The organism is Spirosoma sordidisoli (genome assembly GCF_004138325.1).
Lineage (GTDB): Bacteria > Bacteroidota > Bacteroidia > Cytophagales > Spirosomataceae > Spirosoma > Spirosoma sordidisoli.
This window is the reverse complement of record NZ_SBLB01000004.1, coordinates 517,989-633,331: the sequence shown is the minus strand read 5'-3', so window position 1 is coordinate 633,331 and position 115,343 is coordinate 517,989. Positions and strand designations below refer to the sequence as shown.

Here is a 115,343-nt window from a genome sequence, read left to right as displayed (position 1 = left end):
CACATCGTCATAGTCAGCACCTTCGGTGCCGAGGTCCCGAACGGTGGTAAAGCCGGCCAGCAGAGTTTTTTTGGCGTGAACCGTAGCGCGGGCCACCCGCAGCGACCGGGCTTCTTTCAACACCTGATCGTCCCAGCTGGTTTCGTTGTAGGGGTGCAGCAGCAGATGCGAATGCCCTTCAATCAGGCCGGGCAGGAGCGTCTGTCCTTTGAGGTCAACGGGGGTGGTGCCCTCGGCAGAGACGCTGGCGGCCGGGCCAACGGCATCGATCCGGGCTCCTTTTACGCGAACGACCCAGCCTTCATGAACGGTTTCGCCGTCGAAAACGCGGTCGGGGCGGAGCAGATAAGCCGTCTGAGCCGTAAGGGAAAAGGGGAGCAGCAGTAGTAGCAGGGAGACGAGTTTCATAGGGGGGGGAGCATACGCCCAAACATACGCAAAAAAGGAGCCGTGTGGGTCCTTTTTGTAGGGTACCGGGTGGGTCAGTAGGCCCGAACGGCCAGCACCGGCAAATGATCCGACGCCAGCCGTTCGGGTATGATGTGATGCTTAACCCCCGGAAGGCCGCTTGTGGCGCAACTGACGTGGCTATTACCGGATCATTACGGGACCATTAGCGCATAAAAAATGCCCTTTATCAGGGCATTACGGTCATATAATACTGTATTTGCTTATCGATCAGCGCTTTCGACTGGAAACAGCGTCCCAGAGTGCTTTGCCGAACACCAGCACGAGTAAACCTGGCAGCAGGATAGCCCCGGCCCTAAACCCGGCTCCGGTCAGTTTATAGATGCCCTGATTGTACTGGGTGAAGCTCTGAAACAGATAAAAAGCCGAGGCTGCGAGCAAACCTGTCAGCACGATGACCGCCAGCGACCGACCGAACTTTTGCACGGCCCAGCTCAGCAGGAGCGCTACGGCCACCACGGCGGCAACGGTACCCAGCGCTTCGGGGAAGGTTTCGAGGTACGTGTAATCGAAGAAAAACACGCCAGCCCGGCCAATCAGGTTAGGGTGGGCCAGGAGCCAGCCGTCCAATACGACCAGCACCAGCAGAAGAACATAAAAAAAGGGGTTACGCATACAGGGATTTATTAGTAGTACAGGCTGGGCGAAGATAGCCGTATTTACATTGACCTGCCAGCGATCTTATCCTGGCGGCTGCAAGCGGGGGCGGGTTCGGCCAACCGAGATGATCCCAAACAGCAAAAAGGAACAGGGTACTTCAGCGTTGCGAAAAGGCTGGCGTGCGAATAGTACATAAAATAGATCGGAAAACTATCTGGCGTAGCATGGTTTTTGAGAGCGCCTAAAATGTAACTAATTAGAAGAATAATTATATTTTAAATTAATTTACTTAGTCTGGACAGGCGTTTACCAGGCAATGAATTTATAAATGTTTGTTTATTCATTAATGATAAATTTTGTGCTTACTGATTGGTTATGAATTGGTTATGTTATCAAATTTATATTTAGTGTACTTTTTGTTTGCAGAAAAATAAAAATTGGTATAAAAAGTCTTGCCAAGTTTAGGTTTGTATGGTATAGCTATTGTAAGTAAAATTTTAGCAATCACTTCTGCAAAAAAGGATATTAAACATTTGCCAGATTGGCGAATCCTGATGCCGGTACCAGAAGTCGAGGCCGACCGAAGTAATCGTCAACGTTACACCTATCTATAATCTCTATGAACAAAAAATGTTAGCTATTCCTTCTGCTCCTTTGCTGCCTGCGCTCCGCTAGGCAACCGTTAACCTCAAGATAGTGAGTGGTTTATGCAGGCTGTCAGGGCCTGATCAGGATCACTATGTCTTGTTGGTTCAGAAGCTTTGGGCTTCTGCTGTACCTCTACCTGATCAAAGCAGGCTTTCCAATTCAATCCACAAGTACTCTTCATGAATCGCATTTTACTACACGTAGCCGGTGCGCTGGCTACCCTAGTCTGTACTGTGTTTACCAGTATGGCGCAAACCACCCCCCAGACCCGGGAAAACAATCAGGTTTGTATGGACCCCATTGTTGGGGCTGCCCGAGGGCCTTTTATCAATACCGCCCGTACGTCGGGGCTTTGCGTAGGCTGTGGAGGCAGCAGCGCTTCGGCCATTGTAGACGGAAATCTGAACAACGTAGCCACCATCGATCTGGGCGTGTCGGCCGCGGGCGGATTTCGTATTTCGGTCAAAGACTCGCTGCAGTATTATCCCGGTGGAAATGAGGTAGGGTTTGTGGTGCGCAACCGTACCAACGGGCTCCTGGGTCTGCTCGACGCCAGTCTGCTGAATCAGTTCGTCATTCGCACCTACCGTACGGGTAACCCCAATCCGGTTGAGACAGCCAGCTTCAGCAGCGGTACCGGTGTGCTGAAAGCTGCCGTGCTGGGCGGCAGCGGAGACGGTCGGCAGGTGCTGAGTTTTGTTACCTCGCAGGACTTCGACGAGGTTGAGCTGGCCTATACCGGAGCCGTTACGGCGGGCCGGCTGGTCGATGTATTCTACGCTTTCGAAGGGCCCGCCAACTGCCCCAAAGATTGTGCAAACGCTATTCTGAGCGCCGGAGAGTCGGCCACGGTAACCACCGGTTCGATCAGTCCGCTGCCGCTGGGAGCCAGCTGCGTGCTGGGCAGCCTGTCGGGCGAAGCCAACCTGATCGATGCCGATTCGACCACCAACTTTGCTACCATCACCTCAACCGTTGGGCTGGCCTGTACGCGCTACATCGAGGTACGGTCAAATACGACCTATCCGGCGGGGTACGAAGCGGGCTTCCTGGTCGACAATGGCGATGGCATCATCGGTCTCAACTTACTGGGTGGGGTTACGATTACAACCTATCGCAACGGTACGGTTAGTGAATCATTCAGCGGTACCGGGCTGGTTGGTGCCTCGGTGCTGGGCGCTACGTCGCGGGTGCAGCTGGGCTTTAAGGCTGCGCAACCCTTCAACAGCATCCGTATTTCGCTGACAGGAATCAGCGTTGCCGTCAATCTGCGCGTTTTCCATGCCTACGTCAAAGCCGACACAGACAGCGATGGCATTGCCGACTGTATGGACAAGTGCGCAACCGGCAGCGACCTCCTCGACGCCGATGGCGACGGTACTCCTGATGGCTGCGATCAGAACGTGGCGGATATTTCCGTATCGAAAACCGTGAGCAGCGCAACGGCTACCGTAGGCAGCAGCGTTACGTTTACCGTTTCGGCTACGCGTACGGCCCAGTTCAACGCCACGGGCCTCGTGATACGGGATACCCTCGCGCGTGGCTTCACCTACGTATCGCATACGGCATCGCCCGGTACCGTTTACGACCCCGTAACCGGACGCTGGACTATTGGTAGTGCGCTGGCTGGCCCGGCTACATCGGTAAACCTGGCCATCGCCGTCACGGTCGATTCGGTGGGGGTTACGTCAAACGTAGCCGAAGTGATCCGCAGTTTCGAGTCGGACCCGGACTCATCGCCGGGTAACGGAAATTTTGCCGAAGACGACATCGCCAGTTCATGCGTTAGTGTGCCGGTCCGGATTTGCGAAGGGGCCAGTCTTCAGCTGTCGGCGCCGGCCAGCTACACGACGGGTGTCGAATGGTTCCGCACGATCGATAACGTGACGACGTCGGTAGCGACAACGCCTACGTTCTCGGCTTCGCTATCGGGTAGTTACAGCTTTACCGCAACGGGTATGTCGGGCTGCGTATCGGGCAACTGCTGTCCGGTCATCATTATCGTTGATCCCGCACCAGTGCCGGTTATCATAGCCAGCTCGTCGACCATCTGCGCCGGTACCAGCGCTACCCTGACCGTATCCAACGCGGCCCCGGGCATTACTTACGTCTGGAGCAACGGAACAACCGGCCCAACGCTCGAGGTGACGCCCCGCACCACTACGGTGTACAGCGTTTCGGCAACAACCACGGCGGGTGGCTGTTCGGGGGTGAGCACCTTTACCATCGTGGTGAACCAGCCGCCGGTTCAGGCTCCGATCGTGGCCCTGTGCGGACCGACCGGCAATACGGGCTATAGCTTCTCCATCAACCCGACAACGACGGGATCTACCACGACCTACTTCGTGAAAGTGGGCGATGCGCCCGAAGCTGGTCCGTACGAATACGGCGTTGCCCGAACGTTCGACAACAATACGGGTAACCTGTCGGTCGTGATCCGTGATGCGCAAACGAACTGTTCGATTCTGCTGCCGGTCGTGGCGCCGGCCAACTGCCAAACCTGTCCGCCCAAAGTCTGCGTACCGATCCGCATAGCCCGGACGCAGTAATCGGCTCGTATCAGGTAAAACGACTCGGTCCGGATGCGCTCAACGACTTGAGTGCATCCGGACCGAGTCGTTTCTGGCCGGCAAAACATGAGTAGCTTAGCTGGCTAACTCCAGTTTGAGGAACTTACCGGTATGACTGCCGGCAACCTGGGCTACCTTTTCGGGGGTACCCTCCGCAATGATAAAGCCACCTTTGTTGCCGCCTTCCGGGCCGAGGTCGATCAGGTGGTCGGAGACTTTGATGACGTCGAGGTTGTGCTCGATAATCAGGACCGAGTTGCCTTTGTCGGCCAGTTTGTTGAGCACGTCGAGCAGGTGCGCAATATCCTGGAAGTGTAGGCCCGTTGTCGGTTCGTCGAGTATATACAGCGTTTTACCGGTGTCTTTCTTCGATAGCTCTTCGGCGAGTTTAACCCGCTGGGCCTCGCCCCCGCTGAGCGTAGTGGCGTGCTGACCCAGGGTGATATAACCCAGCCCTACGTCGTTCAGGGTCGTTACCTTGCGCAGGATTTTAGGCTGGCTGGCAAAGAAGTCGAGGGCCTGTTCTACGGTCATGTCCAGCACGTCGGCAATGGATTTGCCTTTGAAGCGGACTTCCAGGGTTTCGCGGTTGAAACGTTTGCCCTTACAGGTCTCGCAGAGCACGTGTACGTCGGGCAGAAACTCCATCTCCACCTTTTTCATGCCCGCTCCTTCGCAGTCTTCGCAGCGCCCGCCTTTCACGTTGAACGAGAACCGCCCCGGTTTGTAGCCGCGAATCTTGGCCTCGGGCAGCTCGGCAAACAGCAGCCGGATGTCCGAGAACATGCCGGTATACGTAGCCGGATTAGACCGGGGCGTGCGGCCAATGGGCGACTGGTCAACTTCGATAACTTTGTCGAGATGCTCCAGCCCCTCCACGGATTTGAACGCCAGCGGCTCGCGCTTCGACTTATAAAAATGCCGGTTCAGAATCGGGAACAGCGTTTCGTGAATCAACGACGACTTGCCGCTGCCCGACACCCCCGTAATCGTGACCATCTTGCCCAGCGGCAATTTCAGGTTTACGTTTTTCAGGTTGTGGCCCGTGGCATTTTTAATGATCAGGAACTTGCCGTTGCCTTTCCGGCGCTCGGCAGGTACGGCAATGGCCCGGCGGCCGCTGAGGTAATCGGCGGTGGTGCTGCCATTTTTCAAAAACTCGTCGGGCGTTCCCTGCCCCACGACCTGACCACCGTGCCGACCGGCGCCGGGGCCGATGTCGAGGATGAAGTCCGACTCCAGCATCATGTCTTTGTCGTGTTCAACGACCAGAACCGTGTTGCCGAGGTCGCGCAGGTTCTTGAGCGAGTCGATCAGTTTTACGTTGTCGCGCTGGTGCAGGCCGATGCTGGGCTCGTCCATGATGTAGAGCACCCCAACCAGCTGGGTACCGATCTGCGTGGCCAGCCGAATTCGTTGTGCTTCGCCACCCGAGAGGGTCTTGAGCGACCGGTCGAGGGTGAGGTAATCCAGCCCGATGTCGACCAGGAAACCGATTCGTTTCCGAATTTCCTTAAGAATCTCTTTGGCAATGATATTCTGCCGATCGGTCAGGCGGCTTTCGACGTCGTTGAACCAGGCCGCCAGTTCCGAAATGTCCATACGGGCCAGCTCGGAAATGTTTTTCTGCGCAATCCGGAAATACAGCGACTCTTTTTTCAGGCGTGCCCCGTCGCATTCGGGACAGGTTTTCACGATCATGAAGTCCTTGATCCAGTCCAGGATCTTGTCGGAGCCGTTTTCCTGCTGCCGTTTCAGGAAGTTGACGATCCCTTCAAACTTAAACGAATACGTACCTTCTGCTGGCGATGGCTTCCCTGCCGGGGTGGCCGTGCCGGCTTCTTCGTCGGTGCCGTACATGAGCGCATGCAGCAGCTCGTCGGGAAACTTGCTGACAGGAGTACTCAGGTTAAGCTTGTATTTTTTCAGAATCGCTTCAATTTCCTTGAAGATCCACAATTCCCGGAACTCGCCCAGGGGGGCAATGGCTCCGCGGCTGATGCTCAGCGATTTGTCGGGTATCACCGACTCTTCGGTAATTTCTTCGACTACGCCCAGGCCGTTACAAACCGGACAGGCTCCGTAGGGCGAGTTGAACGAAAACGAGTTGGGCGACGGTTCGTCGTAACTGATGCCCGACTCGGGGTCCATCAGGTTCTGCGAGAAGTAAATGAGGGTACCGTCGCCGTCGAGCATCTGCATGGCACCTTTGCCCTGTTTCAGCGCCGTCTGCACCGACTGGCTGAGCCGATACCGGTCGTCGGGTTTGGGAATCAGCCTGTCGATGACGATTTCGACGTCGTGGATCTTGTACCGGTCCAGCTGCATTTTCGGTACGATATCCTGTACCACGCCATCGACGCGTACTTTGGTATAGCCCGTTTTGGCGATCTGCACGAACAGCTCACGGTAGTGTCCTTTCCGGCTGCGGATAACGGGGGCCAGCAGGGTTATCTTCTGCCCGCCGTACTGGTTCAGGATGGTATCGATGATCTGATCCTGCGACTGGCGTTCCATTTTTCGGCCCGTCAGGTACGAGTATGCTTCGCCGGAACGGGCGTAGAGCAGCCGCAAAAAGTCGTAGATCTCGGTGGTGGTACCCACCGTAGAACGGGGGTTCTTGGAGGTAGTTTTCTGCTCGATCGAGATGACCGGGCTGAGGCCGTTGATCTTGTCGACATCGGGCCGTTCCATATCGCCGATAAAGGAGCGGGCGTAGGCCGAAAAGCTTTCCATGTACCGGCGCTGGCCTTCGGCGTAGATGGTATCGAACGCCAGCGACGACTTTCCACTGCCGCTGATGCCCGTCACGACCACCAGCTTGTTACGCGGAATGGAGACGTCAATATTCTTGAGATTATGTTCACGGGCGCCGAGCACATCAATCTGCTCATAACCTGTCAGGTCAATATCGGTAAGGCCGGCTTGCTGGCCAGTAGGGGTGTCTTCTGTCGTCACGTTGCGTTGATTGCAGTCGGTTTGCCGAAGCGATGGCTTATTCTTACTAGCAACGTAAAACAGACCGGCCGGGGTTCCGATTTACTACAGACAAATTACGGGTCAGCCCGGCCATCCGGCCCAGCATCCGGCGCTTACCGGGTGGCCTGATTTTTTAATTACAAAAGGTAACTAGAAGCCATGCATGAAGTTCGTTTCTATCAGCTGAACAAGGTTTGGAAGACGCTTTTGATGAACAGCATCTGGCAGATTGTTAGTTAGTATGAACATTCCAAGAATCTATCTAACTGCCTTTGTCTCAACAGGCTGATAGTGTTTGTGTTACCAATATGTCTTATTTGACTGGATCGACAACCCAATTTAAAATGGCTTGCAGAAGTGGCCGTACCGCTTAATTTTGTCAGAAGAAGCTTGCCCATTTTTAGTCGATATGGCCAGCCCTGCAACCTGGCTTTCACCACATAAATTAACAACCCCAACATGGTACAACACGATGTGATCGAGCCGATCTTAGAAGAAGACAAAAACCGCTTTGTGCTGTTCCCCATCAAGCACTGGGACATTTGGGAGTATTACAAAACCCACGAAGCGTCGTTCTGGACTGCCGAAGAGATTGACCTCGGTCAGGATATGAAAGACTGGAATAGTCTGAACGATGGTGAGCGGCACTTCATCTCGCACGTGCTGGCGTTCTTTGCCGCTTCGGACGGTATCGTGAACGAAAACCTGGCCGTCAACTTCCTGTCTGAAGTGCAGTATGCCGAAGCCAAATGCTTCTATGGGTTTCAGGTCATGATGGAGAACATTCACTCCGAGACCTATTCGCTGCTGATCGATACCTACATTAAAGATTCGGCCGAGAAAGACCGGCTGCTCAACGCGATCGATACCATTCCCTGCGTGCAGAAAAAAGCCGAGTGGGCGCTGCGCTGGATCGAGAACGGAAGCTTTGCCGAGCGGCTTATTGCGTTTGCCGCCGTAGAAGGTATTTTCTTCTCGGGTTCGTTCTGCTCCATCTACTGGCTGAAAAAACGCGGTCTGATGCCGGGCCTTACCTTCTCGAACGAGCTCATCTCGCGCGACGAAGGCCTGCACCGCGATTTTGCCTGTATGCTCTATACGGACCACATCAAAAACAAACTGCCCGAGTCGCAGCTGTACGATATTATCCGGAATGCGGTTGAGATCGAGCAGGAGTTTGTGACGGATGCGCTGCCCGTGTCGCTGATCGGGATGAACGCCGATCTGATGAAGCAGTACATCGCTTTCGTAGCGGATCACCTGCTGGTGACGCTCGGCCTGCGTAAGATCTACAACGTAACGAACCCCTTCGATTTCATGGATATGATCTCGCTGCAGGGTAAAACAAACTTCTTCGAAAAGCGCGTGGGCGAATACCAGCGGGGCGAAGTAATGGCCAAGTTCAAAGCCATGAAGGCGGCTTCACAGAACCCGGACGGCAGCGAGGCCGAAACCGCCAAGGTAACCGAAGAACCCAAAGGATTTGTGCTCGACGCTGATTTCTAGTCAGTAATTGTCCAGACAAGAGGCTCAACGTATCCGTGTGAAACGGCATAGGTTGAGCCTCTTGTCTGCTAATTGTCTGTTTGCCAGATGCTGATAATGAACTGACTATCGATGACTGACATCCTATACGAAGTGTCGAACCACGCCAGAGAACAAATGGAAAAACGTGGTATCGATGATCAAACTGTTCAATCTATACTAATTCGTCCAGACCAGATTATCGATGACGAATCGGGTGGGTATGGACAGAAGGTTTATCAGTCAAAAATTGATTTTAAGGAAAAAGGTACGTACTTAGTACGAGTATTCGTCAATACGGAAAAGCAACCTTGCGTTGTAAAAACTGTTTATAAGACGTCGAAACTACCGAAGTACTATGAAGGTGAAATATGACCGGGAGGTGGATATACTTTACATTCAGCTAACGGATGCACAGATAGAAGAGAGCGATGCAGACCGGCCGGGTATGATCATTGATTATGATGCTAGTGGTATGATGGTAGGGATTGAGATTCTAAACGCGTCTAAACGAATGGACCGCCCGACAATGGTTGAACTCGAAGTGGCTTAGGCCTGTTTTCATCCCGTATCAAAACGTACTTGCTGGCTATGGCAGCCGTATTGAGCTAGTGAAGAATCACCGAAGTACCCATTAACTCTACATACTGTGCCTGCATCGGCGCGGGTACAATAGCTCTCCGAAGATGTATAGCTTCGGAGTTTTTTTTGCCAATCAGGATGGGTAGGTGTCGCCCCAATACTAAATCACTCGACGTGAACGTAGACTCAAGCCGTCGGGAATGGGCGAATAGCCATACACAGGTAGCCATTTTTCTGCTGCGGTACAACTGGTTTTGACGGGGTGACAATCCCGACTTTACTTGCTGTGGCTTTACTCGATCGGCAGAGCTAACCAGCAGCTGGTGAGGGCATTACCGAACCAGTACCCGCTGGATTCGTCGTTGCTCACCCAGGGTGGTTTCGAGCCAGTAGAGACCGGCGGTCAGTGGCTGAGCCGGAATCAGGTCAGCCTCGCCAGCGCTGCGGTGCAGACTGCCGGCAACGGGCTGGCCAGACATGGTCAGTAGCCGAACGGTAGCTCCATCGGCGTTCCAGAGCCGTACATGAATCCGGGTCGACTCGGCTGGGTTAGGATAAACAGCCACTACCGATTCTCCGGTTTTGAGCTGAACCGCTACGGGGGTATACAGGTTGGTCGTGCCGTTATAATCGACCTGGCGCAGGCGGTAGTAGCTCGTGCCGGGGCGGGGGTTGAGGTCGGTAAGGCCGTACTGCTGCTGCTGGTCGGTGGTGCCTCTGGCGGGTACACTGCCTACCGTTTCAAACTCCTTCAGATCGGCACTGCGTTCAATATCGAAGCGGCTGGCGTCGCGTTCCCAGGCGGTTGACCAGGCAATCTGCACACGGTCACCTTCGGGTTTGGCGGTGAACGAAAGCAGCGAAACGGGCAGGGGCGCGGCCGTAACGGTGCCGTTGATGGTCAGGTCATCGAGCCGGAGGGTGCCTCCGGTGCCATTACAGCCGTAGAGCCGGAAGGTAATTGTACCAGTCTGACTGGTAAACCCCGCTCCTGACAGGCTGGCCGATGCCTGCTGGAAAGAGGTACCTACGGCAAACACCATCAGATCCGACGCGTAATTATCGACACTGGAGCGAAGCCGCAACTCCTGAGGCCCACTACCTGACCGGTTGGCAAATACAGTCAGCTGGGTAAGGGTCATGCTCTGGCCGTTCTGCGCGCTGACGCTGATCTGAACGTACTCAGAAAAGTTGCAGGCTGCCGACTGCGACCAGTTGGCTACGTTGACGGCCTGTCCGTTCTGACCGGGAACGTAACCGGCTACGTTGTTGGGAGCTACGCCGACAAAACTGGCTCCGCCCGTACTTACGTTGGCATGGGTGGCGCTGCCCGTCGTAGCGCCGTTGAAAGGCCAGGTGGCCGAAAAGTTAACCTGCGCCTGCACTATAGCCGACAGGGTTAACAGACAAAAGGTGTAGAAGTAACGCATGGCGAGTAACGAAATCGCCACGAATGTAGATAAAAATAAGCTAACCCAAATGTTAGTAGGTAAATGTGCCGACCTCGCTGCGGATCGTCACCTGTTTACCCGCAAACGACTCGACCCGGCCGACAATCTGCGCCGGAATACCGAACGACTCCGATACCTCGATCACCCGCTGGGCGTGTTCTTCGGCCAGGTACACTTCGAGCCGGTGGCCCATGTTGAATACCTTGTACATTTCCTGCCAGGCCGTTCCGCTCTCCTGCTGAATAAGCCGGAACAGGGGCGGAATAGGGAAGAGGTTATCCTTGATGATATGCAGATTATCGACAAAGTGAAGCACTTTGGTCTGCGCGCCACCTGAGCAATGAACCATGCCGTGGATCTGGGGCCGCAGTTCGTCCAGCAGGACGCGGGCAACGGGCGCGTAGGTGCGCGTGGGCGACAAAATCAGCTGCCCAACGGTTAGCCCGGTCCCTTCAACAGGGTCGGTAAGGCGTTTGGAACCGCTGTAAACCAGACTTCGGTCAACGGCCGGGTCGAAGCTCTCCGGATAAGCGTCGGCCAGCGCGTGGGCCAGCACATCGTGGCGGGCCGAGGTAAGGCCGTTGCTGCCCATACCGCCGTTGTACTGGTCTTCGTAGGTGGCCTGCCCAAACGAGGCCAGCCCAACCACCACGTCGCCGGGTTGAATACGGTCGTTGCTGATAACCTGATCGCGTCGCATCCGGGCAATAACGGTGCTGTCGACAATAATGGTCCTGACCAGGTCACCGACGTCGGCGGTTTCGCCCCCGGTGCTGTACACATCGATGCCGTGTTCGCGCAGCATGGCCAGCACGTCTTCGGTACCGTTGATAATGTCGGCAATGACCTCGCCCGGAATCAGGTTTTTGTTGCGGCCGATGGTACTCGACAGCAGCATCGGACCAGTAGCGCCTACGCAGATCAGATCGTCGGTATTCATGACCACGGCATCCTGAGCAATGCCACGCCATACGCTCCGATCGCCGGTTTCGCGCCAGTAGAGATACGCCAGCGACGATTTGGTACCGGCGCCGTCGGCATGCATGATGGTGCAGAAATCCGGGTCGCCGGCCAGGGTGTCGGGCACGATCTTGCAGAACGCTTTCGGAAATAAGCCTTTGTCGAGTTGGGCAATAGCCGCGTGTACGTCTTCTTTGCTGGCGGAAACTCCCCGCTGGGCGTAACGATCAGTCATAATCAGTCATCAGTGAACAGCCACCTCCGGAGGTGGCTGTCGATACAAAACGACCCAAAGGTACAACGAGCCCGTAGGTATTGCCAACCAAAACGTTGCTGACCTGGTCCGTTTAGTTCTCAGCGAGGTATTTATGGACGAAGCTGACGGCCATTGCGCCTTCCCCTACGGCCGAGGCTACGCGGTTCATGGCCCCCGCCCGAACGTCGCCCGCGGCAAAGATGCCGGGGCTGCAGGTTTCGAGGGAGAACGGTTCGCGGGCCTGTCGCCATACTTTTTTGAAGTCGGCGTATTTGGCCAGATCCCGGCCGGTGGCGATGAAGCCTTTGGGGTCTTTGATGATGTCCATCTCGATCCAGTCGGTATAGGGCTTGGTGCCGATGAAGATGAACAGGCCCGCGGCCGGAACGGTCCGGCGCTCGTGGGTATCCATGTTCTCGAGCACAACGCATTCCATCTGGTCTTTGCCCAGCGCTTCGATTACTTCCGTACAGCCCAGCACGGTAATATTCGGCGTTCGGTCGATCTGCTCAATCAGGTACTGCGACATGGTTTCGGTCAGGTCGGGGCGACGGATGCAGATGAATACCTCCGAGGCCGTTCGAGACAGGTACATGGCGCCCTGCCCGGCCGAGTTACCGCCCCCTACCACATACACCGACTTACCTTTGAAGGCATAGGCTTCGGTGGTGGCGGCTCCGTAATAGACGCCGGCCCCCGTAAACCGGTCGAGGCTGGGGTTCTCCAGTTTATGGTACGACACCCCCGTGCTGAGCAGGATCGCCCGCGCTACGACCTTGCTGCCGTCGGCCATGTTGATGTCTTTATACTGCCCCCGCGAATTAATGGAGACAACCTCCTGGGGGGCCAGAAACTCCACGCCGAATCGCTGCGCCTGGGTAATGGCCCGCCGGGTCAGGTCGCTACCACTCAGGCCGTTGGGGAAGCCGAGATAGTTTTCGATGCGCGAGCTGGTACCCGCCTGCCCGCCCGGTCCGCGCTTGTCGATCAGGATGGTCCGCAGCCCTTCGGAACCGCCGTAGACAGCCGCTGCCAGCCCGGCCGGTCCGGCGCCGATGATGGCCAGGTCGTACAGCTCCTGCGATGCTTTGGGAACCAGGCCGAGCTTTTCGCCGACGTCGCTGAGGCTGGGCTGCGTCAGTACCGTTCCGTCTTCGAACACAACGGCGGGCAGGTCGGAGGGCGTCAGGCCGTGTAGTGTAAGCAGTTCCTGCGCTTTGGGGTTATTCTCGATATCGAGCCACTGGTAGGGGAACAGGTTGCCCGCCAGAAAATCCTTGAGGTCGTGTGAGTGAGGAGAGAACTGGTAGCCGATCAGCGCCAGCCCCTCGAAGCCGGACCGGTGGTTCGACTGCCAGTCGCTCAGGAGGTCGTCCAGCACGGGGTAGAGCCGCTCTTCGGGTGGGTCCCACGGTTTGGCAATGTAATAGTCCAGCTGCACCTCGTTGATGGCCCGTACAGCCGCATCGATGTCCGAATAGGCCGTCAGCAGCGCGCGTTTGGCATTTGGGAACACCTGCCGCGCCTGCGTCAGAAACGCTACGCCGGTCATGTCGGGCATGCGCTGGTCCGACAGAAAAAGGGCCACTTCTTCCCCTTTTTTCTTAAGTTCAGTCAGCGAGTCGAGGGCTTCCTGCGCCGATTCGGTGCAGAGAATGCGATATTGCCGGCGGTACTTTTGCCGCAGATCACGCTGGATGGCCTGAAGTACCTGTGGGTCGTCGTCAATCGAGAGAATAATGGGCAGACGCATACGAATAAGGTTAATTGAGTAGATGAGTGAGCGAGTAAGTAAGCGGATGCTACAGCACCGCTCATCACTCAATTACTCATTGAATGGGCAGGCAGATCGAAAAAACGGTTTCGCCGGGTTGGGAACGGACGTGGATCGACCCATTGTGGTGTCGGATAATGCCCTGCACGATGTCGAGGCCCAGGCCGGTACCTTTGCCAATATCTTTGGTCGTAAAAAACGGGTCGAATATTTTATCCTGAATATCGGCCGGAATCCCCGAACCGTTGTCGATGACTTTGGTGAGAACAAACTCGTTGCGATCTACGGCGCTGCGGATGGTCAGCTGACCGCCCTCCGGCAGCGCATCGACGGCATTGTCGATGAGGTTGGTCCATATCTGGTTCAGCTCGCCCGGCCAGCCGCAGACGAGCGGGAGGTCGGGCGGGAAGTCGAGCGTTACGCTGATCTTTTTGCTTTTGAGTTTATGGTCGAGCAGAACGAGGGTAGAGCGAACGCCTTCGGGCAGGTCGACCTCGGTTTTACCCGAACCCCGGTCCATGTGGGTGTAATTCTTGATCGAGCCGACCAGCGTAGAGATGCGTTTGGAGGCTTCGCTGATGTCCCGGACCAGTTTTTCGGTCACGAGGTTATCGACCAGCCAGCCCACGACACCCGCCAGATTGTTAGCCCCGATGCGTTCCAGGATCCAGTCCAGATCGTCGGCGGTGAAGCCAAAGTCGACCAGCGGCCCCGCCAGGTCGAGCGTCGAGCTGTCGGTAACGCCGTCAATCCCCTGATCGTCGAGCCAGTCGGTCAGTTCATCTTCCAGGCGGCTGCGCTGCATCATGGTCAGCACGGGTGGTTTCTGGTCAATTTTCCGGAAGATGAGTTCGTTGACCGAGTCGACCTGATCGTCGGTCAGGCTCAGGTGCATGATGGCTTTGAAAGCCTCGGGGGTGGCCCGCATGTGTTCTTTCAGCGTATCGGCCGATCGGACAACGGCGGCTACGGGGTTGTTCAGCTCATGGGCCAAACCCGCCGATAGCCGGCCGAGGGAAGCCATTTTTTCGTTCTGCTGCGCCTGCCGGGTAAAGTCCCGGACGCGGGTAGTCATCTGATGAACCAGCGCTTCGGTCAGTTCGTAGCAGGCGTGGGCCAGTTCGCGGAAGTGACTGCGGTGCAGCAGAAGGGCGTGAGTCGGCCTGTCGGCCACCACCTGCCCCATGGCTTTGACGAGTCTGGAAAACGGCAGCACCCCCAGAATCGACTGGGGTTCGTACATCGCAATTTCATCGCCGTTGCTGTTGGGCCACTCGATCCGGACCCGGCCGTCCAGGACCAGCATCAGGTGGTCGATCGGGTCGCCGGTTTTGTTGATAGGCTCATTGGCCGCGAAGGCGGCTTCTTCGGCCCGGTCAACAACCCACTGAAGCTGCTCGGAAGGCACGTGTTCAAAAACCGGAAACGAACGAAGCGTATCGAATAAATGCATGGGAAGACGAAGGCGTTGACGGGCACAGACGTAACCAATCGTCTCCTAAATTAGTTACGGGCGGGCCTTGTTCGCAAGGGGTTGTCAACTTATTACCGGGCAGATTAGTTAGAGGGACAGGTCATCTGGCCCCATCACGACACGCTGCCATGCTACTTCGCCTGCGCTTTTCGCTTTTTCTACTCTGCCTGCTGGGGGTTGCCTTCCGGCCCGACAAACCAGCTTATCAGCTCTACGACGCCCGGCTGAAATCGACAACGTACGCCAAACTGCTGCGGCAGGCGGCCGACGCCGATGTGGTCCTGTTTGGCGAACTGCATAACAACCCGATCTGTCACTGGCTGGAGCTACAGCTGGCCAAAGACCTGGTGGCGCAGAAAAAAGGGGCGCTGGTGCTGGGGGCCGAGATGTTCGAAGCCGATAACCAGACCGCCCTCAGTGATTACGTACAGGGTAAAACCACCGCTAAGGAACTGGCCGGACAGGCGCGGCTCTGGCCCAACTTCGACACGGATTACAAACCCATTGTCGATATAGCCCGCGAGCAGAAGATTCCGTTCGTAGCCACGAACGTACCCCGCCGGTATGCCAGTCTGGTATCGCGGCAGGGCCTGGCTGCCCTCGACACCCTGCCCGCCGACGCTAAACGACAGATGGCCCCGCTGCCGCTGACGGTTGATCTGACCCTGCCTGGCTACCGCGCCATGCTCGACATGATGGGAACCAACGCAGCCCACGGCACTACCGGCGACCGGGCTGCCAATTTTGCGCGGGCGCAGGCCATCAAAGATGCAACGATGGCCCATTTTATCCGGCAGAACCGCCAGCCGGGCCAGACCCTGCTGCATTTGAACGGCGATTATCACTCCAAAAACTTCGAGGGTATTGTGTGGTACCTTCGGCAGCAGCAGCCCAGCCTGCGCATCCTGACGATCTCGTCGGTCGAGATGCCGGACCCCGACAAGCCGGCGTCGGACAACCGGAACCTGGCCGATTTTGTCATCGCCATTCCGGCCGATATGACCAAGACCTACTAGCCGCAGCCGAACGTTGGCTAATTTTTACAGGGCTGCGCGCTCTGGTTTGTGGTTTATGCGGTACCGGCATACGACAAGCCCGGTTTTCGTGAATCAATCAATACCATTTCTACCGGCCCGGGCTTCGGCTCCGGCCCTTTTTTAACGTATGATCAGGGACCTGTTAAATCTATCCGGGAAAAATGCCCTTGTCACGGGCTCCAGTCAGGGAATTGGCCAGGCCATTGCGCTCGCGCTGGCCGAATTTGGGGCTAACGTACTCGTTCATAACCGCAAAGGCGACGATGAAGCGCAGCAGGTTGTCGGGCAAATCCGGCAGCTGGGTGTCAGGAGCGCAGCCATCGGAATCGATCTGCTCCGGCCCGACGCAGCCGATCAGCTGTACGACCAGGCCCGCCAGGCGCTCGGCCCCATCGATATTCTGGTGCTGAATGCCTCGATCCAGCTGCCCGACGAGTGGGAAGATACCGACGCCGACGAATTTGACCGGCAGGTCAACGCCAACTGGAAATCGACGCTGCTGATCACCCAGCGATTCGTGGCCGATATGACTGATCGCGGCTGGGGGCGTATCCTGACCATTGGCAGCGTGCAGGAAGAGAAGCCTCACCCGTCCATGATTGTATACGCGGGCACCAAAGCCGCGGTGGCCAACATGGTCCGAAATCTGGCGCTTCAGCTGGCCAGCCAGTCGATTACGGTCAATAACCTGTCGCCGGGGGTGATCGAAACGCCCCGTACCGACGAACCGACGCCCGAAGTACCTGAGCACATTGCCCAGCGTATGCAGATTCCGCTGGGTGGCATGGGCCAACCCAACGACATTGCGGGCATGGCGCTCCTGCTCTGCTCCGAAGCGGGTCGGTACATAACCGGGCAAACGATCTTCGTCGATGGCGGTATGAGTCTCTGACAACCCGTATGGCGCCTGCCCTTATTTGTCGAGCTGTTCCAGAATTTCTTCCAGCCGGGTAATCAGAGAAGGCAGTTCGCTCCGGGCCTGGGCCGCCAGCAGTCTGGGCTTGAGCGCAAATTTCTGGATGGTCTGATAGCGCTCGTTGATCTCGGTCGTGCTTTCCCGAATCCAGCTGATGCTCCGCTGAAACGCCGGTCGGCAGCGCTCGGGCATCGTGCTCGACTCGTAGAAGACCATCTGCCCGAGGTTGTCGTAGAAATGTTTCTGGTTGCGGTAGAAGGTCAGAAACTGCCGGGCGTATTCGTCGGCGTTGTCGGAGTCTACTTTCTCGTTCATGGCTCTCAGCAGCGGCAGGTCTTCTTTGATACCGGTCAGAGCGGTCTCGTTGACGTAGGCATCGACGGGGGCGCAGGGAGTCGACGGAGACGTTGATACACCGGGCCGGGCAACTGGTTTGGCGCTTGCGACTTCGCTCTGCCGAAGATCCAGCCGGTACTGCGGGGTTTGCCGATGGCCGGCCTGTTGCGCAGCTACTTCGGTTTGGCGGGTTATCTCCCGCAGCACCAGCTCCCAGGAGAGCGGCCCCTTCTGATCATCGCTCAGCAGCCGTCGGAGGGTGTTCTGTACGGCAATGCTCATCAGCCCGCCTTTGGGATCGCAGTTGGAAAGCTGGCCCCGCTGGCTGCTGGCCAGTACCAGCCCGCCCCGGTAGTTTCGAAACAGGCGGCTGAACCGCTCGGGGCTGTAGGCCGTGTTTTTCATGTAATCGGGCTGGCGGCTGCTGGTGGGCGGTTGCTGGGGTTCGTCGGAGCGCTCTTTGTTGCAGGCTTCGCCGATGGCAATGGTGAGCCGGGCGTTTTTGGCCCGCAGGCGTTCGTAAACATCGAGCAGATTGCGGGAGCTGCTTTCCAGCGTGGCGCGGTCGGTGTTGGCGTTGCCCAGAATGAGCGACGGAAAGTTGTTCTGGCGGTTGTTCCAGCCATGGCCGGCAAAGTAGAAAAACACCACATCGGCGGGGCCGGGAGTCAGGCTGGCCAGCCGGGCATCGAACTCGGCCGGGCGGCACTGGTCGCCCGTGTAGCTGGTGAAGTTGAGCGTAAGCCCACTCTGCTTCGCCACGGCCGGGGCCAGGTCGTTGGCCAGGTAGGTGTGGGTTTTGAGGTTGGCGGTGCCGATTTTAGGGTCGTCGGTGTCGGCAAAAACAATGAAGTGCAGGGTTTGGGCCCGGCCCGGTTGTAGGGTCGTGCCAAGGATCAGTAAGCACCAGAACAGAACAGCGGCTTTCATGGGATTACGACTTTTTTTTGGGTTTGGGAGCGGGGCCGGCCTGCCGGATGCTGCCGCCCGGCTTCGACAGCATTGCAATCATGGACCTGAACTTGCTGTCGCCCGTATTCATCTGCGTCATATTGAGCTGAACGTAGGTAGTCGAGATTAGGAAGTTGACATGGGTGTAGCGATCGCGGGGGCGGGGATGTGACGGAAAAAGGGGCTGAGGAGCGGGGGCGGGCGCCGGAGCTGTTTTGTGCGCGGAGAGTTTCCGGGTTTCGACCGTTCCGCTTGCGGTGCCTTTGTACGATTTCTGAATCCAGTTCAGCGCATTTTTCTGCTGTCCTTTCTGCTGCTCTTCCTTGGCTTCTTCGGCCAGTTTTCTCCAGATGGCGACCGCCTGTCGGGGGTCGTAGCCCGCGTTGATCATGTAGTGGAGCCCGATGCGGTCGGCCTGGGTTTCCTGCTTCTGGCTGAACGTACTGACCGACATTTCGGCCGCTACCCTGGTTACTTCCAGTGGAGTTTTGTCGTCGGTGCCGGCGGCTACGGCCGCGCCAAACGCTTTCACCGCTTCCCAGTTCTGGTGGTTCCGAAACTGCTGAGCGTGGTGTTTCTGGGTTACGTGGGCAATTTCGTGGCCCAGAATAGCGGCCAGCTGAGCTTCGTTTTCGATCTTCGTCAGCAGGCCCGTATGGACCACTACGGCCCCGTTCGGGTATGAGGATGCGTTGAAGCTGCCTTCGTTGACCAGAAAAAATTTGAAGGCCACGTGGTCGGGGTGATCAACGGGCAGGGCTTTGAGGTAATCAGGAATCAGCCGGCGGCCAACGGTGCTGATGTAGGCTTCCAGCTGGTTGTTGGCGATCAGTCGAAACTGCCAGGCGTCGGCAATGCTCAAAAACCCTCGTGTTACCCGCAGCTCGTTATCCGTAGCTCGCCGAAGCAGGTAATCTTCCTTGCTCATTTCAACGGGTCGCATGGTGCCCCGGCTGGCATAGATCACCCCGTCGGGTTTGCGTTCTCCGTAAACCTTTACTTCGGCGCCCAGCTGCATATCGGCAAAGGAGGTAAACTTTTTGCCTTTCCACTCGTCGAGCCCGTCGATGTGTTTGCCTTTGTCGAGCTGTAAGATCACCGCCTGTCCGTCGATGCTGGCCCGGTTGCCGTCGAGTTTTTCGTAGATGCCCACCAGCGAGGTGGGGCCGTAGTAGCTTTCGTCGAGGCTGATCCGCTCGGCTTCGTTGCGCTGGCTGATCTGGTAGTAGTTGACCCACAGGTTTATTTTCATGCCTGGCCGAAAGTCGGAAGCCTGCATCAGATCGGCCGGTTTAATGTTTTTCTTCCGTTTCCCGAAGGCCGCTTTTTTGACAAACAGGGTGGTGTCGACAATGGTAATGGTAGTATGCCGGTTGTCTTCATCATCCTCGAGGTAGATGATCATCTGCCGGTACGGCTCCGGAAATTCGAGGATAGTGGCCGACTCCAGTTTTTTGTACTGCGCTACTTCGGTCTGCGCCGGACTTAACCACGGCAGTAGGCCGAGCAGGATAACCAGAACAAGTTTCAGCATCTTCATAGGACTAGGTAGGTAAACGGGAGGAGCAAAGAGGGATAACTTTATAAGATGATTCGTTCAATAGCGCGGTTGGTAAACTCGGGCGATTGTTTCGAGCCGGTCTGGCTGGTTCGGGCTTCTACCTCTCCGCGGGTGTGGGCCAGAATATCGTCGAATCGCTGGCCACGGCGCATGAACTTGAGCAGGGCTTCTGTATAATATCCGTTCTGGTTGGGGCCGTTGCTGGCGGTGGCGCCCCAGGCGGTAGCCGACGCCACGTAGCAGTTATCAATGCGGTTCTCGACCCGTACGGGGCTGAATCCGGGCCTAAGTTCGGCCTGGATGCCTGCCGGTGCGGTGCGGCAGGCATCCATGATAATGATGCAGAAGCGCGGCTGCTGATCCTGGAGCCGGTCCAGTACGGTGGCCACCGAAATGGCCCTGATGCCCGCATTGTCTGCCTGTCCGGTCGGCTGTTCGGGCACCACTCCGCGCCCGCCCGCCTGAGCCACTGCAACGGGTTTGCCGCCGAAGCGGATGTCTACCGGCAAGAGGTAGTTGGTCTGCGCGTATTCGATACCATGGCCGGCGTAGAAGAGCAGCGCCACATCGGCTCCCTGGGCCTGCTTATAGAACTGTTCCATAGTCTGCCGCATGGCCTCGTAGCTGACGTCGGTGCTGATCTGTACCGTAAAACCCAGCTCGGTCAGGCGCTGACGCATGGCGCGGGCGTCATTAACGGGTTGGCCGCGCAGGTCGCCCAGTCCACCGGCCGACGCGGGCAGGTAGGCCGAATTGCCCAGCACCAGCGCCACCCGTCGGCCCGAGAAGGTGGCTACGGGTAAGCTGCTGCCTACGTTGAGCTGCTGTTCGAGTATAGTTTTCCGAACCCGGGCGTCTACGTAGCTGGCGTTCAGCTCGAGGGCCTGTCGGTAGCAGCCCAGGGCTTTTTCGGGCATGTTTTTCTGTTCGTAGGCTTCGCCCAGGTCGGTATAGAGCCGGTAGGGCTGGGCGTGCTGCAGGCGAAGGCTGGTTTCAAAGTCGGCGATGGCCATATCGGTCCGACCCGTATGCAGCCGGGCGCGGCCCCGATTTCGGTACGCGTAGGGTGAGGTTCGGTTGAGGTCGATACCCTGCTGGGCCACCTGCTCGGCTTCGTCCAGTCGGTTGTGTTTGGTCAGGCAATAGCTCAGTCCGCTGTAATACTCGGCCTGGGGCGACAGACGGATGGCACTGCGGTAGTCAGCAGCGGCCTGGTCGTAGTCATTGAGCTGAACGTGGATGTACGCCCGCTGAGCCAGCGCCCTGACCGCCGTTGGAGTTCGCTCCAGCGCCTGATTCGCATCGCGCAGGGCTTCGGGAAACCGCCCGATTTTGGTAAGAACCACCGCCCGGCCGTAGTAGGCATCAGCTACATCGGGATGGGCGCGGAGCAGGGCTGTATACAACGAGACGGCCTGCGCCGGGTCAGGCTCGCGGTCAGCCCGGTCGAGGAGCTGCTGAACGGTCTGGGCCTGGGCCAGCGATCCGGCCAGCAGGAAAATAAGACAGGGGAGTAGCGGCACCCAAAGGGGCCTGGCCGGCAGGAAAAATACGTTCATGGAGTGGATATCAAGGTAGGCTGACGCTGTGTCAGGCACCTGACTTACAAATATATCAGAATGCCTTGTTTTCCAGTAACAGATTGACTGAAAGGGGTATACTATCTGGTTGTCAAGTAGATATACTCGGCAACCAGTGCCCAGCTGTGGGCGTCGCACTGCCAGCGCATCTGGGTGATAGGCCGGTCGGCCCACCGGCGTAACCAGGGCTGTTCGTAAGCCGTCAGCATACCGGCAATGAAAAAATGGAAGCCGCTGATATCGTTGTCCAGGCTGGTCAGATCGACGGGGGGCGCCGGACTGCCAAGCCGCAGCAGGGAGGTACAGAGCAGCAACCGATCGAGCCGATTATGGGTTCGGGTCAGGAGCTGGCGGGCGTCGGCAACGAGCTGGTGCCGGACGGGTTCCAGTTCGGGCGGAGAGAAAGCGGCCACGAACCGGGCCAGGTGGTAGATGATGAGCGAAGTGCGGGCGTAATGCGGAGCGCAGCGAAACGGATCGGCCACGTACCGGCCCGACTCCACAATATGCCGCAGGTAGGTCAGCGAGTCGGCGTCGTTCTGGTTGCGGGGCAGGTCGTAGTGGTAAATGCAGTAGAGCAGATTACTCAGCGCGCAGGCATCGAAGTCGATGGGCATGGTCTTGCCGAACCAGGTCGAATATACCCGCAAATCACGGTAGTCGGGGTAGGTCGTACGAATCTGTTGTCGGGGCAGGCCAGGCCCCCGCCCGCCCGGGTCGGCCAGATTAGCGTGCTGGCTGAGCTTCTCCTTTAGCCAGCGGGCCTCGGGGGCTGTTCGCGGCTCGGTGAGGTAAACCATGGCCGTATCGTCAATGTCGTCGGGAATGCGGAAATGGTCGAAATGCCGGAACAGGTAGCCGTTGGGGAAGTGCTGCGAAGGGCGCGTAGGCCAGAAATTGAAGGTGTCGAGCCCATCTTTGTTGCGGAACCGGGGGTAAGCTGCCCGGGCCCGCGTCAGCATCCGGTCAATCTGTTGCTGCGATTCGGGCGAACAGGCCGGGTAGAGCGGCTGGAGGGTGAATAACGTAACGGCCGTGAAAAAGACGTTGGTGTCGGGGCGCCGATACCCCAGCGCCGGACTATGCCGGACGGACGGAAACAAACCGGTTGCCTCCTGCTGGTGGGCAATATGCTGAATGATACGGTCCAGGTTCGGTTGTTCGTTGTTCACTCGTGTCAGAAGATGTTACGCAGGCAGGAATGTCTTGCCCTTAGCGAAGATTACTTTTTCTACGGAATGACAAAATTGAATTAAGCCGCCATATTTGCCGCCAGATTACGCAAAGTAATGTCCAATCTAATCTTATTCGACGACGCGGCTATCCGCACTTCGCTGCTGCCGTTTACGTTCACCCGGCCGGTAGCGGGCATCCGGATCGGCATCCGGACGCTGGCCGAAAAATGGGGCGATATACTGGGCCAGACGCCATCGTACCTGACGGAGCCGTATCTGCAGGCCCGGTTTCCGCAACAGGCCGGTTCCGACAATCTGTACGTGAACGGGGCGGTTTGCCCCACAACCGTCCTGGTAGAACGGCTGGATTCGTTACAGATCGGCGAGAGCCTGATCGCGTCCAGTGGGTTACTGCTGGCCCTGCGTACCGAACATACCGCCACTGATGCGTCGCAGCTGCCGGCGCTGCCGCAGCATACCCATACCTTCGTGGCGAATCCGGGTGCTGATCCGCTCACCATTGTGCGGCACCTGTGGGATATCTTCGTCAACAACGGCGATCAGATCCGGGCCGACTATGCCCGCATCACCGCCGGTCGGGCGTCGGCCCCCCTGACCGATCCGTTTACCCGCTGCTACGCCCCCGAGAATATATTCATCGAGCCCGGCGCTACGGTACGGGCTTCCATCCTGAACGCCGAAGGCGGGCCGATCTACATTGGTCGTGACGCCACCATCAGCGAAGGGTCGGTCGTTATCGGGCCGTTTGCGCTCGGGGAGGACTCGACCGTTAACTGGGGCGCCAAGATGCGTTCCAACACCACCATCGGGCCGGGCTGTAAAGTAGGCGGGGAGGTCGGTAACTCCATTTTCTTCGGCTACAGCAACAAAGCACACGATGGATTTCTGGGTAATTCGGTCGTGGGCGAGTGGTGCAACCTGGGAGCTAACGTCAATAACTCGAACCTCAAGAACGACTATAGCAACGTTAAACTTCATTCCTACGCCACGGGCCAGCTCGAAGATACGGGCCGGATTTTCTGTGGTTTGATGATGGGCGATTTTACCAAAGCCGGTATCAGCACCATGTTCAACACCGGTACGGTGGTGGGCGTCAGTGCCAATGTCTATGGCGGAGGCTTCCAGCCGAAACACATCCCGTCGTTTTCGTGGGGCGGGGCCGACACCGGTTTCGCAACCTACCGGATCGAAAAAGCCCTGCAGGTCGCGCGCGAAGCCTTCTCGCGCCGGAACCGGGCCTTTGACGACGTCGACGAAACCATGCTGCGAACCATCTACGCCTTGTCAGACGGTTCGGACCGTTCTTACTGAGCCATGCAATTCTCCGACATCATCGGTCACGACGACACCAAACAGTTGCTGCTGCGGGCGGTGCAGACCAACCACCTGGCCCACGCGCTGCTGTTCGATGGGCCCGTGGGGGGCGCCAACCTGGCGCTGGCGCTGGCGCTGGCTCAGTACGTCAACTGCGAAGACAAACAACCTCAGGATGCCTGCGGCCGGTGCGCATCCTGCGTCAAGATCCAGAAGCTGGTGCATCCCGATCTGCACATGGTATTTCCGGTGGCCAACCTGGGGAAAGGAAAAACTTCCGAAACGTACCTCGCCGACTGGCGTAAGTTCCTGCTCGACCGGCCCTACCGAACCCTGCCCGACTGGCTCGCTACCATGGGAGGGGATAATAAACAGGGCAATATTTCGGCCGAAGAAGCGCGTACTATCCTCCAGAAACTGTCGCTCAAGTCCTACGAAGGGGCGTATAAGATCATGCTGATCTGGCTGCCCGAGCTGATGAACGTCGCTTCGGCCAATGCCCTGCTGAAGGTGCTGGAAGAACCACCCGCCCAGACCCTGTTTCTGCTCGTTACCAACCAGCCCGACAAGTTGCTCATCACGATTCTGTCGCGCACGCAGCGGGTAGCCGTGCGGGCGTTTACGGACGAGGAAGTGGCCACCTACCTGCGCCAGCAACTCAACCTCGACGAAACAACCGCCCGGCGCGTGGCCTACCTGGCCGATGGTAACCTGGCCGAAGGGCTGCGGCTGAGCCAGCAGGAAGCCGGTGGGGTGGCTGTTTCAGAGCAGCACGCCTGGTTTGCCGAGTGGATGCGCGACTGTTACAAACAAGATTTAATGAAACTGGTGAAACAGGCCGACCAGTTCGACGGTTTCAGCAGGGAGAAGCAGAAGGGGCTGTTCGACTACAGCATCCGGCTCTACCGGGATTTATTTCTGTGGCAGCAGGGGGCCGGGGCATTGCTGCGTCTGCCCGACGATGAAATGGCGTTTGTAAAGAACTTTGCCAAAGTACTAACTATCGATCATATCGAACGGATTGTAGCTGATCTCAACGAAGCGGCCTATCACCTCGAACGCAATGCCCGCGCTAAAATGATCATGCTCGATCTCTCACTTACCTTCAGCCGGGTTATACGGGCCTGAGGCTACATCATCCTGTCTCCGCACCTGTCCCTCCGCACATGAAACCGAAACAAGTTATCGGTATGACCGACCTGATCGACTTTCCCGATCTGGGCCTGTTCGAGGTGCAGGCGAAAGTCGATACCGGCGCGTTTACGTCGTCGCTGCATTGCAAGAATGTGCGGCTGGTACGGGCCGGGGAGCGAACCCGGCTGAGTTTCTGGCTGATCGGCAAAACCGGCGAGCCCGCCCGGCGGTTCTACAGTGATCAGTACAGCCAGCGCATGATCCGGAACTCGTTTGGCGTGGCCGAAAAGCGGTACGTCATCAAAACCTGCGTGGTTCTGTTCGGCCGCCGGATTCGGGCCGAGTTTACCCTGGCCGACCGCGAACGGCTCAAAAATCCCGTTCTGCTCGGCCGGAAACTACTCCGTAACCGCTTTCTGGTAGACGTTTCCCAGAAAAACCTATCGTATCAGGCCAAAGCGCCTTTGGTTCAACACACGTCTCACTCCACTACCTATTCACACAACGGCGTCTCTACCGGGACGGCTGACCCGGAATAGGTACTCACTTCACACAGACTAATGCGTATTGCCATTTTATCGGCCAATCCGAATCTATATTCGACGCAGCGCCTGCTGGCGGCCGCTACCGAGCGCGGTCACGAGGCTCTGCTGGTCAATCATCTGAACTGCCAGGTCGTCATTGAGGGCGGGCGCCCGTCGGTACTGTACGAGGGGCAGGAACTCGAACAGCTCGATGCGATCGTGCCGCGTATCGGGGCGTCCGTTACCGACTACGGCTGTGCTATTGTGCGGCAGTTCGAGATGATGAAGGTCTTCACAACGGCCAAGTCGCAGGCCATCACCCGCTCGCGCAACAAGCTCCGCAGCCTTCAGGTACTCTCCAAGGCCGGGGTCGGTCTGCCCAAGACGGTCTTTGCCAACCATCCCCGCAACGGCGACGTAACGCAGCTCATCAAGCTGGTCGGTGGTCCACCGGTCGTGATCAAACTCCTCGAAGGCACGCAGGGAATCGGCGTGGTGCTGGCCGAGACGACGAAAGCGGCCAAGTCGACCATCGAAGCCTTCTATGGCCTGAAAAAACACGTGCTGGTGCAGGAGTTCGTAGCCGAAGCCAAAGGGTCCGACATCCGGGCGTTTGTGGTGGGCGGGCGCGTGGTCGGTGCCATGAAACGACAGGGAGTAGAAGGTGAATTCAGGTCTAACATCCACCGGGGCGGTAACGCCAGCGCCGTAACGCTCACCCCCGACGAAGAGGAGACAGCCATCAATGCCGCCCGGGCGCTGGGGCTGAAAGTGGCGGGGGTCGATATGCTGCCTTCCGAGCGGGGCCCCCTGGTGCTGGAAGTAAACTCATCGCCCGGCCTGGAAGGGATCGAAACCGCTACCGGCGCCGATATAGCCACCGAAATCATTGCCTACATCGAAGACAAAATTCGTGCCGACGAAGGCGATATCGTGGGCGTGTGAGAGTAGTGATGAGTTAGGAGTGATGAGTGATGAGCGATGAACGATGAGCGATGAGCGATGAATGATAATGGCATCATTCAAGTTAATACGATAACCGTGTTTGGGAATGAGCCGTGGCCCGTCAGGGCCTTCACAGCGTAGCGTCGGTAGGGTCGGTAGCCCCGTTGGATTTCGGCGAAAACGATGTGCCGTCAGGTACATAACCCGCATGGCCAGCCGCTGTATTTTACGGCTCGTTCGGCGAAAACCGCCGTTCCTAAACAACGCCAAAACCCCTGGTAAACCACAACCCATGCAATACAATCTGTAATTCACATTAATTTAGCTCATCGCTCATCACTCCTAACTCATCACTACCTAATGCCTGCGCTTGATCCTGACTTGAAGAAAGCTATTGTTCACATGCCCGGTGTGGAGAAAGATAAGCTGCTGCTGCGGCTGATTGCCAAAGATGCGGTGCTGACCGAAAAGCTTCAGTTCGAACTGGTTGAGCACAGCGCCACGCTGGACGAACGGCGCGACCTGATCCGGCAATTCATCGACCGTACGGCTAACCTCAACGCCGACTCGGCGGGCTGGCTGATGATGGATATGCGTACCGTAAGCGGTTACATTGCCCGGCATCTGAAAGTGACCAAAGACAAGTATGGCGAAGTCGAGCTGATGCTGTACATGCTCAACACCTTCTACGACCACAACGCCCACCTCCTGGCCAAGTATAACTCGCGGACCGACAAAGCCGCCGACTACATTGCCAAACGAACGGACCAGGTGCTGAAAAAAGTAGCCAAACTGGACCCCGACTACCATATCGAGTTTGCCGACGACATTCATAAGCTCCTGAGCTGGGTTCACTACGCGGCCCCCGCCCACTACGCCCGCCAGCTCGGCCTGCCCAAAGAATGGCTGGTATAAGAGTAGTACGCCAGGGAAGTCCGTTTATCGAGCAAACCTGTCCAGAAGCGTACGAACACCTGTCCGATTCTGGACAATCAAGTCCAACCCAGCACAATCGAAATGGCCCATTCTGCGCAGAATGGGCCATTTTAGTTTGTGGCAAAGCATTTGTTATACATATACACAACTAATGGACAGGCATGAAAGGAACGTACCTGGGCGAGTTTGAAGAAGTGGTATTGCTGGCCGTGGCCATTCGGTCGGGCGATGCCTACGGAGCCGCCATCGTCAATGAAATCGAGCAGCAGATGGACCGGTCGGTGAGCCTCGGGGCGGTGCATTCGGCCCTGAACCGGCTGCAGGAAAAAGGGCTGGTCGACTCACAAATGGGCGGTATGACTGCCGAACGGGGTGGCCGCCGGAAGCGGCTCTATACCGTGACGGCTTATGGCCGGCGGGCGCTGGAAGAGATTAGGCAGCTGCGCAATCAGATGTGGGATGCCATTCCCCATACCGCCTGGTCATGAAAGCGCCCCCAACAGCCGAACCCCGCTGGGCTATGCGTCTGCTGCACTGGCTCTGCCCACCCCACCGGGCCGAAGAGCTGGAGGGCGACCTCGAAGAGCTGTTCCGGCAAAGGGTAGGGGAGGTGGGCTTACGAAAAGCCCGCTGGCGGTATGTACGCGATGTGCTGAGCCTGCTGCGGCCTTCCCTGATGAAACGAGACGAGTATTCCAAACCAGCAACAACGACGATGATCCGCAACTATCTCAAAATCGCTTTCCGCAATCTGGCTAAAAACCGGGTGTACTCGTTCATCAATATGTTCGGACTGGCCTCGGGTATGGCCGTCGCGATGCTTATTGGGCTGTGGATGTACGACGAGCTGTCGTTTAACAAACAGTTCAAACACTACGACCGACTGGCTAAACTCTGGCAGTTTGTCAAATTCGACGTAGAGAAAGCGTCTTACGACGTATTGCCGATTCCGCTGGCGCAGGAACTGCGAAGCAAGTACCCGGACTTTGAATCGGTTGGTCTTTCCGTGAGCCGTAATGTCATTCTGGCCGCCGGCGAGCGGAAGCTGCTGAAAATGGGCAATTACATCGAGCCGGACGTCATCGATATGCTGTCGCTGAACGTCGTATCCGGAACGCGCTTTGGCAACACCGATATTAACTCGATTCTGCTTTCTCAGTCGCTGGCCGGCGCCCTGTTCGGCACGGGAGACCCGCTGAATAAACTGATCAGGCTCGACAACAAACAGACGGTGAAAGTAGCGGGCGTCTACCAGGATTTTCCGGCCAACAATACGTTCAGCGACGTAACCTTTCTGGTTCCCTGGGCATTTTTTGCGGCTAATGACGACGGAGCCAAACGCGACAAGGACGAATGGGACTCCAACTCGTACCAGATTTTTGCCCAGCTCAAACCGGGCGCCGATGTTGGGCAGGTGTCGGCCAAAATCAGGGACATTCGGATGAAGCGGGATAATCCGCCGGGCTATAAACCGGAGTTCTTCCTGCATCCAATGAGCAAATGGCATCTGTACGCCGATTTTAAAGACGGCGTCAATATTGGCGGACTCATTACGTTCGTATGGCTGTTCGGGAGTATCGGTGTCATTGTGCTGCTGCTGGCCTGTATCAATTTCATGAACCTGAGTACGGCGCGCAGTGAAAAACGCGCCAAGGAAGTGGGAATCCGCAAGTCGATCGGATCGCTGCGGAGTCAACTGGTGGCGCAGTTTTTCAGCGAATCGCTGTTGATGGCGGTGCTGGCCTTTGTACTATCCATTCTGTTCGTGCAGCTCACACTGCCGTTTTTCAATCAGGTATCGGAGAAGCAGATGAGCATTCCGTGGGGAAATCCACTGTTCTGGCTCGCCGGGCTAGGGTTCAGCCTGCTAACGGGCCTGATTGCCGGCAGCTATCCGGCCCTGTACTTATCCTCTTTTCAGCCGATCAAAGTGCTGAAGGGGATGATGCGCACCAATCGATCGGCTACGATTCCCCGGCGGGTGCTGGTTGGCTTTCAGTTTACGGTTTCTGTCACACTCATCATCGGCACCATCATCGTCTTTCGGCAGATCGAACACGCCAAAGACCGTCCGGTGGGCTACAGCCGCAGTGGCCTGATCGAAATTGGCATGAACGCGCCCGAACTGTACAGGCATTATACCGCTCTGCGTCATGATCTGCTGAACACAGGGGCCGTAGCGGGCATGTCCGAATCATCGAATTCAATAACCGAACAGGCTGGTGGCACAACGGATATTAGCTGGAAAGGGAAGAAAACCGACACCAAGCCACTGGTGATGAGCAATTACGTGACCCACGATTTCGGCCAAACGGTAGGCTGGCAACTCAAGGAAGGCCGCGACTTTTCGCGCGATTTCACAACGGATAGCTCCGCAATGATTCTGAACGAAGCGCTGGTCAAATTAATGGGCATCCGGCACCCGGTTGGCGAGATCGTTCGGCAGGGCGGCCGCGACTACAAAGTGATCGGTGTTATCAAAGACATGGTGAAAGAAGATCCGTTCAAGCCGGTTAACCCGTCGTTTTTCGCGGTCAACTACCGCAATGTCAACACCATCAATATTCGTCTGTCTCCAAAAGCCTCTTCTCACGAAGCCCTGGCCAACGTAGAACAGGTATTCAAACGCTACAGCCCCGACGCGCCCTTCGACTATAAGTTTGTGGATGATACGTATGCCCGGAAATTCGGTACCGAGGAGCGCATCGGCCGGTTAGCCGGTGGGTTCGCCATCCTGGCCATCCTGATCAGTTGCCTGGGCTTGTTTGGTCTGGCGTCGTACATGGCTGAGCAGCGGACCAAAGAGATCGGCATTCGGAAAATACTGGGCGCATCGGTGTTCAACGTCTGGGGCCTGCTCTCCAGAGAGTTTGTCATACTGGTAGCGATTGCCTTCTGTCTGGCCGCTCCGCTGGCGTATTACGTGCTTTCAGACTGGCTTCAGAATTATCAATACCGCACCGAACTCTCGTGGTGGATTTTTGTCCTGGCTGGCTTGGGCGCGATGGGCGTGACCTTATTGACCATCAGCTTCCAGGCCATCAAAGCGGCTCTGATGGACCCGGTAAAGAGCCTGCGCAGCGAATAACCATGAACCACCCACCCCGACCCGTTGGTGATGCGGCCGGTTTGCCGGAGCGACCCCGACCACCCCGCTGGGCTACGCGCCTGCTGCACTGGCTCTGCCCGCCCCACCGGGCCGAAGAGCTGGAGGGTGACCTGAGCGAACTATTCCAGCAGCGGGTGCAGGCGGTGGGGCTGAGCCAGGCCCGCTGGCGGTATGTACGCGATGTGCTGAGCCTGCTGCGGCCTTCCCTGCTGAAACGAGACAAGTATCCCCGACCAACCACAACGACAATGATTCGCAACTATTTCAAAATCGCCTGGCGGAACCTGGCCAAAAACAAAGCCTTCTCTGTCATTAACATCGGCGGCCTATCGGTTGGTATGACCGTGGCCATGCTCATTGGGCTATGGATGTACGACGAATTGACGTTTAATACCTACTACCAGCACTACGGCCGTATCGCCAAGGTGATGCAAAGCGCAACCGTTAATGGAGATTTTGGAGCCGGCGAGTACATGCCCCTGCCCTTAGCGAAAACATTGCAGACCGACTTCGCGGACGATTTCGAACGGGTCGTGCTGTCGTCCTGGACCCGCGAACATATCCTGGCGTATGGCGATAAGAAGTTCACCAAAACAGGAAATTACGTAAGCCCCGAAGCGCCCGACCTGCTTAGTCTGACTATGACAAAGGGAACTCGGGCAGGCCTGACCGATCCGGCCTCTGTTCTACTGGCCGCATCCGTAGCAACGGCCCTGTTTGGCGATGCTGATCCGCTGGGCAAAGTGGTGAAGATCGACAACAAACTAAACGTGAAGGTAATGGGCGTTTACGAGGACTTTCCGCACAATACCGAGTTCCGGGAGATGAGGTTTATGGCGCCCTGGGATTTATACGTTTCGTCGGAACCCTGGATTCGGGAAAATGCCGGCTGGGATAACAACTCCTGGCAAATACTGGCTCAGATCGCTCCCCAAGCCGATTTTACGAGCGTTTCCGCCAAAATAAAAGACCTCAGGCTGAAGAATGTGCCGGAAACAGCGCACGTAAAACCGGCCGTTTTCCTGCACCCCATGAGCCGCTGGCATTTGTATGACCAGTGGGATAAGTCGGGGGTGGCGGGCGGTCGGATTCAGTACGTCTGGCTATTCGGGCTCATTGGCGTATTTGTGCTGCTGCTGGCCTGTATCAACTTCATGAACCTGTCGACCGCCCGTTCCGAAAAGCGAGCGAAAGAAGTAGGCATTCGCAAAGCGGTTGGTTCTAATCGCGCCCAATTGATCAGTCAGTTTTTCAGCGAATCATTGCTGGTTGTTGGGGTGGCTTTTACCCTATCTCTGCTGCTGGTGTGGCTAGCGCTGCCTCTCTTTAACGATATCGCCGACAAGAAGTTAGTCATGCCCTGGCAGGAGCCGGTTTTCTGGCTTTCGGGCCTCGGGTTTAGTCTCGTTACGGGGCTGATAGCGGGTAGTTACCCGGCGCTTTACCTGTCCTCGTTTCAGCCCATAACGGTGCTGAAAGGCACGTCGTCAGGATTTCGGGTGGGGCGTTTCGCTACGCTACCCCGTCAGGTTTTAGTCGTTATTCAGTTTACGGTGTCAGTGACGCTCATCACCGGTACGGTCATCGTTTTCCAGCAAATTCAGCACGCTAAAAACCGGCCGGTTGGGTATGACCGAAGTGGACTGATTACCGTGGCCATGAATACGCCGGAACTGTTTGGTCACTACAACGCGCTGCGGAGCGAGCTGATCGGAACGGGTGCCGTTGTAGACATGGCTACCTCATCATCGCCCACCACCCAGCTGGGTTCGCGCCAAATCGGCTTCGACTGGGTAGGTAAAGACCCGGCTATGAAAGAGCAGTTAGGGGTAATGGCCGTAACCCATGACTTTGGCAAAACGGTGGGGTGGCAATTTGTGGCAGGGCGGGATTTTTCCCGGACCTTTTCGACCGATTCGTCCGGCCTGATATTGAACGAAACGGCTGTTAAGTACATGGGGCTGAACGACCCCGTGGGCAAGGTCGTGAAATGGAATGGCAAGCCCTTTCAGGTTGTGGGGGTGATCAGGGATATGGTCATGGACTCGCCGTTTGCGCCGGTTTACCAGACGGCTTTCCTGCTGAATTACAACTGGGCTGGTGTCATCAACATCAAGCTGAATCCGCGGCTCAGTGCCAGCGAATCGCTCGCCAGCGTGGAAGCCGTATTCCGGACGTTTAATCCCGGCAGTCCGTTCGATTATAAATTCCTGGATCAACAGTACGCGCTGAAGTTTGCGGCCGAAGAACGCATCAGCACGCTCGCTTCCATCTTTGCCGTACTGGCTATTTTCATCTCCTGTCTGGGTCTGTTCGGGTTAGCGTCGTTTACGGCCGAGCAGCGAACCAAAGAGATTGGCGTTCGGAAAGTGCTGGGCGCATCGGTGCTGAATCTGTGGAGCCTGCTCTCCAAAGACTTCGTTTTTCTGGTCCTGATTGCCTTTGGTATTGCCACGCCCATTGCCTGGTATTTTCTGAGCGGCTGGCTTCAGAAGTACGAATATCGCACGGAGCTGTCGTGGTGGATTTTTGCCGCGTCGGGCGCGGGTGCTCTGGCGATAACCCTGCTGACGGTCAGCTTTCAGGCCATCAAAGCGGCTCTGATGGACCCGGTAAAAAGTCTAAGAAGCGAATAGCAGCCACCTCCACTGACTCTAATTGCCTCACCGGGCCGGAACGCTATAGGGTGGTGCCAAACCGGCCATGGCTACCCGGCCCGGCTCATCGGCCGTACTGGCTGGGGCAAAAATATCGGCGGTATTCGTTACCGGCAGCCATGCGTATGATCTGTTTTGGTTGTACTATTGGTCCCTGAAATCCTGGCTTTTATACCCCGTCTGTCATGGCCTCTTCTCAACGTAGTGCAGGGCCAGTCAACCCTATATTTCCCGGCGGTGCTCCAGCGCTACAGCGGTTTGTCGATCAGACCAGGCGCCCCCTGTCCGTTGCTACCAGTGGGACGGTATTTGTCGAGTTTGTGGTTAATGCTGATGGCTCCGTCGGAAACTGTATTGTGCGTAAAGGGATAAACACAGAAGCCGATCTGGAAGCGGTTCGGATCGTGGCCAGTATGCCTGCCTGGACACCAGGCACTGTAGATGGAGAGCCCGCCCGGTATAAATTCATCCTGCCCATTGACTTTACCGCTGGTATATAACGGGTAGTCTGTTTGCTTAATTTTTCATGGGTGCACGTGTCTAACCGAAATGACGGATGGAAAATCAATAAAATTATAGTTACAGTGCTGATCGCCATTTTATACCTCAGGGTAGTTGGGTTTTCCAGTGCTTCAGTGATTGGTTTACTGTTTGCCTTGATTGTGTTGGCGAGCAAAAGAAAAGTATGGTTCAATTGATTGTACGGTTTTTACTACAAGCTGTACCGTGTATTTTGTTGATAATCTATTTGGCTATGTATTGAAAATTTTTTGATAGCATAATTATGTAAAGAACGAACAGTAGGCCCGGCACTATTGAAAGAAGAAAACGATTCGTAGCATTAGTAGACAAGGTTAGGTCTTTCCTTTTTATAAGAAAATAAGCTGAAAGGTAGCCTGATATTACAGTGAGACAAAGGGGTACAACAAACACCAATTTGATTAAAGTAAACTCGGTATCTCTCAAGGCTGATACTGTAAATATAGCTGACCAGGGCAGAATAGCCACAGTGCATAAAAGTCCTCCTAAATAGCCTGTTCTCATCTTGTAGACTAGCAGGGGAGGTATGACAACAAATAACGAAACACAGCCTGCTATCGCCAAAACCGGTACGTAGCCAGCCATGCCGGCCGACAAACCCCATAAAAAAAGTAGTAAGTATAGGTTCGTTATAGAGGCCCCTATGTTTAGGAAATACAATTTCATGCGCCCGAGCTGTGTACGAATAATTAATTTATGTTTTGCTGTATAACTACAGGTGCGTTATTTGTATTTTTTAGCTCCAGTCTATGTATAATAATCTACACTTGCCCGCTTAAACTGTGTACTGATTATATACTAGAATACTGAGTTCGGTTGATGCTTTCGTTGCTGTTCTATCGTGGAATCAGTTTTCGATCAGCTGACTAATTATGTCGGATAATTGCTTTTGTAATTGTCCAAAATCGACAGTACGTTTCTTCCTGTCGGTAAGAAACAAGATACTCAAACGGGCGTTTCTCTCCTGATTCAATTGCTGATTATTTTTTACCCGGCGCTTTATTTTTTTGGTAATACTCTTCGATGCTTCGAGTATAAAATTGTCATTCTTACCCATAACCACCTTTAGTTCATTGGCTTTGATTGGCTGTTTAAAGTCAATGTAGTACCATTCTACCTCCCCTGGATCGCCCAGTAGATCTATTTGTTCACCTATGTAGAGTTTACAGCCCTGCGTTGTGTCAGCCCACGCATCATAGCGGTGTACCATGGTTATTGCGTTAAGGTAGGCGTGTTGCCTGATCAGACGTGCCATATCCGTAACGAGTGCATTGGCCGAGCGATAACTCACCGAATCGGTCAACTCGTTCTTTGCCAAAGCGGCCTGCATCAAGCCTGCCAATCCTAAAACAATAAGTGCTTGTTTCATAAGTGAACATACATTTCTGACTTGACCCTAGGAGTGGTACGTTGGCTGAAAAACTATTTTTTCTATTGGGCAAGATAGCCTGGCAGCGGATTTAACAAATAGACGATATGGAGCGGCTGGATCCTGTTGCGGTAAAATCAGCACTAAAATAGCATATACCAGATTGTCAAGGCACTACCCGTCAGGCACTACACTGGCATTTGCATAGTAACGAATCCAAGTCTGCCTGCAATACGGAAACCTGGCCTGCAAGGATACAGCCTCTTGCCCCCGTTAATTCACAACAGGCGTTTCCTGGTCTGTACCTGGTAGTGTGTAACGCGCTGTCTGCCCGAATTTACCCGCCCGGCCTGCCGAAAAGAATGGCGGGTATGAACCGGGGTTGCCAAACCTCAACTACGCCTATCAGGTTATACAGTACTAACCCACTGGTTTACGAGTATGGCTTCTACAGTTCTTATTACCGGCGGTACGGGCACCATTGGCCGTCGGCTTACGCAATTGCTTCAACAACAGGGCTATCAGGTAGCGTACCTGAGCCGAACCAACAAACCGGTTCCGAACGTAACCGTATACCAGTGGGATGTTCAGCGCGGGCAGATCGACCCCAGGGCTATTCAGACGGCCGATCATATTATCCACCTGGCCGGGGCCGGGGTGGCCGATGAGCGCTGGACCGACGCCCGGAAGAACGAAATCCTGACCAGCCGTACGCAGTCTACCGAGCTGATTGCCAAAGCGCTGTCGGAGAACCCGAACCAGGTCAAATCGTTTGTCGCGTCGTCGGCCATCGGTTTCTACGGGGGCGACACCGGCGATCGGCCGCTGAACGAAACCAGTCCGGGCGGGGCCGACTTTCTGGCGCAGGTGACGCGAGCCTGGGAACGCGCCGAAGACCAGGTGGCTGCCCTTGGTATCCGGACGGTGAAACTCCGGACGGGGGTGGTGCTGACCATGGACGGGGGGGCACTGCCGAAGCTGGCCCAGCCGATTCGGCTGGGGGCGGGGGCGCCAATCGGATCGGGCCAGCAGTATATCTCCTGGATTCATATCGACGATTTGTGCCGGCTCTACATCCAGGCGCTCGCGGACGAGTCGTGGCAGGGTGTTTACAATGCCGTAGCGCCGACGCCCGTCACCAACGAAACCCTGACGCGTGCCATTGCCGAGGTGCTGAAGCGCCCCATGCTGCTGCCCAATATTCCCAATTTTGTCATTAAGCTGATGTTTGGCGAAATGGCCATCACGGTCATCGGCGGCAATTACGTCCTGAACAAACGCATTGCGGACGAGACAAACTTCCGCTACCAGTACGCCGATCTGACCAACGCGCTGAACGACCTGCTCAACTAAAAACAAAGCCCGGCGTTGCGGGGCCGGGCTTTGGCATAATAATGGTCTTTTGTCGGCAATCGGTGAGGCCTAGCTCCACTCGCGGTCCCAGGAGTCGCGTTCGTTCCAGACGTCGGTGGGGGCGAACCAGGTGGCTCCTTTGCGGAGATACTTCTTGGCTACCTCTTCGTTCAGATCGACACCCAGGCCCGGGCGGTCGGGTACTTTCACGTAGCCTTTTTCTACGATGGGCCGGATGCCGGTCACGAGGTCTTCCCAGCCAGCCACGTCAACGCCGTGGTGCTCGAGCGCTACGAAGTTCTCCGTGGCCGCAGCGCAGTGGATATTGGCCATCATGCTGATCGGCGATCCGGCAAAGTGCATGGCCATCGGAATGCCCGCATCTTCGGCGTAGTCGCCAATTTTCTTGGTTTCGAGCAGACCACCCGATGAAGCTAGGTCGGGGTGGATCATGTCGACGGCGCGGGCGTCGATGAGCTTGATGAACTCTTCTTTCAGGTAAATATCTTCGCCCGTCAGGGTGGGCGTTTCGATGGCGTCGGAGATTTGTTTCCACTGGTCGGTATAGAACCAGGGCACCATATCTTCGAGCCACGCCAGCCGGAAGGGTTCCATCGCCTTGCCGATCAGAATGGCCGTATTGACGTCGAAGTGACCGAAGTGATCGGCCGCCAGCGGGGTGTCATAGCCAACGATTTCGCGGACGCGGCCTACGTGCTCAGCCAGTTTATCGATGCCTTTTTTAGTGACCTGAATGCGGGTGAAGGGGTGTTTGGTCATGGCGTAGTTCCCCATTTTGCCGCCGGTTGTCGGGTCGTAGGCTCGTTTCACGCTCCACTGGCTGGCGCCCACCAGCATGCCCGGCTGATCGGCCAGCATCCCGATACCGAAATCCATTTTCAGGAATGAGTAGCCCGCATCCCGGCGCTTGGCCATGTTGACGGCAAACTCGTCGTAGTTTTTTCCTTCGGGTGTGTCGGCATAGAGCCGGATAAAATCGCGGTATTTGCCGCCCAGAAGCTGGTAGGCCGGTACGCCATAGGCTTTACCCGCCAGATCCCAGAGCGCCATCTCAACCCCGCAAACGCCCCCGGCTGCCCGGCCGTGGTTCCCGAATGGTTTGATGAGTTTGAACAGCTGCTCCACGTTACAGGGGTTTTTACCCAGTAGTCGGCTCTTGAGCGCCAGGGCGTAATTGGCACTGGCTCCGTCCCGTACTTCGCCCCAGCCAACCAGGCCCTGGTTGGTGTCGATCCGGATGATGGGGCTCGTAAACGGAACCCCCGCCAGGATAGCTACCCGCAGGTCAGTGATCTTCAGCTCAGATGGTTTCGAGTCGCGCGGCACTTTCTGCGTGATAAATTCCAGCTCCTGATCGGGTTTGCCGTCGAAGAGCATGCCGAGTGACAGACCACCCAGACCCGCATTGCGAATGAACTCACGGCGGTTGGCAGCATCGCCCGAGGAAGGCGCCGGGGTGAGACGAGATAAAAACTTCTTCATGGTAAAGGGTTGTCTTGATATATGGCTATTAATACCTAAAATAGGTCAATGTCAGTATTTTACTTATAGACCCAGCTTTTTGGTAGAAAATCAGAGAAATCCAGTACGATCCTATACCCCTCAAGAAGATGATAAAAAGACTAGTACTTGCCTCGACCATTGTCGTTTCGATGAGCCTGGTAGCGCAGGCCCAGCGGGTGGGTTCATCGCCCGAGTACATCAAGGCACTGACCGCCAGCTGGAAAGGCGACCGCCTGCCCGATGGTCGTCCCAACGTGCCCGACCTGGTGCTCGAACGGCTTCAGAACTGCACACTCGAACAGATCTGGGGGTATCTGGGTAATAAAGGCTACCGCAATCAGGTCGAAAAAAACTGGATTATTCTCAAGCCGGGCGAAACGATGACCGGCCGGGTGGTAACGGCGCAGTTCATGCCCACCCGCCCCGACCTCGATAGCCTGGTCCGGGCCCAGGGAAAGGCCGAGGGACGGTCGCAGAAAGGCGGGATCAACATCTGGCCGATCGACGTGTTGACCAAGGGGGATATCTACGTGGCCGATGGCTACGGAAAAATAAAAGACGGCACGCTGATCGGGTCGAGTCTGGGAAACGCTATCTACGGCAAAACCGGCAAGGGAGTCATCTTCTACGGATCGGTACGGGATATGCAGGAGCTGAAAGATACCAAGGGGTTCAACGCCTGGGTAAAAGGCCATGACCCATCGTACATCAAAGACATGACGCCCACCTCCATCAATGCCCCCATCCGGATCGGCGATGTGACGGTACTGCCCGGCGATGTGGTATTTGCCAACGAGTACGGCACCGTCTTTATCCCGGCTCATCTGGTAGAAGGTCTCGTGTCGGCATCGGAAATGACGGCCCTGCGCGATGAGTTTGAGCGGGTGCTGCTGCAGCAGAGCAAATACCCCTCCGGCGAAATCCACGGCGACTGGTCCGATAAAATCAAAGGCGAGTTCCGGCAGTGGGTGGCCAAGTATCCCAAGAAGTTAGCCATTACCCAGAAAGACATCGACGCTTACCTGGCCAAAGAAGGCCACTAATTGATTCGGACGAATGAAACGTATGATTACCTGCCTGACGCTGGTCGGCCTGATTGGTTACGCCAGTCACTCGTTATCCGCACAAACCATCCCGAAAGATGAACTGGTCTTTCTGACGTCCGAGTGGAAAGGCGACCGTTTCCCCGACGGACGCCCCAAAATTCCGGACGCCCTGCTGGAGCGGGCCAGACACATCGGCATCGACGATGCCTGGACGGTGTTGAAAAACGAAGGCTATACCAATCAGTTCGAGGGCGGCTGGAAACTGATCAAAGACGATGTGCCGGTTATTGGACGCGCCGTTACGGCCATGTTCATGCCCAGTCGGCCCGATGTGGAGAAGAACATCAAACAGCGGGGTACCACCCAGCAGGGCCGCAAAGGCAATACCAACGCCTGGCCAATCGATGTGCTGACCAAAGGTGACGTGTACGTGGCCGATGCGTTCGGGAAAATTGGTGGTGGTACGCTGATGGGTGCCACCCTGGGTAATGCGATCTTCAGCAAAACCGGCAACGGCGTGGTGTTCAACGGAGCCGCCCGCGACCTGCAGGAGTTGCAGCAGATCAAAGGGTTCAACGCTTTCGTGCGCGATTTTCACCCGTCTTTTCTGGAAGAAATGGTGCTTATGGGACTGAACACGCCCATCCGTATGGGAAACGCCATGGTGCTGCCGGGCGATCTGGTGATTGCGCAGCGTGAAGGGGTGTTGTTCGTACCGGCCCATATGGCTGAACAGGTTGTCAGCACGGCCGAGTTTGTGGTTCGTAAAGATCAGTTCGGCTTCGAGATGGTAAAGTCGGGCCGGTACACAACTGGTCAGATTGATAGCCAGTGGAACGACGAGATCAAGACTGATTTTCTCAAATGGCTCGGCGGCCATCCGGAACTGGGTACCATGACCAAACCCGAACTCGACAAAATGATGAGCAAACGAACCTGGTAATACGCCCCTGGTGACGGATGGTTTATTGCTGACGCGCAGGTGGTCCGTGGGGACACGGACCACGGTGAGGAGGACACGGACTACGCTATAGGGGCTTTTCCCCACCATGGTCCGTGTCCCCACGGACCATTTTTCCGGATGGTTAATTGCTGACGCCTGTGTGGTCCGTGGGGACACGGACCACGGTGAGGAGGACACGGACTACGCTATAAAGGCCTCACCAGGGTCCGTGTCCCCACGGACCATTCTTCCGGATGGTTTATTGCTGACGCCTGTGTGGTCCATGGGGACACGGACCACGGTGAGGAGGACACGGACTACGCTATAAAGGCCTCACCAGGGTCCGTGTCCCCACGGACCATTTTTCCGGATGGTTTATTGCTGACGCCTGTGTGATCCATGGGGACACGGACCACGGTGAGGAGGACACGGACTACGCTATAAAGGCCTCACCAGGGTCCGTGTCCCCACGGACCATTTTCCCGGATGGTTTATTGCTGACGCTTGTGTGGTCCGTGTCCCCACGGACCACGGTGAGGAGGACACAGACCACGGTATAGGGGCTTTTCTGGCCCTTTTTTCGTATTTTTGTCGTATGACAGACATCCTCAAAGATGCGTTACGAAAGGCTGCTATGTTCTGTGCTTACCAGGAGCGTACGCAGCAGGAAGTGCGTGATCGGCTGAAGGAATGGGGCGTTTGGGGCGATGATGCGGAGGAAGTAATCGCTGAGCTGATTCAGCAGAATTACCTCAACGAAGAGCGCTTCGCCAAAAGCTTTGCCGGCGGTAAATTCCGCGTCAAGGGCTGGGGCAAACGAAAGATAAAACAACACCTCCAGCAGCGCGGCATTACCGGCTACAACCTCAACGAAGCCCTCAAAGAAATCGAACCCGATGATTACCGGCAAACGCTGGTCGATCTGCTCGACAGGAAACGGCGGAGCCTGAACGACGCCAATCCGCTCGTTATCAAACAAAAACTCATTCGGTTTGCCATGAGCCGTGGCTACGAATCGGATCTGATCTTCGCGGTATTGGGCGCCGACGACTAACGTGGGCTGACTAGCCTGGCCATTAGCCGCTTATCAGACTGAACGTGCCGTCGGTTTCAAAAACGAAGGTCAGGGCGCTGTATACGTTGCCTGAAATATCGACCCTGTCCTTTACCCACATATCCGAATTTCGGCCCAGAATACGGGCAATGCGTGGCTGGCGCGGTGGCCGGATGTATACCCGATTGCCAACAATTTCTTCGTAACAGGCCAGCGTATGTTGCTGCGTGGCCGACGACTCCAGGTCCGGGTTCAGCATGTTGCCTTTCTCATTTCCCCTGTAAACGACAATCAGTCTGAACCGGCCGGACTTCTGGAAAAAGTAACCCGTCGGCACGGCTTGTTTGTAGCGGTCGTCGTAACATACTTCGAGTCGCCAGCAGGCTTTCCCCTGCGCGTTTACAAACTCGGTGAGCAGCAGTATACCCATGGGGCCGTCCGGAGTCATAATCTCGTGAGTATGGGTCTGCTGCAGGTAATCCTGATACGCTTTCAGAACGTCGCCGGCGCCCGCTCTTGCCATCAGGTCACGGTTGGCGCATCGGGGTGGTTCTACGGTTGCTTCGACGATCTGACCGAAGCAGCAGGCCGGGAGTGCCAGGCCAACAACAAGCAGAAGGGGTTTAATGAGAGTCCACATACTGGCTGAAACGTTTGGTGTAGAGAAAGGTCGGACAGCGTGTAAGGTAGCCAGACTTAGCCGAATGTTGTGTGCGTTACTGCGTTCTGAGCCGGCGTTCAGCTGCTTTCGGGCTATGTGATTTGCTTCGCCCCCTGAATTACTGGTTCTTTGCGGTTTGCCGCCGGGTGGTGGTCTCTGTTTTGCCGATGAGCCAGCGTTTCGTTTCCATTATTCTGCTCAATTACAACTCCCACCGCTTCACCATCGACTGCGTTGAATCGATTGTTGCCAAAACGAAAGGGGTTGCCTTCGAAATTATTATCGTCGATAACAATTCGAACCCGGCCGATGTGGCGGCTCTGGAAACGCTGACGGCACAACCGAACGTGCGGCTTGTCAGGAGCCGCATCAACCTGGGATTTTCGGGCGGAAATATGCTGGGCGTCCAGGCCGCCGGCTCTCAGGCGACCTACTATTATTTTCTGAACAACGACTGTGTACTGCGCACCGATGTGTGTACACAACTGGCCGATTTTATGGACGCCACGCCACAGGCTGGCCTGAGTGGGGCGCAGATGTTTGCGGGTGATGGCTCCCGCCAGCAAACATTTGGCTACCTGCCTACGCTGGGCAGCAAGCTGCTGGGACACGGGGCCGTTCGACGGTTCAATCCGGCCCTGTACCCACCTTTGCAGCAGGTTTATACCCAGCCGGTGCAGGTGCCGTTTATCATGGGCAGTACGCTCTTCGTGCGGGCGTCGGCTTTCCAGGCCATTGGGGGTTTCGACGTAGCTCATTTCCTCTACGTAGAAGAAGAAGACCTGGCCAAACGGCTTCAGCGGGCCGGCTATACGGCCTGGCTGGTGCCTGAAGCCGAGTATGTCCACTTCACCGGACAGAGTACAACCCGCAATTACGACATCGAAAAAGAGTACTACATTTCGCTGTTTCATTACTTCCGGAAGTACCATTCGTGGCCCGAGCGCGTCCTGTTCCGGCTGTATTATTTCATCAAAAACGGGCGTAAATTCCGGCGTGACCCGATCTTTGGGCGGCTGGCCTGGTTCATCGGGCGGGGTAGTCCCATGCGCGAGAGTCTGCGCTACCGCCAGACCATTGGACATAAGTAGTTTTCCTCTTTCGCTACATTTGGTTTCTATTTTGCAGATACCCCGGTCGGATACCTCCACCCGTATCCAGCTGACCGTTTATAAACCCATTCACTATGCTTACATTTCGTATCCTTGTTCTCAGTGCGCTCGTCGGCTTATCGGCCTGTTCGCGCAACCCCGTAACGGGCAAGCGCCAGGTTGTCTTTATGTCGAAAGAGCAGGAAATTGCCCTCGGCCAGCAGTCGCACCCGTCGGTCGTTGCCACGATGGGGCTGTATGACGACCAGAAACTGCAGGCCTTTATCAACGAAAAGGGAAAGGCTATGGCGCAGATTTCGCACCGGCCCGACCTGCCTTACCAGTTTTACATTGTCGACTCGCCCGTGGTAAACGCCTTTGCGGTACCGGGCGGCTACGTTTATTTCACCCGCGGCATCATGGCCCACTTCAACAACGAAGCGGAGTTTGCCGGGGTACTGGGTCATGAGATCGGTCATATTACGGCCCAGCATTCGGCCCGCCAGCAAACGAGTCAGCTCTTCGGTACGGCGGGCCTGATTCTGGGGTCGGTGCTGCTCGACAAAACGGGTCAGCTGACCGAAGCCGCATCGCAGGGGTTACAGCTGGCCTTGCTGGGCTACAGCCGGGCCCACGAGTCCGAGTCGGATGAGATCGGGGTCGAATATTCGAGCAAGATCGGCTACGACGCCCGTCAGATGGCCGGCTTCTTCGGTACCATCAAACGTATTCAGGATAACGCCGGTCAGGCTATTCCGCAGTTCATGAGCACCCACCCCGATCCGGGCAACCGCCAGGCACGCGTGAACCAGCTGGCCCAGAGTTACCAGACTAAAAATCCCGCCAGCTACAGAACCGATCGGGAGTCGTACCTGCGCATGATCGACGGAATCATCTTCGGCGAGGACCCCAAACAGGGCTTTGTGGAGAACAACCAGTTTTATCATCCTGAGCTGCGGTTCCAGTTTCCGGTACCCGCCGACTGGAATCACCAGAACTCGCCGGAGCAGTTTCAGATGGGGCCCAAAGACGGCCAGGCGGCCATGATCCTGATGCTGGCCAAAGGCGGCTCGCTCGATGAAGCGGCCCAGAACCTGGTGAAAGAGCTAAGCCTGAACGTACTCGAAAACAGCCGCACCACCATTAACGGCAACCCGGCTCTGTTCCTGGTTTCGCAGCAGCAGCCGCAACAGCAGCAGGGCCAGCCACAACAGCAGCAGGACCCCAAAACCCGGCTGCAGATCGCTACCTGGCTCATCCAGTACAACAACGCCGTTTATGCGCTGCACGGCCTGTCGCAGGCGGCTGCGTTCGGCAACCGTTTGCCTACCTTCCGGCAGGTGGCGGGGGGCTTCCGGGCACTGACCGACCCCGATAAGCTGAACCGCAAACCCGAGCGCGTCCGGATTCAGGCCGCCCCGCGCGATGGTTCGTTCCGGGAGGTGATGACCGCCCTGAATATGCCCGCCAGCCGGCTCGAAGAGCTGGGCACGCTGAACAGCCTCAAAGCCGAAGACCGCATAACCCGCGGCACCCTGCTGAAAACGGTAAGTCGGTAGAGGCCTAGCGTATCAGCTTCGGCGACCGTACTTCCGGAACGCCTGTACAAACTGATACAGCATGTAAGCAATAATGATGCGCGACAAGGAGTCAACGAACCGGGCCATGTCGGGGTGTTCGATGGGGCCTTCTATGAAGTTTGACTTATGGGTAGGTAGCAGAAACTCCGGGTAGTAACTCATCAGGTGAAAAAAATCGTCCCGATTTTCTGCTACCCACCAGTGCGCGGCTGGCTTGTAGCCGATACTACAGCCGTACAAACTAAACAGGAGCAGGCTGATCGTAATGGTCCACCAGAAGGCGCGGGTCAGGCTGTTTCCGAAGTTGTTGGACAGGTAGTTGAGGGTGAGCGATACAAAATCGGCGCGTTCTTTCCGGTTAAGCCGGTCCTGTCTCGATAGTTTGTCGGCCAGGCTGGAAACGCTTCGGCCAATAAAAGCACCGGCCCGTGCGCTCAGGCTGAAGAAAGTTTGCAACCAGCGTGGCAGTCGGCTGGCCAGTTCATCCTGAATTGTTTTCAGATACCGGGCCTGGTACTCCAGCGCCTGAACGGTGTTGCCGTTGTTTTCATACACTTTCTGGAGCTGTCCCAGCGCCAGCTGCTGCTGTTCCAGCACGTGGTATTCCCGATAGGTACCCGTAGGAGAACGGGTAACCGTGCCCGGGAAGATCGTGCCTGCCACGAATATTTCGAGCAGTTTGGAGTTGTAAAATTCGAAGCGTACCGCATCGTCCAGCTTGCAGCCAATGAACTGAGCTTTGCCCAGATCGGAGTTACGGATTTCGATGCTGGACTGCTCCTCAACGGCCCGGTCTACATTGCTGAATTTGAGATTGCCGAGGTTGTTGAAATCCTCAAAAATCAGCGTCCTGAAGATTACGTTGTTGATCTGTAGGACAGAATCCTTCCGGAAGTTATTCAGGAACCTGAGCGTATCAATCTCTACGGCCCGGATCAGGCCCTCGGGCAGCAGTTGGTTATTGACGGTAATGGTGCCAATCTTCGATTCTTCCACGAGCAGGCTTTGCAGACCGGGGGCGCCCGTCAGCGACAACTCATCGATCCTACTGTCTTTTGCGATGGTGATCGTTTGTACATCCGAGCGGTCGGCAACCAGCAAGCCCCCTACCGCCGACTCCCTGATGCTGACGGCACCCAGCGTAGCTTCTTTCTTGAGCGTAAACGCACCCACGTTTTCTGACCGGCTGATAATCAGGTTGCGCAGTACTGAACTCGAAAGGGTTGCGTTGCAGATGTGCTGTTCGCCGGTAATGTCGCTGATGGTCAGGTTGCTGACTACGGACGAGTCGATGAAGAAGCCCGTATACAGCAGCGAGTCGTCAGCGGGTTTTTCTATGGTGCTGTTGGTGATGACGATTGTTTCGACCGACGAATTTTTGGAAAGCTGTATCCCGGTAATGACTGAATCGGATATGACCAGTCGCTTCACCGTTGAGTTCATCAACTTGATCGGCCCGTTAAAATCGGGACAGTCGGTAATCTCGATGAATTCGAATTCGCACTGGTCGATCAGCCACAGGCCACCCATCGTGGCATTTTGAATAGTAAGCCCAATGGTCTTCCAGGCTTTGATTTCCAGAACGCCCGTTTTAACATCGTTTATGGTTACTTCTTTGGTGAACCTGGGTGGCGTATCGCGCTCGTCTTTTTTTCCATTGATATAATATTGCTTGATAACAACGGGCTCAACGCTATCCAGACTGACCTTCGCTTTATTGGTGAGCAGCCTGTCGAGCTGGGCAATAAAGTCTACTTCGGATAACCGACGTCGCCTGGCCATCAGCGTCCGTTCATGAAGCGTAATACCAGTTGCTGATGCGTTTTATTGTAGGCCAGGTACTCAACCCGATACCCTTTCCGGCGGGCAAACTCATGAGTGGCTTTGTATTCGTGTTCTTTCCACTCGCTCTCGCCCTTGTCCAGCCGTTCGTCGTAGAAGTAATTGTACCCCTCGTCCAGCACCACGACCGTAACACCCGGCACAATTCGGTCGTCCAGTTCGCGATAAACGGTTTTGGCAGAGCGGTAAATATCGGTGTCGATGTGCAGCAGTTCAACGTGTTGCTCGGCTTCCAGCCGGGTCCTGATGAATACGGGCAGCGTTTTCGAAATTTCACCGATCACCAGCTTCACATTGGCCAGCGGCACGAAGGGAATATACGGTAAACCCGAATTGTCGGGATGGAGAATCATTTTGAACTTTTCTTTCTCGAAATGGCCCCGCCAGTCTTCCGGCAAGCCTTCGCAGGAATCGAATCCCCATACATCCGTATAATAGGCGAGCGCGGCAATGAAGTTGATTGTACGACCGGTACAGAACCCAAACTCCAGGTAAGTTCCTTTCTTTTGTTGCCGGAACTCCCGGGCTTTCCGAACCGCAAACTGAAGGATTTCACTATCGCTTTCCAGCGCTTCGGCGTTGACCAGCTCTGTTTTTACAAACTCGGTGGCACTGGCGTTACGGCCTTCGTAGCCCCGGTTCGCACTGTTGAAATGGAGGATATTGTTACCCCGGTCTTCGACACCGGTACTGGGTGGCGAAATGAGAATCTTTCGGAGGTTAATCGGTGAATTTTCCTGGTTGATAATGAGAAGCTTGTCTGCCGCAGCGTGGTTGCTCATAGGTATGGATGGTGGGTGAGGTTTGAGTACGTAAAGTATCAGTTTTTTGGTTCATAATCAGCACATTACGGAGTTCTGGTCGTTTATTTACCTGACGGCGTAAACATTTGTCTGTAAGTGGGTTACTTACAAAAAAAACCTTCCGGGCTAGTCGTAACTACCCGGAAGGTTTTCAGATAAATAAGAACCGATGCCGTTTTACCAGACGTACGTACCTACGGCCCCTTCGGGCAGGCTCGTACTGACGCGTTTGCCGTTGTGCTGAATGCTGAACGACTGGGCAGCCGGGCTACTGTTCAGTACAATCAGGACCCGGCGCCCATCGGGGGTTCTGAAGGCTACGTTGGGCAGGGTTTCGGAGGTGTTGGACTCGATACGAACCGAGCCCGGCCGCACAAATTTTGACGCTACGGCGATGTTGTAATAGGCCGGGTTGCGCGTAACGGTATTGCCGTCCAGCGTGATGGCGCCCAGACACTGCGTACAGCCGCCGGGGGTGTGGGGCTGCTGCTTCGGGTCGGCCGCGAGGTTCCATTCCAGTACGGTACGGCTCCAGTTGCGGGTAGCGCCGATGATCAGCGTTTTCACGTGCCAGGCCAGGTCGCCCTTCAGGTTGCCGGGGGCGCCGATCCACTGCTCGGTAAAATACAGGTTCCTGTCAGGATGGGCCTTGTGCACCTCGGACAGGGCGCTGATCGGACCCGCGTAGAGGTGAAACGCCGAGCCGTCTACGTACTGTTTCGCGTCCGGATCGTTCAGGATCGAGATGGGGTAGTCGGGCCGGTCGGCGTTGTGATCGTACAGGATAATTTTGGTGTCGATACTGGCTTGCCGGAACGCCGGGCCCAGGTTCTGCTTGATGAACTGCGCCTGCTCCTGCGGCAGCATCAGCAGGCTGGGGTTGTTGCCCGGATGGAGCGGCTCGTTCTGAATCGTGATCGCATCGATCCGGATACCTTCGGCCTTCATGCCCTGAATGTATTTGACAAAATACCGCGCATAGGCATCGTAGTATTCGGGCTTCAGACTACCTCCTTTCGAGTTGTTGTTGGTCTTCATCCAGGTGGGTGGCGACCAGGGCGACCCCAGAATTTTGATAGCCGGGTTGATGACCAGAATCTGCTTCAGGATCGGAATCAGGTGGGCCCGATCCGGCGCCAGCGAGAACTTCTCCAGATTAGGGTCAGTCTGTCCGTCAGGCAGGTCGCTGTAGGAGAAAACCCGGTCGTCGAGATCCGACGCGCCGATGCTGACCCGCAGATAGCTGACACCAATACCGTTGTCTTTTGTCGAAAACAGCTCATTAAGCAGGGCCGCGCGGGAGCTGGCATCCATGCGGTCGAGGAGCATGGCGCTGCCCCCCGTCAGCGTATAACCGAACCCGTCGATAGACTGGAATGTCTGGCTTTCGTCGACGGTGATGACCGGTTGCTGGCTGCTGGCATCACTGAACCGGAGTACTGCCGGTTGCCGGACAAAAAGTGCCGACCGATCGGGGTTCGTGAGCCAGAACTCGACGCCGGTTGAGGCCGTCTGACTCGGGACGACACGCTGGCAGCTGCTGCCCAGCCCCATCGTGATCAGCAGCGACAGCACCAGGGCGGGTATGTTGAAGGGGATATGCATAGGGAAAAAGAATGCAGGTTTCGGCGTACAGTAGTCGGCTGGCGGGGCGACCCGTATCAGAAAGCCTGGCGCCGTAAGCCGACTACTGTACATCGAGGTAGGTGGTTAGTATCCTGGGTTCTGCTGAATCAGGGCGTTATTGTTGATCTCGCTCTGCGGAATGGGGAACAGCAGGTAGTTGACATCCTGCGAACCGCGCACCTGCTGAATGATGGTCAGCGCCGTTACGCGGTGGGTGGCGCTGGGGTCGGCCTGGGTATGCCGGGCATACCGCAGCAGATCGAACCACCGCTCACCCTCGAAAGCCAGCTCCAGCCGACGCTGCCGGTCTACTTCATCGCGGAAGGCCTGCTTCGTGGCCAGGGTAGCCAGCGTAAGCGCCGGTAGGCCCGCGCGGGTCCGTACAGCATTCAGCCGGGTCAGGGCATCCGGGTTGGGGCCGGACTGCTCGTTGGACGCTTCGGCAAACATCAGCAGGACATCGGCCAGCCGCAGCACGTAGTAGTTGTCCGGGCTGTTGAAGGCGTTGGGGTTGCTGCGCCATTTGTAGACGAACGGCCCGTTGTCGTTGGCGTTGCCCGAGCGGGCCATCACGAAGCTGGCGTGGTTACGGCCGGTCTGGGTCACCTCGCCCGTAAACTTCCAGCGCAGGTCGTTGAGCGTATCGGCGTACTGGATCAGCTCCGTTGTCGGAATGTTGAATTTTGGGAACGAATAGGTTGCCGGGGGCGAGGGCAGCAGCAGGTCGGGTAAGACGAACCCGCCATCGGCATTGCCCGAAAACTGGACCTCTACAATCGACTCCGCATTGTTGTCGGGCGGGAACAGGGCGTTGAAACTCGGCGACAGCTGGTACTGTCCGCTGCTGATCACCTTGTTGGCCGCCGTAGCAGCTTCGGCCCACTGGCGCTGGGTCAGGTATACCCGCGCCTGGAGCGCGTTGACAGCCGTTTTTATGATGCGGGTCCGGTTAGCTGCCTGGCTGCCGAAGCTGGTAGCGGTGAGCTGCTCGGCCTGCTGGAGGTCGGTTCCGATCTGGGCGTATACCTGCTCGGGGGTTGACCGGGCCAGGGCTACTGCCCCCGGCTCGCCCGACTCCGAGGGGTCGAGTCGCAGCGGTACTCCGCCGTACATCCGCACCAGGTTGAAGTAGTGCAGCGCCCGCAGGAACCGCGCTTCGCCCAGGATCTGATCCCGGCGGGTGGCATCCATCGAGATGGTTGGTACGTACCGCAGCACGGCATTGGCCCGGTTGATACCGATGTAAGAGGCCTGAAAAATGCCGCTCACCTGCCCCGTCTGGGGTGTCCAGATCAGCCGCTCCAGCGCGTTGACGTCGCCGTTGCTGCTGGTTACGTTGTCGGAGGGCATCTCACCCACCACGTTCAGGTCCTGCCCGTAGAGGCTGGTTTGCTGGAGCGCATCGTACCCCGCGGTCAGCGCGGCCTCGGCGTCGTCGGCGGTGGTGAAAAAGTTTTCGGGCGTGATACTCGGCAACGGCTGCTTGTCCAGCACGTCACAGCTCGCCAGGAAAAAGAGGGGGATACAGACTATGATAAGACGTTTCATGAAGCTTCGATTAGAAAGTGACATTGAGACCAGCCGTGTAGGTGCGTGCCTGCGGATAAACGCCGAAGTCGCGCCCGAAGCCAACCGACGAGAACGGGTCGGCGCTCACCTCAGGATCATAGCCACTGTAGTTCGTAAACGTGAGTAAGTTCTGGCCGGTCAGGTACACCCGAACCCCGCCAATTTTGGCGCGTTGCAGGAATTTGCCGGGCAGGTTGTAGGCCAGCGTCAGGTTTTTAAGCCGGGCGTAGGTGCCGTCTTCCACAAAGCGGGTCGAGAACCGGTTGTTCTGGTTCGGATCGTAGCGAACCGCCCGCGGAATGGTGGTATTGGTGTTGGTCGGCGTCCACCGGTTCAGCACCGCCGTGGTCTGGTTGAGCGGGTCCGACATACCTTCGATCGTTACCCGGTTCTGGTTGTAGATGTCGTTGCCGAAACTACCCTGGAAGAAAACGCTCAGCTCGAACCCTTTGTACGACAGGTTGTTGGTAAAGCCAGCAATGAAGTCGGGGTTCGGGTTGCCAATGATGGTGCGGTCGTTGGCATCGATGCGGCCGTCGCCGTTCAGGTCCGCAAACCGGATGTCGCCCGGCTGTGGCTGACCCGGCTGGGTAGCGGCCTCGGCAATCTCCTGCGTCGACTGGAAGATGCCCTGCGTCACGTAGCCGAAGAATGCGCCCAGCGGTGCGCCTTTCTGGGTGATGGTATAGTCGCCGATGATGGTACGGTCTACTTCCTGTCCCTGTTCGTTGCGCAGCGTACCGATGTCGATGACTTTGTTGCGGTTCAGCGAGAAGTTGAGGTTGCTCGACCAGGTAAAGCCATCGCCCTCGCTCTGGATGTTGGTGCTGTTGATGCCGATCTCGAAGCCCCGGTTCTCAACGGTGCCGATGTTCTGCACTGTTTGCGGGTTGAGGGCGCCGGCGTTGAACGGCAGCGGCACGCTGGTCAGCAGGTTGCGGGTTTGTTTCAGGTAGGCATCGAGCGTAACCGTCAGCCGGTCTTTGAAGAAACCGGCGTCGACCCCGGCGTTGTACTGGTAGGTTGTTTCCCAGCTCAGGAGGTTGTTCCCGATCCGGTCGGGGGCGATACCGCCCGAGATGCCCGAAGCGCCGGCATAGTTATAGCCCGAGCCGTAGGTGCTGAACCGGTCGTAAGCGCCGATTTCCTGGTTGCCGTTGGCCCCGAAGCTGGCACGGACTTTCAGGTCATTGAGGGCACTGTTCTGCGGGAAGAACGGCTCCCGCGATACGCGCCAGCCCAGCGAGAGGGCCGGGAAGTAGCCGAAGCGGTTACCCGGCGCAAACCGGCTCGATCCGTCGGCGCGCAGGCTCAGTGTGGCGAGGTAGCGCTCATCGTAGTTGTAAATGGCCCGCGCAAACAGGCTGAACAGGCCCCACTGGTCCTGGTAGCTCGACGGCCGGGTAAACTGCGTACCGGCCGAGAGGTACGGCACGGCATTAGACGGGAAACCCGTTACCGACGCGCCCGAGGTGAACCGGTCCGACGCCTGAACCGACTGGCCACCCAGCAGGGTCAGGTTGTGTTTATCGCCCAGGTTGGGGTCGTAGGTCAGCGTGTTTTCCCACAGCCAGATCACCTGCTGGTTGGTGCCGGTGCGGGCGCTGCCGCGGGTAGCGGGGCTGGCGTTCTGCGTACCCGGGTAGTTGCGCGACACGAACTCGTTCTCGATCTGCGACCGGAAGTCGATACCCAGCGAGCTTTTGAAGGTCAGGTTTTTCAGCACGTCGAACTCGCCATAGGCGTTACCGATGACCTGGTAGATCAGCGCGTTGTTGCGGGTTTCGAGCAGGTTTCCTACCGGGTTGTCGAACTGCTGGAACGGGTTGATGCTGTAGGTGCCGTCGGCGTTGCGGATCGGGATGGTCGGAATCTGCGCCAGCGCGCCCAGTACCGTACCCGAGTTCCCGGCTCCCAGCTCGCTCCGTACGCTGCCGTTGGTGTTGGTGCGGCTCAGGTTAAGACTGGTACCCAGCCGGAAGCGGGTGCTCATCTGCTGATCGAGGTTTAGCTTGAAGTTGTAGCGGTCGAACCCCGAGTTAAGCGCGATACCATCCTGCTTGAAATAGCCGCCCGATACGTAATACTTCGTTTTGTCGGTGCCGCCACTCAGGCTGATCTGGTAGTTGCGGATGGCAGCCTGCCGGTATACGGCATCCTGCCAGTCGGTGTTGGTCGTGAGCGAGTCGGGGTTGCCAAAAGAAGGCGCCTGACCGGCCGCCACCTGCGCGTCGTTGTAGTAGTCGGCAAACTGACGGCCGTTCAGCAGGGGCAGCTTCTTGCGCAGCTGCTGAATGCCGTAATAGGTACTGAAGTTTACCTGTGCCTTGCCGGTTTTACCGCGCTTGGTCGTGATGACAACCACCCCGTTCGAGGCCCGCAGGCCATAAATAGCCGCAGCAGCTCCATCTTTCAGTACGTCGATTGATTCGATGTCGCTGGGGTTGAGCGTGTTGAGGGGGTTGGGGCGCTGGTTGCCAACGCCCAGTTCGCGATCGTAGGTAGGTAGTACCGGTACGCCGTCGATGACGTATAGTGGGGAGTTGGTCAGGCTGACGGAGTTGTTGCCCCGAATCCGGACGTTGATGCCGGCTCCCGGCGCGCCCGTTGGCGACGTGACCTGAATACCGGGCGCCTGCCCCTGCAAGGCCTGATCGAAACCCGCCACGGGCTGGCGCTCGATCGATTTGCTGTTTACCGAGGTTACGGCCGTGGTCAGCTCCTGCCGACGCTGGGTGCCGTAGCCAACCACTACCACTTCTGACAGCGACTGCACATCGGTGGCGAGCGTAACGGTGAAGTTGGTCTGGCCGTTAACGGGCACCTCTTTGCTCTGAAAACCTACGAAGCTGAATACCAGCACGGCACTGTTGTCGGGTACGTTGAGGCTGAAATTGCCGTTTACGTCGGTGACGGTGCCGGTTGAGGTGCCTTTGATTACTACACTTACCCCGGGCAGCTCTTCGCCTGCATCACTGGTTACTTTGCCGGTCACGGGCAGGGCGGCCCGGTCGGCGTTTGGGCGTGCCGACGGGGTAGGGGCGGCCGCGCGTTTCAGAATGATTTGCTGACTCGATACCTCATAGGTGAGCTGAAGCGGGGTCAGCAGCCGGTCGAGTACAATGGCCAGGGGCTGGTCGCGCAACGACAGGCTTACCCGGCGGTCGGCCCGGATTAGTTCTGAGCTATAGAGGAACCGGACTTTAGCCGATTTTTCCAGTTGTTCCAGTACGTTATCAACGGTTTGATTGGTGCATACCAGGTTGATCCGTCGGTCGAGCAGCTCCTGGCCCCGGCTGTCGTGGGCGAGCGAAACACCCGCAAACGCAACGATCAGAACGAGCTGTAGCAGACTGATTTGCATGATTGTAAAGACCTGCTCACGCAATTGTCGTTTGTTTTTCATAATTTTTGACACTGATTGTTAATTCTTCGGGAATTGGCAAAAAAGATCCGGTAGCCTCTGCTGAGGCCGATGTTTGGCGACATCGTACGGACTGGTTCCGGCCGTCGGTGTTGGCGCACCGGCGGCCTTTTTGTGGGTAATGCGTTGAGGGCGTTTAGTGCATATCGGCTGGCGGTTTTGGTTATTGGTTCACATTTCGGTTTGACCGGCGGCTGTATACGGCCGGTCAGGCACTAGTTGCAGCCCTGGCTGGTGATGATGATCTGCCCGTCAACTACTTCGTAGCTGGACTCGGTACCGGCGCAGATCCAGTCCAGCTTTTTGTACAGCGATTCATCATCGAGCCGGGCGGTCAGGGTACAGGTGGCCATCAGGGCTTCGTCGAATACGATATCGACACCGTAAGCCCGCTCCAGCGCAGCGAATACCTCGGCAATGGGTGTTTGTCGGAAGGTAAACGCCGTCGTTACGGGCTGATTGTCGACGCGTACCGGTTCGGCCACCAGCGAGCGCAGCAATCGGCTATCGTCTCGGATCAGGGTGGCCTGCTGGTTCGGTGTCAGGATCATACCACCGAGTTCGCGGCTGGCCTTCTGGGTAGCTGCCTGGCCATCGGACTGCGTAAAGACCGACACTTTACCCGTCCGTACCGTTACCAGTACGTTCTTGTCCTGCTCGTAGGCCTTCACGAAAAAGCTGGTGCCGAGTACTTTGGTGACCATCTCGTTGGCATAGACCAGGAAAGGGCGCCTGGGGTCTTTCTGAACGTCGAAGAAAGCCTCGCCGGTGAGGTACACCTCGCGTTTGGCGGTCGTAAACTGACGCGGGTAGCTGATTCGGGTATTCTGATACAGCACAACCTGACTGCCGTCGGGCAGGGTTAGCCGCCTGGGCCGGGGGGTAGTGTTGCTCGTTTCCTGCAGGGGTCGGGTGGCGCTCCTGACCAGCTGCGTATAGGTCGACGCCGTAGCAGTAGGGAGGTCGTTCAGGCGGGTCTGGTACAGCCAGAACAGACCGACCAGCAAAGCAACCGATGCCGCCAGGTAGTACCAGCCCGAGTAGCGCCACTGACTGGTGGGCATCGGCCGGACCCGATTGCTGTCCTGCGCCTGTGCCTGCTGAACGAGCTGGGCTACTTTCTGATCGATATGATCGTCGGTCAGTTGCTGAAACTCACCTTTGATGGCGAGGAGCTGCTGCCGCGCCTGCTGAACAACGGCCTGCTTGTCGGGATGCCCGGCTAGCCAGGATTGCCAGAAGCCTTCGTCCTGCGGTAATGGGTGAAACACCCACCGGCGAAAGGCAACATCTTCCAGGAAATCGTCGAACTCGAAGAATTGATAATCTTTCATTGAAAAAGGCAGTTATATGCCTCTGTACAATGGATTATCCCCGTTTGGGACCGGTATACTCAATTTTCCACGAATTTTTTTTGGTGATTTCCGCGGAGCGGTGCAGTCCCGTAGCTTACACGAACAGCGTGTACAGCAACAGCAGGCCGTAGGTCCAGTGATCGCGCAGGCGCTTGATGGAGTTCTGAAGGAGGTTGGCGACCGACTGGGCGTGGATGCCCATGGTCTGTCCGATCTGTTCGTAGGTCAGATTCTCGTAATACCGCAGGTACAGCGCTTCCTGCTGGCGTTTCGACAGGTCGGCTACCCGGTATTTCAGCTGTTTCTGGTCGAACGCGCGATTTTCTTCGCTGATGATCTGATTTTCGGCGTTGGCCTCTTCGCCAATGTCGAGCCAGTCGTGCAGGGTTTCGCTGGGGTAGCCCTGCTTGCGGTGTAGTTTGATGAGGTGGTGGCGGAGGGTCTTGAGCAGGTAGAACTTAACGAAGAACGTATCACTCAGCTGATTCCGGTGCTCCCAGAGTTTCAGAAATATATCCTGAATGGCATCCTCGATAAGCGTCTGATCCTTGGTAAACCGCGTGGCGTAGCTGGCTAACGTCCGATAGTATTTTTTGGCCAGCAGGCCGAGCGCTACGGTATCTCCCTCCCGAAATCGTTGCCACAAGATATGGTCTTCGTCCGGAAAGGAACTGGAGAGAACAGACATGAAACAGTAATCAAATAAATCAACCAGGCATTTTATCTATAGAACAACTTAATCTAAAAAAAGTGTATACGCCCGAAAAAAAACCACCTGGGCGGGGGCATGAGGACTTCACCCTCACCGTGGTCCATGCGGACACGGATCCCTGTCCGCATGGTTTTTGCTGTCGCACGGGTGGTCCGTGAGGACACGGACCACGGTGGGGGGATACGGACCTGGATGCGTAGAGACGCAACCCTTTGCGTCTCCTGTCCGGATGGTTTTCGCTGCCGCACGGGTGGTCCGTGAGGACACGGACCACGGTGGGGGGGGATACGGACCTGGATGCGTAGAGACGCAACCCTTTGCGTCTCCTGTCCGGATGGTTTTTGCTGCCTCACCATGGTCCGTATCCACACCGAGACGCGTAGTCCGGGACGCGTAGTCGAACCCCTATCCGGACGGGTTGTTGCTGGCGCATAAGTGGTCCGTGCGGACACGGACCACGGTGAAGGCGTCACTACGCCACCGCTAGCTCTTCTTCCCGGGTTATTTTGACGTCGACTCGGGGCGGCAGCAGTTTGTAGAGGACGGGGGTAACGATTCGGGACAGCAGTGTGCTGGAAATCAGACCGCCGATAAGTACCCAGGCCAGTGGGCTGTAGAGCGGGTTGCCTTCCAGCGCCAGGGGCATCAACCCGCCGATGGCCGTCAGTGAGGTAAGCACGATGGGCACAAACCGAACTTCGCCCGCGTGTTCGATGGCCTCTACCAGCGGCATACCTTCTTCGCGCAGGTGATTCGTGAAATCGACCAGCAAAATCGAGTTTTTGACCTCGATACCGATCAGCGCAATCAGACCGATGATGGCTACGAACGAGAACGGATTGCCCGTCAGCAGCAGAGCCGCAATGGCCCCGATGATGCCCAGCGGAATGACCGACAGAACAATAAGCGTGCTTTTCAGGGTGCCGAACTCCAGAATCAACACGGCCAGGAAGCCGAAAACCGTAACCAGAATAATGGTGCCCAGCCCGCCAAACGACTGCTCGCGGCTCTCCAGCTCGCCCGCAGCTACGTACCGGAACCCGGCCGGAAACTTCATCGCATCCAGCTTCTGCAACACATCGGTATACACATTGTCGACCAGATACCCTGTCTTGACAAAACCCGTCACCGTTACGAAGCGGTCTTTGTCGTAGTGCCGAATCTGGCTGGTGCCCGTCTCGAACTGAAGGTCGGCTACCTGCCGCAGTGGTACAGCCGCGCCCGTCAGCGTGTTCACGTACAGATTGTTGAGTACCGTAGGGTCGGTAATGCGGCCTTTGGGAAGGGTAACGGTAATCGTATATTCATCGTCGGAGTTGGGTGCTTTAAACGTACCTGCGTTCAGCCCCGCCACGGCCAGCCGGATGGTGCGGTTGATGTCGGCAATGGATAGACCCAGCAACCCGGCTTTCTCCTTGTTGACGTTGATGCGCATGTCCGTTTTGCGGTTAGCCAGCGGGTTGTTCACGTAAATGGTACCGGGCGTCTGCTTGAGTACGGTCTCGACCCGGGCCGCTACCGACCGGAGGGTGTCAAGATTCTCGCCGAAGATGCGGATCGCTACCGGAGCCTCCTGGGCCGGGCCCTGCTCGAAGTCTTTGACTTCAATACGGGCGTTGGGGTAGTGGGCAAACCGCTCGCGGTAGGTATCGATGATGGCGCGTTTTTCGGCCGGTTCGACGTCGGTCAGCTGCACAAAAAACTGCGAAAAGTTAGCCGACTCGTTCCGTTGAATGATGTTGTAGTAGATGCGCGGGTTTCCCTTGCCCACGTTGGTAGTAAAATGGCGGATGGCGGGTTCGTTTTTCAGCTGGCTTTCAACATATCGGGCCACGCGGTTGGTTTCGCTCAGGCTGCTGCCTTCGGGGGTTTCGATATTGATCAGAAACTGCGGTTTTTCAGAAGCTGGAAACAGGGCAAACCCCGCCCGGCCGGCCTGCGACAGCGCCAGCCCGAAAATAGCCAGCGCCACCAGCAGCGTAACCACTGGTTTGCGCAGGGCCGCGTGCAGCAGCCGGCTGTAGGAGCCACTGATGAGCCGTTTGAGGGCCCGCAGAAAAATGTTGCCGTTCGGGTTGTGCGATTCTTTCAGGATGCGGCTGCTCAGGAACGGCACAATGGTCAGCGACACGATCAGCGAGGCTAGCACGGTCATGACAACGGCCATCGGCAGCGACCGGATAAAATCGCCCGAGCCTTCGGGCAGGAACAGCAGCGGTAAAAAGGCCAGGATCAGCGTCGTGGTACAGCCAATGACGGCCAGGGTGATCTGGCTCGTGGCCCGGATGGCGGCCTCTTTTCGCGAATAGCCTTCGCGCAGGTACCGCTCGATGTTCTCGACCACAACGATGCTATCGTCGACCAGAATGCCCAGGGCCACGATCAGGCCTACGATGCTTAGCTGATTGATGCTAAACCCCAGCGCGTTGAGCAGTGTCAGCCCAATGGCCAGCGACAGCGGTATCGAGATCATGACCACCACGGCAGCCCGAAACCCCAGCGGCAGCAGCGTCAGCGACACCAGCAGAATAGCGATGACAAAATCCTGTACGAAGTGGCCAAGCCGTTTGTTCACGCTGGCGGCCTGGTCGAAGTTCTTGGTGAGTTTGATATGGGGTGGTAGCGACCGGGCGAAGTTGTCGATGATCGGGTTGATCTGTTCCCCTACTTTCTGGATGTTCTCCCCAATTTTCTGGCTGGCCGTTACCAGTACGGCGCGGTGCCCGTCGAGCCGGGTGATGTGGGTTTCGTCGTCGAGGTTTTCCGACACGTCGGCGATGTCGCGCAGGTAGACGATTTTCTGCCCGTTGGTCGATACGATGGTGTTGCGGATCTGGTCGAGCGACTCGTATTTGCCGGCCGTTTTCACGTTGAACTTACGGGTTCCGACCTGTACGCTGCCGCCGGGCACATTGGCGTTTTCGGCCTGGAGGGCGCCCACGACCCGGTTGGTCGGTATCCCTTCCTGAGCCATCTTCTCGATATTGAGCGATACCCGCACCACGCCTTTAGGATAGCCCCAGTCGCTTACGTTTTTGAGGCTTTTCACCTTTTCGAGCTGTTCGCGCAGGTTTTCGGCGTACTGGCCCAGCTCTTTGTCGGAAGCTACTTCTGACTGAAGGGCTACCTGCACTATGTTGACATCGGACGGGGAAAACTTTAGAATTTTGATGCTGAATATGTCGGCGGGCAGTTCGCTGCGCAGGGCATTCACCTCCCGTACGATCTCCTGGTATTTTTCGTCAGGGTTCTGTTCGTATTCGTACTCGATCCGGAAAGCCGCCACCCCATCGTCGACGTTGGTAACGACGTGTTTGATATTGTCGAGTTCGTTGAAACGCTTCTCGGCCGGATCGACCACCAGTTCCTCCATGTCGAGTGCATCGGTACCGGGATAGACAACGACCACCGAAAACTGGGGGGCTACAAATTCAGGGTCTTCGCCCCGGGGCATGTTGAGCAGTGAGTTCACCCCAAGCGCAGCTACGCCCAGGAACAGCACCAGCATAAACTGCCAGTTTTTTACAGAAAACGATGATAGCATAATGTATAATGGCTAATGAATAATGGACAATGATTTCTTTAGAGCCGAGCATAGATCGGGTACCGAACTCTCTATCCAGAGATCATTTGAGATTTTCGCGCGTGGTTTTTAGAATAGCGTTCAGGAGTCGCATGAGCTCATCGTTGTCGCTACAGAGGGAGGAAAACATCTCGCTATCGATATAGTCAGTAGCGTAGAGTAACCGCAGCCAATATTTTGTCTCACGAGACTCCTTTAGGGAAAGGCCAACTTTGACGGCAAACTCACGTTTCGAATAAGCGCTGTCGGCTTCTTCCAGGTTAGCACCAATGGATGTACCGCTTCGTAGAATCTGTTTAGCCAGCGGGCTAATATCAGGATGATGTTTGCTCAGCCACTTATGAAAGTTCAGGATTCTAACGGCAAAGGCGAATGACTTCTCCAGCACCGGATTGGGTTTGGAAACGTAGGCTGAATTAGTTTCAGATACCCAGAAGGAACCTCCAAATTCGGTTGATTCTTCCATGTCACTATCCATTATTCATTGTTCATTATCCATTTCTTTTATCGCACCACCACGCTCGATTCTTCGGTCAGGAAGGCCGAACCGGCCGTAACGACCTGGCTCGTAGCCGACAAACCATGGGTGAGCAGTACGTTGGCGCCGTCGAGGTAGCCGATCTGTACCGGCACCTTCCGCACTTTGCTGGCGCGGTTAGCCGGGCTGGCTGAGGCCAGCGTATAGACAAAACCGTCTTTGCCATTTCCCTCCACGATAGCCTCCACCGGAACCACGACGTAGGATCGGCTCTGCGCCGGTACCAGCGTTACCTTGCCAAACAAACCCGGCGCCAGCTTCACCCCACTCGCCGGACTGATCCGCACCTCTACCTCATAGAGCTTGCTGGTCGGGTCGGCGGCCTGCGCCAGTTCGGTGACGGTGCCGTTGAAACGCTGGTCCGGGTAAGCGTCGAGGGTAACGGTAGCGCGATTGCCAAGCCGGAGCCGGGCCCAGTCTTTGTCCGACACGCCCACGCGCACCACCCAGTTGCCCGGCCGGTTGCCCGAAATCAGGTAGACCGACGCGCCGGCCGCCACGTATTCCCCGGCATTGGTTACCTTACGCGTTACCGTCCCATCGACCGATGAACGAATCTGGGCAAAGCTGCGGTTGAACTGGGCAATGGTCAGGTTCTGCCGGGCAACGTGCTGGCCAGTCGTGGCGTTCTGAAGCTGCTCCAGGGTAGCGGCTGTATCGGCGTAGAGACTCCGGACCCGGTTGAGGTCGCGGTCCGCTTTTTCGCTGGCGAGCTGGGCCTGGCTGACCTGCGCGTTGATCTCGGTCAGGTCGAGGGTAGCCAGCAACTGCCCTTTCCGGACCGACTGGCCTTCTTCGACCAGCATCTGATTGATAATACCGCCGACCTTAAACGAAAGTCGGGCTTCTTCGGACGAAGACACCAGTCCTGACGCGACTACCGGCTCAGACCGCTCTACGGTCCGGACGGGGGTGAGTTTAACCGCAATCACGGCATCGTCGGTCCGCGTGGCGTCGTCGGTTTTAGCCTGGGTCGTATCATTGGCCTGACTGCCGCACGACCAGGCGGCTACGGCCAGCAGGAGGGAACTAATAAGCTGTAGAGATTTCATGGCTTACCTGATTTATAGCAAAGTCTTGTGAAGGGGAGCACCTGAGGGCGTCAAGTGCTGTTGGAATGCGTTCGTTTGCATGACCGCGCGTACAGCGCCGGGCCTAGTCTACGGCGACGGCCCGGTCGAGGGCGGCTCGTTTGACAAGTACATCCATACGGGCCAGCGAGTGCTGCAGCTGAGCCGTAAGCCGGTCGTTCTGATAGCGAAGAAACTCGATCAGCAGCGACTGGCCGTTGCGGTATTTACTGTCGATGACGCGGAAGGTAGCATCGGCGTTGGCGATGCCGCTCTGCGTAGCCGCCAGACTCTCGTTGGCCGCATCGAGGTCATAATAGGCCTGCACGACCTGGAGCTGTACCTGGCGCTGTACTTCCTGAAGCCGCGTCTGCAGCGCATCGGTCTGGATTCTGGCCTGCTGAATCTTCGACCGTTTCTCGTAACCCCGGAATAGATCCCACTGCAACCCGAACTGGGCCAGCGCATAGGCCTGGTTGCGGAAGGTGTAGCCGAATCCCTGAAAACCCGCATTACCGCCTACGAATACGTTTGGAATGGTGGCATTGGCCTCGTTCAGCCGTACCGCCGTCTGGGCCGCCCGCAGCGAGCCATTCAGCTGCGACAGTTCCTGCCGATCCCGCAACGCCGTTTGCTGCAGGTCGGCCAGGGCTTCTTTCTGTTCGGGCAGGATGCGCGTCAGTGAAGAGTCGATGTCGATGGGAGCGGCCAGGTCGCGGTTGAGCAGAAAGTTGAAATAAGCCCGCGCCGACTCCCGGTTTTTCTCGGCTACGGCCATCTGCTGATCGACCTTGCTGATTTCGTAGCGGGCCGATGTGACGACCTCCTTAGTCGCTACGTTGTTGCTGACCAGCTTTTCGTTGAGCCGGGCCAGCTCGGTAAGTACCCGGCGCGAGCTGTCGTAAATCCGGATCGCATCGAGGGTTTGCAGGTACTGGTAATAGGCCGTGCGTATGGTATAGCGGAGTTCGTTCTCGACTACGCGTCGGCGGGCTTCTTGAACGGTTAGTAGCTGTTTTTGAATCAGGTAGTTGTATTGAATGTCGGTATTGAAAATGGCGTACTGAACGCTGATTTTGGTGTCGTGGAAGTTGTTCGGCGCCAGCTGTTCGTCTACGTTGGCCAGATTGGTCGGGAACCGGTCAGAACCCGTTACCTGATTGAGCGTCCTGTAGATAGGGTTGATCAGGTCGCCCACCGGAAACTGCAGCCGCCGACCACCGGCCGCCAGCGAATAAGTCGGGTTGAACGCCACCCGGGGGTAGAACAATGATCGGGCCTGGTTGATGGATTCGGACACCCGTTTGATCTCGAGCGACTCCTGTCGCAGAGCCAGGTTGTTGGCCAGCCCCTCGCGAACGTAGCCGTCCAGAATAGGAGAGGGCTGCGCGGAGGCTGGCAGCAGAGAACTGATAAGAAACACTACTGCCATCAGCGAACCTGGCCAGGGCGGCAGGCAGCGGATTGGGTTGATCGTGAGACTCATGACCGTATGTTAGTTTATAAACAGTGTTTAGTAAATGGGTAAAAAAATATCAAAGTCCTTTTCGGATGGTCTGCACGAACAGGTCGTACGCTTCGTCCATCAGGTTTTTTTTGCGTTCCTCACCGAAGATCATCATCCGTTTCCGCAGAAAAAGCGCGGCCAGCCCATGTACCATACTCCAGATCAGGAGCCCGGCCCGTTCGGCATCGGGATGCTTGATTGCACCGCTGTCGATGCATTCCTGCACTACGTTCTGCAACACGTGAAAAGCCTGGTGCCCATCATCCCAGATGTCTTCCCGGCATTCGATGGCCTCCATGGGCGCATTCATGATAAACATCAGGTCAAACAGTTCGGGGTTCTCGAACGCAAACCGGATGTACAGACGCCCCATTTCTTCGAGCTTGTCCATTGGTTTTTGCAGGTGCGCAATAGGAGCAAACTCGTTGATCAGCTTTCTGAACGCCTGCTGATGCAGGGCAAAAAACAGCTCGTTCTTGTCTTTGAAGTAGAGATAGATGGTAGCCGGGCTGTACTCGATCTCATCGGCTATGTTTCGGATACTAACTTTTTCGTAGCCGTTAGCTAGAAATAGCTTCTGGGCGGCTTCCAGAATCAGCCTCCTCATTTCTTCCCGTTCCCGCTCTTTCCGTTCCAGAATTCCCATACCTGCTTCGTTGACGACACAAACATAATGAACAGTGTTCAGTAAACAAGCGGTGTTAAGAATTCGGGCCGTAAATTGAGTAAACGGTAGGTTCGAGCCGCTACAGGGAGTTCGCTGTAATCGCTAGCTGAAGTGTTTCGCCTTTTTGCAGGCGGATGGGGTAGCCATCAAGCAAGTGTTGGCCACTGACAGTGACAACTTTTTTTGTCTTTGCGTTGGTTAGCTTGTAACGCTTTTTCCCCTCAATCGGGTACCACTCCTGAAACTGATTGATGCGGGGGTAATTAAGAGGCAGGTGCATGAAATCCCGGTGAAAGGCCGGAGAAAAACAGAGTGTACCAGCCCAGTCTTCGTCGGTGTCTACGTTGATATAGAGTGATTTATCGGCCCGAACAGCGCCAACACGAACCGATTCCTTCCAGGTAGTAAGCCAGGTGCCAGCTGTTTTCCAGAGGCAGTACATCAGCGTTGTTCGGGCGAAATTACCGTCGCCGTGCCAGCCTTCAATAACGCCCGACGGTTGCTGTTTTGCCCACATCACCTGGATCTCGCTGTCTATCCAATCGGCAGCGGCAGGGCTTTTTTCGCGCAGGATCAGGTTCAGGGCACCTTCAATCGAATCGGCGTATCCATCACTGCTTGGCCCCTCCCAGGCGTAATTCCGGTAGCGTTGATTCAGCGATTGGAGTGCTTTAACAACGGCATCCCGGTAGTCAGTACGGCCATCGGTCAGGTAAACGGTGTAGCAGGCATTCAGCAGATAGCCCCAGGTGTCGGCCAGGGCGGGGTCCAGAATTTGCCCTGTCGAGGGGTTTATCTCGTTATAAAACAGTCCGTCGGCATTGCGGCCTTTGGCAAGGATTAGGTCGAGTAGCTCGGTCATGTAGGGTTGCCACTGTTCTTTCTTCGCTGGATTCAGCACGTGCATGGTAGCGTACACTTCCGACAGGCCGGCAATAATTTCACAGCCATGGTCGCGCATTCGCAACCGGGTCGATGCTTGCGTCAGGCGTCGCTTGTCGTTGAGGTAGTAGTCGCCCAGCGCCATGGCAACGTCGAGGTATTTCTGCTTTCGGGTGATCCAGTACATCCGGTTGAGTACCTGAAGCATATCGCCGTTTACTTCCACGTCGGCGCTGTTTCCGAAGAAATATCCCGTCAAATGAATGGGTATGGGAAACAGGGGAAGCAGATCATCGAGAATACCTTCCATGCGCCGACACCAGGGCGAATCCGGCCCGAGCCATTCGGTGAGCGGAATAAGGCCGTCTTTCATGTATTCGGCACTCCCGAAAATAACCTGACTACTATCGATTGACTCGTTAAGAAAGCCTTTTTTAGTAAATGAGTAGCTATCAGCCAACCGTCCAATGCGTGAAGTCAGGCGTTCTTCGGTGGCAAGCATGGCTTGCATCCGGCCCGCAAACAAATCAGGTTGCAGTATCGACGACGTCATGACCATAAACGGGTAATTGTCAGCGGCAGCATCCTGCGCATTCCAGAAATGACGGCTATCGGTCAGGTTTCGGGGAATGAGACCCGTAGCAGGATCGGCTTCGGCGAGCCATCCTTTCAGGTATAGCGTACACCGCTGGAAGCCCGTACTGGCCAGTCTTCCGTTGCGTGATGCCTGCTCATACAAGGCTGCTGATGGCGGTTGAGCAACGGTCGGAATCGCCAGAAGCATCAGAACAGTTAAGCGCAAAAAGGAGCAGGCAGTGTATGGTTGTATCGTCATTGTCGGGTAAAGGCTAAGATGAGTTACTATAAATGAGCACGGTATACTAGTCACTAAGATACTGTAATACCTTACAAGTAAGTAAGTTATTCGGTTGTTGTTACGACTTTCTGAATACAGGAATCTATTCAAGGAATTGGACTTACTACGCCCAGGAAAGGGTGATCAATACCTGGCGGGGGCAATGGGGTTGATGCCGTAGTCGTCATGAGCGTTGTAGCTCGGTTCATTCAGTAAATTACTCCTGTGTTGCGGAAGGTGTACCGGGCCTTGGCGCACCTAACTGAAGCGTTTACTCTCTACCGACTGAACTGGGTGGGGACGCTGGTTAGTCCCTGGCTTTACAGCCCGGCCATTCTACTCGGTTTTCCGCCGGAGTACGTGGTGTAGCGGCCAATCTGTTTTACCAGTTCTTCTTGCATACCGAGGCTGTTGACAAGCTGGGCTTTCTGAAAAACATCATCGGCACATCCCCTAACCACCGCGTGTATCACGGCTCCAACGAGCACTATATTGACAAAAAGTTGGTGGGATACTCATCATCTGAGACAATCTAGTGGACACCTATGGGCTAGAAGGGCAGAAAGTGAACCACGGTATCACCACGGGCTTCGTGGGGCATTCATGGTGTCATTGATTTTTCCGGGCTAGCGGAATCTGTACAAAGCCGAGAGTATACTATTATTGCCAATCAACAAAAAAGCAGGTGACGATAAGGTGCGGGGTTGTGATGTGTTCTTGAATTCATACGTACGACAATCTGTGCCCAAAAAATAGCCCAATGTACAGACTACCCATAACCAAAGTTGACCAATCTGGAATAGTAAGCATTTCGATTTTACAAGAGTTGGTTATTTGTTTTAGAACCTGTAGATTCGGTAACAATGAGCGTTATAGAGCTTGATTACCAAACTAATCTTTAGGGTCTATTTGTTGTCTAACTGGCAAATAACAACCAAGTTGAAAACGAGCGAACCAATGCGCTATGCGCTGATTACCCTGTGGGTGCTGATGACGTTGCAGGGGGTGAACGCGCAACCCAAGGGCTATACCCTGGGCGATGCGGTAGCCGACTTCCGGCTGAAGAATGTGGACGGGCGCACCGTAGGCCTGGCCGACTACAAAAGCCAGAAAGGATTGATTGTGGTCTTTACCAGCAACCATTGCCCGTTCTCGAAAGCCTATGACGACCGGCTCGTGGCGCTCGACCGTAAGTTTTCGGCGCAGGGCTATCCTGTTCTGGCCATCATGCCCAACGATCCGGCGGCTTATGAAGATGACTCCTTCGACAACATGAAAGTCCGCGCCCGCGAGAAGGGTTTTTCGTTCGCCTATGTCATAGACGAAACGCAGGCCGTTACGCGGAGTTTTGGGGCCACCCGAACCCCACAGGTGTTTGTCCTGAAAAATAACAAAGGTCAGTTCACGGTCGAGTACATCGGTACCATCGACGACAGTCCGCAGGATGGCAGTCAGGTGCAACGGCGCTATGCCGATGAGGCCGTGAGCAATCTGCTGGCTGGCCGGCCCGTCCAATCGCCCCTCACCAAAGCCATCGGCTGCGCGGTGAAATGGAAAAACTGAGTGCGGTACCGATTAGGGCCGGCTCTGACCGGCTCCCCTTTCTGGCACGGCCTTTGCCAACCTGATTGGTGTAAATCAAACTACACATCAGTTATGAAAAAGACAGTATTGATCCTGAGCCAGATTCGCAACGTTGCCGGAACCATGATGCTGGTTGCCTCGCTGGCCCTATTGCAGGCTTGCGGTTCTGACAACAAAAATGAGTCGCGCACCGAAGACGCTGTAGAACGTACCGGCGATGCCATTGAGGCTGACACCAAAGAAGCTACGGCCGAAACGCGTGAAGATATGCGCGAAGCAGGCGATGATTTTGAGCGCGAGCGCCGGGAAGCTGTTGCCGAAATGAACGTTCAGAAAGACAAGCTGGATGCCCGGATCGATAAATTACAGGCCGATATCAAAAGCCAGGGTGCTAAAGCCAAAGCCGAAAGCAAAGAAGAACTGGCTGAGCTGGAGGCCGAGCGCAAAGAGCTGGGTAACGACATCGACAAAGCCCAGAACGCAACGGCTGCCGCCTGGAAAGATATTAAAACAGGTTTCAAAAAGGCTGGTAAAAACATCGGAAATGCCTTTGACAAAGCCGAAGATAAAGTTGATCCGGACGGAAAAGACGACAACTAGTCCGAAGCTGGTATATAGTTAACGGGGGCTCCCCGAAACGAGAAGTATCTTCGTTTCGGGGAGCCCCCGGTGTTTAGCTGATGGTATAATTTCGTGGCGATTACTCTACACTGGTAAAAAGGTCTACAACGGCCTGAAAACCATTTCCTCACCTTTCTGACAATTTTTCTCAAATAAAGAACCGGTAGCTGGCTGTCCGTTTACCAGATAGCGGTCGCCCAGCTGATGAACGAGTCTGAGGGGGCCACCCGCCAGACTTTTGACACGAATCTCGCGGAGTTGCCCGTTCTGTACCGTTGCGCCTACCTGAAAGGCGCCTTCGGTGCGGATGCGGTCAAAGGACAGGTCGCGCCAGGTACGCGGCAGGCCGGGCAAAACATAGATACCATCGTCCCGGCTTTGTACCAGCAACTCGAGCACGGCGTTAAGCGCGCCGAAGCCACCGTCGAGCTGCATGATTTCCCGGTTCCGGGGTTCCTTAGTCCAGTCAGGGGCGCCCATGAGGCTGTTTCCGTTGTTGTTGGCATTATGAAGGGTACCCCGTCCTTCGTTCGTAAAGTTATCTTTCCAGTAGTGCAGCCAGTGTACGGCGGCTTCCGATTCGCCGGTTCGGGCCAGGAGAATACTAGCCCAGGGGACGCACCAGCCCGTCCAGGCGCCCGCACCCCGAAACCGCCAGGCCGTCAGGCTGTTGTCAATGATTTTGCGCTGGGCCGGATCGGTATAGTCCAGGGTGGCGAAGGGATAGATGCCGGCCAGATGGGAATGGTGCCGATGGCTACCGTCCAGATCTTTCCCCGCCCATAAGCCGATGCGCTCGTTCTGGCGGTTCTGCTCGGGCATGAAAACCCCTTTTACCGTCGTATAGAGCGGCAACCGCCTGGCAACGTCGGCCCAGCGGGGATCGATGGGCTGGCCCATGAGCCTGGCCGCTTCGGGCAAAATCCGGCAGATGCGGTGGAGCGCGGCAAGCTGAAAACTGGCATCGCGTCCCCAGGCATTGGGGCCGTCGCCCCCGTATTCGGGCGATACAGAAATGGGAAGCGAGAAGCGCTTGCCGCCCCTCTCAGAGTCGGGCACTTCGTCAAGCATGGCATAATAGCCTTCAAACGCGCCAACCAGCAGCGGCCAGGCCATGTCTTGGAGCACCTGGTGGGCATCGGGCTGATCGAGGCCGTAGCGGTAGTGCTGCCAGGCCATCTGCGCCATCCAGGCTGTACAGGCATGATCGATCGTGCCGGTCCAGAACGTGCCAACAACGTGGCAGCGGTCATCAACGGCATGCGGGAGCATGAGCGCGCCCTTACGACCAAAAAAGGATTCGCCGTTGCGCCGGAGGGTAGGCATCCAGCCGCGCATCATGCGCCAGAGCGGACTGAAATGGCTGAGCCGATTGGTGGCCAGGGCGGGCCAGTACATCATCTGTACGTTGATGTTAAAATGGTAATCGTTGCTCCAGGGAACGATCTGGTAATCCTCCATGAATGGTCCCTGCAGGGTGGCAGCTACGCCCTGCGGGGGCGATACGCAAGCCTGTTTGTATAACCCGTAGTCGACCATCTCCTGCAAGGCCGGGTCGGGCAGGGTAATCTTCGGAACCGACGCCCAGTAGTCCCGCCAGAACCGAGCCGTCTGCTGGCTATCGGCGGGCGTTACCGATAACCGCTTAAGTCGTGGAGCCGCTGGTGGCTGAAGCGAGGTAGTCAGGGCCAGCGTCTGGTTACCTACGTCGCTCCAGAAGATCATCAGGGTCGAGTCGGCAGGCAGCTCCTGACTCATCAGCAGTCCGAAATTATCTACCATTTCGCTTACGAAGGGTTTCTTGATACCAGCAGCGCTCAGCCGGTCGGGTACGGCCTCTCCCGCCGGAACCAGCTTGCTATACTGGCTGTTAAAATAAGTCTGACCAGGCCAGCCCCCTTTTTGCAGAAACAGGGCCGGGTATGTGAGCCAGGCTAGTTCGCTGTGAGCCGACTGGCCGATGCGGATTAACTCAGACCGGCCGCTGGTATCGTTCAGGGTAATCGTTATTTCGCCCCGGCTCATGTCGAGCTCACCCTGACGGAGCTGCCAGCCTTCGGGCATGGTAATCTCCAGCCGTCCTCCGCCCAGCTGCTGGGGCCGACCGAACCCCTGATCGCCGGTTTTGGGGATAGCGAACGCTTCTTTGATACCAGCATAATTGCCAGCCTGCAGGAGCCGCTTAACGTCCTGATAGGTAGTTTTGGCGGTGAACTCGTTCCCGCCCCGATGATCCCAGAAACCGGCCCGCCCAACCGTAATGTTCAGCTGACGGGTTGTTCCCCAAACCATAAGGCCCTGGGTGCCGTTGCCCAGTAGAATACCCGTATGGGGACGGGTAATGGGAAAGTGCCATACAAGCGGTTGAGTGGGTTGAGCCCATGCCGCTGAGGCTGCCAGTTCGAGAAAGAGATAAATAAAAACGATGCGTTTCATGATACCCGAAACAAGCGCCTGCAACGACCGTTTATACTCATCATGTCAGCACCCGTCGTAACCGTTACTATTTTCCGTTACCAGCCCCGGGCCCGTTTCCGGGCGTTTGCCAATATGGGCCGGGTACTCATGCAGCCGGTTTCTGCCGATGGCCTGCGGTTCAGCAAGTTGATGGGCAGCGGCATCAACTTTGGTCTTATCCCCGACTTCTCCACCTACGTTCATCTGGGCGTTTGGGAAGATAGCCACCGGGCCAGCGCGTTCGCCCAGACGGATGGCTATCGGCAGCTCGCCCAGGGTACCGAAAAAATCAGCACCCTCCACCTGTCGCCCCTCAAATCGCACGGACTTTGGGACGGATCCAATCCCTTTATCCTGAACACCGGGCAGGGAGCCGAAAACCCGGAGCGGGCCACGGCCGACGAACGCCCGAAAAAACCCGAACGGCCAGCCGCCCCCGACCCCTCGGCCCCCGTGGCGGTGCTGACGCGGGCTACGATCCGCGCCCGGGCTTTGCCTGACTTCTGGCGGCACGTACCTCAGGCCCGCCAGCGGCTTACCGACCAGGCCGATAGCCTGCTGTTCGGGATCGGGGTAGGGGAGGTGCCGCTGGTGCAACAGTGTACCATCAGTGTCTGGCGCGATGCAGCCGCCGTTGATCAGTATGCGTACCGGCAGAGTGGGCACCGGGAGGTGGTGCGGCTTACCCGCCAGCGGCAGTGGTACTCCGAAGAGCTGTTTGCGCGCTTCACCGTGTTGCGCTGGGACCGGTAAACGATCGGGTCTTGGCCGTCTGCCTGCCCTGCTGAACCGGCCGTTGTCGAATGAACAGTAGATGAGCGCCTTGAGAACCGATCGACTGGAGTAAGTATAGTCAGCTCCGTTTACTGACAGCCTCGTAAAAAAATACGTGACCGGTGTCTATCTCGTGCCCAAAACCCTTGTATCCCAATGAGGAAAATTGTTATTTTGCGGGCTAAATTGTACGTATAACGCGAAATGTCTGTTATTAACAAGATCAGAGAACGGTCAGGGCTGGCCGTCGGTGTTATCGCCGTCAGCTTGATTCTGTTCATCGTGGGGGGAGATCTGCTCGGCGGCCGAAGCTTGCTATTCGGTGGAAACCAGCAGGAAGTTGGCGAAATTGCCGGCAAATCCATTGACTATCAGGAATTCAACGCCAAGGTAGATGAACTCCGGGCGCAGTTTGAACAGCAGACCGGTCGCGCACCCGCCGATCAGGACATGGCTCAGCTCCGCGAGCAGGCCTGGAACCAGCTGCTGTTCGAGATTGCTTACCAGGAAGAATTCGACAAGCTCGGTCTGAAAGTATCGCCCGAAGAACTCATCGACATGGTTCAGGGGAATAACATCAGCCCGGCTGTTCGGCAGGCCTTTACGAACCCCCAAACGGGGGTGTTCGACAAGAGCCAGATCGTTAGCTACCTCAAAGGCCTGAAGAACCTCCCTCCGCAGCAGCAGGCTGCCTGGGCCAGTTTCGAGAAAAACCTGAGCGCCGACCGGCTTCGCAGTAAGTACGAAGGCCTGATGCGTCTGTCGATCTTTGCCACCACGGCCGAAGCCCAGAAGGAATACCAGGCCCAGAACACTAAAGCCGATGTGAAGCTGTTGTTCGTGCCCTACTACACGATCAACGACACAACGGTGAAGGTTACCGACTCGCAGCTGCAGGACTACCTCAACAAGCACAAAGACGAGTATCCGGGTGCCAACAGCCGCTCGCTCCAATACGTGACGTTCTCGGTGGCGCCATCGAAAGAAGACAGCACCGCCCTGTACAACGAAATCAAGACCCTGGCCCGTGGCCTGGGTGCCGCACCGAACGACTCGACTTTTGCCCAGCAGAACTCTGACGTTCGCGTGCCGCTGTACCTGACTGCTGGCGAAATGCCCGAGCAGCTCCGCGCGTCCATTCCTACCTTCTCGCCAGGTGGTATCTACGGCCCGTTCCGTGAAGGCAATACCTATTTCATCTATAAGTACGGCGGTACCAAACGCGATACGAGCTTTACCGCCCGTGCCAGCCATATTCTGGTTCGCCCAACGGCTCAGACCGATTCGGCCAAGGCCGATGCCCGTCGCCGGGCCGAAGCACTCCTGGCCCAGATTCAGGGTGGTGCCAACTTTGAAGCCCTGGCCCAAACCAATAGCGCCGACGGATCGGCGCAGAATGGTGGTGACCTGGGTTACTTTAAAAACGATGGCCAGATGGTGAAACCGTTTGAGTCGGCCGTGTTCGGTGCTGCCGGCGAAGGGCTGATTCCGCGCGTTATCGAAACCGATTTCGGTTACCACATCATCAAAGTAACCGAAGCCAAAACGAACCAGCTATACCGGGTTGTCGGTATCGGCAAAACCATTGCGCCCAGCCAGACCACCCGCGACGAAGCACTTCGCAAAGCCGATCAGTTTGCCTCGCAAGTGCAGACGAAGGAGGAGTTCGACGCTAAGGTTAAAGAAGACAAATCGCTGGTTGTGGCCACCGCCGATCGTATCCCCGAAGGCGCATCGAACATCAACGCGCTAACCGATGCCCGCGCGGTGGTACGCTGGGCATTTGACGACAAAACGGACGTTAACGAGGTATCGGAGCCGTTTGAAGTTGGCGACCAGTACGTTATTGCGGTGCTGACCAACAAGACCGACAAAGACGAGGTTAAAATTGACGACTACCGTACCGAACTGACCGCCAAAGTTCGCAACGAACTGAAAGCGGAGCAGATCATGGGCAAACTCGGCAGTGCCAGCGGCACCCTCGAGTCGATCGCGCAGAAATACGGTGCCGGTGCGCTGGTTGAAGAAGTTCAGGATGTAAACCTGGCAACGGGCTTCCTGCGTAGCGCTGGTGTCGATCCGGTAGCCCTGGGTCGTGCATTTGGTCAGAAGGCTGGCAAGCGTTCGAAAGCGTTTGCCGGAGACGCCGGTGTACTGATGGTTGAGACAACCCGCCTGACGCCAGCGCCAGCGGTTGCCGATTACAATCTGTACAAAACCCAGCTGCAACAGAACGTAGCTTCCCGCACAGGTTTCTATATCAACGAGGCTATCAAAGAAGCTGCTAAAGTTGAAGATCGCCGGGCCAAGTTTTATTAAAGATACCGCTCCAAAGAAAAACCTGCTTCTGATCAGAAGCAGGTTTTTTTATGTCCAGCCGACACGGTACCGGCAATCAATAGGATTGGTTCAGGACGCTTGTTCCCGCAGATAAGCCACCATTTTGGCGAGCGCCCGGGAACGGTGGCTGATGGCGGTTTTCTCGGCCATGGTCAACTCGGCCAGCGTTCGATCGGCTCCGTCGGGCAGGAAGATCGGGTCGTAGCCGAAGCCACCCGTGCCCCGTGGTGCATCGATGATTGTTCCTTCGAAAATGCCTTCGAACTGGTGTTCAACTCCGTGCAGAATCAGCGTGAAGACCGTAATGAACCGGGCTTTACGGTTGGTTTGCCCCTGCAGCTCGGTTAGCACCCGCTGTATGTTCTGAGCGGCATCGCGGCTGCCCGAATAGTAAGCTGAGTCAACACCAGGGCGACCATCCAGGGCGTCTATTTCGAGTCCTGAGTCATCGGCAAAGCAGGATACCCCAAAATGCTTCCAGATGTATTCCGCTTTCTGGCGCGAATTGCCGGCTATAGTGCCGCTGGTTTCGGGTAGTTCATCCGTGCAGCCAATGTCCTGCAGGGTACGAAGGGTGAAAGCGTCGCCCAGGGCGGCTGATACTTCGTTCAGTTTATTCGGATTGTTGGTTGCAAAGCAAAGTTCCATAAGCAAAAAAAGCCGTTTGCAGATAGAACTACAAACGGCTTCCTGAGGTTGCGGCCGGGTTACTCGACTTTGACGATTTCCAGCTCGAATAGAAGTGGCGTATAGGGCAGAATCCGGTTGGCTCCGCTTCCGGTACCCGTTGTTCCGTAACCAAGCGATGACGGGAAGATGATGGTTGCTTTCTCACCGGCCCGCAGGGCTGTCAGTCCGCTCTCAAATCCGGGAACAACCTGCTTGGTGCCGATCTGCACCTTAAACGTACCCGCGGTGTTCGAGTCGAACGTTGTGCCGTTCAGCCGCTTGCCAACGTACTTCATCGTCACCGTTTTGCCGGTTACGATAGCCATTGAGTCGGCAGGCTGCGTCAGCGTTTTGATGACCCGAACACTATCGGTGGTCAGGGTCGTAACGGTAAGATTATTGGCCCGGATGTAATCCTGAATCTGCTGGTTCTGATTCCGAACCGATACGATTTTGAGGTCGTACCGAACCGGGGAGTACTGGGGCAGCACCAGATTCCCGTTTCGGCCGCCGTCCAGGTAGGCCGGAACGAGTACGGCTCCTTCTTCGCCCTGTCTCAGCTTCAGAATACCCGCGTATTTACCGAGGGTGATACCAATCGTGTTGGTACCGGCCAGAATAACCGTTTCGGGTTTGTTACCGGCCTGATCGGTACTATCGACAATGACACCATCCAGCCGACGGGCAACGAAATGATATTTCACCTCGTCGCCGGTCAGGGGAGCCTGGCCGGTTGCGTTCGCCTTTGTCTGAAAATACCAGATTCCTTCGTCGGTTTTGGTTGCGTTCAGGTTGTTCTGGGCGATGTAAGCCAGTATATCGGCTTCGTTCTCGCGCTTCTTCCGTTCGATCAGGGCTTCGCCTGGTTGTTCGCAGGCGCTAAGCAATGCCGAAACAGCCAACAGGCCAACGGCCCAAAACGAGCGATTCTTACTGAGTATCATAACTTTTTATACAAGGCCCTTTGCCGGGAGTTTCTGTACAGAGAACGAAAATAACGCCGTTCTCTGTTCACTGAAGCCTGTAAAAATCAGGCTGTCGTACGGACGGGTGAGACGAACGTATGCCCATCAGTGCGACCTGAACTGCTTACCGGCCTGGTTGTGGCATGCCTGGCATCTGATTGGGCTGGCCTTTCTGGAAATCGACCAGTTCGATATCGAACAGCAGTACCGAGTTGGCCGGAATCTTGGGGTTGGCGCGGGAGCCGTAAGCCAGCGTTGACGGAATGATCAGGGTAGCTTTCTCACCTTTGTGCATCCGCATCACCCCTTCTTCCCAACCCGGAATGACCTGACCAACGCCAATCGGGAACTGGACGGGCCGACCGTCGGCCTGCGGGTTGAAGCTCTTGCTGGAGCTATCGAATACTTTACCATCCAGCAGTTTGCCGGTATACTGTACCGATACGATATCGCCAGCCGAGGGGGTAGGACCCGCGCCCGGCTGGGTAACTACGTAATATACGCCACCCGCCGTTTTCTGGGCTTTACCGGCCAGACCGTTCTTGGCCACGTAGCTCTCGATGGTTTTGGTATCAATGCCTTTTTGCTTCTCGAAATCGGCGGCCTGGGTTTTCTTGTACTCATCTTCGGTCTGTACGTTCAGTACTTTCACCGCAATACCGATATCGGTACCTTTCTGAACGCCCGGCGGCAGCGGCTGCATGGCGCGGGTGAAGAGCGAGTCGGCACTTACGTAGAACGTGGCGCTGTCGCCTTTGCCCAGCATGGTCAGGCCCTCTTCATACGATCCTTTGAAAGGCGGAACCTGCAGTAGCATCTGGAAGGGAGCGCCTTCTTTATGCGTATCGCGCAGCACCGAGTCTTTATTGTTCATCAGCGTCAGGTGAAGCGTCAGAATATCGCCTACCTTCCCTTTGCGAGTGCTCTCGGTTTGCTCGTGGATCTGGTACTTCAGGCCGTTATCCGTTACCTGAACGCGGTTTTTACCGCAGGCCGCTACCACAGCGACGATCAGGGCGGCTTTCCCGAAATGTTTAAGAGACATGTTTTAACTGGTTTATTGGTTGGTTTGTGGTTTAGCGTTTCCGAGGGCCAGTGCCGGTCGGAAACGACAAAACTGCTGGTTTACACCGTTTCTGCCAACTTTTGTTGATAGTCCGGCAATATGGATAAGAGTTTCTGTTCCGTTTCGGCCAGACTGCTTTTCGAGCGTCCGCCCGCTGCATTTCGATGGCCCCCACCGTTGAAGTGCGTACTGGCCAGTTCGCGCACCGAGAAGTCACCTACAGAACGAAACGACAACCGGATTTCGTCAACCCGGTCAATGAGAATACAGGCCATCACCACCCCTTCAACGGCCAGCGCGTAGTTGACCATGCCTTCGGTATCGCCGGTTTTGGAGCGGTAGCGTTTGAGTTCGGCATCGGTCAGGGTGATGTACGCGAACCGGTACTGAGGCAGGACCTTCAGCTTTTCGTTCAGCACGTAGCCGAGCATCCGAAACTTGTCGAGCGAAACGTTATCGAAAATGCGCCGGTGGATGCTGCTTACGTCGATGTTGAGGTCGAGGAGGTTAGCGGCCATGCGATGCACATTACCGGTCGTGTTGGAGTGGCGGAACGAGCCCGTGTCGGTCATCAGGCCCGAGTAAAGGCATTCTGCAATCGGCACATCGAGCAGGTCTCTATCGCCGAGTTCAACGATAAGCCGGTATACCAGCTCGGCCGTAGCGGCAGCGGTAGGATCCCAGAGGGTGAGGTCGGCAAACGATTCGGGTTCGAGGTGATGATCGATCATCACTTTCCGCGCCCGCGATTGCCGTACCAGCGGGCCCAGTTCCCGGATGCGGTCGAGGGCCGAAAAGTCGAGGCAAAAGATCAGATCGGCTTCGTCGAACAGCTGGCTGACGGCTACGCGCTGCTTCTCGTCAAACGCGATGACACCCTCATTACCCGGCATCCAATGCAGGTTCTGGCCGTAGTCGGTAGGAGTAACCACCGTAACCCGGTGGCCTTTTTTGCGGAGGTAGCCCGCCAGTCCCAGCGAAGAGCCCATAGCATCGGCATCGGGGTTCTGGTGGGTGGTAATCAGTACGGTTTGCGCGGGGCCACCTGGGTGTTTCCCAATAACCGCACCAATTGCTTCAATGTCTTGCATACACAAACGGCCGGAGCCTCAATCGAAACTCAAAAGTACGAATAATTTGGATACCAGTCGGCCTATGTACCAGCGCGGCATTTCGATGGGAAGTTCGTAGCTTTGCGCCCAAATAAAATTTGGATACAATAACCCATAATGGCTACGAACCGTACGTTCACCATGATTAAGCCCGACGCCGTAGCGGCCGGGCATACCGGAGCAATCACGAAAATGATCGAAGAAGCGGGTTTCCGCATCGTCGCTATCAAAAAAACGCAGTTGACAACCGAGCGGGCGGGGCAGTTTTACGCTGTACACAGCGAGCGTCCGTTCTACAACGACCTGAAAACGTACATGTCGTCAGGTGCCATCGTTCCGATGATTCTCGAGAAAGAGAATGCAGTAGCCGATTTCCGGAAGCTGATCGGAGCAACCAATCCCGCCCAGGCCGAAGAAGGGACCATCCGGAAACTGTATGCCAAGTCGATCGAGGCCAATGCAATTCACGGGTCTGATTCTGACGAGAACGCTCAGATTGAGGGCAGTTTCTTTTTCTCCGCTACGGAGCAGTATTAAATCCACTGGTGCAGTGAGCCAATCGGCTCACTGCACCACTATGGACCCCATTCGCTTTTCGTAGTACTTACAAAAATCCCGCAGCGCACAAGCGTCGCATTTGGGACTCCGCGCCAGGCAAACGTACCGGCCGTGAAGTATAAGCCAGTGGTGCGCTTTCGGAACGTACTGTTTGGGTATGTGGGCCATGAGGGCCTTTTCAACGGCCAGTGGGGTTGTGGCGGTAAGCGGAGCCAGCCCCAGCCGGTGTGATACCCGAAATACATGGGTATCGACAGCCATAGTCGGTTCATTATACACGACCGACAGTATCACATGGGCTGTTTTACGGCCCACGCCCGGCAACGTCTGTAACTCCTCCACCGTAGCCGGGATCTCTCCTCCAAACCGCTCCAGCAGGGTTCGGGCCATGCCAACCAGGTGTTTGGCTTTATTATTCGGATACGACACACTACGGATGTAGCTGAAGACCTCGTCGACCGAGGCTACCGCCAGTGACTCCGGCTCCGGGAACCGTGCAAATAAGGCGGGCGAAATCTGGTTGATGCGTTTGTCGGTGCACTGGGCGGACAGAATCACCGCTACGAGCAGCTCGAACGGATTGGAAAAATTCAGCTCGGTCTGTGGCTCGGGATAGTGTTGGGTAAAGTACTCAATGAAACGGCGGAAACGTTCTTTTTTCAGCATATAGATAATACGGGTATAGCCCCGAACAAAGGTAGGTTCCGGATTGGGAAACTGACCTTGTGCGGGGTTATACCCGTTACATAACGACAAAACACACCAGCTCGCTTACGTATGACGCAGACGGGCAGGCGGGTTTGCCGGATGGTTTCTGGAATAATTGAGAATAGACTGGACCGTATCTGGCCGGGGTTCGCGTTCAATCCGGTTCATCAACGACCGCATTTCGAGGGCGTCGAGAAAGAACGTCATCAATTCCGGTTCCGACATCAGGGCGTCTTCAATGAGGAGGCTTTCCTCGGGAGAGGTTTCCTCGTAGACATACCGGACTACATCATCTTGGGTAAAAGTTTTTGTCATAACTCGGCGAACGTTTGCTTAGTTGTTTACGCAAATTGATCAACGCGTAACGCATACGTCCCAATGCCGTGTTAATACTGACGCCGGTAGCATCGGCAATCTCCTGGAAACTCATTTCCTCGTAGTGCCGCATGATAAGCACCTGACGCTGTTGTTCGGGCAACCGCTGGATCAACTCGCGCAAATGCTCGTGTGTTTCCTGCCGAATCTGGAGTGATTCGACCGAATCCTCCGCGAACTCTAGCGTGTTGAACACACTGCTTCCGTCCTCAAACACCACACTGGGGTAGCGTTTATCTTTTCGGAAATAGTCAATGGCCAAGTTATGAGCGATCCGGATGATCCAGGGTAGGAATTTACCTTCCTCGTTGTATTTACCTGACTTGAGCGTATCCACGGCCTTGATGAACGTGTCCTGCATCAAATCTTCCGCCACATACTGGTCTTTTACAATTAAGTAAATGGTGGTGTAAATCTTCGACTTATGCCGTTGCACTAGTTTGGCAAAGGCTTTTTCATTACCACGGATATACAGGGAAATCAGCTCACTATCGTTTACCTGGGCTTTTTCCATTTTCAGTAAGACAATTAAGTAACGTAGAGCTGTGTTCCGATAGTGTGTGGGGGGATTAAGTTTTTTGTAACCGGGAGATTCGTCGCTATAAAATTAAGAATATTCTGTGCTCATTTCCAAATTGTCAGTACAAAAAATCTGCCAAACCGGGCTAAACGCAGCGAAAAAATAATTGAATAGGCGCTTCTGTCCGGTTTTGATTTGGATTGGCAAAGAAATGCTTTTTCGCAGATTTAATTGTACTTACGTTAGCGTCTTCAGTATAGATTCACCCAGAGGGGCAATCGTTTAAATGAATGAAAAAATAGTTTTTGACCGGGTTGCCCGGGCGGCATTTTCAGACGACTAATAACGGGGGGCCAGCAACCCGAGGTCGTAAAGTAAATGGTTTTGATTGAATACGCGAGGGCATTTCCGTAAATTCTATTCAGAAACCACTGGGCCGCACTTCCCAAAAACCCCATGCCGTTCAACAAAATTGCCGGGCTAATTGCTTGATTTTCTGAGTATATTTCTTACTTTAGAGGCTACGTTGTCTGCTGGATTTCCAGTACATACCTATGAGATGGTTTTGGTTCGGTATCGCGGTGCTCGGCCTGCATCTGGCCGGTATAGCCCAATCGTTCCCGGGTTTGCCGGAATTTAACTTCGACCGGCGGGGCGATGCGGGGTATATTGACAGTCTGCTGACGCTGGGCCGTACCTACCGTCAGCAGGTCGAATCGCTGCCACGCTCCCGTCGTACCGATTCCCTGCGGCTCGAAGGACTGCGGTTCATGACGGCCGTGTTCAAGCAAACCCGCGGCTCGCTGCGCGACAGTAGCTATACCTACGCCAAACGGCTGGAAGAGCGCGCCCTGGCGTATCATAATCCTTTGTTCGTGGTGCGCGGCCTCATGCAGCAGGAATATTACCTGCGCGTTGTCAAGGCCGACTATCTGCAGGCGCTACAGATCAATCAGCGCGTTTCCCAGGCCTGTATACGTTTGCCGCGCGAGAGCTCTCCGCTCTGGCAGGTGCAGATGAACATGGGCGATATCTACGTACTGCTGAAAGAATACCAGAACGCGCTCAAGAGTTACCAGGCCTCCCTGAACCTGCTGGCCCAGAACACCTCCCTGACAGGGAAAAACCGCAAGCTGCTAACGGCCCAGGCCATTACGCAGATGGGAGAGGTCTATGAAATTCAGGGGCAGTACGACCTGGCCCGTCAGCAGTTTGAAGCCAGTCGGCAGATTGCGCTGGAAACGCGCTCGCAAACTAATCTGGCTTATGCTGATGAGCGGCTGGGTGATTTTTTCATCAGCCGGCGCCAGCCCGAGCAGGCCATACGGATCTTTGACGAAGGGCTTGCCGTCTGGACTCAGCTGAACGACCGGGCGGGGCAGGCTGCCGTTTGGGCCAGGCTGGCCGAATGTTACACCCTTACCAACCGACCGCGTCTGGCCATTGAGTTTGGCGAAAAAGCATTGGCCGTTGCCCGTCAGTCCGGTTACCTGCGTATGCGGCAGATGGCTACCCAGGCCTTGTATCGGGCGTATCGGGCAGCCGGCCAGTCTGATCAGGCGCTGGCTATGTACGAAGAATACGTAGTGCTGCGGGATAGTCTGACCAATCTCCGGCGGGTAGAAGAGCTGTCGGCCATGCAGAAAAAGTATGACATCAACCAGGTGCGGGCCGAAGCCGATCGGGAACGGCTGATTCAACAGCAACAGCTGATCGATGTACGTCGGCAGGCTGAAATAAGCCGGTTACTGGCCGAGACGGAACGGGAGCAGCTCGCCAGTAAAACCCGGCTGAGCCAGTTGCAGCAGCGCGTTGAGACCGAACGGTTGAGGGCCGATTCGCAGAAAAGCCGACTGGAGAGTATGGCCCGCGTCGACGCGCTCAAACGCGATATTGAACGAGAGCAAATCATTCGCTTTTTCCTGGTGAGTGGACTGGTCATGCTGCTCGTATTTACCGTGATCTACTTCCGGAAAAGCCGGCTCATTGATCGGCAAAAGCGCAGGATCGAGGAGTTTAACCACGATCTGGAAGGGAAAGTCGTAGAACGAACGGCGGAGCTAAAAGCGGCTAACGACCAGCTGCGGGCCAAAAACCGGGAAATTGAAGACGCGCTGCTACGTGGGCAAACGCTGGAGCGTAAACGAATGGCCGCCGATCTGCACGATAGCCTGGGTGGCCTGCTGGCGGCCATCAAAACGAGCCTGTCGGCGTTGAACCCGACGCATCTGTCGGAGCGTGAGCAGTTGATTTACCAGAACCTGCTCGGTATGACCAAAGAAGCCTTCGCGGAGGTACGCTACCTGTCGCATAACCTGCAGCCCGACGAACTCGAAAAGCAGGGATTGTCCGAAGCGCTGATGCGGCTGATTAACAAGCTCAACCTGATGCAGACCGTAACGTTCCGGCTGGACGTGGCCGCGCTACCACGCCTGGGAAAAACAACCGAGTTTAATCTGTATTCAATCTGTATCGAGTTGTGCAGTAATATCTTACGGCATTCAGAAGCTACCGAAGCCGACATACTATTCCGTCGGTTCGATCAGGAACTGAACATGATTATCAAGGATAACGGCTGCGGAATGGACCCGACCGATGCCACCGGTATGGGGCTACGCAATATTCAGGCCCGGATGGATCAGATTCAGGGTCGTTACGAAGTGCACTCGGAGCGGGGCGGGGGCACAACCTTCATTTTTATACTGCCCGTATCGGTCAACACCGTAGTAAGCTGATGGTCGGCTAGGGAAGGCGACCTTCTACCATGAACTCGTTTTTGTCGAAGTACGACAGCTTTTGAAATCCGGCCAGCTTATACCGTTTCACCTGCCACTGCTGTCCTGACAGGCCGTTCTCCAGCAATAGATGGCGCTCTGACGAATACAGTGGGTTACTGGTTTGCAGTACGGCCTCAATCTGGCGGGGCTGCCGCGTTGTTGAGTCGAGCCGGACCGTCAGCGAGCGAACCGTCAGGCGTTCTTCTGATTTTTTCAGGGTGTACTGATACGTCAGCGAATCGGGGCGGGCAATCTGATAGCTGCTGCGTAGCGCCGGTTTGTTGATATCTGCCTGGCTGAACAGTTCCAGCTCGCGGCTCCAGTCCAGTTCGGCGGTTTGCTGCTGGCTGCGTTCCTGATTGATCTGAACGGTTTTCCGAACAAGTGGCTTGCGGGCCGTTAGTCCCTTAATTTGTTTCTGAACAAAACCGGCCACATCATAATAAACAGGAGGCTGGTTTTGCTGGTTGGGGTTGTTGCAGCTGCTGACAGTCAGCCATACAGGGAAGATAAGTAGCGAAACGAAGCGCATAAACGAATGCCGGATGACGGTTGAAGGCAATGACCTTCACCAACCACCAACACGATTTTTTAGAAATCGGTTTAGCGAACAGAATTCTGAACCAAATTTGCAGCGACAATGCTATTTACTAAACGGGTTCATGTCTCAGGCGTACAGGGTATCGATCACAGGTCGGAGCCTGCAATGAACTGAAATCTGATGCCTTAAACTGCTGAACAACTGTTTCATGGAATACGACGTAATTATTATCGGTTCAGGACCGGGCGGCTATACCGGCGCGATCCGGTGTGCGCAACTCGGGCTTAAAACAGCTATCATCGAGAAATACCCAGCCCTGGGCGGAACCTGCCTCAATGTAGGTTGTATCCCCTCCAAAGCCCTTCTCGATTCGTCGGAGCACTATTACAATGCCGCTCACACGTTTACCCAGCACGGTATCAAACTCGACAACCTGCAGGTCGATCTGGCGCAGATGATCAGCCGCAAACAGGACGTCGTTGATCAGACCACGAAAGGGATTGCTTTTCTGATGAAGAAAAACAAAATCGATACCTTCTATGGACTAGGCTCTTTCGTAGACGCGCATACGGTTAAAATTGCCAAAACGGACGGGGGCGAAGAAACCATAAAAGGTAAGAACATTGTCATCGCCACCGGCTCGAAACCGCTGTCGTTTCCGTCGATGCCGGTTGATAAGAAACGCATCATCACCTCAACCGAAGCGCTGAAGCTTGAACAGGTGCCGAAGCACATGATCATTATCGGGGCTGGCGTTATCGGGGCTGAGCTTGGGTCGGTTTACGCCCGGCTGGGGGGTAAAGTATCGTTCGTTGAGTTTTTCGATTCCATGATCCCTACCATGGATAAAACGATGGGCAAAGAGTTACAGAAAGCCATTAAGAAACTCGGCGCCGATTTTTATTTCAACCACAAGGTAACCCAGGTCGAGAACAAGGGCGATGAAGTGGTGGTCAGTGTTGACACGCCCGACGGCAAACAGATTACGCTGACGGGTGATTACTGCCTGGTTTCGGTAGGGCGCCGTCCGTATACGGATGGTCTCAATCTGGAAGCTGCCGGTTTGAAAACCGATGCCAAGGGGAAAGTTGAGGTTGATAATAACCTGCGGACCAGCGTGCCACACATCTACGCACTGGGCGACGTTATCCGGGGGGCTATGCTGGCCCACAAAGCGGAAGAAGAGGGTACGTTCATTGCCGAAACCATTGCGGGTCAAAAACCCCATATTCACTATCGGCTCATTCCGAACGTGGTATACACCTGGCCCGAAGTAGCCGCCGTTGGTTATACCGAAGAAGAGGTGAAGCAACAGGGTATCCCGTACAAGACCGGCTCATTCCCGTTCAAAGCACTGGGTCGTGCGCGGGCGAGTATGGACATCGACGGGCTGGTGAAAGTGCTGGCTCATAAAGAAACGGACGAGATTCTGGGGGTTCACATCATCGGCCCCCGGGCGGCAGACATGATTGCCGAAGCGGTTGTGGCTATGGAGTTCCGGGCCTCGGCCGAGGACGTCAGCCGGATGTCGCACGCCCACCCGACGTATACCGAAGCGTTTAAAGAAGCCTGTCTGGCCGCTACCGATAACCGGGCTATCAACATGTAAGGCTTTTTTTTGGCAAACCTATAAAACGAAGCCCGGCTGTTTTTCAACAGCCGGGCTTCGTTGATTTTGAGCCGTACTTCGTTCGACAGTGGTCCGTGCGGAGGCTTATTCAGCCAGTAGTTTATCGATCAGTCGGTTGAATTCGGAGACATACTGGTCGTAATACGCTCCGGTTCCGGGGCCGCTGAAGCCGGTGTGTATGTGCCGAACCTGGCCTTTCTTATCGATGAAGAGGGTGGTCGGAAAGGCCACCACTGCATTAAGGTCGGGGAGTGCTTTACTGGCTTCGGCTTTGTCGTTGGTGCCGGCCAGCACGACCGGGTAGTCGATCTGGAAGCGTTGCTTCATCCGGTCAATTTTTGGCCCTGACTCGGCCATATTGGCCGATCGCTCGAAAGCCAGGCCCAGTACTTCGACGCCCCGGCTGCGGTTGCGCTTGTACCAGGGGCTCAGGAAATTGGTTTCATCCATGCAGTTCGGACACCAGGACCCCAGGATCTGCACAACGGTCACTTTATTCTTAAAGCGCGGATCGCTCAGGGAGACCAGCTGGCCGTTGGGTTCAGGGAAGGAGACGCGCAGCGTTTTGGCGCCCGGTTTCAGGTAGGTGAGGCTGGCCGGATCGGGGAGTTTGGCTGCCGGATCGAAGCGGGCCGCCCAGGGTTCGTAGCCCGATACGCCCGACCAGAACCCTCCGGACAGCGTTTTAGCCTGCGGATTGTGCCTGGCCTTGAACAAAAACAGGTGCGACCCATCAAAGCAGGATAGGAACAGGCTGTCGCCAACCACGTTGCCATCCAGATAACGGTAGTCGCCGGTGGGAGTCAGGAAGGTACCGGCCACCCGGTTGCCTGTCTGCTTAAACACCCCTACCGCATTGACCGTATCGACCCGCCCCGATTTGTTGCCGAAGTCGGTAGCCCAGCTGCCAGTCAGGGTCGCTACTGCGGTTTGGGCAGTCGGTACAAAGCGCTGCGTGTAGCCGAGCGTGGCCTCAAACGGTAATGTTTGTATTTGTTGAGCAGTTCGTCGCCGGCGCCACACGCCCCGGAGCGTATTACCGTCTATCTTTGCAACTAATTCTGATTCAAAAAGGGCCATCGGAATCCGGATCGAGTCGCCCTGTACCGTAGCCGGGTCCATGGGAAGCCGTTCGCTGCCGTTGAGTGCAAAAACGGTATAGCCTGCTGCCTGGCCCGGCTGGATATCGAGACCGAACGGTAAATCACCTCCGCGGGTTTTCAGTACGGCGCGGTATTGACCCGGTGTGACGGTAGTTGATTCTGACTGACCTGAACAGGCCATGGCTGTGGCAATGAGCAGGGCAATGGCCCCGAAGGAAACGATTTTTTTCATGCGGAGATGGGACATGCTGTTCACGAAACGACCGGGCAAACAGGTTGGTTCAACCGAAAATAATCATTCGACAGTGCCAAAAAGGGCGGTTAGACGAATGATAACCAATAATAACGAATGACAACGAATTACCACGAGCCTGTTATGCTGCAGGCCTGCCTCGACGGACTGAACCTGCAGCCGGGCGGCACCTATGTCGACGTAACCTTTGGCGGTGGGGGCCACAGCCGTGCCCTTCTCGAACAGCTGGAAGGCGGGCGGCTGTTTGGGTTCGATCAGGATGCCGACGCCCGGGCCAACGCGCAGGCCATCAACGATCCGCGCCTGACGTTTGTGGCGTCCAATTTCCGAAATATCAAGCGTTACCTCCGGCTCTATAAAGCGGATCAGGTAGATGGCATTCTGGCCGACCTGGGCATTTCGTCGCACCAGATCGACACGCCCGAGCGGGGCTTTTCTACCCGCTTCGACGCCGATCTCGATATGCGCATGAACCAGCAGGCCGACCGTACGGCCCGGCAGGTTGTCAACGAATACACGGAAGCTGACCTGCACCGGATTCTGGGGATGTACGGCGAAATCACCAACGCCCGAACGGCCGCCGGTGCCATCGTGTCGGCCCGCTCGAACCGGCCCCTCAACACCGTTAATGATCTGAAAAATGCGCTGCAGCGGTTTGTCCCGCGTGGCAAGGAAAACAAATACTTTGCGCAGGTTTTTCAGGCATTGCGCATCGAGGTGAACGAAGAGCTGACGGCGCTGGAGGAGTTTCTGGAGCAGGTGCCGGGTATCCTGAAACCGGGCGGGCGACTGGTGGTGATGGCGTATCACTCGCTCGAAGACCGGCTGGTGAAAAATTTCATCAACAAAGGCAAGTTCCAGGGCGAAGTAGAGAAGGATCTGTTCGGGAATGAGATCAAGCCGCTCCGTTCGGTTACGCGAAAACCTATCGAAGCCACGCCCGACGAAGTAGCCCGCAACCCCCGCGCCCGTAGTGCTAAACTGCGGATCGCTGAAAAACTGTAAATTTTTATTTGTCAAACGATACTGCCCCGCCGTTAAAAACCTAGTATCTTTGCGGTCGGTTTGTTGTCAATTTCATAAAAAACCATCCTGTTATGTCTGCCACGCTTGACACCGTGAGTTTGTTAGCCGATCGCATCAACGCGCTGGAGGAGTCGTCCACGCTGGCGATGACCAAAAAAGCCCGTGAACTAGCCGCGCTAGGTCATAAAGTAATCAGCCTGAGCGTAGGAGAGCCGGATTTTAAAACCCCCGCCCACATCTGCGAAGCCGCCAAGAAAGCCATTGACGACGGGTTCCACGGATACTCGCCCGTTGCCGGCTATCCGGACCTGCGCAAAGCTATTGCCGACAAGTTCAAGCGTGACAACAACATCGACTGGAAACCCGAAAATATTGTTGTGTCGACCGGCGCCAAACACTCGCTGGCCAACGTAATCCAGACGCTGATCAACCCCGGCGATGAGGTGATCATCTTCGCGCCTTACTGGGTGAGCTACTCCGAAATGGTTAAACTCGCCGAAGGGAAGGCCGTTGTGCTCGACGGGGCGTTTGAAAACAACTTCAAAGTAACCCCGGAGCAGTTTGAGGCCGCCATCACGGACCGCACCCGGATCGTGATGTACGCGTCGCCGAACAACCCAACGGGCTCGATCTATTCCGAAGCCGACCTGCGGGCCATTGCCGACGTGGTTGCCCGACACGACAACCTGTTCGTGCTGGCCGATGAGATTTACGAATACATCAACTTCACCCCCGAAGGTCATTTCAGTATCGGCTCGATTCCGGCCATTGCCGATCGGGTTATTACGGTCAATGGCGTGGCGAAAGGATACGCCATGACGGGCTGGCGCATCGGCTATATCGGTGCTGCCAAGTGGATTGCGGAAGGGGTAGAGAAACTTCAGGGACAGGTAACCTCGGGTACCAACTCCATTGCTCAGAAAGCCGCTGTTGCTGCCATCAGCGGCCCGCTCGATGCGTCGAAAGAGATGACCCAGGCCTACCAGCGCCGTCGGGATCTGGTCGTTCAACTCCTGCGGGAAGTACCCGGCTTCCGGACCAACGTGCCGGAAGGAGCTTTCTATGCTTTCCCCGACATCAGCCACTACTACGGTAAGACCGACGGTACGACCCGCATCGAAAATTCAGATGATTTTGCGGAGTGGCTGCTGAATACGGCCTATGTGTCAACCGTGGCCGGTTCTGGATTTGGCGCTCCCAACTGCCTGCGTATCAGTACGGCTGCGTCTGACGAGGCCCTGGCCGAAGCGGTTCAGCGCATTAAAGATGCCGTAGCAACGCTGCACTAAGCAGTAGGTTATAACCGAAAGCGGCCCGAACAAGACTGTTCGGGCCGCTTTCGGTTAGGAGCGTTTCCCGAAGGGAATTACCGCTTTCAGACTGACGTTTCGGCCCATGTTGAAAACCCCGGCGCGACCGGTTGCTTCGTTGACGCCGAAATATTTGAGTCGGTTCTGGTGACTCTGGTAAGCTATGTCGAACAGGTTCTGAACGGTCAGGTACAGCGAGAACAGGGTTCGCCCGCTATTGCTGACAATATCGCTGCCGGTGCCCAGGTTGACAAGGGTATAGGCGGGGGTCGGTGTTTCGGTACCGAAGGCCAGCAACGCCTGATTCTGCCGCCAGTTGTGTTCCAGTTCTACCATGGCGTACAGATTGCGCCAACGGCTGCCGGCTTCGGCTTTGGTAAGGCGAATCTGGCTGATCAGACGGGGTGGGGGCAGAAAAGGCAGATAACGCGCCGAATCATTTTTGGCCGACAGATTTCGTGACCGCACCAGCGAATACGAGGTGGTAAAATGAAACCAGCGGGCCGATCGGGGATTCACCGTAACCTGAGTTTCAACGCCATACAGCACCGCGTTTCCCTGCACGTAGCGGTAGGTCAGGATTGGGCGGGCCGGGTCAACGATCGAGTCGCGGCCAAACCGGTCGAGCACTTTTTCGGAATAGGTGTAGTTGTTGATCCGATTCTGAAACAGGCTGGCCATAACGGTCAGGTCGGGTGATTCGTACTGAACACCCAGGTCGCCCTGCCACGAGGTTTCGGAGCGTAGGTCGGGGCTGCCGATTTCATAACGGAAGGTGCCCGCATGCTCGCCATTGGCCGAGAGTTCCGATGTAGCGGGTGCGCGGAAGCCCCGGGCCAGATTGGCTTTTACGGTCCAGCGGCTCGACAGCAGATACGTTGCTCCCAGGCTGGCCGTTGGGTTCGAGTAAACTTTGTCAAGGCCTCCAAAGCGAGTCTGGCCCCCCTGAATCGGAGACTCGCTGAAGGTGCCTTCAGCATCGGCATAAAGCTGGTTGATGCGCATACGCCGGACATCGACCCGAACGCCCCCGTTTACCGTCAGCCGTTCGGTTTTCTTCTGGGCGAATGCAAATACGCCATTGTCGAACGAACGGTAGCCCGGGTAAAGGACTTCCAGACCCCGGTTCTGGTTGTACTGGTAAAGCCCGTTGCCACCCAGGGTAATGTCCCAGCCGTTGCGCCCGGCCAGGTAATACTTCAGATCATAGAATACATTCTGAAGGTAAAAATACAGCGCTGGCTGCCCGGGCGTAAGCGTACTGGCAAACTCCTGCCGACGGTTCTGGCTGTAACTGATGATCGCCGACAGGTTGCCGCCCCCGACTTTAGCGAAGGTATTCCACGACGTCTTGAAGTGATTCAGGTTCTGGTAGTTGGCCAGCTCGATTGGGCGGCTGCGTAGTTCGGCATCGGGAACGGGCGCCAGCGCTTCTGAGTCGGCGCTTACCTGTACAAGCTTCAGGAACCGGCCGTTGCGGTCGCGTTCGCCCGTAACGATGTTGATGTCCTGGTGCCAGTTGGAGATATACAACTGCGAGTAGCCCCATTTCCGGGTAATGCCAATGGTTCCGTTGATGTCAAACTCCCGATAGGCGGATCCGTATACCCGCCCGTCGTAGCGGTTCCGGTAGTTGCCGGCGCTTTTGGTGCTCACCCGCACGCGGCCGAACAAGCCGCCCTGGTTCGTTCCTTCCACCACGCCCGACAAACCAATCATGCCGTTATTGCTCTGGTAGTTGCTCAAAATCTGCCCGCGCATCACGCCGGGTTCTGGCGGACGAGCCGATATAACGCTCATGACCCCGCCCAGCCCGTCTGAGCCGTAGAGTAGACTGCCCGACCCTTTGATAATCTCATACCGGTCGATGCTGTACTCGTCAATCTGAAGCGCGTGTTCTTCGCCCCACTGGTTGTCTTCCTGCCGAACGCCGTCGTGAACGGTAATAACCCGGTTGAACCCCAGTCCGCGAATGACAGGTTTCGACAAGCCAACGCCCGTGGTGATCTGCGACATACCCGGCAGCTTCCCGATGGCATCGACCAGATTGGTTGATGAGGTCTGGAGCCACTGAATCTTGTTGTACGTCATGATCGGAACCGGACTGTCTTTGACGGTCTGCCCGGTGGTGAGTCCCGTTACAACTACCTCCTGGAGCTGGGCTGCTTCGGGTTCGAGGGTCATGTCGAGCGTTGTTTCGCCGTCGCCGAGCTGAATGGTGCGGGTCATGTTTCGGTAACCTACCAGCTGTACCTGGACCCGAACCGAGCCCGCCGTCAGGCCCGTAATGCGGTACCGACCCGTTGAGTCGGCGGCCCCGCCTTTCTGAGAGGAGGGGATGTACACCGTAGCGCCAATCAACGGCTCGCGGGTGGTTTTATCGGTAATGTGACCGCTGAGTATTGTCTGGGCAGACGCCAGACCGGGAATGAGACAAATGAATAGAAGAAATCGAACCATGTACGTGGCAGTGTATAGAGTGAATAAATCAGCCGAATGCTGTCAGGTAAGGCGTATACGCACGAGCCTGAACCGCTCAATGCGGGCAGGCCGGGCTCATACAGCGTATCAGACAAATCGGAAAAGCTGAGATAACCTATACACACGGGGGCCCCCGGTGGCGGAAAGCAACATGGACCGACTCGGGCCGGGCAATCGGGCGGGGCACAGAGGGGCCTGTCAGGAAGAAGACCGTCAGCAGCAGCGCCAGCCAGGCAACGGGCGCAGCATCGGTATACAAAGCATTGGCAAAGGCATCGAGCCAGATCAGCTCATCGCGGCTGTGGGCATGGGTAGGGAACTGCGTCCCCGGCGATGACTTGTACGGGTGCGCGTGGCAAATGATCGTACCATCGGCCAAGCGGTGGGCATGGCGGAAAACGACGCCGTTGGTTAGTACCGCGAGGTACAAACCAAGCAGCAAACGGGCTAACCCAAACCGATAGTGTTCCAGCACCAACACGCAGATACAGACGTAAAATGGGGTGAATGCGTAAAAATATCAAATAGACTTCAAATCCAACTATCTAATATACAGACATACTACTTAAAATTCTGGCACATAACTTGATATGATGTCTGATTGTGTAGGAAACAGGCGAGGACTATATTTAAAACTTATATGTTCTGGTAACCTTCACTCATTCAAACTTTTTGATTTTAATCTTGTTTTTGTATTAAGGCAAGGTTAACTTTGAATATGAAAAGAGCATCGTTTTAGAACAGCCCACTCAGAAGATGCCAAAGTTGCTTTACCGTAAACTTAACTATACTCTCTTACCACTTTAACCGATGAGAAACGTTCGATTGTATATGATTTTTCAGTGGGCATTCTTTCTACCCATTATCTTGCCCCTCTGCCTGGCATACGGTGCGCTACGGGGTGCCATCCAGATGGCCGAACGAGTGATGGAACAGATTGTGACCGATGTTATTCCGCATAGCGAGACGCAAACCACAGTTGACAAGTATCAGATGTAAGTTTTCTCAGCATAATTGACAAAGCCGACTGCTCCCGGGAGCAGTCGGCTTTGTCAATTATGAGCCTTACCCAAAGATGAAATCCATGTTTTTGTCTTTGTAATTTTCATCGTCGAGTTCGAGAAATTCTTCCCAGAACGGATCGGCCGGCAGCGCTGCTTTACAAATAAGCGGCTCTTTTTTGACCGGGTGCAGAAAATAAAGCCGCCGGGCATGCAGGTAAATCTTCTTGTCGGCAACGGCCCGGTCGTACCCGTATTTGACGTCGCCCCGGATCGGGCAACCCATATGCGCCAGCTGCGACCGAATCTGGTGGGGCCGGCCGGTGACAGGCGTTACTTCCAGCAGGTAGTGTTCATTAATGCGTCCCAGCACCCGATACGAGAGTTCGGCCCGCTGCGAGTTGGGAGCTTCGTACTCGTAGACGGTTACCTGGTTCTTCTGCTCATCTTTCACCAGCCAGTTAACAAGCTTATCAGTAGTTTTGGGCGGTTTCTGCCGAACAACGGCCCAGTAGGTTTTCTGCACCTGGCGCTTCCGGAAAATCTCGTTCATACGTTCCAGCGCCTTTGACGTACGCGCAAACACGACCAGGCCGCTAACCGGCCGGTCGAGTCGATGAACCAGCCCCAGAAATACCTCTCCCGGCTTGTTGTATTTCTCCTTGATGTACTCTTTCAGTACAGTCAGCAGGGTGGTGTCGCCGGTGCGGTCGCCCTGCACCAGTATACCCGGCTCTTTATTGACAATGAGCAGGTGATTGTCTTCGTATATGACCTGAAATGGTTTCTTCTTCATGCTGTATCGTGCCTACTGTATCATGGTCGCTGAGCGTATATCGCCCCACAATCAGACTATATTATGTAGTTTAACTTAATAAGCTTCCTTCTCGTTCGGGAAGTCGCTGGCTTTCACGTCATCAACATAGTGCGCAATAGCCTCGGTCATAATGGTATGCAGGTCGGCATACCGGCGCAGGAAGCGGGGTTTAAACTCATTGGTAATGCCCAGCAGATCATGCACGACCAGAATCTGTCCGTCGGCATCGGGCCCGGCACCAATACCGATGGTGGGGATAACCAGACTTTGGGACACTTTTTTGGTGAGAGCCGCCGGTATTTTCTCCAGTACCAGGCTGAAGCAGCCTACCTCCTGAAGCATGTGGGCATCGTCGATCAGTTTCTGCGCTTCGGCCTCTTCTTTAGCCCGTACCGCGTAGGTTCCGAACTTGTAAATGGACTGGGGTGTCAGGCCCAGGTGGCCCATAACCGGTACACCCGCGCTTAACACCCGCACGATCGATTCCTTGATTTCCAGGCCGCCTTCCATCTTCACGGCATGAGCCCCCGATTCTTTCATGATGCGGATAGCAGACCGGAGGGCTTCTGACGAGTTGCCCTGATACGAGCCGAAAGGCAGATCGACCACCACTAACGCCCGCTTCACCGCCCGCACCACCGATGACGCATGGTAGATCATCTGGTCGAGGGTGATGGGCAGCGTTGTCTCGTGACCCGCCATAACGTTCGAGGCTGAGTCGCCGACCAGAATCAGCTCAACACCGGCGGTATCGACGGCGCGGGCCATGGAGTAATCGTAAGCCGTGAGCGCAGAGATTTTCTCCCCTTTATTCTTCAGCTCCTGAATGGTGTGCGTCGTAATGCGCTTTATGTCGGGGTTATGGACAGACATACCGTCAAGTTTCAGTGTACAGGTTTCGATAAACGAATACCGACCGCAAAAGTACGGCTTTTACGATCGGTATTCGTTATGGGTGTCTGGACTGTATCGGTACGCTGTTTACCGGGGAGCCAGCCACGATTCGGGGTTGAGCTTGGTAAACTCTTTCCAGATCTGAAACTGGATTTCGGAGACGCCATTTTTGTCGGTCGCTACGGTGCCGATGGTTTCGCGGGCTTTGACGCGCTGCCCCACCCGCACCGAGACGCTCCGCAGTTTGGCATAGACCGTAAAGTAGTTCCCGTGCTGAATGGCCACGACGTTGTTCATGCCCGGCATATTGGCTACGTCCTGTACAATGCCGTCATAAACCGACCGAACGCCTTCGCCCGCGTTGGTCTGAATATCCACTCCCTGGTTTTCTACGTAAATGCCTTTGAGGACCGCGTGCGGTCGGCGGCCAAAGTGGTCGGAGACGAAACCGCGACCAACGGGCCAGGGCAGCCGCGCCCGCGACGAGGCAAATGACGAGGCCAGCGCGGTTTCTTCGTCGTTCAGGTTGTTGTTACGCCGTTCGTCAGGTTTGGGCGGAGCAGGTTCCGGATCGGCGGGGCGTTCTACCTTGGCTACGTCGGCTGGGTTTGGTTTTTCGCCAGCTTTTTCGGCGGCTGCCACGGCGGCTTCGGCTTTCTTGCGCTCGGCTGCTTTCCGGGCCGCTTCCAGCCGCGCTACCCGCTCGATGCGTTCGCGTTCGGCGCGTTCGCGGGCCTCTCGCTCGGCGCGTTCGCGGGCTTCGCGGGCAATGATGCGGGTGATCATCGACTCCAGCTGGCTAACGGCCCGTCGGCTTTCGGCCAGTTCGGTACGCAGTTCGGTTTCTTTCTGACCGAGGGCTTTAACGACCTGGTTTTTCTCTACCTTCAGCAGCTCGAGCTTTTTGGTCTCACTCATCTTCACCACCAGGGTGCCGCGTTGCTGCTGGCGCTTGCGCTGGGTAGTCTGCTGCTTGCCCTGTAGCATGGTCTGCACATTGTTCATCTGGCGGACCTGGCTCTGGCGCGCGTCGGAGTACTGGCGCAGGTATCGGTACCGGGCTACCAGCTGGTTGAAGTTGTCTGAAGCGAACAGAAAACCAAGTGGGTTAACCTGCTGCCGGCGTTTGTCAGCTGCGTAGACCATGGAACCGTACTCATCCTTGAGCTTTTCGAGGTCGCGGGTCAGGGCCCGGCTGGCCTGTCTGAGTTCGGCAATTTCGGATTCGGTCAGTTGGAGGTCTTTGTTCAGCAGCCCAATCTGGCGCGACTGGGTCTGAATTTGCTGATCGAGGGCTTTCAGCTGGCCCATGCTCACCTGTTTCTCGGACGCCGTCTGTTTAAGTACGGTCCGGATCTGATTCATTTTCTCGATATTCTGCTTTTTCTCTTTCTCCAGCGCCTGCCGGCTGCGCTGTGTTTGCTGGGCAATAGCCGCTGGCGGCTGCATCAGACCAAGCAGCAGCAACGAACCGACCAGCAGCCAACGAAGAGAGAGGAACAGGAGCGGGATACGCATAAACAAAAATTCAGTTGTCAATTTTCGGCGGTCATACATCGGCATAAGGCGTGGCCATAGACCGGGCAGGGGCGCCGAAAAACTTGTTTATGGCCGCCTTTTATAGCTGGCCGGAATGGTAAATGGAAACCCAGGGGTTTTCTCGATCAGTTCAACCTTGCTGTGCTTGATCCGCAGCAGCGTCTGGTAAAACTGGCCGTCGGTTTTCGATTGGTAATCGAGCGTAACGAGGCTGGTATACGGAAACAGGAAGTTGTTGAGCGATGTGAAATCTTCGTAGTCGAGCCGCAGTGTATTCTTGGTAGGCTGCTCGGTAACCATCAGTTTTTTCAGCTTTCGATCCTCCTCGCCGATGTAATTTTCTACCAGCACTTTACCCTCACTCTGCCGCAGTAGCAGGTAATCGCGCTCGTTCTTGATTTTCTGAGCCGGGCGCTTGGGCAAGGGTAAATTGCCGACTATGAGCGCCTGCAAGAGCTGGAAGTTCATGGCAAAGTTAAACTGCCGGCTCAGCGTCGGAAAATCGTAGACCGAGTACTCGCCGTGAATCTTATCGACAATAATGATGGAGTCGCGGGTGATCAGGCCCCGAACGGCTTCGATACCCAGTTTACTGACCGACAACCAGATCAGGCTGTCTTTGCGAACCCGCAGGTTGATGTTGGCATTGTCGATATCCTGCTGGGGGCTTTTAAACGATATCTTGGAGCGGGCCGTCAGATACCGGAAGTCGATTTCGGCCACGTTGGTCCGGGCTTCTTCGATACCGGGCCGGGCGGGGGGGGCGGTCGTTACTGTATCAGGTGCCACTGGTGCCGGACGCTGAGCCGTTGCCGAATCGGACCGGGTCGTCGGGGTAGTGGTCCCGACGGTGGGGGACGGAGCTGAGCCCGGCAGGTTTCGGCGTCGGCAGCCTTCTGTATGGAGTAAAATGCTCAGTAAGAGAGCAAACAACAGGTATCTATTCATTTATGCGCGTTTCGGTAAGCGGTCCGTTCGGGCTCCGACGGGTAAGAAGCCGGGCGGTCTGCCGCCCATGCTGACAAAGCAACGATCAGAAACCGGCTTTTACAACAGGCCGTTTTACAGCGTGCCGGTAGTAATCTTCTTATCCAGTTCGGGGCCGGTGCCGCCTTTGGCTTTGGCTCGCTTCCATTGCTCGGCGGCCTGTGTGCGTTCGCCAAGCTGGTACAGCACATCGCCGTAATGTTCAATAATGGTCCCGCTTACACCAGCCGGATCGGCCAGGGCTTTTTCGAGATACTGGCGTGCTTTGGCGTAGTCTTTCGACACGTATAAAACCCAGGCGTAGGTATCCAGATAGGTAGCGTTGGTAGGATGACGTTCGACCAGCTTCTGGGCCAGTTGCAGCGCGCGGGGCAGGTTAGCCTTGCGCAGCGACAGAAAGTAGCTGTAATTGTTGAGGACGTGGTCGTTGAGCGGGTCGACTTTAAGCACGGCTTCGTAGGCTTCGTCAGACCTGGCGTGATCGCCCAGGCCGTTGTAGGCGTCGCCCAGCTGGGCCTGAATACCGCGTTTCAGCTCGTTGTTGGTGGTGGCTGCCAGTAGCTTCTGACTTTCTTCGAGGGCATCGACGGCCTGCTGATAACGCCGTTTGTACAGGTTTGCGGAGCCGTTGGAGTACCAGAAGAGGCCCTGCGTTGGGAAGACCTCCAGCGCCTGCTCGGAGTGAACCAGCAAACTATCGACCTGGTTAAGTTCGCCGTCGAGCTGCAGCAGCGACCCCCATACTTCGTAGACCGAGCCGTCGAGCCGGGCCGCCCGGGCGTAGGCGTCGCGGGCTTCGGCTTTCTTGCCCTGCTGCATGAGCAGATCGGCTACCATAATCTGTGACTTGGGGTCTTTGGGGTTCGATTTGGCCAGATCCTGAGCCATTTTGAGCGCATCCTGCTGAGCAGGGGTGTTCTCGCCGGTCAGGCCCACGTAGCTGGACAGGATCCGGGCTTTCAGGCCGGCTTCCAGATTCGGGTTGGCAAACACCTGGTTAAGCTCCTGCGTAACCCGGTTCATATCCCCTTTTTTGCGGTAGATATCGGCCAGCAGCACGTGCGCCTGGGGCAGGTCGGCATTTAGCTTGAGCGCGCGGTCAATCCAGGTAATGGCCTGATCGGAGCGGTCGTTGGCAATGAGCAGTTCGGCGCCTTCGAGCAGGTATTCCGGGTCGCCGGGTTCTGACTGCACCAGTTTTTCGGCTTCTTCGACGGCCTTGTCAATTTTGTTCTGTTTGAGGTAGATGCGCTGCTTCTGGCGGGTAATCTCTTCGTTCATGCCCAGCTCGCGTTCAACCCGTTCGTAGGCTTCGAGCGCTTTGTCGGGTTTGTCGTCGAAGAGGTAGATCGCGGCCAGCTCGACGCCATATTCGGCGTTTTCGGCTCCTTTTTTAACGAGCACTTCGTAGAGTTCTTCGGCTTCGCTGTACCGCTTCTGCTTCACGTAGAGTTCGGCCAGTACCAGGGCGTAGAACTTATTACCGGCGTCGAGCGAGTGGGCTTTGGTGGCGAAGGGGATGGCTTCCGCCGTTTTGCCCATCTTCATCAGGGCGCTGGCCGTAGCGTACTGGGCGGCTGCGTTACCGGGGTTTTTCTGGAGTACCTTGCCAAACTGCGTAACGGCTTTTGACGGCTCGTCGGTCATCAGAAAACGCATGCCGTCGGCAAACAGCGTTTCCTCTTCCATCCGAACGGTTGTGGTGGAGCTGGCTTTGGCGAGGCTGGTATCGGCTTTGGTTTCGGCACGCTTTCGCTGGGCTGACGCTGGCAGCAGCCCGATACTCATCAGCAGCCCCAGCCCGATGGCCCATCCTCTGACCGATCGGTTGCGATATACGTTGATTAGTGGATTCATGCTGGTCGGTACCTTATCGTGCGTATCTCTAAAAACGCGGCTTGGTTGGTTCTATTGCGGCTTTATCGCGAATAAGTCCTTTAAACAAAGGTAGTTCAAAATAACTGATAATTGCTGTCTCGGGCGGGCGGCTAACAGTTTGCCGATTTACGGGTTAGGTTATCAACACGTATTCATGGCTCAACAACCAAACAGCTCGTATGACAACCCAGGAACCACAATCTAAAGTCGAAACCCTATACACGGCTACGGTCAGCAACGTTGGCGGGCGCGAAGGCGACGTAAAATCGCTCGATGGCGTTCTGGAGCTGGATGTCCGCCGGCCTATCGAGATGCATGGCGAAGGAAAAGCCGCCAATCCGGAAATGCTGTTCGCTGCGGCTTACAGCTCATGCTACAACGGAGCGCTGATGGCTGTGGCCGAGCGCCGTAAAGTAATTTTGCCCCAGCACGCGGTAGAAGTCAGCATCTCGCTCAATAAAGACGGCAACAACATGTTCCTGTCCGGGAAGATCGTCGTGAAGGCGCCCGGCATGGATAAGGAGCAGCTGCAGCAGCTGGCCGAAACGGCTCATGCGGTATGTCCATACTCCAAAGCCGTTAAAGGCAACATGGACATGGCCATCGAAGTGATGATCTAGCCGACGGCAGTGTAATGAAAAAGGCCGGGCCAGCAGATCAACTCTGTTGGCCCGGCCTTTTTCTATGCGTGATCAGCCAACGGCGTCGTAGATCTGCACGCGTTCCCAGAGGTGGCGACAGCTGTCGACAAACGCCAGGTGAACCGGATGAACCTGGTAGGCATCGTGGGCCGCCTGGTCGGTGAAGACAAACGTCAGCGAGAAGGCGTAGGTGTGATCAATGACAGGGCGCCGGGTATCGGCCGGGGCGCCAATGTACGCAGCCGAGATGTCGCTTATTTCTCTGAGCGTTTCGAGACCAGCCCGGAGGGCGGTGCGGTCGTCCTGGCTTTCGGGGCGATTGAGCCAGAAGAATACGGTATGAACAAACATAGCATAAGTCGGTAAGTTGGCAAGTTAATCAGTCTGCCAGACTTTGCCAGTTTCCGGGTGCCCGACCTATCGAGTTGCCCACTAGTTAAACTTCTCCAGCTGTTTTACCAGGACGCCGAAGTCTTTCGGATAGGGAGCTTCGAAGGTATGTTCCGTACCGTCGAGCAGGGCAAACGTGAGCGAGTGGGCGTGGAGTGCTACCCGCTGAATCAGCGGCAGCTCTTCGGTGCCCTGCTTCAAATTGAATTTCCGTTTCACGTCTGACAGAAACACGGGCTCTCCCCCGTAGGTCGGGTCGTTGACGATGGGCGCTTTGAGGCACATCAGGTGGACCCGGATCTGGTGCATTCGCCCCGTCACGGGCATACACTCGACGAGCGTTGTGGTTCGGTAAGCCTGCAGCGTATTGAAAATGGTTTCGGCTACTTTGCCTTTCTCCCGGTCAATCCGCACGGCGGTTCCGTCTTTGATGGGTGAGATGGGCAGGTATACCGAGATGCCCTCAAAATTATGAACGCCGTTTACAACGGCATGGTAGCGTTTAGTCACCTCGCGGTGCTCAAACTGCATGGCCAGGTGCCGGTAGGCATCGGGGTGTTTGGCGATAGCCAGTATGCCCGAGGTTTCTTTATCCAGCCGGTGGCCCAACTGCGCATCGGCGTGATAGGCCTTTGCCAGTCGGATAATACTCTGGCCGCTCCGGTCGGTGGTTCGCTCATCGAGCGAAGCCACGTGGGGCGGTTTGTTGATGAGTATGTAATCGTCGTTCTCAAAAACGATGAGTGATTCGAAGGATAGTTTCATGAATTGAGGGTTGTGGGTCTGCGTTCGTGATCAGGCGGCTGAGGGGTCAACGAATCCATAGATCGGCTCAACACGAAGCAAACACAAAAAGCCCCCTCCGATGCGGAAGAGGCTCGTGAATGCCGATGGTATCGACTTATAGCGACAGCGTACCGCGTTGGTAAGCCTTGCGGAGCGTTACTTCCAGACCGTTTTTGTTGATGGTCTTGATGGCCGATGTAGCCACACGAAGCGTAACCCACTCGCCGGTTGATTCGACGAAGAAACGCTTCTTCTGCAGGTTCGGATAGAACTTGCGCTTCGTTTTATTATTGGCGTGAGAAACGTTGTTTCCCGACCGCGTGCGTTTTCCTGTGATTTGACAAATTCTGGCCATTACCGTACTCGTTTTCCGTATGAGGGCGCAAAATTGGCTAATTTATTCATAATCTGCAACTCACTTCTCCTTTTTTTTATATCCATAGGGGCAGTGGCGGCAGCCGTTCTTGCAGCAATAGCCACGCTTGAGATGATAAGCCTCCGTAAAAACTACGAAGCCTTCGGGGGTGTAATAATAATCCTCATCGGCCAGGCCGGGGATCTTCTTTCTGGGTTGGTGGGGCAGCATCGCTTTTGGGCGTCTGTCAGAGAAGCCGTATTTTTGAGGGAAACCGACTGTTCAGTCAGTTGGTTGCAAAATAGGTCAGCTGATTTTAGTAATCGGCTGACAATTAACGGCTACACGTATGGATACATTGATTCCCACCACCTCGGCTACGGACCGGGCTATTGAGTTAGAGTGGCAGTACGGCGCCCACAACTACCACCCCATTCCGGTTGTATTATCGCGGGGAAAGGGCGTTTATGTCTGGGATGTCGAAGAAAAGCAGTATTTCGATTTCCTGTCGGCCTACAGTGCCGTGAGCCAGGGCCACTGCCACCCGCGTATCATCAACACGCTGATCGAGCAGGCGCAGCGCCTGACGCTGACCTCGCGGGCTTTCTACAACGAAAAAGCTGGCCTCTGCGTCCGCTTTTTGTGCGAGTACTTTGGCTACGACAAAGCGCTGATGATGAACTCGGGCGCCGAAGCGGGCGAAACAGCGCTCAAACTGACCCGCAAATGGGCCTATAAAGTCAAAGGTATTCCGCAGAACCAGGCCAAAACCGTTTACGCAGCCGGTAATTTCTGGGGGCGTACGCTGGCCGCCATATCGTCGTCGACGGACCCGAGCAGTACCAACGATTTCGGTCCACTGCTGCCGGGCTATATCATTGTTCCGTATAACGACCTCAATGCGCTGGAAGATGCGTTCCGGAGCGACCCGAACATTGCCGGGTTCATGGTCGAGCCGATCCAGGGCGAAGCGGGGGTGCTGGTGCCCGACGAAGGGTACCTGCGTGGCGTTCGTGACCTCTGCACCCGCTATAACGTGCTTTTCATTGCCGACGAAGTACAAACAGGGATCGGCCGGACGGGTAAACGCATCTGCTGCGATCATGAAGACGTGAAGCCCGACCTGCTGGTGCTGGGTAAAGCCCTGTCGGGAGGAACCATGCCCGTATCGGCGGTGCTGGCTTCGGACGAGGTGATGCTGACCATCAAACCCGGCGAACACGGCAGTACGTACGGCGGCAACCCGCTGGCCTGCGCCGTAACGATCGAAGCCCTGAAGGTGGTAGAGGAAGAAAAACTGACCGAAAATGCCGCGGCCATGGGTGAGATTTTCCGGAACCGCATGACCGGGCTGATCCAGAAAACCGATCTGGTCAAAGCCGTACGGGGCAAAGGCCTGCTGAATGCCATCATCGTGGCAGAGCGTCCTCAGTTCGGCGACGAAACGGCCTGGGAGATCTGTATGAAACTCAAGGACAACGGCCTGCTCTGTAAACCTACCCACGGCGACAAGATCCGGTTTGCGCCCCCGCTCGTCATCAACAGCGAGCAGATGCACGAAGCCTGCGACATTATCGAAAAGACGATTCTGGATTTTTAGAAGCTGGAGCCAACGAGAAGGAGGACGCGTCGATCGACGTGTCCCCCTTCTCGTTGGTTATTCTCTTGAGACCGGCTGCCCATTTTTGAAGACGCCCGAGAACCGGGCGCCGTCGGCAAAGGTGTAGGTGCCTTTGCCGTTGGGTACGTTGCGGGCAAACCAGCCTTCGTACCGGTCGCCGTTGCGGTAGTAGTACACGCCGTAGTCGGTGCGGAGGTTGTCGCGGAAATTGCCCCGGTATTTCAGCTTCCCGTCGGGGTAGTATTCGGTGCCTTCGCCGTGTTTGTCGCCTTCTTCAAACTCGCCCACGTAGCGTTCGCGGGTTGGGTACACAAATACGCCCTTCCCGTCGGCACAGTCGCCCGAGACGCAGCCGACGGCCATACGTACGGGAGCCGCCGGGGCTTTAGCTACGACCGGTGGCCGCACAACGGGGGAGGTCATGCCCGAATTGGTAACCGGCCTGGGCGCAATAGCAGTGGCGGGTTTGCCGGCCAGTCGATTTTTGGGATACATCGCTTCGGCTTCGAGCCAGCCCTTGCGAATGGCGTCGATCCGGGCGGGTTTGGCGGGGTGGGTGGGAGTAGGGTGTTCGTTGCCCAGTGCCCGAACGGCCACCACCGATTCGTCCAGCGAGGCACCCAACTGATGCAGCACGAAGCCCGAAAACTTATCGGCTTCTATTTCTTTCTGCGGCTGCCCGCCCCGACCATCGATGGTATGTCCCTGCAGGTGATGACCGATCTCGTGGGCCATGATGCTGATGGCCGACCAGTCGGTTTCGGTTTCTTCTTCGATTCCCTGCATGAAAGCCGCATCGTAGACGATAAACCGCTGCCCTTTCAGCACCGTAGCGAAACAGTTATCGGTGTTGGAACACTCTACCACCTTGAAGTTGCGCATCAGCCCGATGGGTCTGAGAATCCGGTCCACAACGCGTTCGGCGTGACCGTTAGAGGCCGTAGCCTGGTTGCAGACGACCTGCGGACTGGTGCTCCGCCCGGTGTAGTTGCAGATGAAGTTTTCGGGCCGGTTCAGGATGCCGGCTGACTGGGCCAATAGCGGGCCAGCAGCGACCACGCTCAATAAAAGGACTGATAGAGAGGATACCGCTTTCACTGTAAACCGGATGGGGTTATTCGTTCAACACGGCTGAATAACGACGGCGGTTTATACTTTATTGGCTGAAGCGGTTCTGGCTGTTATCGTGAGACACCGGCTGCGCTGATGGCCGTTCATTGGTCCTACTTAAAGACCTGCTTGCTGACTTTCCCTTTGGCGCCCACGGCATAGCAGGTACCCTTCAGGCAGGCTACGGCGTGGAACCCTTCGGTATCGAGCCGTTGCCAGGTCTGGCCCTGATCGGCCGATAGGCTGGTACCCGTCGGACCTACGACCAGCAGCCGGTCGCCGGGCAGTAGCGCCACGGCTTCTTTCAGGCCGGGCGGGTTGGTTTCGGTCAGCCGCTCCCAGGTCTGGCCCCCGTCGCGGGTGATGGCTGCGTTGGGGCCGGGCTGGCTCTCTGCTTTGTAATTGCCGCCTACGACCACTCCTACCTTCTCGCTGAAGAACCGCATGCCGAACAGGCCCGTTGCCTCACCGGCGGGCAGGGGCGTAGTGGTAACCGTCCAGCTGCGGCCCCGGTCTCTGGACCGAAATACACGACCGCTCGTAGAACCGCCTGATGCAATCCAAACATTTCGTTTGCCCTGAACGACCAGGCTGGTACCGCTGGCGGCAAAGGCTGCTTCGCCGGGCTGCATGAGGGGCAGGTTCCCCGGTGGTACCGGCTGCCAGGACTGGCCACCGTTATCGGTCGTGAGAACCACCCATTTGTTATCGACCGGATCGCTGAAAACGATGCCGTGCTGTTTGTCCCAGAAATCCAGGCCGTCGAAAAATACGCCCGGCTGCTGCGTCTGATACACCAGCGACCAGGTCTGGCCTGCATCGGTCGTTTTGTAGAGTCGGGCCTGTCCTTTCTCGGCCGGACCAGCGCTCATCAGCAAGGCCGTCTGGGCATCGATAGCCTGAACATCGCGGAAGTCGCAGTCCTGGGCGTTGGGAACGGTACCGGTTTGCCAGGTCTGGCCCCCGTCTGTGGTGCGAACGAAGGTGCCTTTTGAACCGCCCAGCCAGACAACATCGGGGCTGGCCATACTGACCGACCGGAAGTGGGCGTCGGTCTGTACCGATTGCGGTTGCCACTGCGCCAGTACAGACGTGATGGGGAGCAGAAACGCGAGAAGCAGGCTACTGAAAATCTTCATAAAACGGGTCTTAACACATGCGTGTAGCCGGTGGCCGGTTGGTCAGGGCGCTCAGGGGAGCCGGCCGGCGGGTGCCGTTTGCTGAACGGTGGCTTTGAGCCGTTCGATCTCCTGCTCCTGACTACTGGCCTTGAAATAGTAATAGAGCCCCAGAATCAGGAAGACCTTTGAGAGAATGAATACCGCGATAAAGGCCGTACGCCAGTGTTTGTGTACCTGAATGTGGGTATTGCTGACCTCGACATCGATATAGGGTGATCTGGCTGGTTCGGGGGCCGGTGGCGGGGCCTGGGTGCGTTGCTGGGGTTCCCGCTTTTGAATTTCCGTACCGTTGATGCGCTGCCAGATGGCCGAGTCGAGGTTGGGCGGGGGCGGCACCGCGTTTTTTTGCAGATAGTGCTCGAGACCTGCTTCTACCTCTTCGATCTGCGCCACAAGATCAGGATCTTCGGCCAGTAGCCTTTCCAGCTCCTTTTTCTCTGCTTCGGTCGATAAACCCGCCAGATATGGCTTCAGGAGTGTATGGATCAAATAATGATTGGTAGACACAGATTCAGGAGAATTAGTACGGCGATGGGTAAGCTAAACAAATATCGCCAGTAATTACAACTAGTTGCATAACCACTTTATTACAAAAATTACTCCACTCAGGTTGTAGAATTTTGCGAAAATACGTCATAACGCGCTAATTAAGGCTCATACCGGCGTCGGATGCTGGTCGTCATGACCTGATAGATCTCCGACAGGCGGGGCTGATCGGTCAGTAACTGAAGGTGACTTTCAATGGTGCCCAGGTCGCCCCGGCGGGCCGGACCCGTCTGCACGTCGGCGGGGTTGTCGGCGGCAAGGGCTTTCCTGACAGTTTCGGTAATGAGCGGGCGGAGCAGATCGAACTCCAGTCCCTGGGTCGTGGTGAGGTCATGCGCCACCGCCAGCAGATGGTTGGTGAAGTTGCAGGCAAATACCGCCGACATGTGCAGCACCCGGCGTTCGTCGGAAGTGAGTACGTAGACCACGTCGCTGAGCTGCTGGCCTAGTTGAACCAGCGTTTCTTCCGTGGCGGTGTCGGCGGCTTCCAGGCAGAGCGGAATTTCGTCGAAGGGCATGAAGGTAATGCCACGGCTGAAGGTCTGCAGCGCGTAAAGAACTCCCGCCCGCACCGGAACGTCGCTGTATATACTGAGCCACTGACTCAGCGAATCGAGCGGCATACTGCCCGACGTATGAACGACCAGCGCATTTTCGGGGAGTACCAGCCGCGAGCAGACCGTTTCGAGCGCATCGTCCGGAACGGCCAGGACAAACAATTCGGATGGGCTATCGGCAAAATTCAGATCGGAGTGCGTGTGGGCGTCGTATAGGTTACTGACCAGCTGGCGAGCGTGCTGAAGCTGTCGGCTATATACCTCGTTGATGTGATGCCCCGCGTTTTCGAGGGCCGGGGCCAGATGCCAGGCGAGGTTGCCCGCACCGATGAACGAAATTTCCATGGTCAAGTATAGGATTTTTTTGGGTGAAGTAGAGTTTATGGATGTAATGTGGGCGCTAATCGGTGTTCGGTGTCGGCTCAACGCGCCTGTCAGCAAACCGCCCCTGGTACACGTTTGAATAAACAGCTCTTGAGAATAGTCGTTATCATTCCCGCCTTTAACGAAGAGAACTCGGTTGGTTCGGTGGTTCGTGACATTCCGGCCCATCTGGTCGACGAAGTAATCGTTGTTAACAACAACTCCAATGATCAGACAGCCGTAGAAGCGGCCCGCGCCGGAGCCACCGTACTGCACGAACCGATTCAGGGATATGGCCGTGCCTGCCTGCGCGGCATCGCCTATGCTCAGAATCGGCAACAAAAACCAGATGTTGTAGTTTTCCTTGATGCTGACTACTCCGACTACCCGGGCGAGATGCCGGACGTGGTAGCTCCGATTGCTGCGGGCACGGCCGATCTGGTGATTGGATCGCGGGCGCTGGGGCATCGGGAGTCAGGGTCGATGACACCCCAGCAGGTGTTCGGCAACTGGCTGGCAACCACCCTGCTGCGCTGGCTGTATGGCGTTCGCTACACGGACCTGGGCCCCTTCCGGGCTATCCGGTTCGATAGTCTGCTGGCGCTGGGAATGCGGGATACGACCTACGGCTGGACGGTAGAAATGCAGCTGAAAGCGGCCAAACAGGGGTTACGAACAACAGAAGTGCCCGTCAACTACCGCAAACGAATTGGTTTCTCGAAAATATCGGGAACCGTGAAAGGAACGGTACTGGCTGGTTATAAGATCATTACAACTATATTTAAGTATTGGTGAGGGAACGGAACCGGGCTGAACGAATATGTGGACAAGAAACACGCCTATCACCCGACTCTGCCTGCCTACTCAACGTCACGACTGAATCAAAACGAACATGGAAGTGCTGGTGCTTATCCTATACGGGCTGGCGTTGATGCTGTTGTTTCTCTACAACTGCGGTCAGCTAAGCCTGATCATCATCTACCTGCGCACGGAGCGAAAACGGCGTGAGATGATCCAGTCGGCCGATCTGACGCAGCCCGACCGCCTGCCGCGCGTAACGGTGCAGCTGCCGGTCTATAACGAACTGTACGTGGTTGAGCGACTGATCGATGCCGTAGCAAAGCTTAACTACCCCAGCGATAAACTCGACATACAGGTACTCGACGACTCGACCGACGAAACGGTGGCGATCATTGCGGCCAAGGTAGCCGAATACCAACGGCGGGGGCTCGACATCGAGCACGTGCGCCGACCCGAGCGGAAAGGATTCAAGGCGGGGGCGTTAGGCTACGGTCTCGAATTTGCCAAAGGCGAGTTCATTGCCATCTTCGACGCCGACTTTGTTCCCGACCCCGATTTTCTGCTCAAAACCGTTCCGCACTTTGCCGATCCTAAAGTGGCAATCGTACAAACGCGCTGGGAGCACCTGAACGAAGACTTTTCGCTCATGACCCAGCTGCAGGCGTTTGGGCTCAACGCCCACTTTACGATTGAGCAGAGCGGCCGGTATGCGGGTGGGTTTCTAGCCAATTTCAACGGGACGGGGGGCGTCTGGCGGAAGGTAGCCATTGCCGACGCGGGTGGCTGGCAGAGCGATACCCTGACCGAAGACCTCGACCTCAGCTACCGGGCGCAGCTGCGGGGCTGGAAATTCGTATATCGGCAGGACGTTGGGTCGCCCGCCGAGCTGCCGGTGGCCATGAACGCGCTGAAGTCGCAGCAGTACCGCTGGATGAAGGGCGCGGCCGAGTGTGCCCGCAAGCTGTTCGTCAAGGTCCTCCGTACACCGGGCGTGTCCTTATCCGTCAAGATTCATGCGTTTTACCACCTGTTCAGCAGCGCTACCTTTATTCTGGTTCTGGTGCTGGGCGTGATGAGCGTACCGCTGATCTATATCCGTAGTCGGCACCCGGAGTGGGAGTGGGTGTTTTTTATCATCAATCTGTTCCAGTTTAACCTGCTGATTCTGCTGTCGTTCTACGGCATTCCGTTCTGGCTGCTCAAGCGCGAAAGTCCGGCTAAACTGGGCTGGTATTTTCCCATGTATTCGTCGCTGATGATGGGCTTGTCGCTGCACAATACCATTGCGGTTATTGAAGGCTATATAGGTCGCAAAACGCCCTTTGTGCGCACGCCCAAGTTCAACGTCAAAGCCGCTACCGACAGCTGGGCGGCTAACAAGTACGTTAGTCGGCAGCTGAGCTGGCTCACCATGGCCGAAGGCCTGCTGATGCTGTATTTTCTGGGCGGGCTGGTGCTGGCGTTCTACGTCCAGGATTTCCGGATGTTCTTCCTGCACATCATGCTGATGGTCGGGTTCGGGATGGTCTTCGTATATTCGCTCGTCCACGCGGGGCGCCGTCCGGTCGGTCAGCCGGTTGCTCCCCCGCCGTTGCGGACGGTGAGCGCATGACCGTAACTCCTCTTCGTATTGGCTGGCTGGTGGTTTCGGCTGCGGCCTATCTGACACTGGCGTATGCCATACCCCGTCAGGAATTCGGTCTGCTGATCGGGTTGCTGACGGGCTTATTTTTGGGGTATGCGCTGGTTGTCCGGCGTGCCGCAGCGGGGCCGGTCGATCGGTTTCTGTTCGCGTCGGCTATTGGTTTTCGGCTGCTCCTGCTGCTGAGTATACCCTGCCTTTCTGACGACGTATACCGGTTCGTGTGGGATGGGCGGCTGCTGGCCCATGGATTCAACCCGTACCTCTATCTGCCTGCTGCGCTGCCCGGCACCGACATCGCTGCCGCGGCCGGGCTGAACGAGACGCTATTCCGGCAGCTGAACTCACCCGGCTATTTTACCGTATACCCGCCGTTTAACCAGGCGTTGTTCGGCGTGGCGGCCTGGCTGTCGGGCAATAGCCTGTTCTGGAATGTGATCTGGCTTCGGCTACCGATTCTGCTGAGTGAAATCGGCACCCTGTGGCTGATGGCGACGCTGCTGCGTCGGCTGGGTTACCCGCCCAATCTGGCGCTGCTGTACGGCCTCAACCCGCTCGTTATTCTGGAGCTGACCGGCAACCTGCACGTCGAAGCCGTTATGATCTTTCTGGTTCTGCTGGCGGTCTGGTGGCTGGTGCAGGATCGGTGGGTTATGTCGGCGGGGGCGCTGGCGCTGGCGGTGGCTACCAAACTCCTGCCGTTGCTGCTGATCCCGCTCGCCGTTCGCTGGCTGGGCTGGCAGCGGGGCCTGCGCTACGCTCTGCTGACGGGCTTGTTTACCGCCCTTCTGTTTGCGCCCTTCGCCAGCCTCGATCTGGCCCGGAATGTGTTTTCGAGTATCAATCTCTACTTCCAGAAATTTGAGTTCAACGCCAGTGTGTATTACGTGCTGCGGGCCATCGGGTACTGGATCAGGGGCTACAACGCCATCGGGTTGATCGGGGCCTGGCTGTCTGTCACCACCACGTTTAGCCTGCTCTGGATTGCGTTTGCCTGGCGCCGGGTGCCCGTAGCGAGCCAGCTGCTGGCCTCACTGACGCTTTATTTTGCCTTCGCCACCACCGTGCATCCGTGGTATCTGGCCTCGCTGGTGGCGGCTGCGGTCTTTACCCGGTTCCGGTATCCGCTGGTCTGGTCGGCGCTGGTGCCGCTGTCGTATCATACCTACCGAACCCCGGCCTATCAGGAGAACCTCTGGCTCACGGCGCTCGAATACACCCTCGTACTGGCGGTGATGATCGCGGAGATCCGGCAGCCGGCAAAGCCCGAAAAAAAAGCCATCGGCCTGTCGACCAATGGCTTTTCGGAACCAGCCTGAGCCAGCTTAGAACGAATACCGGGCGCCGAGTTGTACCGAGTAGGGCGTTCCGTTTTTCTGCGTTGTACCTACGTTTTCGTTGACCCGATAGGTGTACTGGCGGGTGGCGGGGTTGAAGCCCGTTGGGACCAGCAGCGTCTGGTTGCTGAGGTTGAAGTTACCGCCCCAGTTGCGGGCCGATGTGGCTTCGGTGCCTTTGGTCGTCACGCCATCCAGCGTTTGCCCCAGGAAGTTGGCGAAGTTGAACACATCGACCGATAGCTCCAGCTTCTGGGTCCTGAACGTTTTGAACACCTTCGAGAGCCGCACATCAAACGTGCCTGAGAAGGGGTTTTCGCCCCCGTTGCGGTTGGCAATGGTGCCGAGGCTGCTGCGAATGTAGTCGGCGGCCCGGTTGTCGGGGTTGTCGAGGACGCGCTGCATGGACGTCCGAACGGCCTGGGCCACTTCCGGACTGTTCGGGTTGAAGACAAAGGCCAGATCGTTGTCGTTGCCGGGCCCGCCTACGAAGTCGCCGTTGATATCGCCGTCGACCAGCAGCGAGTAGCGCGTGCCACCCAGACCCGTGAACCGGACGCTGAGCACCAGACCGGCCACCGATGGGGTAGAGCCGTAGGCCACGAGTTTGTGCCGGAACTGGTTGTCGGAGTAATTGATCTCGTCCAGGCTGCGCGGGTCGCTCTTGACCGGCCGGAAGGTAGACGTATTGGCTACGTTGCCGTTGTAGGAAGTGTTGTCGCGGGCATCGTTCCAGGTGTAGCTGAATGCCAGCGACCCATCGCGCGGCAGCCGGATTTCACCGTCGAGTACCAGCGAGAGGGTCTGCAGTTTGGCCCCGTTGGTGAGCATGAGCGTACGGCCCACGGCCTGCGTCTTCCGGCCCAGCACGTTGTTGGTCTGGCCGCTGTTGGGCGCAATGCTGCTGGCCGGCACGAACACCGCCCGGTTGGCTTCGTTGCTCAGGGTAAAGGCGGGCTGATCGACCAGGTTCTGATCGATATATACGTAGTTGTTGACCGTGCGCGTATAGAGCAGGTTGGCGCCTAGGCGAACGTTATCGCCCAGAAAACGGCTGTACGAAATATTGGCTTTGTAGATCGTCGGCACCTGGAAGTTGGGGTCGTTGAGGTTAATGGTCGAAACGACGCTGGTGCCCGATGGTACGCCCGGCGCGGTGTTGGGGTCGCGCCGGTACGAGACGAAGTCGGGGCGCGGTACGGGGTTGGGCAGGCTCGGGTTAGCCGGCCGCGTTACGTCGATGGCCGCTACTTTGGTACCGGTATTCTGGATGTTGTTGACCTGGGCGTAGTTGATCACGTAGGCCGAGAAAGCCCCACCGCCAATCCGGAGAATATCGCGGTTTTTGTTGCCCGGGTTCCAGGTCAGCTGAAACCGCGGCTGAATATTGTTCCAGTCGGTCGGGTTGGCGTCGGTGCGCAGCCCCAGTTCCCGCTCCACCACCGGGTTGTAATCGCCCTTGGTCAGGTAGCTGGTCATGTCCCAGCGCAGACCCGCCTGTACGGCCACGTCGGGGTGCGGGTTGAACTGCACCTGCCCGAACAGCGATGCGTTCAGCACGTACTGCTGCACCGACGGAATGCCGTTGGTGGGTACTTCGCGGGCGTATCGCGACGGATTCAGGTTGTTGAACTCACTCAGGCTGTTGAAAATGAACCGCCCGTTCTGCTCGTTCGAGATATACGTGTCCAGATAGGTCAGCGTATTGTCGGTACCGAAGGCGAAGTTATACCGGCCTTTGTTCCAATAGAGGGTGTTGGCCAGCTGAATCTGGTTTTCCATGTTCCGCTCCGGGGTGAACCGCTGTCCGCCCAGCTGCACCGAGGTTGTGGCCGTGCGGTTGTTGGGCAGCAGCGACCGTACCGTCACGATGGCCCGCGGAATGTTGGCCGATGGCAGCAGGCTGTTGGCTTCGTAGTTCCGGGTGGCATGCTGGTACTGTACTTTCAGTTCGTTGATCAGCGTCGGTTTCAGGGTCGAGCGGAGCGATACGAGGGTGCTGTTTTCCAGCGATTTGAAGCTGCCGTATACCTCGAACAGGTTGATGGCCGAGTTGTCGTTATTGCTGTTGGGGTTGTTCCAGTTGCTGAAGTTGTTCCGGATCGTCAGTACGTTCTTGGGGTTGATCTGCCAGTCGAGCCGGGTAAAGAGCGTATTGGCTACCGTTTGCCGGTTAAACTCGCCTACCTGCTGGGTGTTGCTCAGGCCGTATTTCTCGCGACCAATCGTAATAACACTGTCCAGAACGGCCTTGCTGATACCGAGGGCAATGGCATCTGCGTCGGTCCGGATGTCGGCAATGTAGAACGGGGCCGACTCGGTTTGCCGGTCCAGCGCCACAAAATAGTGAAGCTTGTCTTTGATGATCGGACCACCGAGGCTGAAGCCGTACTGGAAGCGCGAAAAATCGACCGTGCGCACGTTGCCCCGGATGTCGCGCGGGCTCGACAGGCCGTCGGCGTTGTAATAGGTAAACGCGGTTCCTGTAACGGTATTCGTACCCGATTTGGTAACCACGCTGACCGACCCGCCCCCCTGGCGTCCTTTGGTGACGTCGTAGTCGTTGGTGCTGATCTCGAACTCGCGAATGGCTTCGAGCGAGAGCGAATACGGTCCGCTGCCGAGCGCCCCGCTGGTCAGGTTGTTGCGGGCACTGGCCCCGTCGATGAGGTAGTTGGTCGACGACGGAAGCTGACCGCCCACACTACCGCCGTTACTCAGGGGCGACAGGGCCAGCAGGTTGGTAAAACTCCGGTTGTTGACGGGTAGTTTGGCAATGTTATCGGCCGTTATGGCGGTGGTGGCGCCGAGCCGGTCGACGCGGTTTTTGAGGGCGTTTTCGGTAACGCGGATTTCCTGGAGCTCGCTGGCGTTTTCGGTCAGGTCAAAATTTACCGTGAGCTGGTCGCCCTGGTTGATGCGGTAGCCGGTGCGGGACTGGTTAGCGAAGCCAACGTACGAAACGGTAAGGGTATAGGGACCGCCAAGGGGCGTTTGCCGGATGATGAACCGACCGTCGACGTTCGACACGGTGCTGGTCTTGAATCCGGTCGATTCGTTGCGGGCGGTAATGGTGGCGCCGGGCAGGGGTTGCCCATCGGCCGCTTTGATCAAGCCAGTAATGCTGGCATCGGTCGTTTGTCCGTACGTCGCGCTGGTAAGGCACGCTAGTAAACTACATAGGACAAGGCTGAATAAATACGTTAGATGTTTCCTCATGACGAGCGTTGCTGGTTAGTACTGACTCGCAAAAGTCAGGCAGCCCGTCGGGAGGAGTATGTTAAAAGTTAACGCCTTTTCAACTGTTCATACTGGCTTCATACACGAACAGAAATGTTAATAAACCGCCACCGGTTCGGCCAACTCTTTCAGCTTTCTCGACATGGTCTGGCGGGTCGTGCCGGTGAGGTCGGCCAGGTCCTGGAGCGATAACAGGCTGAAGACGTCCGGGTTTTTCGGTTCGCCATAAGCCACGGGTTTGCTGTATTCCCGGCGGAGGTTGGCCAGGCGAGTTTCAATATCGCCACGGGTCATGTGAAGCAGGCGGGTTTCGGCTTTCCACCACCGCCGAACCACGCTGGCGTTGAACCAGTCCGACATGAAGGGGTCGTGGATAATCAGGTGCCTGAAATAAACCGTATCGATCGATACGACTACCAGCCGGGTCAGGGCCTTGGCAAATTCGAAGAACTCGATACCGTTGCCGAGGTAGTTCAGATCGCCGAAAAACTCGCCGGGTTGTAGCACATCGTAGGTAACCCGCTCGCCCTCGGTCGAGTAGCTGCCAATTTTCACGACGCCCTTATCGATCAGGTGAATATGGGTTTGCGGATCGCCGGGCTGGTAAACGAACGCCCCTTTGTCGAAGGTCCGGATGCGTACCTGGTTGAACGCATGGGCCTGACTGAGTAAATATTGCTGTACCGTTGAGCCGTTCATAGAAACTGGTTCGTTGCTCCCGCCAGAACGCAACCAGGCTGCTCCGGCGGTAATGGAGCAACTAAACTACGAACAAAGACCGCCAGAACGGATGGGTTAATAATATGATAACAGACCCGGTCGGCTGCCCGGCCACTCTATCGGACTCTGCCGTTGCGGCTGGCCGGCACAGGAGCCTCTCTGTTACAGCTTCAGCCGTATGCCTGCCTTGTTTAACCGGCCTGTTACCCAGGCGCAGAGGATGGCAAACAACAGGGACTTGAGCAGACCGACGCCCCCGATCAGCAGCCCGTCAGGCAGATGAATAGCCAGTACCGTCGTGAAGGCGTAGGCGAAATACGGCAGGAGATAGCAAAGTAAGGTGTCGGTGCCGGCGGGTTTGATCAGGGTAAACCAACGGGCTTTTTTGCCCACATCGGCGAGCCAGTAGATCGCCGTGAAGGCCAGCAGCGTAAACGCACTGCACAGAAACAGCCAGGCGGGCGTAGCGCCCAGCTTGCTCAGCCCCCAGAAAGGCCGGGTGTATACCGAGAGGGCGATTAGCCCCGCCGAGATCAGCAGAAAAATCAGCGTCATCCGGTTGATGTCGGCCTGGCTATGGTACCGCCGAAAGAGCGTTGCGGCTACCACGCCCCCCATGGTAAGGCCAACCAGCGTGCCTCCGCTGATAGCACCGGGAATGGTCCGGACCAGGTCGGGCAGCAGACCCGCGTGGTCGGCCATACTCAGCAGGGCAAAACCGACCCAGGCCAGTATCAGAACGGGCAGCTGGTCATGAGCGAAAACCGTAACCAGAGCCGCGGCCAGATACGACCAGCCAATGAGCCCCAGAATGCCCCACCAGTGGGTTTCGAACCGGCTCAGCTCCGCGTCACCACCCCGGTATACGAAGGCCAGCACCAGCAGACAGCCAATACCGGTTACTTTGCCAAGACTGGCTGCCCAGGCCGGCCAGGTTTTGGGATAGGCGTTCCAGATCAGGATGAACGACAGACACGACAGCGTATTCCAGACCACCCGCTGCAATCCCGTGGCGGCTTCGTTGATCGACTCACCGTTGACCAGAAAGACACCCATAACCAGCAGCGCCACCGACCGGCTGATCACGTGACCAACCAGCGCCCTGTCGCTACTGCCTTTCTTACGCCGGGCATCGACGGCATACGGCAGCGACATGCCGACGATGAACAGAAAGGCCGGAAAAACGGTATCGGCCAGGCCAATGCCGTCAACGCCCTGAGGTACGTGTTCAAGCCAGGCCGGAATAGCCGTCAGCGACCACAGATCGTTGACGAAAATCATCAGGACCATGGTTACGGCCCGCAGCAGGTCGATGGCCGTAACCCGTACCGGCGCGTCGGAGACGGTTGTGTGTAGCAGGTGGCTTGTTTCTGGCTGGGTCATGTGGCGTGTCGACGGTTTAGGCATCCGTATAAGTATAGTATCCCTAAAGGTATACTGATTAAGCTAAGGCAAGCGATGCTGCCCTGGCCACCCCGATGCTACACTACAGCTTTCGATACATGATATAGGCATTCGTGTAGCCCCGTTGCGCGTGGTTAAATGCCTCCGGAATCTCGCCGATGATGGCAAATCCGAGTTTTTTCCATAGCCGAACAGCCCGCTCGTTGCTCTTGACAACTATATTGAACTGGAGCGCTCTGTATCCCAGTCGTTGGGCTTCCTGAATGGAGTAGGTTCCCAGCTGATGGCCTATACCCCGACCCTCATGCCCGGAAGAGACCATGTAGGAGGCATTGGCTATGTGTGAGCCCAGATCTACCTGATTGTCTTTCAGGATGAACGTTCCTGCCACGTTACCATCAACAACGGCTACGTACGTATGCTTGTCGGAGCCACACCAGTAGGCCAGCATCGTTTCTCTCGACGAATTGGGCGCAAAGCAGTAGGTGTCGCCTGTGGCTATTACCTCTTTGATGATGAGCCAGATGGCTTCCTGATCATCAGCGATGGCCTTACGGATTTCAATCATTGTAGTTACAGGTGGATGTATGGCAGTTCATTATGTATAAAAGCACAACTGAGACGTACAACGAGTCTGGAAAAGTACAGGCTACTACCGTTGATACGCGTTGAGCCAGAGGCTGAGGACCGCCGGGTCGCGCAGGGCTTTCAGATCGCTCTTTACAGTTTTGAGGGCCCGTTTCAAGGCGCGAATGTCGCTGGCGAGGCTGTATTCCAGATTCAGCGTCGAGTTGAGCAGAACGGCGGGCTTGCCGAAGATAGACGCCAGCTGGCTCCTGATCCGGGCCAGTTCATCGTTCAGCTCGTCGGCCTGCTGTTTGAGAATGCGGTTGTAGTACCGAAGCTGCTCATCGACGAGCGTGTCGAGCTGCTGCTGATCGATGCGGTTGAACTCCAGCTGGAGCCGGAGCAGGGCCATGAGGTCGCTTTTCTCGTAGGCCTCCGTTACCCGTTGCATGATAGTGGTCTTGCGCTCCTTCTCGGCTTCGTCGGGCTCGCGGTCGGGGTGAAACGTTTTTACCAGATCCATATACAGCGTCCGAACGGCTTTGGTGCTGTTTCGTTCGTCGAGCTGGCGTTTGGCGTCGCGGGCCTGCTTTTTGGCCGATTTCGCTTTCTGGTTCGCTGGGTCGCCGGGCGGTGGGCCGGCAGACGGCTCTTCGGCTGGCTGGGCCGGTTCCGATTCGGTTGAGATGTCATCGTCGGTGTTCCTGTTACCCGGGTCGTATTTGTCGAGCAGGGGGCGGAGGTCGTCCAGACCGTGTTCATTCACGAGTTCGTCGGCCAGGGTTATGATCTGGTCGATCAGTTTACGCCGTTCCGATCGGGTAGTTTCGGGGCGGTCGCAGGCCCGGTCGAACAGCCGGACCAGCTCGGCCCGCTGCTGGTTGTAGCTGTGCAGCAGCGGCAGGTATTCGGCCCGCAGGCGTTGCTGCAGCGTATGAGCCGATGTCCGGAGGGTAGCGATCTCGGCTTCGAGGGTGCTGATGGTCTCGGTGAGCCGGTTAAACTCCCGCTGCGCTTTC

General features: G+C 56.3%; 93 protein-coding genes (2 of these 93 cut by a window edge). 36 read left to right on the top strand and 57 right to left on the bottom strand.

Annotated features, from left to right (window positions below):
• Together EQG79_RS17560 and EQG79_RS17555 are read right to left on the bottom strand one after the other, a co-directional pair.
• Positions 1-408, bottom strand: partial view of a metal-dependent hydrolase family protein gene (locus tag EQG79_RS17560; protein ID WP_129602897.1) — the 5' portion only. 840 nt of this gene lie to the left of the window's left edge; 408 of the gene's 1,248 nt are visible here — the first part of the coding sequence; it begins with the start codon at positions 406-408; its stop codon lies beyond the left edge, outside the window.
• A gap of 270 nt (positions 409-678) precedes the next feature.
• The gene (locus EQG79_RS17555; RefSeq protein WP_077924385.1) at positions 679-1,083 is read right to left on the bottom strand and encodes a hypothetical protein; all 405 of its coding nucleotides are present in this window, start codon (positions 1,081-1,083) and stop codon (positions 679-681) included.
• A gap of 812 nt (positions 1,084-1,895) precedes the next feature.
• Here EQG79_RS17555 and EQG79_RS17550 point away from each other — a divergent pair.
• Positions 1,896-4,265, top strand: coding sequence for an Ig-like domain-containing protein (locus EQG79_RS17550; RefSeq protein WP_129602895.1), 2,370 nt, complete (start codon positions 1,896-1,898; stop codon positions 4,263-4,265).
• Positions 4,266-4,361: 96 nt separating this feature from the next.
• Here EQG79_RS17550 and uvrA read toward each other — a convergent pair whose 3' ends face one another.
• Positions 4,362-7,244, bottom strand: a complete 2,883-nt coding sequence (uvrA, locus tag EQG79_RS17545) for an excinuclease ABC subunit UvrA (RefSeq protein WP_129602893.1) — start codon at positions 7,242-7,244, stop codon at positions 4,362-4,364.
• 480 nt (positions 7,245-7,724) lie between these two features.
• On the opposite strand from uvrA, the gene EQG79_RS17540 reads away from it, so the two are divergent.
• From EQG79_RS17540 to EQG79_RS17530, 3 genes are all read left to right on the top strand, one after another.
• Complete coding sequence (locus tag EQG79_RS17540) at positions 7,725-8,771, top strand: ribonucleotide-diphosphate reductase subunit beta (protein WP_077924381.1); 1,047 nt, start codon at positions 7,725-7,727, stop codon at positions 8,769-8,771.
• 111 nt (positions 8,772-8,882) lie between these two features.
• Positions 8,883-9,164: a DUF4258 domain-containing protein gene (locus tag EQG79_RS17535; protein WP_077924380.1), complete on the top strand. Its 282-nt coding sequence runs from the start codon at positions 8,883-8,885 to the stop codon at positions 9,162-9,164.
• Positions 9,148-9,342, top strand: coding sequence for a DUF2283 domain-containing protein (locus EQG79_RS17530; RefSeq protein WP_077924379.1), 195 nt, complete (start codon positions 9,148-9,150; stop codon positions 9,340-9,342). The genes EQG79_RS17535 and EQG79_RS17530 overlap by 17 nt, the downstream gene beginning before the upstream one ends.
• A gap of 361 nt (positions 9,343-9,703) precedes the next feature.
• On the opposite strand, the gene EQG79_RS17525 is transcribed toward EQG79_RS17530, so the two are convergent.
• The 4 genes from EQG79_RS17525 to EQG79_RS17510 all read right to left on the bottom strand — a co-directional run bounded on the left by EQG79_RS17525 (position 9,704) and on the right by EQG79_RS17510 (position 15,265).
• The gene (locus EQG79_RS17525) at positions 9,704-10,801 is read right to left on the bottom strand and encodes a T9SS type A sorting domain-containing protein (protein ID WP_129602891.1); all 1,098 of its coding nucleotides are present in this window, start codon (positions 10,799-10,801) and stop codon (positions 9,704-9,706) included.
• A 52-nt stretch (positions 10,802-10,853) separates the two neighbouring features.
• Positions 10,854-12,017, bottom strand: coding sequence for an AIR synthase related protein (locus EQG79_RS17520; protein ID WP_170315654.1), 1,164 nt, complete (start codon positions 12,015-12,017; stop codon positions 10,854-10,856).
• A 112-nt stretch (positions 12,018-12,129) separates the two neighbouring features.
• Positions 12,130-13,791 carry an FAD-dependent oxidoreductase gene (locus EQG79_RS17515; RefSeq protein ID WP_129602887.1) on the bottom strand — a complete coding sequence of 554 codons (1,662 nt, stop codon included), beginning with the start codon at positions 13,789-13,791 and terminating at the stop codon, positions 12,130-12,132.
• A gap of 76 nt (positions 13,792-13,867) precedes the next feature.
• Entirely contained in the window at positions 13,868-15,265 is a 1,398-nt protein-coding gene (locus EQG79_RS17510) for a sensor histidine kinase (protein WP_129602885.1), read from the bottom strand.
• A gap of 161 nt (positions 15,266-15,426) precedes the next feature.
• Here EQG79_RS17510 and EQG79_RS17505 point away from each other — a divergent pair, with 161 nt between their 5' ends.
• Both EQG79_RS17505 and EQG79_RS17500 read left to right on the top strand, forming a co-directional pair.
• On the top strand, positions 15,427-16,302 hold the full coding sequence (locus tag EQG79_RS17505; protein ID WP_129602981.1) for a ChaN family lipoprotein: 876 nt from the start codon (positions 15,427-15,429) through the stop codon (positions 16,300-16,302).
• 148 nt (positions 16,303-16,450) lie between these two features.
• A complete protein-coding gene (locus tag EQG79_RS17500; protein ID WP_129602883.1) occupies positions 16,451-17,215 on the top strand; it encodes an SDR family NAD(P)-dependent oxidoreductase in 765 nt (254 codons plus the stop codon).
• Between the two features lie 21 nt (positions 17,216-17,236).
• On the opposite strand, the gene EQG79_RS17495 is transcribed toward EQG79_RS17500, so the two are convergent.
• The 4 genes from EQG79_RS17495 to EQG79_RS17480 all read right to left on the bottom strand — a co-directional run bounded on the left by EQG79_RS17495 (position 17,237) and on the right by EQG79_RS17480 (position 22,839).
• On the bottom strand, positions 17,237-18,505 hold the full coding sequence (locus EQG79_RS17495) for a caspase family protein (protein ID WP_077924373.1): 1,269 nt from the start codon (positions 18,503-18,505) through the stop codon (positions 17,237-17,239).
• Positions 18,506-18,509: 4 nt separating this feature from the next.
• Complete coding sequence (locus EQG79_RS17490) at positions 18,510-20,060, bottom strand: M48 family metallopeptidase (RefSeq protein ID WP_165358919.1); 1,551 nt, start codon at positions 20,058-20,060, stop codon at positions 18,510-18,512.
• A 47-nt stretch (positions 20,061-20,107) separates the two neighbouring features.
• Positions 20,108-21,646 carry a caspase family protein gene (locus EQG79_RS17485; RefSeq protein ID WP_129602879.1) on the bottom strand — a complete coding sequence of 513 codons (1,539 nt, stop codon included), beginning with the start codon at positions 21,644-21,646 and terminating at the stop codon, positions 20,108-20,110.
• A gap of 101 nt (positions 21,647-21,747) precedes the next feature.
• Complete coding sequence (locus EQG79_RS17480) at positions 21,748-22,839, bottom strand: hypothetical protein (RefSeq protein WP_077924370.1); 1,092 nt, start codon at positions 22,837-22,839, stop codon at positions 21,748-21,750.
• A 117-nt stretch (positions 22,840-22,956) separates the two neighbouring features.
• Here EQG79_RS17480 and EQG79_RS17475 point away from each other — a divergent pair, with 117 nt between their 5' ends.
• The 9 genes from EQG79_RS17475 (at position 22,957) to EQG79_RS17435 (ending at position 33,982) form a co-directional block, all read left to right on the top strand.
• Entirely contained in the window at positions 22,957-24,174 is a 1,218-nt protein-coding gene (locus EQG79_RS17475; RefSeq protein WP_077924369.1) for a GlmU family protein, read from the top strand.
• A 3-nt stretch (positions 24,175-24,177) separates the two neighbouring features.
• Entirely contained in the window at positions 24,178-25,305 is a 1,128-nt protein-coding gene (gene holB / locus EQG79_RS17470) for a DNA polymerase III subunit delta' (RefSeq protein ID WP_077924368.1), read from the top strand.
• 38 nt (positions 25,306-25,343) lie between these two features.
• On the top strand, positions 25,344-25,850 hold the full coding sequence (locus EQG79_RS17465) for an ATP-dependent zinc protease family protein (RefSeq protein WP_317126255.1): 507 nt from the start codon (positions 25,344-25,346) through the stop codon (positions 25,848-25,850).
• A gap of 21 nt (positions 25,851-25,871) precedes the next feature.
• Entirely contained in the window at positions 25,872-26,780 is a 909-nt protein-coding gene (gene rimK / locus EQG79_RS17460) for a 30S ribosomal protein S6--L-glutamate ligase (RefSeq protein WP_077924366.1), read from the top strand.
• A gap of 360 nt (positions 26,781-27,140) precedes the next feature.
• The gene (locus EQG79_RS17455) at positions 27,141-27,695 is read left to right on the top strand and encodes a hypothetical protein (RefSeq protein WP_077924365.1); all 555 of its coding nucleotides are present in this window, start codon (positions 27,141-27,143) and stop codon (positions 27,693-27,695) included.
• Positions 27,696-27,877: 182 nt separating this feature from the next.
• Positions 27,878-28,204 carry a PadR family transcriptional regulator gene (locus EQG79_RS17450; RefSeq protein WP_129602877.1) on the top strand — a complete coding sequence of 109 codons (327 nt, stop codon included), beginning with the start codon at positions 27,878-27,880 and terminating at the stop codon, positions 28,202-28,204.
• On the top strand, positions 28,201-30,804 hold the full coding sequence (locus tag EQG79_RS17445; RefSeq protein ID WP_129602875.1) for an ABC transporter permease: 2,604 nt from the start codon (positions 28,201-28,203) through the stop codon (positions 30,802-30,804). The genes EQG79_RS17450 and EQG79_RS17445 overlap by 4 nt, the downstream gene beginning before the upstream one ends.
• Positions 30,805-30,806: 2 nt before the next feature.
• A complete protein-coding gene (locus EQG79_RS17440) occupies positions 30,807-33,461 on the top strand; it encodes an ABC transporter permease (protein WP_129602873.1) in 2,655 nt (884 codons plus the stop codon).
• A gap of 206 nt (positions 33,462-33,667) precedes the next feature.
• Positions 33,668-33,982: an energy transducer TonB gene (locus EQG79_RS17435; RefSeq protein ID WP_077924361.1), complete on the top strand. Its 315-nt coding sequence runs from the start codon at positions 33,668-33,670 to the stop codon at positions 33,980-33,982.
• A gap of 887 nt (positions 33,983-34,869) precedes the next feature.
• Here the strand turns inward: EQG79_RS17435 and EQG79_RS17430 are convergent.
• The gene (locus EQG79_RS17430; protein ID WP_129602871.1) at positions 34,870-35,391 is read right to left on the bottom strand and encodes a hypothetical protein; all 522 of its coding nucleotides are present in this window, start codon (positions 35,389-35,391) and stop codon (positions 34,870-34,872) included.
• Positions 35,392-35,832: 441 nt separating this feature from the next.
• On the opposite strand from EQG79_RS17430, the gene EQG79_RS17425 reads away from it, so the two are divergent.
• Positions 35,833-36,744: a TIGR01777 family oxidoreductase gene (locus tag EQG79_RS17425; protein ID WP_129602869.1), complete on the top strand. Its 912-nt coding sequence runs from the start codon at positions 35,833-35,835 to the stop codon at positions 36,742-36,744.
• Between the two features lie 69 nt (positions 36,745-36,813).
• Here the strand turns inward: EQG79_RS17425 and EQG79_RS17420 are convergent, their stop codons facing one another.
• Entirely contained in the window at positions 36,814-38,247 is a 1,434-nt protein-coding gene (locus tag EQG79_RS17420) for a mandelate racemase/muconate lactonizing enzyme family protein (protein WP_077924357.1), read from the bottom strand.
• 128 nt (positions 38,248-38,375) lie between these two features.
• On the opposite strand from EQG79_RS17420, the gene EQG79_RS17415 reads away from it, so the two are divergent.
• The 3 genes from EQG79_RS17415 to EQG79_RS17405 all read left to right on the top strand — a co-directional run bounded on the left by EQG79_RS17415 (position 38,376) and on the right by EQG79_RS17405 (position 41,311).
• Positions 38,376-39,311: an RraA family protein gene (locus EQG79_RS17415; RefSeq protein WP_129602867.1), complete on the top strand. Its 936-nt coding sequence runs from the start codon at positions 38,376-38,378 to the stop codon at positions 39,309-39,311.
• A gap of 13 nt (positions 39,312-39,324) precedes the next feature.
• Positions 39,325-40,257, top strand: coding sequence for an RraA family protein (locus tag EQG79_RS17410; RefSeq protein ID WP_077924355.1), 933 nt, complete (start codon positions 39,325-39,327; stop codon positions 40,255-40,257).
• A gap of 595 nt (positions 40,258-40,852) precedes the next feature.
• Positions 40,853-41,311, top strand: coding sequence for a regulatory protein RecX (locus tag EQG79_RS17405; protein ID WP_129602865.1), 459 nt, complete (start codon positions 40,853-40,855; stop codon positions 41,309-41,311).
• A 22-nt stretch (positions 41,312-41,333) separates the two neighbouring features.
• Here EQG79_RS17405 and EQG79_RS17400 read toward each other — a convergent pair whose 3' ends face one another.
• On the bottom strand, positions 41,334-41,951 hold the full coding sequence (locus EQG79_RS17400; RefSeq protein ID WP_129602863.1) for a hypothetical protein: 618 nt from the start codon (positions 41,949-41,951) through the stop codon (positions 41,334-41,336).
• Between the two features lie 71 nt (positions 41,952-42,022).
• On the opposite strand from EQG79_RS17400, the gene EQG79_RS17395 reads away from it, so the two are divergent.
• Together EQG79_RS17395 and EQG79_RS17390 are read left to right on the top strand one after the other, a co-directional pair.
• Positions 42,023-43,063, top strand: coding sequence for a glycosyltransferase family 2 protein (locus tag EQG79_RS17395; protein ID WP_240699380.1), 1,041 nt, complete (start codon positions 42,023-42,025; stop codon positions 43,061-43,063).
• A 95-nt stretch (positions 43,064-43,158) separates the two neighbouring features.
• The gene (locus EQG79_RS17390) at positions 43,159-44,622 is read left to right on the top strand and encodes a M48 family metalloprotease (protein WP_077924419.1); all 1,464 of its coding nucleotides are present in this window, start codon (positions 43,159-43,161) and stop codon (positions 44,620-44,622) included.
• Positions 44,623-44,634: 12 nt separating this feature from the next.
• On the opposite strand, the gene EQG79_RS17385 is transcribed toward EQG79_RS17390, so the two are convergent.
• The 13 genes from EQG79_RS17385 to EQG79_RS17325 all read right to left on the bottom strand — a co-directional run bounded on the left by EQG79_RS17385 (position 44,635) and on the right by EQG79_RS17325 (position 65,005).
• Entirely contained in the window at positions 44,635-46,425 is a 1,791-nt protein-coding gene (locus tag EQG79_RS17385; RefSeq protein WP_129602861.1) for a hypothetical protein, read from the bottom strand.
• The gene (locus tag EQG79_RS17380; RefSeq protein ID WP_077924417.1) at positions 46,425-47,267 is read right to left on the bottom strand and encodes a hypothetical protein; all 843 of its coding nucleotides are present in this window, start codon (positions 47,265-47,267) and stop codon (positions 46,425-46,427) included. The genes EQG79_RS17385 and EQG79_RS17380 overlap by 1 nt, the downstream gene beginning before the upstream one ends.
• A 198-nt stretch (positions 47,268-47,465) precedes the next feature.
• Positions 47,466-48,842, bottom strand: coding sequence for a glycoside hydrolase family 30 protein (locus EQG79_RS17375; protein WP_236648951.1), 1,377 nt, complete (start codon positions 48,840-48,842; stop codon positions 47,466-47,468).
• A 156-nt stretch (positions 48,843-48,998) separates the two neighbouring features.
• Positions 48,999-50,462: a RagB/SusD family nutrient uptake outer membrane protein gene (locus EQG79_RS17370; protein WP_129602859.1), complete on the bottom strand. Its 1,464-nt coding sequence runs from the start codon at positions 50,460-50,462 to the stop codon at positions 48,999-49,001.
• Between the two features lie 10 nt (positions 50,463-50,472).
• On the bottom strand, positions 50,473-53,889 hold the full coding sequence (locus tag EQG79_RS17365) for a TonB-dependent receptor (RefSeq protein WP_129602857.1): 3,417 nt from the start codon (positions 53,887-53,889) through the stop codon (positions 50,473-50,475).
• Positions 53,890-54,122: 233 nt separating this feature from the next.
• Complete coding sequence (locus tag EQG79_RS17360; RefSeq protein ID WP_077924414.1) at positions 54,123-55,241, bottom strand: FecR family protein; 1,119 nt, start codon at positions 55,239-55,241, stop codon at positions 54,123-54,125.
• A 115-nt stretch (positions 55,242-55,356) separates the two neighbouring features.
• On the bottom strand, positions 55,357-55,950 hold the full coding sequence (locus EQG79_RS17355) for an RNA polymerase sigma factor (RefSeq protein ID WP_077924413.1): 594 nt from the start codon (positions 55,948-55,950) through the stop codon (positions 55,357-55,359).
• A 496-nt stretch (positions 55,951-56,446) separates the two neighbouring features.
• Complete coding sequence (locus tag EQG79_RS17350; RefSeq protein ID WP_394343312.1) at positions 56,447-59,518, bottom strand: efflux RND transporter permease subunit; 3,072 nt, start codon at positions 59,516-59,518, stop codon at positions 56,447-56,449.
• 82 nt (positions 59,519-59,600) lie between these two features.
• Positions 59,601-60,023 (bottom strand): four helix bundle protein, encoded by a 423-nt coding sequence (locus EQG79_RS17345; RefSeq protein ID WP_240699379.1) that lies wholly within the window; start codon positions 60,021-60,023, stop codon positions 59,601-59,603.
• 38 nt (positions 60,024-60,061) lie between these two features.
• Positions 60,062-61,147 carry an efflux RND transporter periplasmic adaptor subunit gene (locus tag EQG79_RS17340; protein ID WP_129602851.1) on the bottom strand — a complete coding sequence of 362 codons (1,086 nt, stop codon included), beginning with the start codon at positions 61,145-61,147 and terminating at the stop codon, positions 60,062-60,064.
• A gap of 103 nt (positions 61,148-61,250) precedes the next feature.
• Positions 61,251-62,597 (bottom strand): TolC family protein, encoded by a 1,347-nt coding sequence (locus tag EQG79_RS17335; protein WP_129602977.1) that lies wholly within the window; start codon positions 62,595-62,597, stop codon positions 61,251-61,253.
• Between the two features lie 103 nt (positions 62,598-62,700).
• A complete protein-coding gene (locus EQG79_RS17330; protein WP_129602849.1) occupies positions 62,701-63,318 on the bottom strand; it encodes a TetR/AcrR family transcriptional regulator in 618 nt (205 codons plus the stop codon).
• Between the two features lie 100 nt (positions 63,319-63,418).
• Complete coding sequence (locus tag EQG79_RS17325; protein WP_240699378.1) at positions 63,419-65,005, bottom strand: hypothetical protein; 1,587 nt, start codon at positions 65,003-65,005, stop codon at positions 63,419-63,421.
• A 1,029-nt stretch (positions 65,006-66,034) separates the two neighbouring features.
• Here EQG79_RS17325 and EQG79_RS17320 point away from each other — a divergent pair.
• A complete protein-coding gene (locus EQG79_RS17320) occupies positions 66,035-66,640 on the top strand; it encodes a thioredoxin family protein (protein WP_129602845.1) in 606 nt (201 codons plus the stop codon).
• Between the two features lie 93 nt (positions 66,641-66,733).
• Positions 66,734-67,261: a sll1863 family stress response protein gene (locus tag EQG79_RS17315; protein WP_077922626.1), complete on the top strand. Its 528-nt coding sequence runs from the start codon at positions 66,734-66,736 to the stop codon at positions 67,259-67,261.
• Between the two features lie 123 nt (positions 67,262-67,384).
• Here the strand turns inward: EQG79_RS17315 and EQG79_RS17310 are convergent, their stop codons facing one another.
• Positions 67,385-69,718 carry a glycosyl hydrolase family 95 catalytic domain-containing protein gene (locus EQG79_RS17310; RefSeq protein WP_129602843.1) on the bottom strand — a complete coding sequence of 778 codons (2,334 nt, stop codon included), beginning with the start codon at positions 69,716-69,718 and terminating at the stop codon, positions 67,385-67,387.
• 42 nt (positions 69,719-69,760) lie between these two features.
• Here EQG79_RS17310 and EQG79_RS17305 point away from each other — a divergent pair, with 42 nt between their 5' ends.
• Positions 69,761-70,492: a DUF3291 domain-containing protein gene (locus tag EQG79_RS17305; protein ID WP_129602841.1), complete on the top strand. Its 732-nt coding sequence runs from the start codon at positions 69,761-69,763 to the stop codon at positions 70,490-70,492.
• A gap of 225 nt (positions 70,493-70,717) precedes the next feature.
• Entirely contained in the window at positions 70,718-72,832 is a 2,115-nt protein-coding gene (locus tag EQG79_RS17300; RefSeq protein ID WP_129602839.1) for a peptidylprolyl isomerase, read from the top strand.
• Positions 72,833-72,922: 90 nt separating this feature from the next.
• Here the strand turns inward: EQG79_RS17300 and rdgB are convergent, their stop codons facing one another.
• The 4 genes from rdgB to EQG79_RS17280 form a co-directional block, all read right to left on the bottom strand.
• Positions 72,923-73,501, bottom strand: a complete 579-nt coding sequence (gene rdgB, locus EQG79_RS17295) for an RdgB/HAM1 family non-canonical purine NTP pyrophosphatase (protein WP_129602838.1) — start codon at positions 73,499-73,501, stop codon at positions 72,923-72,925.
• 59 nt (positions 73,502-73,560) lie between these two features.
• Positions 73,561-74,466, bottom strand: a complete 906-nt coding sequence (locus EQG79_RS17290; protein WP_129602836.1) for an FKBP-type peptidyl-prolyl cis-trans isomerase — start codon at positions 74,464-74,466, stop codon at positions 73,561-73,563.
• A gap of 145 nt (positions 74,467-74,611) precedes the next feature.
• Positions 74,612-75,532, bottom strand: coding sequence for an FKBP-type peptidyl-prolyl cis-trans isomerase (locus EQG79_RS17285; RefSeq protein ID WP_129602834.1), 921 nt, complete (start codon positions 75,530-75,532; stop codon positions 74,612-74,614).
• Positions 75,533-75,612: 80 nt separating this feature from the next.
• Positions 75,613-76,644 carry a DHH family phosphoesterase gene (locus EQG79_RS17280; RefSeq protein ID WP_129602832.1) on the bottom strand — a complete coding sequence of 344 codons (1,032 nt, stop codon included), beginning with the start codon at positions 76,642-76,644 and terminating at the stop codon, positions 75,613-75,615.
• Between the two features lie 138 nt (positions 76,645-76,782).
• Between EQG79_RS17280 and EQG79_RS17275 the strand changes: the two genes are divergently transcribed.
• Positions 76,783-77,202 carry a nucleoside-diphosphate kinase gene (locus EQG79_RS17275; protein ID WP_077922618.1) on the top strand — a complete coding sequence of 140 codons (420 nt, stop codon included), beginning with the start codon at positions 76,783-76,785 and terminating at the stop codon, positions 77,200-77,202.
• A 27-nt stretch (positions 77,203-77,229) separates the two neighbouring features.
• On the opposite strand, the gene nth is transcribed toward EQG79_RS17275, so the two are convergent.
• The 3 genes from nth to EQG79_RS17260 all read right to left on the bottom strand — a co-directional run bounded on the left by nth (position 77,230) and on the right by EQG79_RS17260 (position 78,820).
• Positions 77,230-77,889 (bottom strand): endonuclease III, encoded by a 660-nt coding sequence (nth, locus tag EQG79_RS17270; RefSeq protein ID WP_077922637.1) that lies wholly within the window; start codon positions 77,887-77,889, stop codon positions 77,230-77,232.
• Positions 77,890-77,994: 105 nt separating this feature from the next.
• Positions 77,995-78,246: a hypothetical protein gene (locus EQG79_RS17265; RefSeq protein WP_077922617.1), complete on the bottom strand. Its 252-nt coding sequence runs from the start codon at positions 78,244-78,246 to the stop codon at positions 77,995-77,997.
• The gene (locus EQG79_RS17260) at positions 78,221-78,820 is read right to left on the bottom strand and encodes an RNA polymerase sigma factor (protein ID WP_077922616.1); all 600 of its coding nucleotides are present in this window, start codon (positions 78,818-78,820) and stop codon (positions 78,221-78,223) included. The genes EQG79_RS17265 and EQG79_RS17260 overlap by 26 nt, the downstream gene beginning before the upstream one ends.
• A 560-nt stretch (positions 78,821-79,380) precedes the next feature.
• Between EQG79_RS17260 and EQG79_RS17255 the strand changes: the two genes are divergently transcribed.
• On the top strand, positions 79,381-81,561 hold the full coding sequence (locus EQG79_RS17255; protein WP_077922615.1) for a tetratricopeptide repeat protein: 2,181 nt from the start codon (positions 79,381-79,383) through the stop codon (positions 81,559-81,561).
• Positions 81,562-81,568: 7 nt separating this feature from the next.
• Here EQG79_RS17255 and EQG79_RS17250 read toward each other — a convergent pair whose 3' ends face one another.
• Positions 81,569-82,135, bottom strand: coding sequence for a hypothetical protein (locus EQG79_RS17250; RefSeq protein ID WP_077922614.1), 567 nt, complete (start codon positions 82,133-82,135; stop codon positions 81,569-81,571).
• Between the two features lie 217 nt (positions 82,136-82,352).
• On the opposite strand from EQG79_RS17250, the gene lpdA reads away from it, so the two are divergent.
• Positions 82,353-83,753 (top strand): dihydrolipoyl dehydrogenase, encoded by a 1,401-nt coding sequence (lpdA, locus tag EQG79_RS17245; protein WP_129602830.1) that lies wholly within the window; start codon positions 82,353-82,355, stop codon positions 83,751-83,753.
• Positions 83,754-83,858: 105 nt separating this feature from the next.
• Here lpdA and EQG79_RS17240 read toward each other — a convergent pair whose 3' ends face one another.
• The gene (locus EQG79_RS17240; RefSeq protein WP_129602828.1) at positions 83,859-85,109 is read right to left on the bottom strand and encodes a TlpA disulfide reductase family protein; all 1,251 of its coding nucleotides are present in this window, start codon (positions 85,107-85,109) and stop codon (positions 83,859-83,861) included.
• A 117-nt stretch (positions 85,110-85,226) separates the two neighbouring features.
• On the opposite strand from EQG79_RS17240, the gene rsmH reads away from it, so the two are divergent.
• Positions 85,227-86,135 carry a 16S rRNA (cytosine(1402)-N(4))-methyltransferase RsmH gene (rsmH, locus tag EQG79_RS17235; RefSeq protein WP_129602826.1) on the top strand — a complete coding sequence of 303 codons (909 nt, stop codon included), beginning with the start codon at positions 85,227-85,229 and terminating at the stop codon, positions 86,133-86,135.
• 92 nt (positions 86,136-86,227) lie between these two features.
• Complete coding sequence (locus tag EQG79_RS17230) at positions 86,228-87,445, top strand: pyridoxal phosphate-dependent aminotransferase (RefSeq protein ID WP_129602824.1); 1,218 nt, start codon at positions 86,228-86,230, stop codon at positions 87,443-87,445.
• 54 nt (positions 87,446-87,499) lie between these two features.
• On the opposite strand, the gene EQG79_RS17225 is transcribed toward EQG79_RS17230, so the two are convergent.
• Together EQG79_RS17225 and EQG79_RS17220 are read right to left on the bottom strand one after the other, a co-directional pair.
• Positions 87,500-89,926, bottom strand: a complete 2,427-nt coding sequence (locus EQG79_RS17225; RefSeq protein WP_129602822.1) for a TonB-dependent receptor — start codon at positions 89,924-89,926, stop codon at positions 87,500-87,502.
• A 136-nt stretch (positions 89,927-90,062) separates the two neighbouring features.
• Entirely contained in the window at positions 90,063-90,422 is a 360-nt protein-coding gene (locus EQG79_RS17220; RefSeq protein ID WP_129602820.1) for a hypothetical protein, read from the bottom strand.
• 356 nt (positions 90,423-90,778) lie between these two features.
• Between EQG79_RS17220 and EQG79_RS17215 the strand changes: the two genes are divergently transcribed.
• Positions 90,779-90,946, top strand: a complete 168-nt coding sequence (locus tag EQG79_RS17215; RefSeq protein ID WP_165358918.1) for a hypothetical protein — start codon at positions 90,779-90,781, stop codon at positions 90,944-90,946.
• A gap of 66 nt (positions 90,947-91,012) precedes the next feature.
• Here EQG79_RS17215 and EQG79_RS17210 read toward each other — a convergent pair whose 3' ends face one another.
• The 5 genes from EQG79_RS17210 to EQG79_RS17190 form a co-directional block, all read right to left on the bottom strand.
• Positions 91,013-91,744 (bottom strand): RluA family pseudouridine synthase, encoded by a 732-nt coding sequence (locus tag EQG79_RS17210; RefSeq protein WP_077922608.1) that lies wholly within the window; start codon positions 91,742-91,744, stop codon positions 91,013-91,015.
• Positions 91,745-91,819: 75 nt separating this feature from the next.
• On the bottom strand, positions 91,820-92,638 hold the full coding sequence (gene panB, locus EQG79_RS17205; RefSeq protein ID WP_129602815.1) for a 3-methyl-2-oxobutanoate hydroxymethyltransferase: 819 nt from the start codon (positions 92,636-92,638) through the stop codon (positions 91,820-91,822).
• 108 nt (positions 92,639-92,746) lie between these two features.
• A complete protein-coding gene (locus EQG79_RS17200; protein ID WP_236648828.1) occupies positions 92,747-94,108 on the bottom strand; it encodes a murein hydrolase activator EnvC family protein in 1,362 nt (453 codons plus the stop codon).
• 156 nt (positions 94,109-94,264) lie between these two features.
• Complete coding sequence (locus tag EQG79_RS17195) at positions 94,265-95,146, bottom strand: DUF4292 domain-containing protein (protein WP_129602813.1); 882 nt, start codon at positions 95,144-95,146, stop codon at positions 94,265-94,267.
• Positions 95,147-95,260: 114 nt separating this feature from the next.
• Positions 95,261-97,042, bottom strand: a complete 1,782-nt coding sequence (locus tag EQG79_RS17190) for a tetratricopeptide repeat protein (RefSeq protein WP_129602811.1) — start codon at positions 97,040-97,042, stop codon at positions 95,261-95,263.
• 200 nt (positions 97,043-97,242) lie between these two features.
• Here EQG79_RS17190 and EQG79_RS17185 point away from each other — a divergent pair, with 200 nt between their 5' ends.
• A complete protein-coding gene (locus EQG79_RS17185) occupies positions 97,243-97,683 on the top strand; it encodes an Ohr family peroxiredoxin (protein WP_077922603.1) in 441 nt (146 codons plus the stop codon).
• A gap of 72 nt (positions 97,684-97,755) precedes the next feature.
• Here EQG79_RS17185 and EQG79_RS17180 read toward each other — a convergent pair whose 3' ends face one another.
• The 4 genes from EQG79_RS17180 to EQG79_RS31045 all read right to left on the bottom strand — a co-directional run bounded on the left by EQG79_RS17180 (position 97,756) and on the right by EQG79_RS31045 (position 99,466).
• Positions 97,756-98,055, bottom strand: a complete 300-nt coding sequence (locus EQG79_RS17180; RefSeq protein ID WP_129602809.1) for a Dabb family protein — start codon at positions 98,053-98,055, stop codon at positions 97,756-97,758.
• A gap of 81 nt (positions 98,056-98,136) precedes the next feature.
• A complete protein-coding gene (locus tag EQG79_RS17175; RefSeq protein WP_077922601.1) occupies positions 98,137-98,859 on the bottom strand; it encodes an RluA family pseudouridine synthase in 723 nt (240 codons plus the stop codon).
• A 136-nt stretch (positions 98,860-98,995) separates the two neighbouring features.
• The gene (gene rpmB, locus EQG79_RS17170; RefSeq protein WP_077922600.1) at positions 98,996-99,235 is read right to left on the bottom strand and encodes a 50S ribosomal protein L28; all 240 of its coding nucleotides are present in this window, start codon (positions 99,233-99,235) and stop codon (positions 98,996-98,998) included.
• Between the two features lie 60 nt (positions 99,236-99,295).
• Positions 99,296-99,466: a DUF5522 domain-containing protein gene (locus EQG79_RS31045; protein WP_170315653.1), complete on the bottom strand. Its 171-nt coding sequence runs from the start codon at positions 99,464-99,466 to the stop codon at positions 99,296-99,298.
• A 118-nt stretch (positions 99,467-99,584) separates the two neighbouring features.
• On the opposite strand from EQG79_RS31045, the gene rocD reads away from it, so the two are divergent.
• Complete coding sequence (rocD, locus tag EQG79_RS17165; RefSeq protein ID WP_077922599.1) at positions 99,585-100,835, top strand: ornithine--oxo-acid transaminase; 1,251 nt, start codon at positions 99,585-99,587, stop codon at positions 100,833-100,835.
• A 57-nt stretch (positions 100,836-100,892) separates the two neighbouring features.
• Here rocD and EQG79_RS17160 read toward each other — a convergent pair whose 3' ends face one another.
• From EQG79_RS17160 to EQG79_RS17145, 4 genes are all read right to left on the bottom strand, one after another.
• Positions 100,893-101,915 carry a M48 family metalloprotease gene (locus EQG79_RS17160; protein WP_240699377.1) on the bottom strand — a complete coding sequence of 341 codons (1,023 nt, stop codon included), beginning with the start codon at positions 101,913-101,915 and terminating at the stop codon, positions 100,893-100,895.
• 164 nt (positions 101,916-102,079) lie between these two features.
• Complete coding sequence (locus EQG79_RS17155; protein ID WP_129602804.1) at positions 102,080-103,105, bottom strand: WD40/YVTN/BNR-like repeat-containing protein; 1,026 nt, start codon at positions 103,103-103,105, stop codon at positions 102,080-102,082.
• A 51-nt stretch (positions 103,106-103,156) separates the two neighbouring features.
• A complete protein-coding gene (locus tag EQG79_RS17150; RefSeq protein ID WP_170315652.1) occupies positions 103,157-103,636 on the bottom strand; it encodes a hypothetical protein in 480 nt (159 codons plus the stop codon).
• A 158-nt stretch (positions 103,637-103,794) separates the two neighbouring features.
• Positions 103,795-104,595 carry a Rossmann-like and DUF2520 domain-containing protein gene (locus EQG79_RS17145; RefSeq protein ID WP_077922595.1) on the bottom strand — a complete coding sequence of 267 codons (801 nt, stop codon included), beginning with the start codon at positions 104,593-104,595 and terminating at the stop codon, positions 103,795-103,797.
• A 129-nt stretch (positions 104,596-104,724) separates the two neighbouring features.
• Here EQG79_RS17145 and EQG79_RS17140 point away from each other — a divergent pair, with 129 nt between their 5' ends.
• From EQG79_RS17140 to mptB, 3 genes are all read left to right on the top strand, one after another.
• A complete protein-coding gene (locus tag EQG79_RS17140) occupies positions 104,725-105,408 on the top strand; it encodes a glycosyltransferase family 2 protein (protein WP_170315655.1) in 684 nt (227 codons plus the stop codon).
• Positions 105,409-105,505: 97 nt separating this feature from the next.
• Positions 105,506-107,026, top strand: a complete 1,521-nt coding sequence (locus EQG79_RS17135) for a cellulose synthase family protein (protein ID WP_077922593.1) — start codon at positions 105,506-105,508, stop codon at positions 107,024-107,026.
• Entirely contained in the window at positions 107,023-108,375 is a 1,353-nt protein-coding gene (gene mptB / locus EQG79_RS17130; RefSeq protein WP_129602800.1) for a polyprenol phosphomannose-dependent alpha 1,6 mannosyltransferase MptB, read from the top strand. The genes EQG79_RS17135 and mptB overlap by 4 nt, the downstream gene beginning before the upstream one ends.
• Positions 108,376-108,381: 6 nt before the next feature.
• Here mptB and EQG79_RS17125 read toward each other — a convergent pair whose 3' ends face one another.
• The 5 genes from EQG79_RS17125 to EQG79_RS17105 form a co-directional block, all read right to left on the bottom strand.
• A complete protein-coding gene (locus tag EQG79_RS17125; protein ID WP_129602798.1) occupies positions 108,382-111,612 on the bottom strand; it encodes a TonB-dependent receptor in 3,231 nt (1,076 codons plus the stop codon).
• Positions 111,613-111,729: 117 nt separating this feature from the next.
• Positions 111,730-112,332, bottom strand: coding sequence for a Crp/Fnr family transcriptional regulator (locus EQG79_RS17120; protein WP_129602796.1), 603 nt, complete (start codon positions 112,330-112,332; stop codon positions 111,730-111,732).
• 183 nt (positions 112,333-112,515) lie between these two features.
• On the bottom strand, positions 112,516-113,736 hold the full coding sequence (locus EQG79_RS17115; protein WP_129602794.1) for a DUF5009 domain-containing protein: 1,221 nt from the start codon (positions 113,734-113,736) through the stop codon (positions 112,516-112,518).
• 103 nt (positions 113,737-113,839) lie between these two features.
• Positions 113,840-114,325, bottom strand: coding sequence for a GNAT family N-acetyltransferase (locus EQG79_RS17110; RefSeq protein WP_129602792.1), 486 nt, complete (start codon positions 114,323-114,325; stop codon positions 113,840-113,842).
• An 84-nt stretch (positions 114,326-114,409) separates the two neighbouring features.
• Positions 114,410-115,343: the 3' portion of a hypothetical protein gene (locus EQG79_RS17105; protein WP_129602790.1), read on the bottom strand. The gene runs 68 nt beyond the window's last position; 934 of the gene's 1,002 nt are visible here — the last part of the coding sequence; the start codon falls outside the window, past its right edge — the gene reads right to left on this strand; its stop codon occupies positions 114,410-114,412.

What these genes read in the sequence shown, in the direction of transcription:
- EQG79_RS17555 (WP_077924385.1), bottom strand. Translation starts at nt 1,083, where the DNA reads ATGCGTAACCCCTTTTTTTATGTTCTTCTGCTGGTGCTGGTCGTATTG.
- EQG79_RS17550 (WP_129602895.1), top strand. Translation starts at nt 1,896, where the DNA reads ATGAATCGCATTTTACTACACGTAGCCGGTGCGCTGGCTACCCTAGTC.
- EQG79_RS17540 (WP_077924381.1), top strand. Translation starts at nt 7,725, where the DNA reads ATGGTACAACACGATGTGATCGAGCCGATCTTAGAAGAAGACAAAAAC.
- EQG79_RS17535 (WP_077924380.1), top strand. Translation starts at nt 8,883, where the DNA reads ATGACTGACATCCTATACGAAGTGTCGAACCACGCCAGAGAACAAATG.
- EQG79_RS17530 (WP_077924379.1), top strand. Translation starts at nt 9,148, where the DNA reads ATGAAGGTGAAATATGACCGGGAGGTGGATATACTTTACATTCAGCTA.
- EQG79_RS17525 (WP_129602891.1), bottom strand. Translation starts at nt 10,801, where the DNA reads ATGCGTTACTTCTACACCTTTTGTCTGTTAACCCTGTCGGCTATAGTG.
- EQG79_RS17520 (WP_170315654.1), bottom strand. Translation starts at nt 12,017, where the DNA reads ATGACTGATCGTTACGCCCAGCGGGGAGTTTCCGCCAGCAAAGAAGAC.
- EQG79_RS17515 (WP_129602887.1), bottom strand. Translation starts at nt 13,791, where the DNA reads ATGCGTCTGCCCATTATTCTCTCGATTGACGACGACCCACAGGTACTT.
- EQG79_RS17510 (WP_129602885.1), bottom strand. Translation starts at nt 15,265, where the DNA reads ATGCATTTATTCGATACGCTTCGTTCGTTTCCGGTTTTTGAACACGTG.
- EQG79_RS17500 (WP_129602883.1), top strand. Translation starts at nt 16,451, where the DNA reads ATGATCAGGGACCTGTTAAATCTATCCGGGAAAAATGCCCTTGTCACG.
- EQG79_RS17495 (WP_077924373.1), bottom strand. Translation starts at nt 18,505, where the DNA reads ATGAAAGCCGCTGTTCTGTTCTGGTGCTTACTGATCCTTGGCACGACC.
- EQG79_RS17490 (WP_165358919.1), bottom strand. Translation starts at nt 20,060, where the DNA reads ATGCTGAAACTTGTTCTGGTTATCCTGCTCGGCCTACTGCCGTGGTTA.
- EQG79_RS17485 (WP_129602879.1), bottom strand. Translation starts at nt 21,646, where the DNA reads ATGAACGTATTTTTCCTGCCGGCCAGGCCCCTTTGGGTGCCGCTACTC.
- EQG79_RS17475 (WP_077924369.1), top strand. Translation starts at nt 22,957, where the DNA reads ATGTCCAATCTAATCTTATTCGACGACGCGGCTATCCGCACTTCGCTG.
- holB (WP_077924368.1), top strand. Translation starts at nt 24,178, where the DNA reads ATGCAATTCTCCGACATCATCGGTCACGACGACACCAAACAGTTGCTG.
- EQG79_RS17465 (WP_317126255.1), top strand. Translation starts at nt 25,344, where the DNA reads ATGAAACCGAAACAAGTTATCGGTATGACCGACCTGATCGACTTTCCC.
- rimK (WP_077924366.1), top strand. Translation starts at nt 25,872, where the DNA reads ATGCGTATTGCCATTTTATCGGCCAATCCGAATCTATATTCGACGCAG.
- EQG79_RS17455 (WP_077924365.1), top strand. Translation starts at nt 27,141, where the DNA reads ATGCCTGCGCTTGATCCTGACTTGAAGAAAGCTATTGTTCACATGCCC.
- EQG79_RS17450 (WP_129602877.1), top strand. Translation starts at nt 27,878, where the DNA reads ATGAAAGGAACGTACCTGGGCGAGTTTGAAGAAGTGGTATTGCTGGCC.
- EQG79_RS17445 (WP_129602875.1), top strand. Translation starts at nt 28,201, where the DNA reads ATGAAAGCGCCCCCAACAGCCGAACCCCGCTGGGCTATGCGTCTGCTG.
- EQG79_RS17440 (WP_129602873.1), top strand. Translation starts at nt 30,807, where the DNA reads ATGAACCACCCACCCCGACCCGTTGGTGATGCGGCCGGTTTGCCGGAG.
- EQG79_RS17435 (WP_077924361.1), top strand. Translation starts at nt 33,668, where the DNA reads ATGGCCTCTTCTCAACGTAGTGCAGGGCCAGTCAACCCTATATTTCCC.
- EQG79_RS17430 (WP_129602871.1), bottom strand. Translation starts at nt 35,391, where the DNA reads ATGAAACAAGCACTTATTGTTTTAGGATTGGCAGGCTTGATGCAGGCC.
- EQG79_RS17425 (WP_129602869.1), top strand. Translation starts at nt 35,833, where the DNA reads ATGGCTTCTACAGTTCTTATTACCGGCGGTACGGGCACCATTGGCCGT.
- EQG79_RS17420 (WP_077924357.1), bottom strand. Translation starts at nt 38,247, where the DNA reads ATGAAGAAGTTTTTATCTCGTCTCACCCCGGCGCCTTCCTCGGGCGAT.
- EQG79_RS17415 (WP_129602867.1), top strand. Translation starts at nt 38,376, where the DNA reads ATGATAAAAAGACTAGTACTTGCCTCGACCATTGTCGTTTCGATGAGC.
- EQG79_RS17410 (WP_077924355.1), top strand. Translation starts at nt 39,325, where the DNA reads ATGAAACGTATGATTACCTGCCTGACGCTGGTCGGCCTGATTGGTTAC.
- EQG79_RS17405 (WP_129602865.1), top strand. Translation starts at nt 40,853, where the DNA reads ATGACAGACATCCTCAAAGATGCGTTACGAAAGGCTGCTATGTTCTGT.
- EQG79_RS17400 (WP_129602863.1), bottom strand. Translation starts at nt 41,951, where the DNA reads ATGTGGACTCTCATTAAACCCCTTCTGCTTGTTGTTGGCCTGGCACTC.
- EQG79_RS17390 (WP_077924419.1), top strand. Translation starts at nt 43,159, where the DNA reads ATGCTTACATTTCGTATCCTTGTTCTCAGTGCGCTCGTCGGCTTATCG.
- EQG79_RS17385 (WP_129602861.1), bottom strand. Translation starts at nt 46,425, where the DNA reads ATGGCCAGGCGACGTCGGTTATCCGAAGTAGACTTTATTGCCCAGCTC.
- EQG79_RS17380 (WP_077924417.1), bottom strand. Translation starts at nt 47,267, where the DNA reads ATGAGCAACCACGCTGCGGCAGACAAGCTTCTCATTATCAACCAGGAA.
- EQG79_RS17375 (WP_236648951.1), bottom strand. Translation starts at nt 48,842, where the DNA reads ATGGGGCTGGGCAGCAGCTGCCAGCGTGTCGTCCCGAGTCAGACGGCC.
- EQG79_RS17370 (WP_129602859.1), bottom strand. Translation starts at nt 50,462, where the DNA reads ATGAAACGTCTTATCATAGTCTGTATCCCCCTCTTTTTCCTGGCGAGC.
- EQG79_RS17365 (WP_129602857.1), bottom strand. Translation starts at nt 53,889, where the DNA reads ATGAAAAACAAACGACAATTGCGTGAGCAGGTCTTTACAATCATGCAA.
- EQG79_RS17360 (WP_077924414.1), bottom strand. Translation starts at nt 55,241, where the DNA reads ATGAAAGATTATCAATTCTTCGAGTTCGACGATTTCCTGGAAGATGTT.
- EQG79_RS17355 (WP_077924413.1), bottom strand. Translation starts at nt 55,950, where the DNA reads ATGTCTGTTCTCTCCAGTTCCTTTCCGGACGAAGACCATATCTTGTGG.
- EQG79_RS17350 (WP_394343312.1), bottom strand. Translation starts at nt 59,518, where the DNA reads ATGCTATCATCGTTTTCTGTAAAAAACTGGCAGTTTATGCTGGTGCTG.
- EQG79_RS17345 (WP_240699379.1), bottom strand. Translation starts at nt 60,023, where the DNA reads ATGGAAGAATCAACCGAATTTGGAGGTTCCTTCTGGGTATCTGAAACT.
- EQG79_RS17340 (WP_129602851.1), bottom strand. Translation starts at nt 61,147, where the DNA reads ATGAAATCTCTACAGCTTATTAGTTCCCTCCTGCTGGCCGTAGCCGCC.
- EQG79_RS17335 (WP_129602977.1), bottom strand. Translation starts at nt 62,597, where the DNA reads ATGGCAGTAGTGTTTCTTATCAGTTCTCTGCTGCCAGCCTCCGCGCAG.
- EQG79_RS17330 (WP_129602849.1), bottom strand. Translation starts at nt 63,318, where the DNA reads ATGGGAATTCTGGAACGGAAAGAGCGGGAACGGGAAGAAATGAGGAGG.
- EQG79_RS17325 (WP_240699378.1), bottom strand. Translation starts at nt 65,005, where the DNA reads ATGCTTCTGGCGATTCCGACCGTTGCTCAACCGCCATCAGCAGCCTTG.
- EQG79_RS17320 (WP_129602845.1), top strand. Translation starts at nt 66,035, where the DNA reads ATGCGCTATGCGCTGATTACCCTGTGGGTGCTGATGACGTTGCAGGGG.
- EQG79_RS17315 (WP_077922626.1), top strand. Translation starts at nt 66,734, where the DNA reads ATGAAAAAGACAGTATTGATCCTGAGCCAGATTCGCAACGTTGCCGGA.
- EQG79_RS17310 (WP_129602843.1), bottom strand. Translation starts at nt 69,718, where the DNA reads ATGAAACGCATCGTTTTTATTTATCTCTTTCTCGAACTGGCAGCCTCA.
- EQG79_RS17305 (WP_129602841.1), top strand. Translation starts at nt 69,761, where the DNA reads ATGTCAGCACCCGTCGTAACCGTTACTATTTTCCGTTACCAGCCCCGG.
- EQG79_RS17300 (WP_129602839.1), top strand. Translation starts at nt 70,718, where the DNA reads ATGTCTGTTATTAACAAGATCAGAGAACGGTCAGGGCTGGCCGTCGGT.
- rdgB (WP_129602838.1), bottom strand. Translation starts at nt 73,501, where the DNA reads ATGGAACTTTGCTTTGCAACCAACAATCCGAATAAACTGAACGAAGTA.
- EQG79_RS17290 (WP_129602836.1), bottom strand. Translation starts at nt 74,466, where the DNA reads ATGATACTCAGTAAGAATCGCTCGTTTTGGGCCGTTGGCCTGTTGGCT.
- EQG79_RS17285 (WP_129602834.1), bottom strand. Translation starts at nt 75,532, where the DNA reads ATGTCTCTTAAACATTTCGGGAAAGCCGCCCTGATCGTCGCTGTGGTA.
- EQG79_RS17280 (WP_129602832.1), bottom strand. Translation starts at nt 76,644, where the DNA reads ATGCAAGACATTGAAGCAATTGGTGCGGTTATTGGGAAACACCCAGGT.
- EQG79_RS17275 (WP_077922618.1), top strand. Translation starts at nt 76,783, where the DNA reads ATGGCTACGAACCGTACGTTCACCATGATTAAGCCCGACGCCGTAGCG.
- nth (WP_077922637.1), bottom strand. Translation starts at nt 77,889, where the DNA reads ATGCTGAAAAAAGAACGTTTCCGCCGTTTCATTGAGTACTTTACCCAA.
- EQG79_RS17265 (WP_077922617.1), bottom strand. Translation starts at nt 78,246, where the DNA reads ATGACAAAAACTTTTACCCAAGATGATGTAGTCCGGTATGTCTACGAG.
- EQG79_RS17260 (WP_077922616.1), bottom strand. Translation starts at nt 78,820, where the DNA reads ATGGAAAAAGCCCAGGTAAACGATAGTGAGCTGATTTCCCTGTATATC.
- EQG79_RS17255 (WP_077922615.1), top strand. Translation starts at nt 79,381, where the DNA reads ATGAGATGGTTTTGGTTCGGTATCGCGGTGCTCGGCCTGCATCTGGCC.
- EQG79_RS17250 (WP_077922614.1), bottom strand. Translation starts at nt 82,135, where the DNA reads ATGCGCTTCGTTTCGCTACTTATCTTCCCTGTATGGCTGACTGTCAGC.
- lpdA (WP_129602830.1), top strand. Translation starts at nt 82,353, where the DNA reads ATGGAATACGACGTAATTATTATCGGTTCAGGACCGGGCGGCTATACC.
- EQG79_RS17240 (WP_129602828.1), bottom strand. Translation starts at nt 85,109, where the DNA reads ATGAAAAAAATCGTTTCCTTCGGGGCCATTGCCCTGCTCATTGCCACA.
- rsmH (WP_129602826.1), top strand. Translation starts at nt 85,227, where the DNA reads ATGACAACGAATTACCACGAGCCTGTTATGCTGCAGGCCTGCCTCGAC.
- EQG79_RS17230 (WP_129602824.1), top strand. Translation starts at nt 86,228, where the DNA reads ATGTCTGCCACGCTTGACACCGTGAGTTTGTTAGCCGATCGCATCAAC.
- EQG79_RS17225 (WP_129602822.1), bottom strand. Translation starts at nt 89,926, where the DNA reads ATGGTTCGATTTCTTCTATTCATTTGTCTCATTCCCGGTCTGGCGTCT.
- EQG79_RS17215 (WP_165358918.1), top strand. Translation starts at nt 90,779, where the DNA reads ATGATTTTTCAGTGGGCATTCTTTCTACCCATTATCTTGCCCCTCTGC.
- EQG79_RS17210 (WP_077922608.1), bottom strand. Translation starts at nt 91,744, where the DNA reads ATGAAGAAGAAACCATTTCAGGTCATATACGAAGACAATCACCTGCTC.
- panB (WP_129602815.1), bottom strand. Translation starts at nt 92,638, where the DNA reads ATGTCTGTCCATAACCCCGACATAAAGCGCATTACGACGCACACCATT.
- EQG79_RS17200 (WP_236648828.1), bottom strand. Translation starts at nt 94,108, where the DNA reads ATGCAGCCGCCAGCGGCTATTGCCCAGCAAACACAGCGCAGCCGGCAG.
- EQG79_RS17195 (WP_129602813.1), bottom strand. Translation starts at nt 95,146, where the DNA reads ATGAATAGATACCTGTTGTTTGCTCTCTTACTGAGCATTTTACTCCAT.
- EQG79_RS17190 (WP_129602811.1), bottom strand. Translation starts at nt 97,042, where the DNA reads ATGAATCCACTAATCAACGTATATCGCAACCGATCGGTCAGAGGATGG.
- EQG79_RS17185 (WP_077922603.1), top strand. Translation starts at nt 97,243, where the DNA reads ATGACAACCCAGGAACCACAATCTAAAGTCGAAACCCTATACACGGCT.
- EQG79_RS17180 (WP_129602809.1), bottom strand. Translation starts at nt 98,055, where the DNA reads ATGTTTGTTCATACCGTATTCTTCTGGCTCAATCGCCCCGAAAGCCAG.
- EQG79_RS17175 (WP_077922601.1), bottom strand. Translation starts at nt 98,859, where the DNA reads ATGAAACTATCCTTCGAATCACTCATCGTTTTTGAGAACGACGATTAC.
- rpmB (WP_077922600.1), bottom strand. Translation starts at nt 99,235, where the DNA reads ATGGCCAGAATTTGTCAAATCACAGGAAAACGCACGCGGTCGGGAAAC.
- EQG79_RS31045 (WP_170315653.1), bottom strand. Translation starts at nt 99,466, where the DNA reads ATGCTGCCCCACCAACCCAGAAAGAAGATCCCCGGCCTGGCCGATGAG.
- rocD (WP_077922599.1), top strand. Translation starts at nt 99,585, where the DNA reads ATGGATACATTGATTCCCACCACCTCGGCTACGGACCGGGCTATTGAG.
- EQG79_RS17155 (WP_129602804.1), bottom strand. Translation starts at nt 103,105, where the DNA reads ATGAAGATTTTCAGTAGCCTGCTTCTCGCGTTTCTGCTCCCCATCACG.
- EQG79_RS17145 (WP_077922595.1), bottom strand. Translation starts at nt 104,595, where the DNA reads ATGGAAATTTCGTTCATCGGTGCGGGCAACCTCGCCTGGCATCTGGCC.
- EQG79_RS17135 (WP_077922593.1), top strand. Translation starts at nt 105,506, where the DNA reads ATGGAAGTGCTGGTGCTTATCCTATACGGGCTGGCGTTGATGCTGTTG.
- mptB (WP_129602800.1), top strand. Translation starts at nt 107,023, where the DNA reads ATGACCGTAACTCCTCTTCGTATTGGCTGGCTGGTGGTTTCGGCTGCG.
- EQG79_RS17125 (WP_129602798.1), bottom strand. Translation starts at nt 111,612, where the DNA reads ATGAGGAAACATCTAACGTATTTATTCAGCCTTGTCCTATGTAGTTTA.
- EQG79_RS17120 (WP_129602796.1), bottom strand. Translation starts at nt 112,332, where the DNA reads ATGAACGGCTCAACGGTACAGCAATATTTACTCAGTCAGGCCCATGCG.
- EQG79_RS17115 (WP_129602794.1), bottom strand. Translation starts at nt 113,736, where the DNA reads ATGACCCAGCCAGAAACAAGCCACCTGCTACACACAACCGTCTCCGAC.
- EQG79_RS17110 (WP_129602792.1), bottom strand. Translation starts at nt 114,325, where the DNA reads ATGATTGAAATCCGTAAGGCCATCGCTGATGATCAGGAAGCCATCTGG.